Source organism: Methylobacterium sp. Leaf465 (genome assembly GCF_001424705.1).
GTDB lineage: Bacteria > Pseudomonadota > Alphaproteobacteria > Rhizobiales > Beijerinckiaceae > Methylobacterium.
This window is the reverse complement of sequence record NZ_LMRA01000001.1, coordinates 225180-337461: the sequence shown is the minus strand read 5'-3', so window position 1 is coordinate 337461 and position 112282 is coordinate 225180. Positions and strand designations below refer to the sequence as shown.

104 protein-coding genes and 1 tRNA gene (2 of these 105 only partly in view) are annotated in these 112282 nt (G+C 70.7%); 44 read left to right on the top strand and 61 right to left on the bottom strand.

Annotation, left to right across the window (positions count from 1 at the left end; translation table 11 throughout):
* On the top strand, window positions 1–1419 hold the 3' portion of the coding sequence (locus ASG51_RS01495; RefSeq protein WP_056378587.1) for an ABC transporter ATP-binding protein. It extends 372 nt beyond the left edge of the window; the window shows 1419 of its 1791 coding nt (coding positions 373–1791); the start codon falls outside the window, past its left edge; it ends in the stop codon at window positions 1417–1419.
* Window positions 1420–1432: 13 nt separating this feature from the next.
* Here the strand turns inward: ASG51_RS01495 and ASG51_RS01490 are convergent, their stop codons facing one another.
* The 9 genes from ASG51_RS01490 to ASG51_RS01450 all read right to left on the bottom strand — a co-directional run bounded on the left by ASG51_RS01490 (window position 1433) and on the right by ASG51_RS01450 (window position 9845).
* Complete coding sequence (locus ASG51_RS01490; protein ID WP_056378585.1) at window positions 1433–1888, bottom strand: type II toxin-antitoxin system RatA family toxin; 456 nt, start codon at window positions 1886–1888, stop codon at window positions 1433–1435.
* Between the two features lie 7 nt (window positions 1889–1895).
* Window positions 1896–2858 (bottom strand): lipoyl synthase, encoded by a 963-nt coding sequence (gene lipA / locus ASG51_RS01485; RefSeq protein WP_056378583.1) that lies wholly within the window; start codon window positions 2856–2858, stop codon window positions 1896–1898.
* A 130-nt stretch (window positions 2859–2988) separates the two neighbouring features.
* A complete protein-coding gene (locus tag ASG51_RS01480; RefSeq protein WP_244480036.1) occupies window positions 2989–3222 on the bottom strand; it encodes a GlsB/YeaQ/YmgE family stress response membrane protein in 234 nt (77 codons plus the stop codon).
* A 188-nt stretch (window positions 3223–3410) separates the two neighbouring features.
* Window positions 3411–4850: a dihydrolipoyl dehydrogenase gene (gene lpdA / locus ASG51_RS01475; protein WP_056378581.1), complete on the bottom strand. Its 1440-nt coding sequence runs from the start codon at window positions 4848–4850 to the stop codon at window positions 3411–3413.
* A gap of 86 nt (window positions 4851–4936) precedes the next feature.
* The gene (locus ASG51_RS01470) at window positions 4937–6367 is read right to left on the bottom strand and encodes a pyruvate dehydrogenase complex dihydrolipoamide acetyltransferase (RefSeq protein WP_056378579.1); all 1431 of its coding nucleotides are present in this window, start codon (window positions 6365–6367) and stop codon (window positions 4937–4939) included.
* A 46-nt stretch (window positions 6368–6413) separates the two neighbouring features.
* Window positions 6414–6695, bottom strand: coding sequence for a DUF5076 domain-containing protein (locus ASG51_RS01465; protein WP_056211469.1), 282 nt, complete (start codon window positions 6693–6695; stop codon window positions 6414–6416).
* Window positions 6696–6753: 58 nt separating this feature from the next.
* Entirely contained in the window at window positions 6754–8196 is a 1443-nt protein-coding gene (locus ASG51_RS01460) for a pyruvate dehydrogenase complex E1 component subunit beta (protein ID WP_056211467.1), read from the bottom strand.
* Between the two features lie 100 nt (window positions 8197–8296).
* Window positions 8297–9391, bottom strand: a complete 1095-nt coding sequence (pdhA, locus tag ASG51_RS01455) for a pyruvate dehydrogenase (acetyl-transferring) E1 component subunit alpha (protein ID WP_056211273.1) — start codon at window positions 9389–9391, stop codon at window positions 8297–8299.
* Between the two features lie 142 nt (window positions 9392–9533).
* Window positions 9534–9845 (bottom strand): septum formation initiator family protein, encoded by a 312-nt coding sequence (locus ASG51_RS01450; RefSeq protein ID WP_055953008.1) that lies wholly within the window; start codon window positions 9843–9845, stop codon window positions 9534–9536.
* 81 nt (window positions 9846–9926) lie between these two features.
* Here ASG51_RS01450 and ASG51_RS01445 point away from each other — a divergent pair, with 81 nt between their 5' ends.
* Both ASG51_RS01445 and mntR read left to right on the top strand, forming a co-directional pair.
* Window positions 9927–10814: a LysR substrate-binding domain-containing protein gene (locus ASG51_RS01445; RefSeq protein ID WP_200941312.1), complete on the top strand. Its 888-nt coding sequence runs from the start codon at window positions 9927–9929 to the stop codon at window positions 10812–10814.
* Window positions 10815–10920: 106 nt separating this feature from the next.
* Window positions 10921–11373 (top strand): manganese-binding transcriptional regulator MntR, encoded by a 453-nt coding sequence (gene mntR, locus ASG51_RS01440; protein WP_055953004.1) that lies wholly within the window; start codon window positions 10921–10923, stop codon window positions 11371–11373.
* A gap of 27 nt (window positions 11374–11400) precedes the next feature.
* On the opposite strand, the gene ASG51_RS01435 is transcribed toward mntR, so the two are convergent.
* Genes ASG51_RS01435 through ASG51_RS01425 form a run of 3 tightly spaced genes read right to left on the bottom strand, consistent with a single transcriptional unit; the run spans window position 11401 to window position 18115 of the window.
* Window positions 11401–12318 (bottom strand): transglutaminase family protein, encoded by a 918-nt coding sequence (locus ASG51_RS01435; RefSeq protein WP_056378577.1) that lies wholly within the window; start codon window positions 12316–12318, stop codon window positions 11401–11403.
* Window positions 12315–14834: a circularly permuted type 2 ATP-grasp protein gene (locus ASG51_RS01430; protein WP_056378575.1), complete on the bottom strand. Its 2520-nt coding sequence runs from the start codon at window positions 14832–14834 to the stop codon at window positions 12315–12317. Before ASG51_RS01430 ends, ASG51_RS01435 begins: the two co-directional genes overlap by 4 nt.
* Window positions 14831–18115, bottom strand: a complete 3285-nt coding sequence (locus ASG51_RS01425) for a transglutaminase family protein (RefSeq protein WP_056378573.1) — start codon at window positions 18113–18115, stop codon at window positions 14831–14833. The genes ASG51_RS01430 and ASG51_RS01425 overlap by 4 nt, the downstream gene beginning before the upstream one ends.
* A 407-nt stretch (window positions 18116–18522) precedes the next feature.
* Between ASG51_RS01425 and ASG51_RS01420 the strand changes: the two genes are divergently transcribed.
* Entirely contained in the window at window positions 18523–19671 is a 1149-nt protein-coding gene (locus ASG51_RS01420) for a putative zinc-binding peptidase (protein WP_056272530.1), read from the top strand.
* 31 nt (window positions 19672–19702) lie between these two features.
* Here the strand turns inward: ASG51_RS01420 and ASG51_RS01415 are convergent, their stop codons facing one another.
* The 5 genes from ASG51_RS01415 to ASG51_RS01400 all read right to left on the bottom strand — a co-directional run bounded on the left by ASG51_RS01415 (window position 19703) and on the right by ASG51_RS01400 (window position 22761).
* Entirely contained in the window at window positions 19703–20098 is a 396-nt protein-coding gene (locus ASG51_RS01415; protein ID WP_056211462.1) for an acyl-CoA thioesterase, read from the bottom strand.
* A gap of 79 nt (window positions 20099–20177) precedes the next feature.
* Window positions 20178–20306, bottom strand: a complete 129-nt coding sequence (locus ASG51_RS25300; RefSeq protein ID WP_277996189.1) for a hypothetical protein — start codon at window positions 20304–20306, stop codon at window positions 20178–20180.
* 189 nt (window positions 20307–20495) lie between these two features.
* The gene (locus tag ASG51_RS01410; protein WP_056211258.1) at window positions 20496–20792 is read right to left on the bottom strand and encodes a hypothetical protein; all 297 of its coding nucleotides are present in this window, start codon (window positions 20790–20792) and stop codon (window positions 20496–20498) included.
* 150 nt (window positions 20793–20942) lie between these two features.
* Entirely contained in the window at window positions 20943–21128 is a 186-nt protein-coding gene (locus ASG51_RS01405; RefSeq protein WP_056211256.1) for a DUF1508 domain-containing protein, read from the bottom strand.
* Window positions 21129–21273: 145 nt separating this feature from the next.
* A complete protein-coding gene (locus ASG51_RS01400) occupies window positions 21274–22761 on the bottom strand; it encodes a DEAD/DEAH box helicase (protein WP_056378570.1) in 1488 nt (495 codons plus the stop codon).
* Window positions 22762–23162: 401 nt separating this feature from the next.
* Between ASG51_RS01400 and ASG51_RS01395 the strand changes: the two genes are divergently transcribed.
* Together ASG51_RS01395 and ASG51_RS25295 are read left to right on the top strand one after the other, a co-directional pair.
* A complete protein-coding gene (locus ASG51_RS01395) occupies window positions 23163–24581 on the top strand; it encodes a polysaccharide biosynthesis C-terminal domain-containing protein (RefSeq protein ID WP_056378568.1) in 1419 nt (472 codons plus the stop codon).
* On the top strand, window positions 24578–25801 hold the full coding sequence (locus ASG51_RS25295) for a GNAT family N-acetyltransferase (protein ID WP_082513819.1): 1224 nt from the start codon (window positions 24578–24580) through the stop codon (window positions 25799–25801). Before ASG51_RS01395 ends, ASG51_RS25295 begins: the two co-directional genes overlap by 4 nt.
* Before the next feature lie 16 nt (window positions 25802–25817).
* Here ASG51_RS25295 and ASG51_RS01385 read toward each other — a convergent pair whose 3' ends face one another.
* From ASG51_RS01385 to ASG51_RS01365, 5 genes are all read right to left on the bottom strand, one after another.
* Window positions 25818–26591 (bottom strand): prephenate dehydrogenase, encoded by a 774-nt coding sequence (locus ASG51_RS01385; RefSeq protein WP_056378930.1) that lies wholly within the window; start codon window positions 26589–26591, stop codon window positions 25818–25820.
* Window positions 26592–26810: 219 nt separating this feature from the next.
* Window positions 26811–27200 (bottom strand): tautomerase family protein, encoded by a 390-nt coding sequence (locus ASG51_RS01380; protein ID WP_056378566.1) that lies wholly within the window; start codon window positions 27198–27200, stop codon window positions 26811–26813.
* A 39-nt stretch (window positions 27201–27239) separates the two neighbouring features.
* Window positions 27240–27593 carry a hypothetical protein gene (locus tag ASG51_RS01375; protein WP_056378564.1) on the bottom strand — a complete coding sequence of 118 codons (354 nt, stop codon included), beginning with the start codon at window positions 27591–27593 and terminating at the stop codon, window positions 27240–27242.
* A 15-nt stretch (window positions 27594–27608) separates the two neighbouring features.
* Window positions 27609–27896 (bottom strand): hypothetical protein, encoded by a 288-nt coding sequence (locus ASG51_RS01370; protein ID WP_056272545.1) that lies wholly within the window; start codon window positions 27894–27896, stop codon window positions 27609–27611.
* 103 nt (window positions 27897–27999) lie between these two features.
* Entirely contained in the window at window positions 28000–28281 is a 282-nt protein-coding gene (locus tag ASG51_RS01365) for a hypothetical protein (protein ID WP_056272550.1), read from the bottom strand.
* A 198-nt stretch (window positions 28282–28479) separates the two neighbouring features.
* Here ASG51_RS01365 and sseA point away from each other — a divergent pair, with 198 nt between their 5' ends.
* The 9 genes from sseA to ASG51_RS01320 all read left to right on the top strand — a co-directional run bounded on the left by sseA (window position 28480) and on the right by ASG51_RS01320 (window position 39711).
* Window positions 28480–29328, top strand: coding sequence for a 3-mercaptopyruvate sulfurtransferase (gene sseA / locus ASG51_RS01360; RefSeq protein WP_056378563.1), 849 nt, complete (start codon window positions 28480–28482; stop codon window positions 29326–29328).
* A gap of 9 nt (window positions 29329–29337) precedes the next feature.
* Window positions 29338–30192 (top strand): urease accessory protein UreD, encoded by an 855-nt coding sequence (locus tag ASG51_RS01355; protein ID WP_156389520.1) that lies wholly within the window; start codon window positions 29338–29340, stop codon window positions 30190–30192.
* 266 nt (window positions 30193–30458) lie between these two features.
* A complete protein-coding gene (gene atzF / locus ASG51_RS01350) occupies window positions 30459–32264 on the top strand; it encodes an allophanate hydrolase (protein WP_056378561.1) in 1806 nt (601 codons plus the stop codon).
* 95 nt (window positions 32265–32359) lie between these two features.
* On the top strand, window positions 32360–34585 hold the full coding sequence (locus tag ASG51_RS01345; RefSeq protein ID WP_056378559.1) for a glycosyltransferase family 2 protein: 2226 nt from the start codon (window positions 32360–32362) through the stop codon (window positions 34583–34585).
* Window positions 34586–34703: 118 nt separating this feature from the next.
* Window positions 34704–36008: an SLC13 family permease gene (locus tag ASG51_RS01340; protein WP_056378557.1), complete on the top strand. Its 1305-nt coding sequence runs from the start codon at window positions 34704–34706 to the stop codon at window positions 36006–36008.
* A gap of 165 nt (window positions 36009–36173) precedes the next feature.
* On the top strand, window positions 36174–36575 hold the full coding sequence (gene sdhC / locus ASG51_RS01335) for a succinate dehydrogenase, cytochrome b556 subunit (protein ID WP_056354075.1): 402 nt from the start codon (window positions 36174–36176) through the stop codon (window positions 36573–36575).
* Between the two features lie 12 nt (window positions 36576–36587).
* Window positions 36588–37001: a succinate dehydrogenase, hydrophobic membrane anchor protein gene (sdhD, locus tag ASG51_RS01330; RefSeq protein WP_056354072.1), complete on the top strand. Its 414-nt coding sequence runs from the start codon at window positions 36588–36590 to the stop codon at window positions 36999–37001.
* Between the two features lie 29 nt (window positions 37002–37030).
* A complete protein-coding gene (gene sdhA, locus ASG51_RS01325) occupies window positions 37031–38845 on the top strand; it encodes a succinate dehydrogenase flavoprotein subunit (RefSeq protein ID WP_056211230.1) in 1815 nt (604 codons plus the stop codon).
* Between the two features lie 62 nt (window positions 38846–38907).
* Window positions 38908–39711 (top strand): succinate dehydrogenase iron-sulfur subunit, encoded by an 804-nt coding sequence (locus ASG51_RS01320; protein WP_056211228.1) that lies wholly within the window; start codon window positions 38908–38910, stop codon window positions 39709–39711.
* Between the two features lie 222 nt (window positions 39712–39933).
* On the opposite strand, the gene ASG51_RS01315 is transcribed toward ASG51_RS01320, so the two are convergent.
* The 3 genes from ASG51_RS01315 to ASG51_RS01305 all read right to left on the bottom strand — a co-directional run bounded on the left by ASG51_RS01315 (window position 39934) and on the right by ASG51_RS01305 (window position 45185).
* Window positions 39934–43098 carry a multidrug efflux RND transporter permease subunit gene (locus ASG51_RS01315; RefSeq protein WP_056211226.1) on the bottom strand — a complete coding sequence of 1055 codons (3165 nt, stop codon included), beginning with the start codon at window positions 43096–43098 and terminating at the stop codon, window positions 39934–39936.
* Window positions 43099–43101: 3 nt separating this feature from the next.
* On the bottom strand, window positions 43102–44421 hold the full coding sequence (locus tag ASG51_RS01310) for an efflux RND transporter periplasmic adaptor subunit (protein WP_244472753.1): 1320 nt from the start codon (window positions 44419–44421) through the stop codon (window positions 43102–43104).
* Window positions 44422–44753: 332 nt separating this feature from the next.
* Window positions 44754–45185 carry a hypothetical protein gene (locus tag ASG51_RS01305; RefSeq protein WP_156389519.1) on the bottom strand — a complete coding sequence of 144 codons (432 nt, stop codon included), beginning with the start codon at window positions 45183–45185 and terminating at the stop codon, window positions 44754–44756.
* Window positions 45186–45433: 248 nt separating this feature from the next.
* Here ASG51_RS01305 and ASG51_RS01300 point away from each other — a divergent pair, with 248 nt between their 5' ends.
* Together ASG51_RS01300 and ASG51_RS01295 are read left to right on the top strand one after the other, a co-directional pair.
* Window positions 45434–46006, top strand: coding sequence for a L,D-transpeptidase (locus tag ASG51_RS01300; protein WP_056272567.1), 573 nt, complete (start codon window positions 45434–45436; stop codon window positions 46004–46006).
* A gap of 77 nt (window positions 46007–46083) precedes the next feature.
* Window positions 46084–46884 carry a TSUP family transporter gene (locus ASG51_RS01295; RefSeq protein ID WP_056378555.1) on the top strand — a complete coding sequence of 267 codons (801 nt, stop codon included), beginning with the start codon at window positions 46084–46086 and terminating at the stop codon, window positions 46882–46884.
* An 81-nt stretch (window positions 46885–46965) separates the two neighbouring features.
* Here ASG51_RS01295 and ASG51_RS01290 read toward each other — a convergent pair whose 3' ends face one another.
* The 4 genes from ASG51_RS01290 to ASG51_RS01275 all read right to left on the bottom strand — a co-directional run bounded on the left by ASG51_RS01290 (window position 46966) and on the right by ASG51_RS01275 (window position 51983).
* Window positions 46966–47178 (bottom strand): DUF4287 domain-containing protein, encoded by a 213-nt coding sequence (locus tag ASG51_RS01290; RefSeq protein WP_056378553.1) that lies wholly within the window; start codon window positions 47176–47178, stop codon window positions 46966–46968.
* Between the two features lie 181 nt (window positions 47179–47359).
* Window positions 47360–49432, bottom strand: coding sequence for a TonB-dependent receptor (locus ASG51_RS01285; RefSeq protein WP_244480035.1), 2073 nt, complete (start codon window positions 49430–49432; stop codon window positions 47360–47362).
* Between the two features lie 1108 nt (window positions 49433–50540).
* Complete coding sequence (locus ASG51_RS01280) at window positions 50541–51587, bottom strand: MaoC family dehydratase (protein ID WP_056272585.1); 1047 nt, start codon at window positions 51585–51587, stop codon at window positions 50541–50543.
* A gap of 93 nt (window positions 51588–51680) precedes the next feature.
* A complete protein-coding gene (locus ASG51_RS01275) occupies window positions 51681–51983 on the bottom strand; it encodes a YggT family protein (protein ID WP_056211211.1) in 303 nt (100 codons plus the stop codon).
* A 121-nt stretch (window positions 51984–52104) separates the two neighbouring features.
* On the opposite strand from ASG51_RS01275, the gene ASG51_RS01270 reads away from it, so the two are divergent.
* Window positions 52105–52180, top strand: a tRNA-Ala gene (locus tag ASG51_RS01270).
* A gap of 77 nt (window positions 52181–52257) precedes the next feature.
* Here the strand turns inward: ASG51_RS01270 and ASG51_RS01265 are convergent.
* Entirely contained in the window at window positions 52258–52611 is a 354-nt protein-coding gene (locus ASG51_RS01265; RefSeq protein WP_056378552.1) for a DUF3140 domain-containing protein, read from the bottom strand.
* A 392-nt stretch (window positions 52612–53003) separates the two neighbouring features.
* Window positions 53004–53417: a hypothetical protein gene (locus ASG51_RS01260; protein WP_056211207.1), complete on the bottom strand. Its 414-nt coding sequence runs from the start codon at window positions 53415–53417 to the stop codon at window positions 53004–53006.
* Between the two features lie 210 nt (window positions 53418–53627).
* Between ASG51_RS01260 and ASG51_RS01255 the strand changes: the two genes are divergently transcribed.
* Window positions 53628–54122 (top strand): HD domain-containing protein, encoded by a 495-nt coding sequence (locus tag ASG51_RS01255; RefSeq protein WP_056378550.1) that lies wholly within the window; start codon window positions 53628–53630, stop codon window positions 54120–54122.
* A 102-nt stretch (window positions 54123–54224) separates the two neighbouring features.
* On the opposite strand, the gene ASG51_RS01250 is transcribed toward ASG51_RS01255, so the two are convergent.
* The 4 genes from ASG51_RS01250 to ASG51_RS01240 form a co-directional block, all read right to left on the bottom strand.
* Window positions 54225–54512 carry a hypothetical protein gene (locus tag ASG51_RS01250; RefSeq protein ID WP_056354045.1) on the bottom strand — a complete coding sequence of 96 codons (288 nt, stop codon included), beginning with the start codon at window positions 54510–54512 and terminating at the stop codon, window positions 54225–54227.
* A 219-nt stretch (window positions 54513–54731) separates the two neighbouring features.
* Window positions 54732–54905 carry a hypothetical protein gene (locus ASG51_RS24545; protein ID WP_200927198.1) on the bottom strand — a complete coding sequence of 58 codons (174 nt, stop codon included), beginning with the start codon at window positions 54903–54905 and terminating at the stop codon, window positions 54732–54734.
* 145 nt (window positions 54906–55050) lie between these two features.
* A complete protein-coding gene (locus ASG51_RS01245) occupies window positions 55051–55710 on the bottom strand; it encodes a 3-oxoacid CoA-transferase subunit B (RefSeq protein WP_056211202.1) in 660 nt (219 codons plus the stop codon).
* Window positions 55711–55733: 23 nt separating this feature from the next.
* Complete coding sequence (locus ASG51_RS01240; RefSeq protein ID WP_056211200.1) at window positions 55734–56462, bottom strand: CoA transferase subunit A; 729 nt, start codon at window positions 56460–56462, stop codon at window positions 55734–55736.
* A gap of 369 nt (window positions 56463–56831) precedes the next feature.
* Here ASG51_RS01240 and ASG51_RS01235 point away from each other — a divergent pair, with 369 nt between their 5' ends.
* The gene (locus ASG51_RS01235; RefSeq protein WP_056378548.1) at window positions 56832–58697 is read left to right on the top strand and encodes an AsmA family protein; all 1866 of its coding nucleotides are present in this window, start codon (window positions 56832–56834) and stop codon (window positions 58695–58697) included.
* A 22-nt stretch (window positions 58698–58719) separates the two neighbouring features.
* On the opposite strand, the gene ASG51_RS01230 is transcribed toward ASG51_RS01235, so the two are convergent.
* Genes ASG51_RS01230 through ASG51_RS01215 form a run of 4 tightly spaced genes read right to left on the bottom strand, consistent with a single transcriptional unit; the run spans window position 58720 to window position 62171 of the window.
* Window positions 58720–59493 carry an ABC transporter permease subunit gene (locus ASG51_RS01230; RefSeq protein WP_056378546.1) on the bottom strand — a complete coding sequence of 258 codons (774 nt, stop codon included), beginning with the start codon at window positions 59491–59493 and terminating at the stop codon, window positions 58720–58722.
* A complete protein-coding gene (locus ASG51_RS01225) occupies window positions 59490–60377 on the bottom strand; it encodes an ABC transporter permease subunit (protein ID WP_056211188.1) in 888 nt (295 codons plus the stop codon). The genes ASG51_RS01230 and ASG51_RS01225 overlap by 4 nt, the downstream gene beginning before the upstream one ends.
* A gap of 2 nt (window positions 60378–60379) precedes the next feature.
* Window positions 60380–61462, bottom strand: coding sequence for an ABC transporter ATP-binding protein (locus ASG51_RS01220; protein ID WP_056378544.1), 1083 nt, complete (start codon window positions 61460–61462; stop codon window positions 60380–60382).
* Window positions 61463–61478: 16 nt separating this feature from the next.
* Window positions 61479–62171 (bottom strand): Crp/Fnr family transcriptional regulator, encoded by a 693-nt coding sequence (locus tag ASG51_RS01215; RefSeq protein WP_056180343.1) that lies wholly within the window; start codon window positions 62169–62171, stop codon window positions 61479–61481.
* 183 nt (window positions 62172–62354) lie between these two features.
* On the opposite strand from ASG51_RS01215, the gene ASG51_RS01210 reads away from it, so the two are divergent.
* The 6 genes from ASG51_RS01210 to ASG51_RS01185 all read left to right on the top strand — a co-directional run bounded on the left by ASG51_RS01210 (window position 62355) and on the right by ASG51_RS01185 (window position 69800).
* On the top strand, window positions 62355–64229 hold the full coding sequence (locus tag ASG51_RS01210; protein WP_056378542.1) for an ABC-F family ATP-binding cassette domain-containing protein: 1875 nt from the start codon (window positions 62355–62357) through the stop codon (window positions 64227–64229).
* 477 nt (window positions 64230–64706) lie between these two features.
* A complete protein-coding gene (locus ASG51_RS01205; RefSeq protein WP_056378539.1) occupies window positions 64707–65690 on the top strand; it encodes an alpha/beta fold hydrolase in 984 nt (327 codons plus the stop codon).
* 70 nt (window positions 65691–65760) lie between these two features.
* Window positions 65761–66195, top strand: a complete 435-nt coding sequence (locus tag ASG51_RS01200; protein WP_056378537.1) for a heme-binding protein — start codon at window positions 65761–65763, stop codon at window positions 66193–66195.
* A 4-nt stretch (window positions 66196–66199) separates the two neighbouring features.
* Complete coding sequence (locus tag ASG51_RS01195; RefSeq protein WP_056378535.1) at window positions 66200–67801, top strand: peptide ABC transporter substrate-binding protein; 1602 nt, start codon at window positions 66200–66202, stop codon at window positions 67799–67801.
* On the top strand, window positions 67798–68721 hold the full coding sequence (locus tag ASG51_RS01190) for an ABC transporter permease subunit (RefSeq protein WP_056378533.1): 924 nt from the start codon (window positions 67798–67800) through the stop codon (window positions 68719–68721). The genes ASG51_RS01195 and ASG51_RS01190 overlap by 4 nt, the downstream gene beginning before the upstream one ends.
* The gene (locus ASG51_RS01185; protein WP_056378531.1) at window positions 68718–69800 is read left to right on the top strand and encodes an ABC transporter permease; all 1083 of its coding nucleotides are present in this window, start codon (window positions 68718–68720) and stop codon (window positions 69798–69800) included. The genes ASG51_RS01190 and ASG51_RS01185 overlap by 4 nt, the downstream gene beginning before the upstream one ends.
* Here ASG51_RS01185 and ASG51_RS01180 read toward each other — a convergent pair.
* Window positions 69784–70032 carry a hypothetical protein gene (locus tag ASG51_RS01180; RefSeq protein WP_056211173.1) on the bottom strand — a complete coding sequence of 83 codons (249 nt, stop codon included), beginning with the start codon at window positions 70030–70032 and terminating at the stop codon, window positions 69784–69786. The two genes, ASG51_RS01185 and ASG51_RS01180, sit on opposite strands and share 17 nt — an antisense overlap.
* Window positions 70033–70163: 131 nt before the next feature.
* Here ASG51_RS01180 and ASG51_RS01175 point away from each other — a divergent pair, with 131 nt between their 5' ends.
* The gene (locus ASG51_RS01175; protein WP_056211171.1) at window positions 70164–71654 is read left to right on the top strand and encodes an MFS transporter; all 1491 of its coding nucleotides are present in this window, start codon (window positions 70164–70166) and stop codon (window positions 71652–71654) included.
* A 401-nt stretch (window positions 71655–72055) separates the two neighbouring features.
* Here the strand turns inward: ASG51_RS01175 and ASG51_RS01170 are convergent, their stop codons facing one another.
* Complete coding sequence (locus ASG51_RS01170; protein WP_056272625.1) at window positions 72056–72523, bottom strand: nucleoside deaminase; 468 nt, start codon at window positions 72521–72523, stop codon at window positions 72056–72058.
* Between the two features lie 387 nt (window positions 72524–72910).
* Between ASG51_RS01170 and ASG51_RS01165 the strand changes: the two genes are divergently transcribed.
* The 4 genes from ASG51_RS01165 to ASG51_RS01145 all read left to right on the top strand — a co-directional run bounded on the left by ASG51_RS01165 (window position 72911) and on the right by ASG51_RS01145 (window position 77948).
* The gene (locus ASG51_RS01165; protein WP_056211453.1) at window positions 72911–73114 is read left to right on the top strand and encodes a CsbD family protein; all 204 of its coding nucleotides are present in this window, start codon (window positions 72911–72913) and stop codon (window positions 73112–73114) included.
* Window positions 73115–74202: 1088 nt separating this feature from the next.
* Window positions 74203–76173 carry a pseudouridine synthase gene (locus ASG51_RS23050; RefSeq protein ID WP_156389543.1) on the top strand — a complete coding sequence of 657 codons (1971 nt, stop codon included), beginning with the start codon at window positions 74203–74205 and terminating at the stop codon, window positions 76171–76173.
* Window positions 76170–76727 (top strand): 16S rRNA (guanine(966)-N(2))-methyltransferase RsmD, encoded by a 558-nt coding sequence (rsmD, locus tag ASG51_RS01150; RefSeq protein WP_056378528.1) that lies wholly within the window; start codon window positions 76170–76172, stop codon window positions 76725–76727. Before ASG51_RS23050 ends, rsmD begins: the two co-directional genes overlap by 4 nt.
* A 90-nt stretch (window positions 76728–76817) precedes the next feature.
* A complete protein-coding gene (locus ASG51_RS01145; RefSeq protein WP_056378526.1) occupies window positions 76818–77948 on the top strand; it encodes a radical SAM protein in 1131 nt (376 codons plus the stop codon).
* 15 nt (window positions 77949–77963) lie between these two features.
* Here ASG51_RS01145 and ASG51_RS01140 read toward each other — a convergent pair whose 3' ends face one another.
* Complete coding sequence (locus tag ASG51_RS01140; protein ID WP_056272635.1) at window positions 77964–78359, bottom strand: helix-turn-helix domain-containing protein; 396 nt, start codon at window positions 78357–78359, stop codon at window positions 77964–77966.
* A 76-nt stretch (window positions 78360–78435) separates the two neighbouring features.
* Here ASG51_RS01140 and ASG51_RS01135 point away from each other — a divergent pair, with 76 nt between their 5' ends.
* On the top strand, window positions 78436–79047 hold the full coding sequence (locus tag ASG51_RS01135; RefSeq protein WP_056378524.1) for an NAD(P)H-dependent oxidoreductase: 612 nt from the start codon (window positions 78436–78438) through the stop codon (window positions 79045–79047).
* On the opposite strand, the gene mutL is transcribed toward ASG51_RS01135, so the two are convergent.
* Window positions 79044–80945, bottom strand: a complete 1902-nt coding sequence (gene mutL / locus ASG51_RS01130; RefSeq protein ID WP_056378924.1) for a DNA mismatch repair endonuclease MutL — start codon at window positions 80943–80945, stop codon at window positions 79044–79046. The genes ASG51_RS01135 and mutL overlap by 4 nt on opposite strands.
* A 161-nt stretch (window positions 80946–81106) precedes the next feature.
* On the opposite strand from mutL, the gene ASG51_RS01125 reads away from it, so the two are divergent.
* Window positions 81107–82195, top strand: coding sequence for a glycosyltransferase family 61 protein (locus ASG51_RS01125; RefSeq protein ID WP_056378523.1), 1089 nt, complete (start codon window positions 81107–81109; stop codon window positions 82193–82195).
* Window positions 82196–82199: 4 nt separating this feature from the next.
* Here the strand turns inward: ASG51_RS01125 and ASG51_RS01120 are convergent, their stop codons facing one another.
* A complete protein-coding gene (locus ASG51_RS01120; RefSeq protein ID WP_056353986.1) occupies window positions 82200–83228 on the bottom strand; it encodes a KpsF/GutQ family sugar-phosphate isomerase in 1029 nt (342 codons plus the stop codon).
* Between the two features lie 427 nt (window positions 83229–83655).
* Between ASG51_RS01120 and ASG51_RS01115 the strand changes: the two genes are divergently transcribed.
* Complete coding sequence (locus ASG51_RS01115) at window positions 83656–85218, top strand: outer membrane beta-barrel protein (RefSeq protein ID WP_244480034.1); 1563 nt, start codon at window positions 83656–83658, stop codon at window positions 85216–85218.
* Window positions 85219–85279: 61 nt separating this feature from the next.
* Here ASG51_RS01115 and ASG51_RS01110 read toward each other — a convergent pair whose 3' ends face one another.
* Complete coding sequence (locus ASG51_RS01110) at window positions 85280–85876, bottom strand: AprI/Inh family metalloprotease inhibitor (protein ID WP_056211151.1); 597 nt, start codon at window positions 85874–85876, stop codon at window positions 85280–85282.
* 569 nt (window positions 85877–86445) lie between these two features.
* On the opposite strand from ASG51_RS01110, the gene ASG51_RS01105 reads away from it, so the two are divergent.
* Both ASG51_RS01105 and ASG51_RS01100 read left to right on the top strand, forming a co-directional pair.
* Complete coding sequence (locus ASG51_RS01105) at window positions 86446–87429, top strand: DUF2778 domain-containing protein (RefSeq protein WP_056378920.1); 984 nt, start codon at window positions 86446–86448, stop codon at window positions 87427–87429.
* Between the two features lie 466 nt (window positions 87430–87895).
* Entirely contained in the window at window positions 87896–89497 is a 1602-nt protein-coding gene (locus ASG51_RS01100; RefSeq protein ID WP_056378521.1) for a multicopper oxidase family protein, read from the top strand.
* 62 nt (window positions 89498–89559) lie between these two features.
* Here the strand turns inward: ASG51_RS01100 and ASG51_RS01095 are convergent, their stop codons facing one another.
* The 4 genes from ASG51_RS01095 to ASG51_RS01080 form a co-directional block, all read right to left on the bottom strand.
* Window positions 89560–91554: a methyl-accepting chemotaxis protein gene (locus tag ASG51_RS01095; protein WP_082513816.1), complete on the bottom strand. Its 1995-nt coding sequence runs from the start codon at window positions 91552–91554 to the stop codon at window positions 89560–89562.
* A 155-nt stretch (window positions 91555–91709) separates the two neighbouring features.
* Complete coding sequence (locus ASG51_RS01090; protein ID WP_056378519.1) at window positions 91710–92954, bottom strand: cytochrome P450; 1245 nt, start codon at window positions 92952–92954, stop codon at window positions 91710–91712.
* On the bottom strand, window positions 92951–94258 hold the full coding sequence (locus ASG51_RS01085; RefSeq protein WP_056378517.1) for an FAD-dependent oxidoreductase: 1308 nt from the start codon (window positions 94256–94258) through the stop codon (window positions 92951–92953). Before ASG51_RS01085 ends, ASG51_RS01090 begins: the two co-directional genes overlap by 4 nt.
* Window positions 94255–94521 (bottom strand): ferredoxin, encoded by a 267-nt coding sequence (locus tag ASG51_RS01080; protein ID WP_056211143.1) that lies wholly within the window; start codon window positions 94519–94521, stop codon window positions 94255–94257. Before ASG51_RS01080 ends, ASG51_RS01085 begins: the two co-directional genes overlap by 4 nt.
* A 233-nt stretch (window positions 94522–94754) precedes the next feature.
* On the opposite strand from ASG51_RS01080, the gene ASG51_RS01075 reads away from it, so the two are divergent.
* Together ASG51_RS01075 and ASG51_RS01070 are read left to right on the top strand one after the other, a co-directional pair.
* Window positions 94755–96881 carry a TonB-dependent receptor gene (locus ASG51_RS01075; RefSeq protein ID WP_056272657.1) on the top strand — a complete coding sequence of 709 codons (2127 nt, stop codon included), beginning with the start codon at window positions 94755–94757 and terminating at the stop codon, window positions 96879–96881.
* A 115-nt stretch (window positions 96882–96996) separates the two neighbouring features.
* Window positions 96997–97254: a hypothetical protein gene (locus ASG51_RS01070; protein ID WP_056211140.1), complete on the top strand. Its 258-nt coding sequence runs from the start codon at window positions 96997–96999 to the stop codon at window positions 97252–97254.
* A 172-nt stretch (window positions 97255–97426) separates the two neighbouring features.
* Here the strand turns inward: ASG51_RS01070 and ASG51_RS01065 are convergent, their stop codons facing one another.
* Both ASG51_RS01065 and ASG51_RS01060 read right to left on the bottom strand, forming a co-directional pair.
* Window positions 97427–97801 (bottom strand): DUF6481 family protein, encoded by a 375-nt coding sequence (locus tag ASG51_RS01065; protein ID WP_056211138.1) that lies wholly within the window; start codon window positions 97799–97801, stop codon window positions 97427–97429.
* Between the two features lie 243 nt (window positions 97802–98044).
* Window positions 98045–98254, bottom strand: coding sequence for a cold-shock protein (locus ASG51_RS01060; RefSeq protein ID WP_055952791.1), 210 nt, complete (start codon window positions 98252–98254; stop codon window positions 98045–98047).
* A gap of 551 nt (window positions 98255–98805) precedes the next feature.
* On the opposite strand from ASG51_RS01060, the gene ASG51_RS01055 reads away from it, so the two are divergent.
* Together ASG51_RS01055 and ASG51_RS01050 are read left to right on the top strand one after the other, a co-directional pair.
* Window positions 98806–100782, top strand: coding sequence for an autotransporter assembly complex family protein (locus ASG51_RS01055; protein ID WP_056378515.1), 1977 nt, complete (start codon window positions 98806–98808; stop codon window positions 100780–100782).
* Complete coding sequence (locus tag ASG51_RS01050; RefSeq protein WP_056378513.1) at window positions 100782–105113, top strand: translocation/assembly module TamB domain-containing protein; 4332 nt, start codon at window positions 100782–100784, stop codon at window positions 105111–105113. Before ASG51_RS01055 ends, ASG51_RS01050 begins: the two co-directional genes overlap by 1 nt.
* Before the next feature lie 3 nt (window positions 105114–105116).
* Here the strand turns inward: ASG51_RS01050 and ASG51_RS01045 are convergent, their stop codons facing one another.
* Complete coding sequence (locus ASG51_RS01045) at window positions 105117–105305, bottom strand: hypothetical protein (protein ID WP_056378511.1); 189 nt, start codon at window positions 105303–105305, stop codon at window positions 105117–105119.
* 118 nt (window positions 105306–105423) lie between these two features.
* On the opposite strand from ASG51_RS01045, the gene ASG51_RS01040 reads away from it, so the two are divergent.
* The 4 genes from ASG51_RS01040 to ASG51_RS01025 all read left to right on the top strand — a co-directional run bounded on the left by ASG51_RS01040 (window position 105424) and on the right by ASG51_RS01025 (window position 107132).
* On the top strand, window positions 105424–105927 hold the full coding sequence (locus ASG51_RS01040; protein ID WP_244472748.1) for a peptide deformylase: 504 nt from the start codon (window positions 105424–105426) through the stop codon (window positions 105925–105927).
* Window positions 105928–106039: 112 nt separating this feature from the next.
* Window positions 106040–106504, top strand: a complete 465-nt coding sequence (locus ASG51_RS01035; protein WP_200941311.1) for a hypothetical protein — start codon at window positions 106040–106042, stop codon at window positions 106502–106504.
* The gene (locus tag ASG51_RS01030) at window positions 106501–106806 is read left to right on the top strand and encodes a hypothetical protein (protein ID WP_056378509.1); all 306 of its coding nucleotides are present in this window, start codon (window positions 106501–106503) and stop codon (window positions 106804–106806) included. Before ASG51_RS01035 ends, ASG51_RS01030 begins: the two co-directional genes overlap by 4 nt.
* A gap of 62 nt (window positions 106807–106868) precedes the next feature.
* Window positions 106869–107132, top strand: coding sequence for a hypothetical protein (locus ASG51_RS01025; RefSeq protein ID WP_244472747.1), 264 nt, complete (start codon window positions 106869–106871; stop codon window positions 107130–107132).
* A 111-nt stretch (window positions 107133–107243) separates the two neighbouring features.
* Here ASG51_RS01025 and ASG51_RS01020 read toward each other — a convergent pair whose 3' ends face one another.
* From ASG51_RS01020 to ASG51_RS00980, 9 genes are all read right to left on the bottom strand, one after another.
* Window positions 107244–107423: a hypothetical protein gene (locus ASG51_RS01020; protein WP_244472776.1), complete on the bottom strand. Its 180-nt coding sequence runs from the start codon at window positions 107421–107423 to the stop codon at window positions 107244–107246.
* A gap of 288 nt (window positions 107424–107711) precedes the next feature.
* A complete protein-coding gene (locus ASG51_RS01015; protein WP_056378507.1) occupies window positions 107712–108386 on the bottom strand; it encodes an HAD family hydrolase in 675 nt (224 codons plus the stop codon).
* Between the two features lie 108 nt (window positions 108387–108494).
* Window positions 108495–108782, bottom strand: coding sequence for a hypothetical protein (locus ASG51_RS01010; protein ID WP_056272673.1), 288 nt, complete (start codon window positions 108780–108782; stop codon window positions 108495–108497).
* A 207-nt stretch (window positions 108783–108989) separates the two neighbouring features.
* Complete coding sequence (locus ASG51_RS01005) at window positions 108990–109490, bottom strand: DUF2934 domain-containing protein (protein ID WP_056378505.1); 501 nt, start codon at window positions 109488–109490, stop codon at window positions 108990–108992.
* A gap of 94 nt (window positions 109491–109584) precedes the next feature.
* Window positions 109585–109845, bottom strand: coding sequence for a hypothetical protein (locus ASG51_RS01000; RefSeq protein ID WP_056211118.1), 261 nt, complete (start codon window positions 109843–109845; stop codon window positions 109585–109587).
* Window positions 109846–109944: 99 nt separating this feature from the next.
* Window positions 109945–110346 carry a hypothetical protein gene (locus ASG51_RS00995; RefSeq protein ID WP_056211116.1) on the bottom strand — a complete coding sequence of 134 codons (402 nt, stop codon included), beginning with the start codon at window positions 110344–110346 and terminating at the stop codon, window positions 109945–109947.
* Window positions 110343–110747, bottom strand: a complete 405-nt coding sequence (locus ASG51_RS00990; RefSeq protein ID WP_056272679.1) for a hypothetical protein — start codon at window positions 110745–110747, stop codon at window positions 110343–110345. The genes ASG51_RS00995 and ASG51_RS00990 overlap by 4 nt, the downstream gene beginning before the upstream one ends.
* A gap of 238 nt (window positions 110748–110985) precedes the next feature.
* Window positions 110986–111441, bottom strand: coding sequence for a hypothetical protein (locus tag ASG51_RS00985; RefSeq protein ID WP_056378503.1), 456 nt, complete (start codon window positions 111439–111441; stop codon window positions 110986–110988).
* Window positions 111442–111485: 44 nt separating this feature from the next.
* On the bottom strand, window positions 111486–112282 hold the 3' portion of the coding sequence (locus tag ASG51_RS00980) for a class I SAM-dependent RNA methyltransferase (protein ID WP_056378501.1). Its footprint extends 472 nt past the window's final position; 797 of the gene's 1269 nt are visible here — the last part of the coding sequence; its start codon lies off the right edge, out of view; the stop codon is at window positions 111486–111488.

Here is a 112282-nt window from a genome sequence, read left to right as displayed (position 1 = left end):
AGCTTCTCGGGCTCCACCGTGCGCAAGGTCTCGCGCGGGATGTGGGCCCTCGAAGGCCTGAACGACACGCTGCTGCTGGAACTGCTGCCGGCCTTCGTGGTGCTCGTCGGCACCATGTTGCTCCTCGGCTTGCAATGGCCCGTGATGGGGCTGGTGATCGGCCTCGGCTCGCTGATCTATCTCGGCATCGTCGTGGCCCTCGCCACGCGGGTCATCGCACCGGCGGCCCAGCTCTCCAACGTCTGGGATTCCCGGCTCGGCGGAGCCCTGAGCGACGCAGTCGGGGCCAATGCGGTGGTCAAGGCCTTCGGCGCCGAGGCGCGCGAGGATGCGCGCCTCGCGCGGCTCCTCGGCAAGTGGAACCGGCGCACGCACCGCACCTGGATGCGGATCACCTGGAGCATCACGGCGCAGTTCGCGCTGCTCCTCCTGCTGCGCACGGCGATCGTCGGCACGGCCCTGTGGCTGTGGTGGACGGGGGCGGCGACTCCCGGCGACGTGGCGTACGTGCTCACCACCTACTTCGTAGTGCATGGCTACCTGCGGGACATCGGCAGTCAGATCAACCGGGTGCAGCGGGGGGTGAACGAGATGGAGGAACTCGTGGCCCTCGAGGCCGAGCCCTACGGCGTCGCGGATCGGCCGGGCGCCACGGCGCTCGTCGCAAAGGGCGGCGACCTCCGGTTCGACCGCGTCACCTTCCACTATGCGGGGCACGCGACGCCGCTCTATCGCGACCTCTCGGTGCACATCCCCGCCGGGCAGCGGGTCGGGCTCGTCGGCCGCTCGGGCTCCGGCAAGACGACCTTCGTCAAGCTGGTGCAGCGCCTCTACGACGTCACGGGCGGCCGCGTCTGCATCGAGGGGCGGGACGTCGCCGGCGTGACGCAGGCGTCCCTGCGCGCCCACATCGCCATCGTGCCGCAGGAGCCCGTCCTGTTCCACCGGTCGCTGGCCGAGAACATCGCCTATGCCCGCCCCGGGGCCTCGGCGGACGAGATCGCGCGCGCGGCCCGCCTCGCCAATGCACACGACTTCATCGCCCGCCTGCCTCAGGGCTACGCCACCTTGGTGGGCGAACGCGGCGTCAAGCTCTCGGGCGGCGAGCGCCAGCGGGTGGCGCTGGCCCGCGCCTTCCTGGCCGACGCGCCGATCCTCATTCTCGACGAGGCCACCTCGAGCCTCGACTCGGAATCGGAGGCGCTGATCCAGGAGGCGATGGAGCGGCTGATGCGCGGGCGCACGGCCATCGTGATTGCGCACCGGCTCTCCACCGTGCGCGCGCTCGACCGGATCCTCGTCTTCGACGGCGGCCGCATCGTCGAGGACGGGACCCACGACGACCTGCGGGTTCGGCCGGGGGGACGCTACCGCGCCCTGTTCGAGCGCCAGGCCAGCGGCGGCGTGGTGGCGGCGTGAAGGGCGGCGCGGCTCAGGCCGCGCCGTAGACCCGGTTCGCCCGCGCCTCGAAGGCGTCTGTGAACTTGCGGAAGGCGCGATCGAACATCGTGCCCATGAGCATCCCGAGCGTCCGGCTCTTGAACTCGTAGGTGATGAAGAAGTCGATCGTGCACGCCCCGTCCACGGCTTCCTTGAAGGCCCAGCGGTTCTCGAGGTGGCGGAACGGGCCGTCGATGTACTCGGCGACGATGCGCAGGTTCTGGGGGTCGAGGGTGACGCGCGTGGTGAAGCGCTCGCGAATCGCCTTGTAGCCGACGCCCATCTCGGCCACGAGCACCTCCGTGCCGTCCGCCCCCGGCTGGCGCCGGAGCACACGCAGGGATTCGCAGAGGGGCAGGAAGTCCGGGTAGCGCTCCACGTCGGCCACGAGGTCGTACATCTGGCGCGGCGAGTGGCGCACCGTGCGGTTGATCCGGAATGAGGGCATCGAGACTCTAGGCGTTGGCGATGCGGGCGAGACGGGCCGCCTTCAGCTTTGCGAAATCCTCTCCGGCGTGATGGGAGGAGCGGGTCAGGGGCGTCGCCGAGACGAGGAGGAAGCCCTTGGTGTAAGCGGTGGTTTCCAGGCCCCTGAACTCGTCCGGGGGCACGAAGCGCACCACCTCGTGGTGCTTCTTGGTCGGCTGGAGGTACTGGCCGATGGTGAGGAAGTCGACATCCGCCGAGCGCAGGTCGTCCATGAGCTGAACCACCTCGTTCCGTTCCTCGCCGAGGCCGACCATGATGCCGGACTTGGTGAAGATGGTCGGGTCGAGTTCCTTCACGCGCTGGAGCAGGCGCACCGAGTGGAAGTAGCGCGCGCCGGGGCGGACCGTGAGGTAGTTACCCGGCACGGTCTCCATATTGTGGTTGAACACGTCGGGCCGGGCCGCGACCACGATCTCAAGGGCGCCGGCTTTGCGCAGGAAATCCGGGGTGAGCACCTCGATGGTTGTGGCGGGGCTGCGCGCGCGGATCGCCCGGATGGTGCGGGCGAAGTGCTCGGCGCCGCCATCGGCGAGATCGTCGCGATCCACCGAGGTGATCACCACGTGGTGCAGGCCGAGCTTGGCAACGGAATCCGCGACCTTGTCGGGTTCCCCCAAATCAAGGCCCTCCGGCAGGCCGGTGCGCACGTTGCAGAAGGCGCAGGCCCGCGTACAGGTGTCGCCCATGATCATGAAGGTGGCGTGCTTCTTCTCCCAGCACTCGCCGATGTTGGGGCAGCCGGCCTCCTCGCAGACCGTGACGAGGCCGTGCTCGTGGACGATCCTGCGCGTGTCCTCCCAGCCCTTGGAGCCGGGGGCCTTCACGCGAATCCAGTCGGGCTTGCGCTGGATCGGCTTATCGGGCCGGTGCGCCTTCTCGGGGTGGCGCGGACGCTGGTCGTTACGAAGGAGGTCGAGGACGACGGCCATGACAATCCGCGGGATTCGCCTGCGAGACGCCGGCGCGTGCCCAGGACTTAAGGCGTGACGCCCCCGACCGCAAACCCGTTGCGACGGGATGGCGCGACAGGGGGCGTCGTTCGTCAGCTCCGCCGCCGGCTCAACACCGGCGTCCGGCCACCGCCTGGTCGATCGTGGCCATGAGGATCGCGCCGACCGTCGCCGAGATCGGGTTGCGTGAAAATCCGAAGATCGGGATGGGCCGCTTGTGGGCGAGGCCGTTGCCGAGCCGGCCGCAGAGGATCCCCGTCACGATATTGACAAGGCGACCCATGTTCGCCGCGCTCAACCGCTCGGCGAGCCATGCCGCCAGCGCCCCGACGACGATCGCCATGAGCAAGGCGACGCCGGGCTGACCCAGGGCGCCGTAGACGTGTCCATCCAGCGCGGGCTCTCCTGTGCGCGGCACGCGATCGTTCCGGTCGGCGGGCGCTCGGGTGTCGCCTTGGCCGGCGGCTTGCGAGGCGGGCGTTCGGCGCGGCCTCGGAGGGGCGGCTGTGCCGCTTGGGTCGTAGCGCGGGATCAGGTGTGGATCACCTTCCCGTACGCATCCAGCACGCTCTCGTGCATCATCTCGCTGAGCGTCGGGTGCGGGAAGACCGTATGCATCAGGTCTTCCTCGGTGGTCTCCAGGTTCATGGCGACGACGTAGCCCTGGATCAGCTCGGTGACTTCGGCGCCGACCATGTGGGCGCCCAGCAACTGGCCGGTCTTGGCGTCGAAGATCGTCTTCACCAGGCCGTCCGGCTCGCCCAGCGCGATGGCCTTGCCGTTGCCCGCGAAAGGAAACCGGCCGACCTTCACGGCGAAGCCCTGCTCCTTGGCCTTGGCCTCGGTGAGGCCCACCGAGGCGATCTGCGGCTGGCAGTAGGTGCAGCCGGGGATCTTGGCCTTGTCCATGGCGTGGGTGTGCAGGCCCTTGATCGTCTCGACGCAGAGGACGCCCTCGTGCTCGGCCTTGTGGGCGAGCATCGGCGGCCCCGCGACGTCGCCGATGGCGTAGACGCCGGGCACATTGGTGCGCCCGAGGCCGTCGGTGACCACGATCCCGCGCTCGATGGTAACGCCGAGAGTCTCGAGGCCGATGCCCTCGATGTTGCCGACGACGCCCACCGCCGAGATCAGCTTCTCCGCCGTCAGGTGCTGGGACTTGCCGTCCCCCGTCTCGATCGTCGCCGTGACGGCGTCGGCGGATTTCTCCACCTTCGTCACCTTGGCGCCGGTGAGGATCTTGATGCCCTGCTTCTCGAAGCGCTTACGGGCGAGGCCCGCGATCTCGGCGTCCTCCACCGGCAGGATCTGCGGCAGCAGCTCGATCACCGTCACCTCGGCGCCCATGGTGCGGTAGAACGAGGCGAACTCGATGCCGATGGCGCCGGAGCCCATGACCAGCAGGCTCTTCGGCATCGTCTCTGGCACCATGGCCTCGTAGTAGGTCCAGATCTGCTTCTTGTCCGGCTCGATGCCCGGTATGGCGCGGGGCCGCGCTCCGGTGGCGACGATGATGTGCTTGGCCGAATAGGCGCCCGCCGCCAGAGCGCCCTTGGGGGCCGGGGCGCGGGTGGTCTCCTTGACGGTGACTTGGCCCGGCTGATTACCCTTGGCGGCCGCCGTGATGGTGGCCTCGCCCCAAATCACGTCAACCTTGTTCTTCTTCAGCAGCATGCCGACGCCGCCGTTCAGTCGGGTCGAGACCCCGCGCGAGCGCTTGACGATTGCCGCGGTGTCGAATCCGACCTTCTCGGCCGACAGGCCGTAATCGGAGGCGTGCTGCATGTAGTGGTAGATCTCGGCCGTGCGCAGCAGCGCCTTGGTGGGGATGCAGCCCCAGTTCAGGCAGATGCCGCCGAGATGCTCGCGGTCCACCACCGCCGTCTTGAACCCGAGCTGCGCCGCCCGAATCGCCGCCACGTAGCCGCCGGGGCCGGCGCCGATGATGAGGATGTCATAGGTGTCGGCCATTGGGCGCTCCTACGTCCTCCACGCACTGGGAGGGACCGGGGTGGGGGTGGTTCAGCCGTATTCGCCAGGCGGACGCTCCGTCCCGCCTAAACCAGCATCCCCATGGGGTTCTCGATCAGCGCCTTGAACGCCGAGATCAGTTCGGCGCCCAACGCTCCGTCGAGGACGCGGTGGTCGCAGGACAGGGTGGTGGTCATCACCTGGGCCACGGCCGGGGCGCCGTCGCGGACCACGATGCGCTTCTCGCCCGCACCCACCGCCAGGATCGAAGATTGCGGCGGGTTGATCACCGCCGTGAAGTGCTTGATGCCGAACATGCCGAGGTTGGACACGGACGTGACGCCACCCTGGTATTCCTCAGGCTTCAGCTTCTTGGCCCGCGCCCGGGCGGCGAAGTCCTTCATCTCGTTGGAGATGGTGGAGAGCGTTTTCTGGTCGGCCCGGCGGATTACCGGCGTGTACAGGCCGCCGTCGATGGCGACAGCCACGCCGACCTCGGCATTGTCGAAGCGCAGGATCCGGTCCTCGGCCCAGACGGCGTTGGCCGCCGGCACCCGCATCAGGGCGAGGCCCATCGCCTTGATGACGAAGTCGTTGACCGAGAGTTTGAACAGAGGCTTGCCGTCCTTGGTCTTGCCGGCGCTCGTGTTGAGCTGTTCGCGCAGGGCCATCAACGCATCGAGCTCGCAATCCACCGTCAGGTAGAAGTGAGGCGCCAACTGCATCGCCTCGGTGAGGCGTTTGGCGATGGTCTTGCGCATGCCGTCGAGGGGGACTTCCTCGTAAGTGCCCTTCGCGTAGAAGCCGCGTACCTGGTCCGCGGAGAGGCCGGCGGGGGGCGCCGCCTTGGCGGGGGGCGGTGCGGCCTGTGCGGACGCTGCCTGCGGGGTCTCGACGGGCTTCGGCGCGGCGGCGGGGGCCGCCTTGCCGGTTCCGGCCGCGAGCGCCGCGCGGACGTCGCGCTCGATCACCCGCCCGCGCGGGCCGGAGCCCGTCACCGCACCGAGATCGACCCCTTCCTGCTTGGCGATGCGGCGGGCCAGCGGCGATGCGAAGACGCGTCCGACCTCGTTCGACGGCGCGGCGCCGGGGCTCGCGCCCTCGCTCTTGCCACCCGTGGGCTTCGCGCCGTCCGGGGCCTCGTTCACCCGGGCGTAGGACATCGTTCCGCCGCCGGGCGTGGCGTTCTCGGCGGTCGCCTCCGCCTTGGAGGATTCGGCCTTCGGGGCTTCGGCGGCCCCGCCGCCGGGGGCCTGCACACTGGCCGGGTCCTCGCCGTCCGCCGCGATGATGGCGATCAGGTCGTTCACCGGCACGTCGGCCGTGCCCTCGGCCACCAGGATCTTGGCAAGCACGCCCTCGTCGATGGCCTCCACCTCCATGGTCGCCTTGTCGGTCTCGATCTCGGCGAGCACGTCGCCGGACTTCACCGCGTCCCCCTCCTTCTTCAGCCACTTGGCGAGGTTGCCCTTCTCCATCGTGGGCGACAGGGCGGGCATCAGGACGTTGATCGGCATGGGGGGAAATCCTGATCGTCAGCGGGCGATATCGGGGGAGCGGCGGTCAGTTCAGTATCGGCGCGTCGGGGTCGAGGCTCTCGGCTTCGAAGCCGGCGCGGATGCGCGCGAAGGCGTCATCCTCCGACATCTCGGTCTCCAGCGCGTAGACCCGCGCCGCCTGACGGGCGAGATCGGCGAGGAGGCGCCCCCAGGTGGCTGCGTCGTCAAAGGAGCGCCGCAGGGCGATGCTCACGGCCCCGTCGACGACGCTGGCGCGAAGGACCTCGACGCCACCGTTCTCGAGGGCATCCGGCGGGGCGGACAGTTCTTCGAATTTGTCGGTCATCATCTCGTCTCCGGTCTCTCCCCGGACGGGGAGAGTGGGAGGGGAACGCGCGCGGCCCTCAGCGGTAGCAGACCGCCTTTGCCGCCTCGATCACCTCGGCGACGTTGGGGAGCGCCAGCTTCTCGAGGTTGGCGGCGTAGGGCATCGGCACGTCCTTGCCGGTGACGCGCAGGACCGGGGCGTCGAGGTAGTCGAAGGCATCGACCATCAGGCGGGCCGAGATCTCGGCGCCGATGCCCGATTGCGGGAAGCCCTCCTCCACAGTGACGCAGCGGCCGGTCTTCTTCACCGATTCCACCACCGTGTCGGTGTCCATCGGGCGCAGGGTCCGCAGATCGATCACCTCCGCCTCGATACCCTCCTCGGCGAGGGCCTGCGCCGCCTTGAGGGCATAGGTCATGCCGATGGAGAACGACACGATGGTCACGTCGGTGCCGGGACGGTGAATCCGCGCCTTGCCGATCGGCAGCACGAAGTCGTCGAGCTTCGGCACCGGGAAGCTCTGGCCGTAGAGAATCTCGTTCTCGAGGAAGATGATCGGGTTGGGATCGCGGATGGCCGCCTTGAGCAGGCCCTTGGCGTCCGACGCGGTGTAGGGCGCAATGACCTTCAGGCCGGGCACGTTGGAGTACCAGGCCGAGTAGTCGTGGCTGTGCTGTGCGCCGACGCGGGCGGCCGCACCGTTGGGGCCGCGGAACACGATGGGACAGCCGAGCTGGCCGCCGGACATGTAGAGGGTCTTGGCCGCCGAGTTGATGATGTGGTCGATCGCCTGCATGGCGAAGTTGAAGGTCATGAACTCCACGATGGGACGCAGGCCCGTGAAGGCCGCGCCGACGCCGATGCCGGCGAAGCCGTGCTCGGTGATCGGGGTGTCGACGACGCGGCGGGCGCCGAACTCCTGCAGCAGCCCCTGCGTGATCTTGTAGGCACCCTGGTACTCGGCGACCTCCTCGCCCATCACGAAGACGGCGTCGTCCTTGCGCATCTCCTCGGCCATGGCGTCGCGCAGGGCCTCGCGGACGGTCGTCGAGACCATCTCGGTGCCCTCCGGAAACTCCTCCATGACCGGCGCCGGCGCCTTGTTGGTGATGGTGGCGGGGGCCGCCGGGGCCCTGGGCGCGTCGTCGCCGGTCTTGGCGCTCGGGGCCGGCTTCTCGGCTTGGCCCTCGGCCTGCATGTCGGGCGCCGGAGCGGGCTGCGCGGACGTCTCGGGTTTCGGGACACCGCCGCCAGCGGACGCTGCCGAAACGTCCTCGCCCTCGGCGGCGATGATCGCGATCGGCGTGTTGACCTTCACGCCCTCGGTGCCCTCCTCGACGAGGATCTTGGCGAGCACGCCCTCGTCGATGGCCTCGACCTCCATGGTCGCCTTGTCGGTCTCGATCTCGGCCAGCACGTCGCCGGATTTGACCGGGTCACCCGCCTTCTTCAGCCACTTCGAGAGCTTGCCCTCCTCCATGGTCGGGGAGAGGGCGGGCATCAGGATGTCGGTCGCCATGAAATACTCGTCGATCGAGGATGAGGCGGTCAGCCCTTCGGAGACGAGGGGTGCGGCCGCATGCGCGGGATGCCGCCCCGTCTCCGACACATGATGGGTCTCAGGCGCGGGCTTCCAGCAGGATGTCGGTCCACAGCTCGGACGGATCCGGCTCGGGATCGTGCGTGGCGAACTCGGCGGATTCGTTCACGGTCTCGCGCACCTTGGCGTCGGTGGCCTTCAGCTCGGCCTCGGGCACCCCGTGCATCTCGATCAGGCGCTTGCGCACCATTTCGATCGGGTCGTGCTCCTCGCGCATCTTCGAGACCTCGTCCTTGGTCCGGTACTTGGCCGGGTCGGACATCGAGTGGCCGCGATAGCGGTAGGTCTGCATCTCGAGGATGTAGGGACCCTCGCCCGAGCGGGCGTGCTGGATCGCCCGGGTCGCGGCCTCCCGCACGGTGCGCACGTCCATGCCGTCCACCTGCTCGCCGGGGATGCCGAAGGAAATGCCGCGCCGGGAGAAGTCGGTCTGGGCCGAGGCGCGGGCCACCGAAGTGCCCATGGCGTAGCGGTTGTTCTCGATCACGTAGACCACCGGCAGCTTCCAGAGCTGCGCCATGTTGAAGCTCTCGTAGACCTGGCCCTGGTTGGCCGCACCGTCACCCATGTAGGTCAGGCTGACGTTGCCGTTCTTCTTGTAGGCGTCGGCAAAGGCCAGCCCCGTCCCGAGCGAAACCTGGGCGCCGACGATGCCGTGGCCGCCGAAAAACTGCTTTTCGCGGGAGAACATGTGCATCGAGCCGCCCTTGCCGCGGCTGTAGCCGCCGCGCCGGCCGGTCAGCTCGGCCATGACGCCCTTCGGATCCATGCCGCAGGCGAGCATGTGGCCGTGGTCGCGGTACCCGGTGATGACCTGGTCGCCGTCGACCGAGGCCATCTGCATGCCGATGACCACCGCTTCCTGGCCGATGTAGAGGTGGCAGAAGCCGCCGATCAGGCCCATGCCGTAGAGCTGTCCGGCCTTCTCCTCGAAGCGCCGGATCAGCAGCATCTCGTGATAGGCGTGGAGATCTTCCTCGCGGGTGAACTGCGGCGCGTTCGGGGCCGGCGCGTGGGTTTCGGCCGCGCCCGTGGGCTTCGCCCCCCCGGATCGCTCAGCCCCCGCCCGGCTTGTGTCGGAGGCGGCTTGGCCTGCATCCTTCGCGGCATCCATCGGCAACTCCCCGGGACCATCTGTTCACCGGGGGTTCTAGGGCACGCCCGAAGTGAAAGCGAGGCCGCCCACCCGACAGAACGGGGAAGTTGTCAGTTGCGAAGCGCCTGCGCGGGCGACGGGTTTCGCCGTCCGGGGCCGATCAGGGATCGATGATGACCACGTCGTTGGCATGGACACGGCCGAGCATGACGCGGGCGCGCTCCTCCAAGAGGTCGCGATCGATCTGATCGCTGCGCAGCAGGGCCACCCGGTGCTCCCAGATCGCCCGGTCCGCCTTGGCGGCGTTGAGCTCTTGGTTCAGGGCGCGGGCCTGGACCTTGAGGGCGCGCTTGGCCTCGAGGCCGCGGTTGCCGCTTTCGGCCTGATGCACGAAGAAGCCCACGACGAGGCCCGACACGGCGTAGAGGCCGAGGGGCATCAGAACAGCACGGACGCGACGACGGACCACCATGCCGGCACGATGCACCCACAGGGTTAAGGAAGTGCTGACGGAACCGCGAAGGGTCGCCCTGCGCAGGGGGGCCCCGAGCCGATGATGCGCTTCGATCTGGTCGATCTCTCGCTGTTCCGGCACGTGGTGGAGGCGGGCTCGATCACCCACGGCGCGGCCCGGGCGAATCTCGCCCTCGCCGCCGCCTCGGTGCGCATCCGCGCCATGGAGGAGACCCTCGGGGCCGCGCTGCTGACGCGGGGGCGCCAGGGGGTGGTGCCGACGCCGGCGGGGCGGTCGCTCCTCGCCCATGCGCGCGGGCTCCTCGACGGGATCGACCGGATGCAGGAGGACCTGGCCGCCTTCTCGGGCGGCACGGTGGGGCAGATCCGCCTCGTCTCGAACACCAACGCCCTCACGGAATTCCTGCCCGAGGTCCTGAGCGCCTTCCTGGCCCGTCAGGCCGGTGTCAGCGTGGACATCGAGGAGCGGACCTCGGACGAGATCGTCGGGCTGGTGGCCGAGGGCTCGGCCGATCTCGGTATCGTCGCCGGCACCGTCGATACCGGCGCCCTGGAGACCTATCCGTTCCGACAGGACCGCTTCGTCATGGTGGCGGCCACCGGGCACCCCCTGGCGGCGCGCGCCTCGGTCGCCTTCGCGGAGGTGATTGAGCATCCCCTGGTCGGCCTCGACCGGACCAGCGCCCTCACCCGCTTCCTGGCCGACAAGGCCACGCGCACGGGCCGGCCTCCGATGCGCCTCCGGGTGCAGCTGCGCAGTTTCGACGCGATCTGCCGGCTCGTGGCCTGCGACGTCGGCCTCGGCATCGTCCCCGAAACCACTGCGGCCCGGGCCGCGCGCACCATGGCCCTCGCCATCGTGCCCCTGGAGGATGCCTGGGCCCTGCGCGATCTCACGATCTGCCTGCGCTCGCTGGACGATCTGCCCCGGTTCACGCGGGATTTTGTGGCTCACCTGCGCGGTTGAGGCGGCTTTCCGACCCCGGGGGCTCCCATCCGGGGCGCGGCTTCGGTACAAACCGGCTCGGGCTCCCGTTCGAGGGCGCCATTGTTCGGGGGAGTTCGCCGGCCACATGCAGGATTCGACGTCCTCCGCGCCCGACACCTCCCTGGTCGATCCCGACGTCCACGTGGAGAGCTTCCGGCAAGCCCGCGAGGCGCGCCGGCTGGAACTCGTCGAGGATTACGTCGAGCTCATCGCCGACCTGATCGGTGATGGCGGCGAGGCGCGGCAGGTGGATATCGCCGCGCGCCTCGGCGTGGCCCAGCCGACCGTCGCCAAGATGCTGAAGCGCCTCGCCGAGGACGGCCTCGTGCAGCAGCGCCCCTATCGGGGCGTCTTCCTCACGGAGGCCGGGCAGGCCCTGGCCGTGCAGAGCCGCGAGCGCCACCGCATCGTCGAGCAGTTCCTCTGCGCGCTCGGGGTCAGCCCCGAGATCGCCCGCCGCGACGCCGAGGGCATCGAGCATCACGTCAGCGCCGAGACCCTGGAAGCCTTCCGTCTGTTCACGGCCAGATCCGCCTAGGGTCCGTTCGGATCCCGGCGGGGCCGGTCAGGCCGGGGTGGCCTGGAGCGGAGCCGCATGCTCGGGCATCGGCTCACCGTCCGGTACCACGTCCACCTCGACCTTGAGCTTCTGCGGGCCCGAGGCGGAAACGATGCCGTCGATGGGGGACACGTCGGTGTAGTCGCGTCCACGGGCCACGACGATGTGATCGTCGCACATGCCGATGCCGTTGGTGGGGTCGAGGCCGATCCAGCCGTCCCCGCACCAGACCGAGACCCAGGCATGGCTCGCATCGGCGCCGCGCAGGCGCGGACGACCGGCGGGCGGGATCGTCCGGAGGTAGCCGCTGACATAGGCGGCCGGCAGGCCTAGGCCGCGCAGGGCCGCGATCATGATGTGGGTGAAGTCCTGGCAGACGCCGGCCCGGAGGGCGAAGGCCTCGGCGAGGGGCGTGTGCACGGTGGTGGCCTTCGCGTCGAAGGTGAAGTCCGCCCGAATCCGCTGCATCAGGTCGAAGGCGCCGCCATAGGCGCTCCGGCCCGGGGGAAAGCTCGCCCGGGCATAATCCGTCACCTCCGGCACCAGCGGCACGCGCAGGCTCGGGAATTGGAAGTGCACCGGCCGTTCCGGACCGAGGCCGCGCCCATTCACCGCCTCGTCGCGCACCTGCTCCCAAGAGCGGCCGGACTCCGCCGGCGGCGGCGGATCGCGCTCGACCCGAACCCGCGACAGGGCCTCCACCCGCAGTTCGGTGTGGGGCGTGTCGATCGTAACCGCGGTGGCATCGAGACCGAAATAGTCGCGCCGGACGATGCGGGTCCGCGGATCGGGCGTGATCGTGAGGCCGCTCTCCAGCACGCTTTGCCCTTCTCCGTCGCGCGGGCGCAGGCGCAGGGTGCAGCGGGCGAAGCGCACGGGGCGGGCGTACCGGTAGGTTGTGAGGTGGCGCAGCGTATAGATCACGCGAGCCCCACGAGCTTTTCCGGGCGCAGGGCATGCGGCCCGTTGGGGAAGTAGCGGGTGGCCACGGCGTCGGCGAGGCCCTCGACCTCGTTCTCCAGGCGCATCAGGGCGGCGCCGTCGAACTCCGCCGCCTCGCCGGTGGCGAACTCGGCCGAGAGCTTGGCGGCGATGCGCTGGTGCGGCTCGGGCAACCCGTCGGCCCGCAGAACCGGAAGCTGGCCGAGATGCCGGGTGATCGCCTCGAGCTGGAAGGCGACCGAGCGCGGATTGAACGGATCGAGGAGCACCATGTCGCGCACCGGATCGAGGGCTACCCCCTGCAGGTAGCGGGCACCGAACGAGACGTGCGAATCGCACAGGGACAGCATCACGCCGAGGTCCTCGGCGCTGGCGCCGTCGCCGGCGAAGCGGGTGGCGAAGCTCAGGGTGTTGATGGCGCGCTCGATCCGGCGGCCGAGATCGACGAAGTGCCAACCGGTGGTGCGGTTCATGTTCTCCTGGGCGAGACCCGACAGGGCCGCGATGTGGCTGAGGGCGCGTTCGGCGAGGCCCAGGAGCTGCGCTTCCGGCAACGCCTGCCCGGCCTCGATCTCCAGGACCTCCTTCAGGTCCGCCAGCGCCCGCCAGGCTTCGCCGGAGAGACGCTCGCGCAGGGTCGCGGCGTTGATCCGCGCGGACAGGCTGTGGCGCAGGGCGGAGCCGTGGGCGTCGTGGCCGCCGAGGGCCTGCTGGGCCAGGGCCGCGGTGGGCAGGTCGGGGGCCTCGATGGCCCCCCACTCGTCGAGGAGTGCACGAATGCGCAGCGCGGTGGGCGCCTTCGCGTCGCCCGCCATGTCGGCGATCACGGCGGAACCGACGCTGCCGAGATGCGCGAGGACGAGGCGGATCACCGCCTCGGCCCGCTCGACGTAGCGCCCGAACCAGAACAGGTTGTCGGCCGCCCGCGACGGCAGGTGCCCGGCGATCCGGCGCACCCGCGCCGGCCCGGTCTGAATCAGGGTGACCGGCTCCACGGGATCGCGCGACAGGATCCAGACATCGGCCGACTTGATGCCGGCGCGCATCTCAAGAGGCTCGACATCGGGCCGCTCCGAGATGCGGCAGAAGCCGCCCGGCATCACGCGCCAGCCCTCGGGCGTCGCCGCCGCGAAGACCCGCAGCACGAAGGGCCGCGGCACTAGGCGCGGGGAGCCGCCGCTCGGATCCCAGGCCGGCATGGTGGCGAGCGGCATCGTCTCCTGGGCGACGTAGTCGAAAGGCCGGTCGCGCAGGGCCGCGCGCAGGCGGTCGCGCTCGGCATCGAGGGCGTGCGGGGCCAGGATCGCGTCGCGGACGGCTCCCTTCGGAGGCGTCGCCACCGGACGCAGGCTCAAGCTGTCGAGCCGGTCGCGGATCTCGGCCAGCGCCCGCGGATCGCCGCACCACCAGGTCTTCGGCCCGGCGAGTGTCAGGTCCCGCCCGAGGAGATGCCGTGCGATGCCGGGCAGGTAGGCGGCGAGCGCACCGGATTCGAGGATGCCCGAACCCGGCATGTTGCCGACGACGAGGTTGCCGTTGCGCAGGGCTTCCACGATGCCCGGGACGCCGAGGCGCGAGGCCGGGTTGAGCTCCAGGGGGTCGAGGTAGTCGGAGTCGATGCGCCGCCAGAGCACGTCCGCCCGCTTCAGGCCGGAGACGGTGCGGATGTGCAGGGCTCCGTCCTGCATCACGAGGTCGTCGCCCTCCACCAGGAGCAGGCCGAGATAGCGGGCGAGCGCGGCCTGCTCGACATAGGTCGAGCTGAAAACCCCTGAGGTCAGGAGGCAGATGCGCGGGTCGCTGCGCTGCGCACCCACCGCGAGGCCATCGCGAAAGGCCTGGAAGAAGGCGGCCAGGCGCTCGACCTGCAGGTCGGCATGGAGGTCCGGGAAGGCGCGGGTGAGGACGAGCCGGTTCTCCAGGGCGTAGCCGGGCCCGGAGGGCGATTGCGTCCGGTCGGCGAGCACCCGCCAGCGCCCGTCGGGCCCGCGCGTCACGTCGGCGGCGTAGAGCTTGAGGAAGCGGCCGCCCGGCGGCGTGACGCCGACCAGGGGGCGCATGAATTCCGGGCTGCCCGCCACCACTGCGGCTGGCAGCAGGCCCTCGGCCACAAGGCGCTCCGGGCCGTAGAGGTCGGCGAGGATCGTCTCCATCAGCGCGGCGCGCTCGACGATGCTGGCGCTCAGCGTCTCCCAGTCCGCCTGTTCGAGGACGAGCGGCAGCGAGCCCAGCGGCCAGGCATGCTCGCGCTTGTCGCCGTAGATCCGATAGGAGATCCCGGTGTCGCGGATGCGCCGGACCGCCGAGATGAAGCGGGCGCCGATCTCGACCTCGTCCATGCCGCCGAGCTGGTCTAGGAATCTCGGCCAGGCCCCCTTGGGACGGCCCTCGTGATCCATCAGCTCGTCGGGGACGTCCCGATGCGGCCGGTATGCGGAGGTCCAGCGCGCGAGGCGCTCGGCCCGTCCCTGTATCTCCGCCGCGGCCGCTGCGCTCATGGGAGGGCGAAGCCCGGGGGTGCGGGGGTGCGCAGGTCGAGCGTCATCGGAAACTCGCGATTGGTCTCTTCGGGCGGCATCGCGATCTTGCCGGGGGTGTGGCCGTGGGCCTGGAAGCGCGCGAGGCGACGCCCCTCCGCCTCGTAGGTGTTCACCGGGAAGGTCTCGTAGTTGCGTCCGCCCGGATGGCTGACATGGTACCGGCAGCCGCCCAGCGACCGGCCGCTCCAGGCGTCGAGGATGTCGAGGGTGAGCGGCGAGTGCGCGGGAATCGTGGGGTGCATCGAGGAGGCGGGCTGCCACGCCTTGAAGCGCAGTCCGGCCACCGCCTCGCCGGCGGTCCCGGTGCCGGTCATCGGCAGGCGCCGGCCATTGCAGGCGATGACGTGCCGGCCGGGCACGTAGCCCTCGACCTTCACCTGCAGACGCTCCACCGACGAGTCCACGTAGCGCACGGTTCCCCCGATCGCGCCCTCCTCGCCCAGCACGTGCCAGGGTTCGAGGGCCTGGCGGAGCTCCAGCTTCACGCCGCCCTGCTCCACCGTTCCGAAGACCGGGAAGCGGAACTCGCGCTGCGCCACGAAGGCCGCCGGGTCGAAGTCGTAGCCGGCCGCCCGGAGGTCTTCCAGCACGCCGAGGAAATCGGCCCACAGGAAGTGGGGCAGCATGAAGCGATCGTGCAGGCCCGTGCCCCAGCGGACACAGCCGCCTTCCTGCGGCTCGCGCCAGAGCCAGGCGACGATCGCCCGCAGCAGGAGCTGCTGCGCCAGGCTCATGCGCGGGTCCGGCGGCATCTCGAACGAGCGGAATTCGAGGAGCCCGAGGCGCCCCGTGGGGCCGTCCGGCGAGTAGAGCTTGTCGATGCAGATCTCGGACCGGTGGGTGTTGCCGGTCACGTCCACGAGGATGTTGCGGAAGATGCGATCCACGAGCCAGCGCGGGATGTTGGGCTCGTCGGGCTTCGGCACCTGCGCCATGGCGATCTCGAGCTCGTAGAGCCCATCGTGGCGCGCCTCGTCCATGCGCGGCGCCTGGCTCGTCGGACCGATGTAGAGGCCCGAGAACAGGTAGGACATCGCCGGGTGGCGCTGCCAGTACAGCACCAGGCTCTTCAGGAGGTCGGGCCGGCGCAGGAACGGCGAGTCGTCCGGTGTCGCGCCGCCGAGCACCACGTGGTTTCCGCCGCCGGTGCCGGTGTGTCGGCCGTCGGTCATGAACTTCTGCGCGCCGAGGCGGATCTGCCGGGCATCCTCGTAGAGGTCGGTGGTGATCCGCACGGCGTCGCGCCAGGCCGCGGCGGGATGCACGTTGACCTCGATCACGCCGGGATCGGGCGTGACTTTGATGACGTTGAGGCGCGGGTCGAAGGGGGGCTCGTAGCCTTCGATGTGGAGCGGCTGCTTCAGCGCGGCGGCCGTCGCCTCAAGATGGCCCAGGAGCTCCAGGTACTCGTCGACCCGCTGCAGGGGCGGCATGAAGACGTGCAGGATGCCGTCGCGCGGCTCCACCGCGAAGGCGGTGCGGACCGCGACGCCGGTGACGCCGGAGCCGTTGACGGTCTCGGGGCCGGGATGGCCCTCGGGGAGCGGGGCGCGGGCTTCGAGCGTGTCCTGCGGCTGGTAATAGGGATAGTGCTCGGGCGGCACGAAGGGCAGCGAGGACAGGGGCAGGCGGTAGCCCACCGGCGAGTCGCCCGGCGTCAGGAAGGCGTGGCCCCGGCGAAAGTCCCACGGCTCCGAGATCCAGAGCCGGTCGGAATCGCTCGCCTTGCCGGTGGGCAGGCTCGCCAGCGGGAGGGCATAGCCCGCGGCCTCGCCGAGACCGCGCGCGAAGACCCGCGCCATGCGGGCATTGGTCTCCGGGTTCGGGTAGTGCGGCTCCGCCGTCGTGACGTTGGGGGGCAACTCGTCGCGCTTGTCGGACCAGTAGACCGGATCCTCGAAGGCCGGGAACACGTAGGCCCCGAGGCCGAGGCGCTTGGCGACTCCGTCGATCAGGGCCTTGGCCTTGTGGATGTCGGCGTCGCGGGGGCCGTCCTCGGGGGCGATCAGGCCGGCATCCTTCCAGACCGGCACACCGTCCCGGCGCCAGTACAGGGCGAAGGCCCAGCGCGGCAGGCTCTCGCCCGGATACCACTTGCCCTGGCCGTAATGCAGCATGCCGCCGGGGGCGAATCGATCGCGCAGGCGACGGATCAGCTTGTCAGCGAGGCCGCGCTTGGTCGGACCGACGGCGGCGGCGTTCCACTCGGGCGACTCGAAGTCGTCGATGGAGACGAAGGTCGGCTCCCCGCCCATGGTCAGGCGGACGTCCTGCTCGGCGAGGTCGGCGTCGATGCGGTCGCCGAGGGCGTCCATCGCGGCCCAGACCTCCTCGGAGAACGGCTTGGTGATGCGCGGCGCCTCGGCCACGCGGGTCACCGTCATCTCGAAGCCGAACTCGACGCCCGCCGGCTCGGCGAGGCCGGAGATCGGCGCCGCGGAGGCGTGGTGCGGGGTCGCCGCCAGCGGGATGTGGCCCTCGCCGCAGAGGAGGCCGGAGGTGGCGTCGAGCCCGATCCAGCCGGCGCCCGGCAGGTAGACCTCGGCCCAGGCGTGCAGATCGGTGAAGTCGGTGGTGGTGCCGGCCGGCCCGTCGACGGCGGTGGTGTCGGGGATGAGCTGGATCAGGTAGCCCGACACAAAGCGGGCCGCCATGCCGAGGCGGCGCAGGATCTGCACCATCAGCCAGGCCGAGTCGCGGCAGGAGCCGCTCTTCAGCGTCAGGGTCTCGGCGGCGGTCTGGACGCCGGGCTCCATGCGGACGCCATAGGTGATCTCCTGCGCCACCTGCGCGTTCAGGGCCACGAGGAACAGGACCGTGTTCTGCTCGGCCGGGAGGCGCTCCAGGAAGGCATCCACCTCCGGCGCCATGGCGTCGTCGAGGACGAGGTAGGGCTTCAGCTCGGCCGTGAGGTCGTCCGCGTAGGTGAAGCCGCAGGTCTGGGCATAGTCTTCTACGAAGAAGTCGAATGGGTTGATCACCGACATGTCGGCGGTGAGGTCGACCTCGATCTTCAGCTCGGTGGTCTTCTCCGGAAAGACCAGCCGGGCGAGCCAGTTGCCGTTCGGGTCCTGCTGCCAGTTGATGAAGTGGTTCTCCGGCAGAACCTTGAGCGAGTAGGCCGGAACGGCGGTCCGCGTATGCGGCGCCGGGCGCAGGCGGATCACCTGGGGGCCCAGCGTGATCGGCCGATCGTAGGTGTAGTGGGTGACGTGGTGCAGGGCGGCTTTGATCGACACGGGGGCTCCCGCTGTGACTGGACAGGGCGCCGGGCGGGCGGATCGGCACGCGCCGGCGGCGGAGGGACGGGGCACCACCCTGCGGTGCTCCGAAGAAAGCTTCACCAGAGACATACGCCAACGGAGACCCGCAAGCGATGCCCTTGCGCGCGGGGACCCGGAAGGCCGCCCGCACGACGACCGCCCCATCCTCGCGCCGGGGGATGGCCAGGACGGGTACGGCCCGTGACGGCCTGCAAGTTTCGTGCTCCCGGGGTTCGGCCATGCCGGCCGAGCCCCAGGGCCGGAACTTCGGTCCCCTCCCATGCTTTGCCACCGTATCGCGTGCGGATAGGCTAAGAGGGTTCCCTCGCGGGCGGCATGCGACGCTCCGCGGACAGACAGGAAAGGCGTCCCCCGACGGCTCCATGAAGATCTTCCAGTGCCAGGCTTGCCACCAGCCGATCAGCTTCGAGAGCACCCATTGCGAGAGCTGCGAGCGTCGGCTGGGCTATGTCTGCGACGTCCACGAGATGTCGGCGGTGGAGCCGGTGAACGGCCTCTGGCACGCCTACGCGAATCCGGGCCGCAAGTACCGGTTCTGCGCCAACGCGGATCACGACGCCTGCAACTGGCTGGTCCCGGACGATTCCCCCAACCGCTACTGCGTCACCTGCCGCCACAACCACGTGGTGCCCGATCTCTCCATCGCCTGGAACCTGACCCGCTGGCGCCAGATCGAGGCGGCCAAGCATCGGCTGTTCTATTCGCTGCTGCGCCTCGACCTGCCGCTGATGACCCGTGACGAGAACCCCGCCACGGGTCTCGCCTTCGATTTCCTGGTCGATCCGTCGGAAAGCTATCAGATCGGGCCACCCGTCCTCACCGGGCATCGCAGCGGTCTCATCACCCTCAACATCGCCGAGGCCGACGACGTCGAGCGCGAGCGGCGGCGGATGCTGTTCGGCGAGTATTACCGCACGCTGCTCGGGCATTTCCGCCACGAGATCGGACATTACTTCTGGAACGTGCTGGTGCGCTTCGACCAGAGCCTGTGGACCTTCCGGTCCCTGTTCGGGGACGAGCGGCTGAACTATTCCGGCGCCCTGCAGCGCCACTACGCCCACGGAGCACCGCCGGACTGGGAGGAGAGCTACGTCAGCGCTTACGCCACGGCGCATCCGTGGGAGGACTTTGCCGAGACCTGGGCTCAATACCTCCACATCGTCGACACGCTGGAGACCGCCAGCACCTTCGAGATGCATGTGCGTCCGCGCCTGCGCCACGGCTCGTCCGAGCCGGTGGTGATCGACTTCGACCCCTACCGGATGACGGATTTCAGCCGGATCGTGGAGGCGTGGCTGCCCCTCACCTACGCGGTGAATTCGCTCAGCCGCAGCATGGGCCAGCCGGCCCTGTTCCCGTTCAAGCTGACCCCGGCGGTGATCGCCAAGCTGTCCTTCGTGCACGAACGGATCGAATCGGTCCGCTGCATGGGCAGCTCCGATGCCGACGCGGATGTCCTCAAGGCGGTCATCACGGGCCTGCGCCAGAAGGTGGCGGCCCCCAACGCCTGAGTGCCCGGCCCCGATCGGACCCCCCGGGCGGTCAGGTCGGTTCGATGGCGCGCGGCCGGCCCTCGTCGTCGATGGCCACGAAGGTAAAGGTCGCCTCGGTGACCTGCTCCCGAAACTGGGTGCGGAAGCGCCGCGCCCAGGCCTCGACCTCGATCTTCATGGAACTGCGCCCCACCCGATCGATCCGGGTGTAGACGCAGAGGACGTCACCGACCCGCACGGGCCGGATGAACGTCATCGCATTCACCGCGACCGTGACCGCCCGTCCCTGCGAGCGCTCCACGGCGGCGATCCCGCCGGCCTGGTCCATCTGCGACATGACCCAGCCGCCGAAGATGTCGCCGTTGGCGTTCGTGTCGGCCGGCATCGCGATGGTGCGCACCGTCAGGTCCCCGCTGGGGCGCCGCGCCTCGTCCGTCTCCGTCATGATCCCGCTCACGTCTCACCCTCGACCGCCAGCAATGTAGGCCGATGCCGGGCCCTTTGCCGAGGCATCGCGACCGCCTTCAGGGCATCACGTCGGCATATTTCAGGGCACCCGCCAGGATGATCGCGAAGGCGGAGAGAACGAGTTCGAGAGGAACCGATTCCCAGAGTGCGCGCGCCTCGGCGCGGCGGGCCGCAAGGACGTTCATGGCGTAACCTCCGAAGCGAGCCGTTTCGATGACGGCCGTCTTCCAAGGCGGCAACTTATCGCATCCCGCCGGTGGGTCACAGCCATCGGCCTGAAGTTTACTGCTGAAAACGAGGACGGCCCGGCCCTCGTCGTAACGAAGGCCGGGCCGTCGAAGGCTTTGCGTCCGTGTCGGGACGCAGCCGGTTCCTTAGTAGTAGAAGCGGCGCGGGCCGTAGAAGCGACGCGGACCATAGAAACGACGCGGGCCGTAGAAGCGGCGCGGGCCGTAGTAGCGACGGCCGTAGAAGGGGCGCGGGCCGTAGAAGCGACGCGGGCCATAGAAGCGGCGGCGATAGCCGTAATACTGAACCGTCTGCACAGCGGCCGGCGCAGCCTCGCTCTGGAGGGCGAGGGCAGGACCGACGGGGGCGGCCGAAGCGCCCTGTGGCGCGGTGGCGGCGAAGCCTAGGGCCAGCAGCGCGGCCAGCACGAGTTTCCTCAGCACGTTCTCAACTCCCTGAATTCTGTCGAGTCTCGACACACCGGCATCCCTCGTCGCGAGGCCCGGATGCAGCAAACGCACGAGGTGCGAAAGCGTTTCCCACGGCTCGGCAAGCGTTGCCGTGATGGTCAACGAAGCCCTGCGTGCGGTTCGTCACGCGATCTTCAGGGTCATGTCCACCGTCGGCGCATCGGCACTGCCCTTCACGAGGCCGATACCGTGCTCGCAATCCTCACGACGCAGATAGGCCTCCGCCGAATCTGCGACGACGTTTCCGTTCTGCGACCGCAGGCGCCAGCGCCATCCGCCGGCGGAATCCCGGTAGAGTTCAAACCGCATCGCTCATGCCTCCGAAGACGCCGGGCTCGGTACCCGGCCTGTTTGATGTGGCCCCGCGAAACGGCATGGCAATGCCCGGGGCATCGGACGCGAAAACGCCGCCCCGGAAACCGGGACGGCGCTCGAATGCGTCGGATGTGACGGATCAGGAACGCGGGCCGCGATCCAGCCAGCCGATGGCGCGACCCTCGCCGCCGCCCTGCGGGCGCGGGGCCCGGGGGCGTTCGCCACGCGGCTCGGCGCGGGGCTCGCCCTGAGCAGCCGGCCGGCGATCGCCGCGGCCGTCCTGCGGACGGGCCCCACCGTCGGAACGGCTCGGGCGTCCGGAGCCACCGCGGTTCTCACCGCCGCGCCCCTCGAAGCCACGGCCCTGGCCGGGACGGCCGCCCGGGCGGCTGCTCGGGCGCTGGCCCTGGCGCTGGCCGGGACGCTGGCCGTTCGGCGCCGGACGGCGCTCCTCGGCCTGGGCGTTGTCCGCCGCCTCCTGGCGAGACGGCGGGGTGAAGCCCTCGGGGAAGGCGCCGACGGGGATCTTCTGGCGCGTGGTGCGCTCGATGTCCCGCAGGTAGGCCTTCTCCTCGTCGTTGCAGAACGAGATCGCGAGCCCGTTCGCCCCGGCGCGCGCGGTGCGGCCGATGCGGTGGACGTAGCTCTCCGGCACGTTCGGGAGGTCGTAGTTGATGACGTGGCTCACCGCCTCGACGTCGATGCCGCGGGCGGCGATGTCGGTGGCGACGAGCACCCGGCAGGAACCGTCCTTGAAGGCGGCCAGCGCCCGCTCGCGCTGCGGCTGCGACTTGTTGCCGTGAATCGCCGAGGCGTTGATCCCGACCTTCTCCAGGCCGCGGACGACGCGGTCGGCGCCGTGCTTGGTCCGGGTGAAGACGAGGACGCGCTCGATCACCGGATCGCGCAGGATGTGGTTCAGCAGGGCCTGCTTCGCCCCGGTATGGGCGAAGATGACCTCCTGGGTGACGCGCTCGGCGGTGGTGGCGACCGGAGTCACCGCCACCTGGACCGGATCGCGCAGGTACTGGTCGGCGAGGCTGGCGATGTTCTTCGGCATGGTCGCCGAGAAGAAGAGGCTCTGGCGCTCCTTCGGCAGCATCTTCACGATGCGCTTGAGGGCGTGGATGAAGCCGAGGTCCAGCATCTGGTCGGCCTCGTCGAGGACGAGGATCTCGACGGCCTCGAGGGTCAGCGAGCGACGCTCGATGAGGTCCATCAGGCGACCGGGGGTCGCGACCAGGATGTCGACGCCGTTGGCCAGCGCCTTCTCCTGACGGGAGATGGTGACGCCGCCGAACACCACGGTGTTGGTGAACGAGAGGTATTTTCCGTAATCGGAGAAGTTCTCCGCGATCTGGTTGGCGAGCTCGCGGGTGGGCGAGAGCACCAGCACGCGGCAGCCGCGACGGATCGCCTTGCGCGGGGTCTCGGCGAGGCGGTGCAGGATCGGCAGCGCGAAGGCCGCCGTCTTGCCGGTGCCCGTCTGGGCGATGCCGCAGAGGTCGCGGCCCTGCATGGCGGGGGCGATGGCCTGGGCCTGGATCGGAGTCGGGCTCTTGTAGCCGGCCTCTTCCAGGGCGCGCAGCACGGGCTGGGCGAGGCCGAAATCGGTGAATTGGGTCAAGGAGTCACTTTCAGGCAGCGGGACCGTGCCGGACGCCCTCGTGCCGAGGGAAATCGTCGAAAAAGGTGGTCGGTCCGTTGAGCTGGAGCCGCCCGCGTGCCGGGGCAGTCCGGGTGCATGCACGTTGAAGAGAGGGGCTCAGGTCGCGCGGGGCCCGCAGAAGCGATCCGGCAATCCGTCACGCAGCCCTCTCAAGCGGAACCATGACGGCCGCTGACGCTGCACTTGCGATATGATCCTTCGCGGGTGCGAAGTCAATGGCCACGTTGACGACGACACAGGCCGTTCGCGTCCATCGCCAACGTCGAGGGCGAATGGCGGACGAACGGATTGACGCGGCGGCTACACTGGCGTGTTACCTCGTTCCACCAGCCGGACCGCCCGGCACTTCACGGGGTCGGATGATCGCGCGCCACACCCTCACCTATGTCGGCTCGCGGGGTGTCGCCGCAGCCCTGAACATGGGCGCCCTCGCGGTATTCACCCGGCTCGCGCCCACGGACGTGTTCGGACTCTACCTGCTCATCCTGTCCTGGGCGCTGGTGCTGTACAGCGCCACCTGCCAGTGGCCGAAATTCTCGTTCTTCGCCCTCTACGCCGAGGAGCGTGCGATCTTGCAGGTCGGCACCGTAGTCCGACTCCTCGGCGCGATGGCGGCGCTCGCCGCCCTGATCGCGGCGTGCGCCGCCGGGCTCGGACTGCTCGAGCCGCACGCCGCGCTCGCGATCTTCGCCGCCGTTTTCGGAATGATGGCCTTCGAGGGCGCCGCCGAGATCGCGCGGACGCGGCTGCAGGTCGGCGCGGTCGCCGTGTCTGTGGTGCTGCGCGCCGTGCTGGTCCTGGCCCTCGGCAGCAGCGCCCTCCTCCTCGGTGGTGGCGCGATCCCGCTGCTGCTGGCCACCGCCGGCGCCAACATGGTCGCGGCCCTGCCCACGCTCTATGTCATCCGCGGCCTGCTGCGGGGCGGCGGGAGCTGGGCGGAGGCGCGGCGCCTCCTCGCCTATGGCTGGCCCCTGGTGCTCTCGTTCGGGGCCGCCGCCCTGGCGCAGACTGCCGACCGCCTCGTGATCGGGGCCAGCATCGGCGTCTCGGAGCTCGGGGCCTACGGCGCCTTCGCCGACTTCCTGCGCCAGAGCTTCGTCGTCTTCGGCGACAGCGTGGCCCTCGCGCTGATCTCGATCGCCAAGCGAGATGCCCGCGACGGCGGCATCGCCGCGGCCGGTCCGGTGCTGGAGGATGCCATCCGCCTCCTCACCCTGATCGCCGCCTTCGGCGCGGTGTTCTTCCTGGCCTTCGACGGCCTCCTCGTCACCCTCCTGCTCGGCCCCGATTACCGCGAGACCGCCCTGCGGGTGGCGCCCCTCCTGGTGGCGGCCAGCATCCTGCAGATGTTCCGGTCGTATTATTTCGGGCAGGTCATCTACTTCACCCAGAAGAGCCAGCTCGATGCGGTCGCATCGCTGACGCTGCTCGTGGCGATCGGTGGCCTTTCGGCCCTGCTCATCCCGCGCTACGGCGTCGAGGGGGCGGCCATCGCCATGGCGACGGGGCAGGCCCTGGCTTGTCTCGTCTTCATCCTCGGCTCCCGTGAGCGCTTCCGCATGCCGGTGCCCCTGCGCGACCTCGCGGCGATCTGCGGCCTGGCCCTGGCCTGCGCCGCGGCGATTGCCGGGCTCGGCCGCCTCCCCCTGGATCCGGGCCTCGCCCTCGGCCTGCGCCTCGCCTGCCTCGCCGCCGTCTCGGCCGGGACCGCGTGGGCGTTCAACATCCTGGGCGTCGCCGACCTCGCGGCGCGCCGCTTCGGTCGCGCCGCTTCATGAGCCGCTCCGCCCAGCGCCAGGTCGCGACCCCCGACGGCCTCGTGGTCGCCCTGCGCCCCCTGGCGGCCGGCGCGCCCTGGATCGCGGCCTGGCACGACCTCGGCCGCCGGCCACTCGTCGACAACCTGTTCTACGATCCCGACTACGCCCTGCCCGCCGCCGGCGCCTTCGGCAGCGGGGTTCAGGTCGCCCTGGTCGGCGACCGCGCCCCGGAGGAGCCCGGCCTGCGGCTCGTCGCGGTCTGGCCCCTGCGGGTGAAACGCTGGCGCTGGGGGCTGCCGCTGCTCCTCGCGATGGGCTGGATGCATGATTTCGGCATCTTCGGCGCCCCGCTCCTCGACGGCGCCGACGCGGGTCGAGCCCTCGACGGACTGCTCTTCGGCCTGCGCAGCCTCATCGGCCCGCGCCTGATGCTGACCCATGTCCCGACCTCCGGCCCTTTCGCGGACCTGCTCTCGGACCGGCTCGGGCGCAACCGCCTTCGCCACGCCCGCTTCTGGGCGCACGAGCGCGCCTTCCTCGACCTGACCGGCCGGGACGCCGGGGCGCGCGCCGCCTATCTCGGGCACCTCTCGTCCCGCAAGCAGCGCAAGCTGCGCCAGGCCTGGGACCGCCTGAACGCGGACGGCCCGGTGGCGTTCGAGACGATCCGCGATCCGGCCGCGCTGTCGGCGGCCATCGACGACTACATCGCCCTGGAAGGCGCCGGCTGGAAGGGCGCGCGCGGCACCGCCATCGCGGGCGACGCGGTCCAGACCCGGATGATGCGTGCCTTCGTTGCCCGCCTCGGCGCCCGCGGGGCGGTCCGGATCGACCGCCTGCGCCGGGACGGCCGCACCCTGGCCGCCGTGGTCAGCTTCACGACGCGCGGCCGGCTCTGGAGCCTGAAGATCTCCTACGATCCCGCCGTCGCCCGGCACTCGCCCGGTGCCCTGGCCTTCCACCGCCTAACCCAGGCCATCCTGGCCGATTCGAAGCTGAGCACGGCGGATTCCTGCGCCCCGCCGGACTATCCCCTCCCCGAGACCTTCTGGAGCGAGCGGCTGGCCCTCGCCCACATCCTGGTCGAGGCACCGGGCGGCGACCGGTTGTTTCCCCTCGCCGTCCGCCTAGAGGGCTGGCGGGCCGGGGCCAATCTCCGCCTGAAGGCCTGGCGCGACCGCCTGCGGGACCGCCTCTCCAGCACTGCCGCGGCCCGGGGCCCCGATCCCGAGGCCTGAAGGTGCTCCACCTGCCTCAGGCCGCCCGGATCGCCGGCTCCGGCGCGTCCGACAGGTCGTGGGCGAGCCGGGCCGCCTCGGCGACGAAGCTCCGGCGGACCGCGCCGGCATAGGGGTTGGCCCGCTCGATGGCGTCGAAGACCTCCGGCGCATCGTGGCGCACCATCGCCACCGCCTGCATCAGGAGGTCGAAGCTCCGGGTGGTCATGCGGGTCGGCAGCGGCTCCATCCGCACCATCACCTTCGCGATGAGGTGGGTCAGGCCCTGGACGACCGCCGCGTCCCGGTCATGCGCCTCCGGCGTCGTCAGGATGACGTCGAGGCCGAGATGCCGGCGCAGGAAGGCGGCGACCTGCCGGGTTTGACCGCCCCGCACCTCGCAGAGCGCAATCTTCAGGCCCCGGAGGCCGTCGCGGGCGCTCTGCGGCCCGAACAGCGGATGGGTGGCGACGATGGCGACGTGCCCCGGCAGTCCGTCCCGCATCGCCGTCGCGGCCACGGCCTTCACCGAACCGACATCGAGGACGAGGGCGCCCGGGCGGAGATGCGGACCGATCGCGGCCACGATGCCGGGGATCGCCGGAACCGGAGCCGCCAGGATCACCACCGGGCAATCCGCTGCAACGCGCAGGGCGCCTGGGGACACATCGGACCCCGGCTCGGCCGGCATCGCCGGGTCGTAGGCGTGAATGACGAAGAACGGTGCAAGGTGGCGCGCCACGAGGCGGCCGAAGGCACCGAAGCCGATCAGGCCGAGGCGGGGACGGGGATTCTCGGGAGAATGGGACAGCACGGACGTGACCTCGGTGGAAGCCGGGTCGTCGACGTGTGGTCCTGGATGGAGATCAACCGCCGACGACTCAGCGGTTGAGACATGACGAGCCCCGCGCCGCTAAGGGTGCGGCGCCGGATACGCGAGGGGGCGAAGGACGGTCGTCATCGTGGCGCCTGTCTAAGGGCGCGCCGGGTGTCGCGTCAATGCCGCCGCTGCCTCCCTGCGGGTGGGCCTTCAGGCCGACGCGTACTGCATCTCGCCGTTGCCGAAGGACCAGTTCTCCTTCGCCACCTCGACGAAATTGATGAAGACGTCCGTGCGGCGGATCCCGGTCCGCGCGGCGATACCGTCGGCGATCTGCCGGCACAGGGCGCGCTTGACCGCGACGGAGCGCCCGGCATTCCAGGTGATCTGGATGATGACGAGATCGTCCGTGCAGGTCACGCCGAGATAGCCGGCCTCGGGCGCCACGATCTCCCCGGCCCCGTGGCGGGTGACGATCTGGAACTTGTCGTTCTCGGGCACGCTCGCCACCGGACGCAGGGCGGCATAGACCACGTCGCCGACGGTCCGGGCACGATCCGGCGGTGCCGTGCGATTCAGGTCGATGCGGATGAGGGGCATGGCGGTCTCCCGGCGGCCCCGCGCCTCATGAACGTGGTCTCACCAGCCGAAGCGGGCGATCTCGCCGAGGCGCGCCTGCACGGCGGCCTCGTCGCGCCCGAGGGCGGCGGCGCGCTGGGACAAGGTGTAACACGTCCCGCAGAAGCCGACCTGCATCAGCGGAATGCCGTCCGCCCGCGCCCGCGACACCGATCCGATCAGGCAGGCGATGACGGAGTGGCCCGCCGGGAGGCCGAGACAATCGGCCCGCGGGCTGCCGAAGAGTGGCCGGTTCGGCCAGGCGAGCGACACGCTCGTCCCGCCGCGCCGGTCGGGGGCCGGGGGCACCGTGTAGCTGCGCACGAAGAGGGCCGCGAACAGCAGGACGAGGCCAGGCAGGATGAGGGCGCGCATGGCGGGACCGCTCCGTCAGGCCGGTTCGTCGAACCGGCTCCAGCGGAACACCTCCGTGCCGGCGCCGTCGATGACCCGCACGGCTTCGGCGGGCGCGCCGCTGCGCTGGGGCGCCCGGGCCCGGGCGAACAGGGTCAGGGCCCGCTCCTTGGCGGCCTCGACCGTGTAGGTGCGCACGGAAATGCGCTGGCTCACGGGATCATCGCCGCGCGCGCCGGCCTCGTCCTCCGCGGCGAGGACTTCGATGTGGTAGGTCTCGCGCGGGTTCACGGCGGCTCCATCACGCTGGCACGGCCCGACCATCCATAACCGCAGCGGCCGTGCCTTGGCACCATGGCCGGGCCGGCTGCGACGAAAAAGGCCCGGCCTCGCGGCCCGGCCCTCGGTCCGGATGGTGGCGGAGGCCTCAGCGGGACGCGGGCCCGGAGGGCGGGGTGCTCGGCGCTGCAGTGCCCGGCGTGACGGCACGCCCGGCGCTCGGCAGCGGGGCGGCGCTCGGGTTGCGCACGGCGCCGGCGCCCGGTGCCGTCCCGGTGGTCGCGGGGGCATTGGAGGTGCCGCCGCCCATGCCGGTTCCGGAACCGTTGATCGCGTTCTGGCCGGCGCCGGTCACCGAGGATTGCGCCTGTGCGGCGCCCGCGAGGGCGAGGCCGAGGGCGGCGGCGAGGAGGAAGGTCGGCGTGCGCATGGCGGCTGTTTTCCGGGAGATGAGGAATTGATCTGGAGCGTCTCGCCGGTTCAACGCGGGGCGGCAACCACGGGTTCAGATCGCAAAGCGGCCGGTGACGGGTGCAACTGCCGGCCGGATGTGGTTTGGTGTCCACTCCCGACAACCCTCCTGGCGAGTCCGGCCGGACGCGTTCCGGCCCACAGAGCAGAGAACACCATGCCGACGACGCCCTTCGTCACGGCCGACTGGCTCCACGCCCGTCTCGGCGCGCCCGACATCGTGATCCTCGACGGGTCCTGGTACCTCCCGGCCCAGGGGCGCGATGCCCGGGCCGAGTATCTCGCCGGTCACATCCCCGGCGCGATCCGCTTCGACATCGACACCATGAGCGACGAGACCTCGCCGCTGCCCCACATGCTGCCGCGCCCGGAGGTCTTCGCCTCCCGCATGCGGGCGCTGGGCGTAGGCGACGGCGCCCACATCGTCGTCTATGACGGGATGGGCCTGTTCTCGGCGCCGCGGGTGCGCTGGATGCTGAAGGCCTACGGGGTCCGCGACGTGGAGATCCTGGAGGGCGGCCTTCCGGCCTGGGTGGCGGCGGGCTACCCCCTCGAGGACGGCGAGGGCCGGCCGCGCGCCCGGCGCCACTTCACCGCCCGCCTCGACCACGGCGCCGTGGCGGATGCCTCGGACATTGCCCGGGCCCTCGAATCGGGCAGCGCCCAGCTGGTCGACGCCCGCTCGGGCGCGCGCTTCCGCGGCGAGGAGGCGGAACCCCGCCCCGGCGTCCGCCCCGGCCACATGCCGGGCGCCCGCAACGTCCACTATGCCGCACTCCAGAGCGAAGGTCGGCTGAAGGAGGAGGCAGCCCTGCGCGCGGTCTTCGCCGAGAACGGCGTCGATGTCGGCAAGCCCGTGATCACCACCTGCGGGTCGGGCGTCACCGCCGCCATCGTCGGGCTGGCGCTGGAGACCCTGGGCCGGCCGCCCCGCGCCCTCTACGACGGCTCCTGGTCGGAATGGGGCTCGGATCCCAAGCGTCCGGTCGCCACCGGCCCGGCCTGACCCGCCGCCTTGCTGAACCCCGACCCTCCGGCGGTTCGCGGCGCCGCGCCGGAGCGCCAGCGCTCGCAGGGCCGCATCCACCTGCGCGTGGCCTGCGCGGACGGGCACGACACCCGCATCCTCGACATCGGCGAGGGCGGACCCTTGCGCCTGCGTCTGCCGCGCCGGCCGAAGGGCCCGTGCGAGGCGGTGCTCCTCAACACCGCCGGCGGCATCGCCTGCGGCGACACGTTTCGCGTCACCGCCGATGTCGGTGCGGGGGGCGACCTGACCCTGACCACCACGGCGGCCGAGAAGGTCTACCGTTCGGACGGGCCGATGAGCCGGATCGCCACCGTGGTGACGGTGGGAGCCGGAGGGCGCCTCGCGCATCTGCCGCAGGAAACGATCCTGTTCGACCAAGCCGCCCTGGCGCGGCGCTTCGAGGCGGATCTGGCGCCGGGCGCCCACCTCCTCGCCTTCGAGGCCATCACCTTCGGGCGGACCGCCCGCGACGAGCCGATGACGCGGGGCCACCTCTCCGACACCTGGCGCATCCGCCGCGACGGACGCCTCGTCTACGCCGACACCCTCCGCCTCGACGGCGCCCTCTCGGACCAGCTCGCCCGAACGGCGATCGGCAACGGCGCCCGGGCGATGGCGACGCTCCTCGACGTCTCGCCCGTGGCGGAGGGCCGGCTGGACGAGACCCGCGCCCTGCTCGACGCGACCGGCGTGGACGGCGTCGCCGCGGCGGCCAGCGCCTGGAACGGACACCTCGTCGTCCGCCTTCTCGGCCGCGATCCGGACGCCCTGCGGGCCGTGGCCCAGCGCCTCCTCACCGCCTATCGGGGACGGCCCCTCCCCCGCGTCTGGCAGAGCTGAGCATTCGGATGGGCCGACCGCCATCTCGGCAGGCCGGTGCGCGCGTGCGGGCACCGGCGCTGGTTGCCGTCCCGAAAATCCGGTCGACGAGGCGGGCCCGGTCGGCACGAAGGATGCAGTGTCCGCGAAGAGGCCGGGCAATGTCCGTGGGCATCGGGGCGCTGCGGCGGCGGACCCCGTGCCGGAGAATCCAGGCCGGCCCGACCCGGCGCGGCGGCGGCCTTGTCGCGGTGATCTTGTCGCGGTGACCCAGGAGACCTGAATCCATGCTGCCCACGATCCTGGACATTGCGAGCCTGCGCGCGGCCTTCGCCTCCGGCAGCCTCGACCCCGTCGGCCTCGCCGAGACCGTCGCCGAGCGGATGGCGGCCTCGCCCGACCCGGCCATCTTCATCACCCCGGTGCCGCGCGCCGACCTCGTCGCGGCGGCCCGCGCCCTGATGCAGGCGCACCCGGAGCCGAATTCCCTGCCGCTCTGGGGCCTGCCCTTCGCCGTCAAGGACAACATCGACGTGGCGGGCCTGCCCACCACTGCCGCCTGCCCGGCCTTCGCCACCACGCCCGAGCGCGATGCCGCGGTCGTGGCGCGGTTGAAGGCCGCCGGCGCCCTGGTAACGGGCAAGACCAACCTCGACCAGTTCGCCACCGGCCTCAACGGCACCCGCTCGCCCTACGGTGCCCCGCGCAGCGTGTTCAACGCCGACTTCGTTTCCGGCGGATCGAGTTCCGGTTCGGCCGTGGCCGTGGCGGCCGGGCTCGCCTGCTTCAGTCTCGGCACCGACACCGCCGGCTCCGGCCGCGTGCCGGCGGCCTTCAACAACCTCGTCGGCATCAAGCCGACGCCGGGGGCGCTGAGCACCACCGGCCTCGTTCCGGCCTGCCGCAGCCTCGACTGCATCACGGTGTTCGCGAGCACCGTCGGGGACGGCCTCGCCGTGCGCCGGATCGCCGAGGGGTTCGACCCGGCCGACCCGTATTCGCGCCCGGTGGTCCCGCATCCCCTCCCGACGACGGGCCTGCGCTTTGGCGTGCTCGCCCCGGCCGAGCGCGAGTTCTACGGCGATGCCGAGACGGCGGCCCTCTACGACGACGCCATCGCCCGGCTGGAGCGCCTCGGTGCCGTCGCCGTGCCGTTCGACTACGCGCCGTTCCGGGAGATCGCCGCCCTCCTGTATGACGGCCCCTGGGTCGCCGAGCGGCTGGCGGCGGTCGAAGCCTTCCATGCCGACCATGCCGCCGCGATGGATCCGAGCGTGCGCGCCATCCTCGACTCGGCCCGCACCTACAGCGCCGTCGACGCCTTCCGGGGTCGGTACGCCTTCGAGGCCCTGAAGCGCCGGACCGATGCGATCCTCGCCGGGCTCGACGTGCTGTTGCTGCCGACTGCGCCGACGATCTACACGGTGGCCGAGATGGCGGCCGAGCCCATCGTCCGGAACAGCCATCTCGGCCGCTACACCAATTTCGCCAACCTGCTTGGGATGGCCGCCATCGCGGTGCCGGCCGGGTTCCGCCGGGACGGCCTGCCGGCGGGCGTGACGCTGGTGGGCCCCGGCTTCAGCGACGAGGCCCTGGCGCCCTGGGCCGATGCCCTGCATCGCGACCTCGCCGGCGGCATGGGCGTCGAGCGTGCCCGCTCCCTCCCCGAAGAAGGCCGCGTTTCTGCCTCGCCCTCCGGGCAGATCCCCCTGGTCGTGGTCGGTGCGCACCTCACAGGGCTCGCCCTCAATCACCAGCTCCAGGACCTCGGAGCGACGTTCCTGCGCGCGACCCGGACGGCGCCCGACTACCGCCTCTATGCCCTGCCCGGCACGGTACCGCCGAAACCCGGCCTCGTGCGCGCGCCCGGCTTCGCGGGCCCCGGGCTCGAGGTCGAGGTCTGGGCGCTCGACCCGGCTGCCTTCGGGCGTTTCGCCGCCGCGATTCCCGCGCCCCTCGGCCTCGGCAAGATCGCTCTGGCCGATGGCGAACCCGTATCGGGCTTCCTCTGCGAAGCCCACGCCGTCGCGGAGGCGTCGGAGATCACCCGGCACGGGGGGTGGCGTGCCTATCTCGCCGCCGGGCGCCGCTGAGGCGAGGTCCGGGGCTGCCCTTGCGAGGGCCGGCGGGCTTGCCCTAAACCCCCGGGCACGGCAGGCCCTGCGCCCGCCTCGAAGAGGATCCGGGTTTGCCGCGCACCCTACGCTGTCGCCTCGACGCCGTCAGCCAGATCGAGGCGGAGGGGACGCCCGACACGTGGCGCGCGACTGGGTCGGACCCGCATTTCCGCCTCTGGCCGCCGGAGGGACGCCGGCGCCATCGCGGCGGTTGGGTCCGCTTGCGCGCCGACCTCACCGCCCTCGACCGCACGAAGCTCGTCCCGATCCTCTACGTCGATGACGGCCAGGGGTTTCGCGAGACCCTGACCATTCCGCTGGAGGCCGATGCGACCGGCATCGACAACCTCGTGCACCTGCCGCGCCGGGTCCGGGGCCTGCGCCTCGATCCGATGAGCGGCGCCGGACGCTTTCGCCTGGGCCACGTCTCCCTGACACATCTCGGCCCCCTCGGCGCGACCGCGGAGACCGCCCGCCGCCGCGTGCAGGCGCTGCCCGAGGCAGAGCGCGCGCCGGCCCGCCTCCTCGCCCGCCTCCGCGACGCCTGGCGCGCGAAGGGCGCCGCGGAACTCTGGCGCGACTTCCGGGCGAGCGCCCGGCCCCGCCCGGTGCCGGCCTCCTACACGGCCTGGATCGACACGGTGGAGACGCCAAGCCGCCTCAGCGTGGCGGCGATGCGGGCCGAGATCGAGGGCTTCCGCTCTCGCCCCCGTATCTCCATCGTCATGCCGGTCTACAACACTCCCCGGCGCTGGCTGGAAGCCGCCATCGCCTCGGTGCAGGCCCAGGCCTATCCGGACTGGGAACTCTGCCTCTGCGATGACAACTCGCCCGACCCGCAGATCTGGCCGCTGCTCCAGGCCTTCGCGGCCGCCGACCCGCGCATCAAGCTCCATCGCCGCACCACGAACGGGCGCATCTCGGCCGCTTCGAACGACGCCATGGCCCTGGCGACCGGCACCTACCTGACCCTGATGGACCACGACGACGCGATTCCCGACAACGCGCTCTACGAGTTCGTCCGTATCCTGAACGCCGACGCGAGCGTCGACTTCATCTACTCGGACGAGGACAAGATCTCGATCGACGGGGTCCGCTACGAGCCGTTCTTCAAGCCGGACTGGTCGCCCGAAGCCCTCGAAGCCTGCATGTATACGGCGCACCTGGCGCTCTACCGGATGGACATCGTCCGCCAAATCGGTGGCTTTCGCGACGAATGCAACGGGGCGCAGGATTACGACTTCGCCCTGCGTTACACCGAGCATGTCCGCAACGTCGTCCACGTGCCGAAGGTGCTCTACCATTGGCGCGCGATCCCGGGCTCCACCGCCCAGACCATGGACAACAAGGACTACGTCATCGCCGCGGCGATCCGTGGCCTGGAGGACCGGGCCCGGCGCACCGGCGAACTCGACTTCGCCCGCTCGAGCGCGTTCAAGGGCTGTTTCGAGATGCGCCGCAAGCTGACCGAGCGCCCTTCGGTCTCCATCGTGATCCCCACGGCCGGGCGCGACAGCACCGTCGGCGGCTGCACGGTGGATCTCCTCGCCGCCTGTCTCGACAGCGTCGCCGCGACCAGCACCTATCCCGACATCGAGTTCGTGGTGGTGGACAACGGGGACCTGCGATCCGGCACGGAGGCGGCCCTCGCCCGCCACGGCGCCCGGCGCGTGACCTGGTCGGAGCCGGTCTTCAACGTGGCGGCCAAGATGAACCTCGGCGCCGCGGCGGCGAGCGGCGACATCCTGGTCTTCCTCAACGACGACATCGCGGTCATCACGCCCGACTGGATCGAGGCGATGCTGGCGCAGTTGCAGATCCCCGGCGTCGGCGCCGTCGGCCCCAAGCTCCTGTTCGAGACCGGCGAGATCCAGCATGTCGGCGTCTCGATCGTCGACGCCACCCCCGATCATGTCCGGCGCGGCTATCCCGGCGACGATCCCGGGCACTTCTTCTCCACCGTCGGCAGCCGGAACTACCTTGCGGTCACCGGCGCCTGCGTGATGGTGCGGCGCGCGGACTTCGAGGCCATCGGCGGCTTCGATGCGGGCTTCGCCGTGAATTACAACGACGTCGACCTGTGCCTGCGCCTGCGCGAGCGCGGGCTGCGCAGCGTCTACTGCGCCCAGGCCAGCCTCTATCACTATGAGAGCCGCAATCGCGCCCGCACCGTCGACCCGGCCGAGCACCAGCGGTTTCGCGATCGCTGGGCGGCGAAGCTCCCCCGCGATCCCTATTACGGCGAGTGGTTCGAGGCCCTGCCCCCGACCTTCGAGCTCGACCCGGCCCGCTTCTGAGCCTTCGCGGGCGGCGAAGGCTGGATCGGAAAACTCCGAATTGCGAACGGCTCCAAGGTAGGATCATCGTCCCGCCGGAAGAGACGGATCGGACTCGGGCATGCCGGCAGGGGCGTTCATGGGCGGGGAGGCGACGGTCGCGGTGACCGCGCTCCTGCTCGTGCTCTGCATGGGCCTCTGGGCCAGCGGCCTCATCGCGGAGATCGTCACGGCGATGCTGTTCTTCGCCGGGGCGATGCTGTTCCACCTCGCGCCCCCCGCGACGGTGTTCTCGGGCTTCGCCTCCTCGGCGTTCTGGCTCGTCCTGAGCGGCATGGTGGTCGGGCTCGCCATGACGCGCTCCGGCCTCGGCGACCGCTTGGCGCGAAGCCTGTCGGGGCATCTCTCCGCCTCCTACCCGGCCTTCGTCGCCGGGATCGTCGCCCTGTCCTTCGCCGTCGCCTTCGTGATGCCGTCCAATCTCGGGCGGATCGCCCTGCTGGTCCCGGTGGTGCTCGCGCTCTGCGACGCCTTCGGGCTCGCGAACGGGCGCCCGGGCCGGCACGGCGCGGTCCTGGCGGTGGGACTCGCCACACCGCTCCTCTCCGCCGCGATCCTGCCCGCCAACGTCCCGAACCTCGTCATGGCCGGCACCGCGGAGACGCAGTACGGCCTCCACATCGCCTACCTGCCCTACCTGCTGCTGCACGCGCCGGTCCTGGCCCTCGCGAAGGGCGTCCTGCTCGTCCTGGCGATCCTCTGGCTGTTTCCGGACCGGCTCGACCACGGCGAGAACGGGGCCGCCCTGGTCAAGGAACCCCTGCGCCCGGAGGCGCGGCGCCTCGCCGTGATCCTGGCCGCCACCCTCGCCTTCTGGGTCACGGACAGCCTGCACCACATCGCCCCCGCCTGGGTGGGCCTCGTCGCCGCGATCCTCTGCCTGATGCCCCGCATCGGCGTCCTGCCCGCCGAGGCCTTCGGCGCCGTGAACCTGCGGACCTGCTTCTACGTGGCCGCCCTCCTGGGTCTCGTGGCCACCGTGAACGAGACCGGCCTCGGCGCTCGCCTGGGCCATGCCCTGCTCCACGTCGCGCCCCTGACGCCCGACGCTCCGGGCTACAATTTCGGGATTCTGACAGGGCTCGCGGCGATCCTGACCCTCGCGGTCACCGCGAACGGCGCCCCGGCACTCTACACGGCGCTCGCGGGCGAGATGGCCCGGGTCAGCGGTCTCGACCTCATGGCCGTGGTGATGATCCAGGTGGTTGGCTACTCGACCCTGTTCCTGCCTTACCAGGCGCCGCCGATCGTCCTCGCGGTCGATCTCGGCAAGGTGCCGCTGCGGGCAGCGACCAAGCTGACCCTGGCAACGGGGCTCGCGTCGCTCGTCGTCGTCGCACCCCTGGATTATCTGTGGTGGCGCATGCTCGGATGGCTGCCATGACGCGGCGCGAGGCGAATGACGATTTGGCGCCCGTGTCGCATGTGCGTTGCGGCAAGCCGGGGTTGCGCATTGGCGCCTGCCCGCTAGCACTTTAGAGACGATCCAAATTTTTCTTGGCGCACCTTCAAATCGGGGTGCGCCGCCCAGTCGAGGACCTTCCGCACGATGGCTCCCACCGTCCGTCCCACGGTCGCCCAGCCGCTCTCACCCCACCTCCAGATCTACCGCTGGACCTGGACCATGGCGATGTCGGTATTCCACCGCGTCACCGGCACCGCGCTCTACGGCGGCTCGGCCCTGGTGGCGATCTGGCTGGTGGCCCTCGCCGCGGGTCCGGGCGCCTACGGCACCGTGTCGTGGTTCTTCGGCTCCATCGTCGGGCGCTTGGTGCTGTTCGTCTACACGTGGATCCTGATGCACCACATGTTGGGCGGCCTGCGCCACTTCATCTGGGATCTCGGCTACGGCTTCGACCGCGCCCAGCGCATGGGCCTCGCCCGCGCCACCCTGATCGGCTCCGTCATCCTGACCGTCCTGATCTGGGCGCTCGCCCTGACCCTGCGCTGAGGAGGCCGATCGATGGTCGACAATCGCCAGAACACCCACGTCACCATGCGTACGCCCCGCGCCCGGGTGAAGGGCCTCGGGGCTTCGGGCCATGGCGCAGGCCATTTCTGGATCCAGCGCCTGACCGCCGCCGCCAACGCGCCGCTCATGCTGGCTTTCGTGGTGGTCGTCGCCCTGATGGCGAACCGGCCCTACCCGGAGGCCGTCGCCCTGATGTCGCACCCGGTGGTGGCGCTCATCCTGATCCTCGCCGTGATCTCGGTCACGGCCCATATGAGGATCGGAATGCAAGTCATCATCGAAGACTACGTGCACGACAAGACACTCAAGCTCTTGAGCCTGCTCGCCAATAACTTCTACGCGGTCGTCGTCGCCGTCGCCTGCCTGTACGCGATCCTGCGCGTCAGCCTCGGCAAGCTCGTCTGACCCGCATCCCGAACCCGAAGGATCAGCCCATGGCCACCAACGGAACCAACGGCACCCCCGCCTACACGATCAACGACCACACCTTCGACGTGGTGGTGGTGGGTGCGGGCGGCGCGGGCCTGCGCGCCACCGTGGGCTGCTCCCAGGCCGGCCTGCGCACCGCCTGCATCTCCAAGGTGTTCCCGACCCGGTCCCACACCGTGGCGGCGCAGGGCGGCATCTCGGCCTCCCTCGGCAACATGGGCCCGGACGACTGGCGCTGGCACATGTACGACACCGTGAAGGGGTCGGACTGGCTCGGCGACCAGGACGCGATCGAGTACCTCGTGCGCAACGCGCCCGCCGCCGTCTACGAACTCGAGCACTGGGGCGTGCCCTTCTCCCGCACCGAAGAGGGCAAGATCTACCAGCGCCCCTTCGGCGGCATGACCACTGATTACGGCAAGGGCACCGCCCAGCGCACCTGCGCGGCGGCCGACCGCACCGGCCACGCCATGCTGCACACCCTCTACGGGCAGGCGGTGAAGAACCACACCAACTTCTTCATCGAGTACTTCGCCCTCGACCTCATCATGGACGAGGAGGGCCGCTGCCTCGGCGTCATCGCGATCGACCAGGCGTCGGGCGAGATCCACCGCTTCCGCGCCCAGCAGACCATCCTGGCCACCGGCGGCTACGGCCGCTCGTACTTCTCGGCCACTTCGGCCCATACCTGCACCGGCGACGGCAACGCCATGGTGCTGCGCGCCGGCCTGCCCCTGCAGGACATGGAATTCGTGCAGTTCCACCCCACCGGCATCTACGGCGCCGGCTGCCTCATCACCGAGGGCGCGCGCGGCGAGGGCGGCTACCTGACCAACTCCGAGGGCGAGCGCTTCATGGAGCGCTACGCTCCGAGCGCCAAGGACCTCGCCTCGCGCGACGTAGTCTCCCGCTCCATGACCATGGAGATCCGAGCCGGTCGCGGCGTTGGCAAGTCCAACGACCACATCTACCTGCACCTCGACCACCTGGACCCGGCCATCCTGCACCAGCGCCTTCCCGGTATCTCGGAATCGGCCAAGATCTTCGCGGGCGTCGACGTCACCAAGGAGCCGATCCCGGTACTGCCGACCGTGCACTACAACATGGGCGGCATCCCGACGAACTATCACGGCGAGGTGCTGACCCTGCGCAACGGCAACCCCGACACGGTGGTGCCGGGCCTGATGGCACTGGGCGAGGCGGCCTGCGTCTCGGTTCACGGGGCCAACCGCCTCGGCTCGAACTCGCTGATCGACCTTGTGGTGTTCGGCCGGGCCGCCGGTCTGCGCTGCGCCGAGATCGTCGAGCCGGGCGCCCGCCAGATGGACCTGCCGAAGGACTCCGCCGACAAGGCGCTCGCCCGCCTCGACCGCTTCCGCTACGCCAGCGGCGGCACCCCGACGGCGCAGCTGCGCGCCGAGATGCAGAAGACCATGCAGAACAACTGCGCGGTGTTCCGCACCGGCGAGGTGCTGGAGGAGGGCAAGACCCTCATCCACAAGGTCGCCGCCGGTATTCCCGACATCCACGTCAACGACCGCTCGCTGATCTGGAACACCGATCTCCTCGAGACCCTCGAGTTCGACAACTTGATCGGCCAGGCCGTCGTCACCATGGAATCGGCGGCCAACCGCAAGGAGAGCCGCGGCGCCCATGCCCGCGAGGACTTCCCGGACCGCGACGACAAGGAGTGGATGAAGCACACCCTCGCCTGGATGGACGACTCGTCCAAGCAGGTCAGCATCGATTACCGTCCGGTCCACACCTACACGATGTCGAACGAGATCCAGTACATCGAGCCGAAAGCGCGGGTGTATTGAGGACACGACTCCCGTCGTTCCCTGGACTGGTTCTCACGAGACGGATTTAGGCACGCCACACCATGGCTCAGTTTAATCTTCCCAAAAACTCTCAGATTACCGAGGGCAAGACCTGGCCTCGGCCCGCCGGCGCCAACAACCTGCAGGAATTCCGGATCTACCGCTGGAATCCCGACGACGGGAAGAACCCGCGCGTCGACGTCTACCAGGTCGATCGCGACGATTGCGGCCCGATGGTCCTCGACGCCCTCCTGTGGATCAAGAGCAAGGTCGACTCCACCCTGGTGTTCCGCCGCTCCTGCCGCGAGGGCATCTGTGGCTCCTGTGCCATGAACATCGAGGGCCAGAACGCGCTGGCCTGCACCATGGGCATCGACGAGTGCCAGGAGCACGCCAAGGGCAAGAAGACCGGCGCGGTGCGGATCTATCCGCTGCCGCACATGCCGGTGCTGAAGGACCTCGTCCCCGACCTGACGAACTTCTTCGCCCAGCATGCGTCCATCGAGCCCTGGCTCCAGACCGAGACGCCCGCGCCCGAGGGCGAGTGGAAGCAGACGCCGGAGGACCGGGCCCAGCTCGACGGACTCTACGAATGCATCCTCTGCGCCTGCTGCACCACCTCGTGCCCGAGCTACTGGTGGAACGGCGACCGCTTCCTCGGCCCGGCGGCCCTGCTCCAGGCCTATCGCTGGCTGATCGACAGCCGCGACGAGAACACCGGCGAGCGCCTCGATGCGCTGCACGATCCCTTCCGGCTGTATCGCTGCCACACGATCATGAACTGCGCCAACACCTGCCCGAAGAGCCTGAACCCGGCCAAGGCCATCGCCGAGATCAAGAAGATGATGATCGCCCGCGAGGTCTGATACGGGCTCCGCTCGATCAAAGCGGAGCGTAATTCAGGCAAGCCGGCGCGTCGTCTGGGCGAAGCCCAGATCCGCCATCCCGAAGGGATCAGCCGGATCTGGTCTGAGGCTCGGCCCCCGTCGCGACCGGACATTGGAAGAAAAGGGGCGCGCGGTCGATCGGACCGCGCGCCCCTTTCTCATGTGCGGAGCTCCCCGGTGGGTGAGCTCCGCCGCGCCGGACTACTCGGCCGGGGCGTGATGGGGCCCATGCACCGTGGCCGGCTCCGCCTTGGGTTGGATGCCCTCGGTAGCGTCCTTGCGGCGGAAGATCCGCATCACCACCACGAAGAACACCGGCACGAACAGCACCGCCAGGATGGTGGCCGAGATCATGCCGCCGAGCACGCCGGTGCCGATCGCCTGCTGGCTCTTCGAGGCGGCGCCGGAGGCGATCGCCAGGGGCACCACGCCGAAGATGAAGGCCAGCGAGGTCATCACGATCGGTCGGAAGCGGAGCGTCGCCGCCTCGATGGTCGCGTCCACCAGGGAGGTTCCCGGCTTCCAGAGGTCCTTGGCAAATTCCACGATCAGGATCGCGTTCTTGGCCGAGAGACCGATGATCGTGATGATCCCGATCTTGAAGTAGACGTCGTTCGGCAGCCCGCGCAGGTACACCGCCGCCACGGAGCCGATGACGCCGAGCGGGATGACCAGCAGCACGGAGAACGGGATCGACCAGCTCTCGTAGAGGGCGGCCAGGCATAGGAACACGATCAGGATCGAGAGGCCGAGCAGCAGCGAGGCCTGTGAGCCCGCCTGCTTCTCCTGCAGCGACTGGCCGGTCCAGGCGTAGCCGAAGCCCTTCGGCAACTGCTCCATCAGCCGCTCCATTTCATTCAGCGCGTCGCCCGAGGTGTAGCCCGGGGCCGGCTCGCCGGTGATGCGCACCGACTGGTAGCCGTTGAAGCCGATGATCTGGGCCGGGCCGACGCCCCATTTCAGGTCGGCGAAGGACGACATCGGCACCATGGTCCCGGAGGCGTTCTTCACCCCGTAGTTCAGGATGTCGGCCGCCTTCAGGCGTTGTGCGTCCTCGGCCTGAACGATGACGCGCTGCATTTTGCCCCGGTTCGGAAAGTCATTGGTGTAGACCGAGCCGAGATTGACCTGGATGGTGTTGTTGATCTCTTCGAAGTTGACTCCGAGGGCGGCCGCCTTCTCGCGGTCGATGACGAGTTCCGCCTGGGGCGCCGGGGGCAGGCCCTCGACATAGACCTTTTGAAGGACGGGGCTCTTGCGGGCGAGCGACAGCAACTGCTCCTGGGCCGCCATCAGGGCCGAGTAGCCCTTCTGCGCGCGATCCTGGAGGCGGAAGCTGAAGCCCGAGGCGTTGCCGAGATTGTCTATCGGCGGCGGCTCGAGGGCCTGGATCACCGCGTCCTTGTACGATGCCAAAGCCTTGTTGGTGCCCTCGATCAGCTTGGCCGCCGAGTTGTCGGCATCGCGCTCACCCCAGGGCTTCAGGGTCACGAAGGCTTGCGAGGTGACCTGTCCCTGGCCGGAGAATGAGAAGCCGTTGACGACGGTCACGGTGGCGACGCCGGGCTGCGCGAGGAGGTGTTCCTCGACCTTCTTCACCGCCGCTTCGGTGCGGTTGAAGGAGGAGCCGGGCGGGGTCTGGATGTCGACGGTGAAGAAGCCCTGATCCTCCACCGGCAGGAAGCCCTCCGGCAGGCGGAGGAAGGCGTAGCCGAGGCCGATGACCAGGGCGAGATAGACCAGCATGACCCGGCCGGAGCGCTTGATCAGCCCGGCGACGCCGCGGCCGTAGCGGGCGGTCTCGCGATCCACCACCCGGTTGAACCAGCCGAAGACGCCGCCCTTCGAATGGCCGTGGCCCTTCTCGATGGGCTTGAGCAGGGTCGCGCACAGGGCCGGGGTCAGCGACAGGGCCAGCAGCGCCGAGAACGCGATCGAGGTCACCATGGCGATGGAGAACTGGCGGTAAATGATGCCGACCGAGCCGGGGAAGAACGCCATCGGGATGAACACCGCGATCAGCACCAGCGTGATCCCGATGATGGCGCCGGTGATCTGGCTCATCGCCTTGCGGGTGGCCTCCTTCGGAGAGAGGCCTTCCTCGTTCATGATGCGCTCGACGTTCTCGACCACCACGATGGCGTCATCGACGAGGATGCCGATGGCGAGCACCATACCGAACATGGTGAGCACGTTCACCGAGAAGCCTGCGAGCAGCATCACCGTGCAGGTGCCCATCAGGGCGATCGGGACCACGATGGTGGGGATGAGCGTGTAGCGGATGTTCTGGAGGAAGACGAACATCACGATGAACACCAGCACCACCGCCTCGACGAGGGTGTGCAGCACCTTCTCGATGGAAGCCTCGACGGCCGGGGTGATGTCGTAGGGGATGTCCCACTTCACGTTCGACGGGAAGAACTGCGACAGCTCCTCCATTTTGGCGCGGATGGCCGAGGCGGTCTGGAGCGCGTTGCCGTCGGGGGCCAGGGTGACGGAGATGCCGGCGGCCTCGCCGCCGTCGAGGCGGGTCGTGAATTTGTAGTCCTCGCCACCGAGCTCGATCCGGGCGACGTCGCGCAAGCGTACGTTGGAGCCGTCGGAATTGGCGCGCAGCACGATGGCGCCGAACTCCTCCGGCGCGGTCATCTGGCCCTTCACGATGATGGGGAAGTTGACCGGGTTGTTCTGCGGGCTCGGCATGGCGCCGACGGCGCCGGAGGCGATCTGGACGTTCTGGTTCGAGATCGCCTTCGACACGTCCGAGGCGTTAAGCGAGAGACCGCGCAACTTGTCGGAATCGATCCAGATGCGCAGGCTTCGCTCGGTGGAGTACAGCGTCGCGCGCCCGACGCCGGGGATGCGGCGGATCTCATTGATGACGTTGCGGATGAGGAAGTCGCCGAGCGCGATCTCGTCCATCGACTTGTCGGGCGAGACCAGGGTGATGATCTGCAGTGTCGCGGCGGAGGCCTCCTCCACCAAGGTGCCCTGCTGGCGCACTTCGGCGGGCAGCCGGGCCTCGACGCGCTTGAGGCGGTTCTGCACCTCGACGCCCGCGAGGCTCGAATCGGTGCCAGGCTGGAACTGGGCCGTGATCTCGACGACGCCGAAGGCGTCGCTGGCCGATTCGAAGCTCAGGATGTTGGCGGCCCCGTTCAGTTCATCCTCGATGAGCCGCGTGGTGCCCGTGTAGAGGTTCTCCACCGAGGCGCCCGGATAGGCGGTCGAGAGCGCGATGGAGGGGGGCGCGATCACGGGATACTGCGCCACCGGCAATTGCGGGATCGTGAGCAGGCCGCCCAGGATGATGAAGAGGGCGACGACCCAGGCGAAGACCGGTCGGTCGATGAAGAAGCGAGCCATGGTTCAGCGCACCTGCGACACGGGCTTGGGTGAGGCAGAACTCGGTGAATCGGAATTGGGCGACGCCGAGGTCGATGACGCAGGCTTGGGCGTGCCGGGCGCCTCGGCGGCCTCGCGCTCCGGTACCTCCGTATCACGGGGCTTCGGCTCGGCGTCGGCGGTGGCGATCTTCAGCTCGACGGTCTTCACCTGCTGGCCGACGGTGATCTTCTGCACGCCTTCGACGACCACCCGGTCGCCGGCCTTCAGGCCGGAGCGGATGACCCACTGGTTGTCGACCACCGGGCCGACTTCCACGGGCTGAAGCATGACTTTGCTGTCGTCGCGCACCACCCAGACCTCGGCTTTGCCGTCGTTGGTCCGCTGGATCGCCTGCTGCGGCACCGCGAGCGCATCGGTGTCGATGCCCTGCTTGATGCGGGCGCGCACGTACATCCCCGGGAAGAGCTCGTCATGCGGGTTCGGGAACAGCACGCGCAGGGTGACCTGCCCGGTGCTCGGGTCCGCCGTGACGTCGGAGAACAGCAGCTTGCCGGCCGAGCCGTAGAGCGTCCCGTCATCCATGATGATGTGAACGTTGGCCGTGTCGGCCGAGAGGCGCGAGAGCTCGCCGCTGGCGAGATCGCGGCGCAGCTTGTTCAGCTCGCCCACCGACTGGGTGATGTCGACGTAGATCGGGTCGAGCTGCTGGATGGTGGCGAGGTTGGCGGTGCCGCCCTGCTCCACCAGCGTGCCCTCGGTGAGGAGCGCGCGGCCGATGCGGCCGGAGATGGGCGCGCGGACGTCGGTCCAGTTGAGATTGAGCTTGGCCCGGTCGCGGGCCGCCTTGGCGCCGGCAACCTCGGCCTCGGCCTGCTTCAGGGCGGCGTAGGCGCTGTCGTACTGGGCCTGGCTCGCCGTCTGGCGCGAGAGCAGCTGCTCCAGGCGGTCGGCCTGCTGGCTCGCGAGGACCTGCGCCGCCTCGGTGCGGGCGAGGGCGGCCTCGGCGCTCTGCAGTTCGACCGCGAAGGGGGCCGGGTCGATCTTATAGAGGAGGTCGCCCTCCTTCACGAGGCTGCCCTGCTCGAACGTGCGCTTCACGACGAGGCCGGACACCCGCGAGCGGACCTCGGCGATGCGCAGGGGCGCCACGCGGCCGGGGAGATCCCGAACGTACGGAATCGGCTGCTCGCGGACGGTCACGATGTTGACCTCGGGGATCGGGCCCGGAACCGGCGCCGCGGCCTGCTGCTTCTGATTGCAGGCAGAGAGAGCGACCAGGACGACGCCCGCGGCGAGCGCGGTCGGCCGGGCCCCGAACAGGCGGTGATTGAAAGACGTCACGATCGCGTCGCTCCTGCGAGATTCTGGCGGATGGCCCGCGTGGCGCAGGCCGGCATCGCCGCATTCAGGGTCCAGGGCCCCGTCGCCGCGAGCGGTCCGGGCCATGGCAAGCGCTGGGCCATATGGCATGGCCGGGCGCGGTGGGGGCGGTGACAGGGGCCGAGGCATCGCCCGCGCCGCGGCGGCGCGGGTCGCATCGCTTAGACCCGGCCCGAATCGTCCGGTGACGATCCCGGAGATGGCCCACAATCTGGGCGTTCCGACGACACGGGTTGTATTCAACGCGAAAAAGTGACGTCGAATTCCGTGAGCGCCGGACGACTCCGGACCGTTCAGGCCGGGAGGGCGAGCCTGGGGGGGCGCTCGAGGGGAGCGACCGCGCGCGTCGCAAGGACCCGTAGGCTGCGCGGCATCGCGAGGCGATCCACCCTGTGCTTCGTCACGCGCGGGATCCGCAGGGTTGCGACGCTGCCGAAGCTGTCGTCGAGGTCGGCCATCGCAGCCGAGACGCGCAGGATCGTGTCCCGGTTCTCGGGCAGCGAGGCCTGAGACATCACAGTCTGGCGGGCGAAGCCGTGCGGTACGTCCCCCGCCATCCGCATCAGAGGCAGGACGGCGCAGACGAGGAGCAGGAGCGCGAGGAGACCGGACGCAAACACGCCGACGGCGCGCACGACCGGGCGCGCCGCCGAGGGCGAAGCCGGTTCATGCACGTGCGAAGCCGCTTCGGCGGCGCGTGCGATCTGGACAGTGTTGGGTCTCACCGCACCGAGTCTGGGGATAAGCGGGCTTGGCCGCAAGTTCCTGCGGCATCGTGTCTGGGGGCCTGATGGCCCTCCGAGGGATCCCGAGTCGGGGCGTTGCCGGGATCACACAGGGGCACCGCGTTCGATCGCGGTGCGGTTGACCCCCCTTCCCCATCGCGCCAAGGCTCTCGCCCCCGACCACAAGCCTCCGGGAAAGCCGGGTCCTCGCGCCCGCCCTTTGCCGGTCCTCGGCTGGAGGAGAGACCATGCAGACGCGCCGCGTTTTCGCCGCATCCGCCCTCACGGCGGCCCTAACCGTATCGACCGGACCGGCCTTCGCCGGAAACCCGTTCGACAGCGGGCCGATCGCCGACTTCATGAACATCTTCAAGGAGCAGGCGATTCCGCGCGAGACCGTCGCCTGGAAGGGCGCCGAGAAGCCCGGCACCATCGTGGTCTCGACCAGCCAGCGGCGGCTCTACTACGTGCTCGGCGGCGGCCAGGCCGTGCGCTACGGCGTCGGCGTCGGCCGCCAGGGCTTCTCGTGGTCCGGCGAGAAGCACGTGACCATGAAGAAGGAGTGGCCGGATTGGCGCCCGCCGTCGCAGATGCTGGCGCGCCGCCCCGACCTGCCGCGCTTCATGGCCGGCGGCCAGGACAATCCGCTCGGCGCCCGGGCGCTCTACCTCGGCTCCTCGCTCTACCGCATCCACGGCTCGAACGAGCCCGAGACCATGGGCGCCGCCGTCTCCTCGGGCTGCATCCGCATGACCAACAAGGACGTGGTCGATCTCTACGATCGCGCCAAGGTCGGCACCAAGGTCGTCGTCCGCAACTAAGGCGTGCGTCCGGCGCTTCCCCTCGATCGCCATCCCGCCTCCAGTCGGCCCTCACTGGACCATGACATGAGGACGGGATGATCTTCGGGGTGGATATCGGCCTGATCGCGGGTCTGTTCGCGGTCGCGGTGGCGGCCGGCTGCGTCGACGCGATCGCCGGCGGCGGGGGTCTCCTGACCCTGCCGGCCCTGCTGCTCTCCGGCCTCGATCCCGTCTCGGCGATCGCTACGAACAAGCTCCAGGGCAGTGCCGGCGCGGTCTCCTCGACCCTCGCCTTCGCGCGCCGCCGCCTGATCCACTGGCCCGACGCCTGGAAGATCGCGGTGAGCGCCGGCTGCGCCTCGGTGGCGGGCGCGCTCTGCGTCAGCCTGCTGCCGCGCGCGGTGCTGGATGCCGCCGTGCCGATTCTCCTCGTGGCCATCGCGATCTACTTCGCGACCGCCAAGCGCATGAGCAACGAAGACGCCACCGCGCGGATCACCCCGAACTGGTTCGCCCTGACCTGGGCCCCGGCGGTCGGCTTCTACGACGGAGTGTTCGGCCCCGGCGCCGGCGCCTTCTACATGATCGGCTTCGTGACCCTGCTGGGATTGGGCGTGGTGAAGGGCACCGCCCACACCAAGCTCGCCAACGCCGCGAGCAACCTCGGCAGCCTCGCGCTCTTCGCGCTCGGCGGCCACGTGGTCTGGACGATCGGCCTGATGATGGCGGTGGGCGCCTTTCTCGGTGCGCAGATCGGCTCGCGCCTGGCGATCCGCATGGGCGCCCGGCTGATCCGCCCGCTCCTCGTCACCATCGCCTGCCTGATGGCCCTGCGCCTCCTCTCCGACCCGGGCAACCCGCTGCGCCGGGCGGTGGCCGGATGGTTCGGGGGATGACGGCCACCGCAGGGCGTCTGCGCCACTGAGAGGGCCGCGCGGTCTCCGCCGCCGTCGGCGCGCGGTGTCAGCGGGAGCGCGTCACGATTTCTGCGCTGCCAGGACGTGCGACACGATCGCGTTGGCGTGTCCATGCCCCATCCCGTGCTCGGCCTTCAGCATCGCCACGAGGTCCATGTGCTTGGCCGGAAGTCTCTCCCGGACGAGTTGCTGCCACGCCGCGATCGGGCGGCCGTACCGCTTCTCGATCGACGGGAAATACGACGCCGGTCCCTTGGTCGGTTCAGCCGGCATGGCAAAGCTTCCTCCGAAGGTGTCGTCGGCCCGATGTTTGCCGACGGGAGGCGCGGCCCGCAAGACCTCCGCGCCGGAGCCCGGTCGGAGCGCCAAGGTGCGATGAGCGTCCCCGCGCTTTTCCCGTCGCGGCCCCGAGGGATCGCGTCCGGTCGGAGCCGCTCCAGGCCGTTCGGTCCCGTCAGAACGTATAGGAGGCGGACACGACGAAGGTCCGGGGCGAGGCGACCGTCACGAAGGTGCCCGTCGTCAGCCAGTACCGGTTGTCCGCCACGTTCTCGACGTTGAAGCGGAAGACGAACGGCCTGTCGTCGAGGATCTTCGCGTAGCGGAAGCCAAGGTCGAACCGCGTCCAGTCCGGGAAGCGGACGGTGTTGGCGCCGGTGAGAAAGGAGCCGGAGGTGTAGAGGACCCGGCCGTTCAGGGCGAGGCCCGGGACCCAGGGGGTATCCCATTCGAGGCCGGCGGAGACGGTCAGGTCCGGGACGCCCGCGGCGTCGTTCCCGCGCTGGAGCGGGTCGATCGGCTTGGTCAGTTCGGGACGCAGGAAGGTCGCGCTCGCGAATCCGCGCAGGGTCGGTGCGAGCGCCCCGAAGGCCGACAGCTCCAGACCCTGGTTGCGCTGCTCGCCGTTATACGCCAGGGCGTTGGTCGCCGTCTGGACCTGGTCCGGCCGGCTGATCTGGAACAGGGCCGCCGTCGTCGTGAGGATGCCCCAGTCGACCTTGATGCCGACTTCCTGCTGATCCGATTTGTAGGGACTCAGGATCGCGCCCGCGTTGCTGTAGCCGGGTCCCACGATGGTGCCGGCCGTCAGGCCTTCGGCATAGTTCGCGTACAGGGAGACGTTCTTCCAGGGCTTGAACACGATGCCGGCGAGCGGCGACGTGGCGTCCGCGTCGTATTCGCTGGTCCGCGCCTGGGTGACGGTGTCGTAGCTCTTCTGGTTCACCATCTGATAGCGGACGCCGGCGGTCAGCAGGACGGTGTCGTCGAAGGCCGACATCGTGTCTGCGATGGCGACGCTCGTCAGGGTGGTCCCGGCATAGCGCTGCGGGGCGATCCGCTCGCCGGTCACGACTGGCAGCGGCGCCGGCCGATAGATGTTGGACGGGACCGACTCGTCGGCCGAGTTCGCCACGTAGGCGTAGCCGTCCTCCCGCGTGAACCCGGTATAGACGAGGTTCACCGAGTGATTGATGAACCCGGTGTCGAAGCGGGCCTTCAGACCGGCATTGCCGCTGACGGTGCTGCTGTAGGAATCGTAGAAGGCGTTCACGAGCCGGAAGTTGCCGAGAACGTCGGCACCGCTCGGGAAGCCGAACACCCGGTAATCCGGGAAGGTCTGCCGATTGGACCCCGCGCGATATCCGATCCCGCCATAGGCCGTCAGCCAGTCGGTCAGATCGTATTCCAGGAAGGAGGCGACCGTGTTGTCCCGCTGCTGGAGTTGCGTCCCCGGGAACCAGTTGCTGCGCCCGCTGGGCGGGCGCGGGATGAAGGCGATATCCGATTGCAGGCCGATCTGCGGCCGGAAATTCTTGGTGTCGTCGTTCTGGGAGATCACGTCGAGCGCCCAGCGCAGGCGCTCACCCTGATAGTCGAGGGACAGGGCCCCGAGTCCCGTCCGCAGCTTTCCGTCCCGGATCGTCGCCTCGCCGTCCCGGGCCAGGCCGTTGAAGCGGACGCCCCATTCCTTGTTCTCGCCGCCGCGGGTGCTGGCATCGACATGAACACCGAAATTGCCGGGGCTGATGTATTGCGGCGTCACCTGGACGAAGGGCACATCGAGGGCGCGTTTCGTAACGATGTTGATGCTGCCGCCGACGCTGCCGCCCGGCGGAATGCCGTACATGAACGCGCCGGGTCCCTTCAGAAGCTCGATGCGCTCGATGTACTGCGCCGCCACGCGATTGGACGAGACCAGGCCGTAGAGGCCGTTCAACCCGACATCCTGCGCCTGAACCTCGAAGCCGCGGATCTGGAAGGTGTCGCTGAAGCCGTTGCTGGCCGTCGTCAGGCGGACCGAAGCGTCGTTGACGAGGGTATCGGCCGCGGTGCGCGCCTGCTGGTCCTGGATGACCTGCTGCGTGAAGTTGACGGTGCTGAACGGCGTGTTCAGGGCGTCCCGCGTTCCGAGCACACCGAGGGATCCGCCCCGCGCGAACTGGCCCCCGGCATAGGGCGGCGGCAGATCCTTCAGGAGCCCGACGCCCTGGCCGCCGCGCCCCGTCCCCCCGGAAGGCCCCGCCACCGAAAGCTCGTCGAGCCGCACGGATTCTTGCGCTTTGGCGCTCGACGTCAGACCTGCCGAGCTGAAAACCAGCGCAGTCGTGCTGATCAAAGCATACGTCGAGGTTGCTGACAGCGCTGAGGTGATCTTGCGCACCCGTAAATCCTTGTGCTGGCGCCCACGCCGCGTATCGAACTCTTGAGGATTACCTTAGAGTGATCCTAAATTGCTCATCGATACGTCGACATGTCTGGCGGTTATTCGATCACGCGCTGGTGATCAAGCGTCGGCAGAAAATGGTTCGGGGCCCGTGCCTTTGCGGCAACAATTCCTAATTGTTCTAATGCGGAAGTGCCAGAAATCGGGGGTGCGGAGGGGGCTTCGCTCCGGCCCCGATTGGTCGCTACGCGAATTTTTTGGGCGATGATCCGGCGCATGTGTCCAGAAAAGCAGGTCGACCCAGGTGTCCTAATGATCTGCTTTGAAGACTTCCTGCGAGAGGCCGGCAGACTGTATTCGACGACGATGGGAAATGGAGCCGCAGTCCTGCGCACGAGATGCGTCGACTTTCACGCAGACAAGGCGACGTTTCGGACGGGGGCGACTGTGTCGGCGGCGGCCTGAGCGACGCGATCCGAGCGCATATCGCGGAGCCGTCCCGCACCGGAAACGCCGGGGGCGCCCGCGACGACGAGATCCGTCGCGGCATCGCCGATGGCATCGCGCAGTGCGCGCGGCGCCTGGATCCGAAGCCGGGGGGGAGCGGGGGCACGACCAGGCGACGGGTACCGTTTGAGCGTCCGCGGCGGAGCAGGCCAAAGCCGAGAATCGTGTCGTCGCTGCCCGGGCCGTGGACGCCGAGGCCCGGTCCTTCGCGGACGGAGCGTTCGGCGGGGTGGTCCCGACCCTCGGCGGGATGGTCGCGAGCCGTCCCGCGACCGCCGCCGCGGGTCTGCCGGCGAGCAGGGCGCTGAGTCGCCGGGGAGCGGTTCGCCGGCGGCGACGGCCCGACCTGGCCGGGGACTGCGTCGCCTTCCACGTCCGGTTCGCGACCCCGCACGGCATCCGCCGCTCGTCGCCACCGGACCAGCCCGCCCGGCCCGTCATGCGCCGGGCCGGGACCGGGGGGTCAGCGCGGCATGAACGCCCAGTAGTCGAGGTCGAGGATCACCGACGGGTCGTAGGCGTCGCCGACCTTGTCGGGGTGGTTGCCGCAGGGCTGGTTCTTGGTGGCCACCGTGCGCAGGCGCAGCGCCCCGATATCGGTGCGGCCGGGGAGCTCGGCGGTCTCCAGCACCTCGCTCCAGGCATAGACCGTGTCGCCGGCGAAGAGCGGGGCGACGTGGCGGCCGGCATTGATGCCCGCCAGCGCGAAGGCGTTGCCGAGGCCGTTGAAGCTCAGGGCCCGGGCCAGCGAGATCACGACGCCGCCGTAGATCAGCCGGCGGCCGAAGCGGGTGTCCTTGGCGGCGTAGCCGTCGAAATGCACCTTGGCGGTGTTCTGGTAGAGGCGGGTGGCGATCTGATGCTCGGCCTCCTCGACGGTCATGCCGTCGACATGGTCGATCTTCTCGCCGACGACGTAGTCGCCGAATCGGTGGGGCGAGCCTGAGAGCGCGCAATCATAGGCGGCCGGGTTCAAGGGCGGCAGGGCCCCGGCGAGGTCGGCCGGGTCCACCACCTTGGCGAAGGTCGGCACGTGCTCCTGCGCGATCTTGGCCTCGGGGTCGCGTTTCTTCACCAGCACCCAGCGGCAGTAGCTCAGCACGGTCTCGCCGTTGGCGTCCGAGCCGGTGGAGCGCACGTAGACGACGCCGGTCTGGCGGTTCGAGCTCTCCTTCAGGCCGATGACCTCGGAGACCGTCGAGAGGGTCTCGCCCGGATAGACCGGCCGGCGGAAGCCGCCCTCGGCGTAGCCGAGATTGGCCAGCGCGTTGAGGGAGATGTCCGGCACGGTCTTGCCGAAGACCACGTGGAAGGTGAGGAGGTCGTCGAGGGGGCTCTGCGGATAGCCGATGGCGCGCGCGAAGGCGTCCGAGGACTGCACGGCGAAGCGCGGGCCGTAGAGCGACGTGTAGAGCGCGACGTCGCCGAGGGTGACCGTGCGAGGCGTGGCGTGACGGAGGGTTTCCCCGAGGCGGTAATCCTCGAAGAATCGGCCGGGATTGGTCTTCATGACGGTCTCGTCCCCAGGGCGACGCGATGGCGCGTCTGTTTTTTGATGTCGGGCGGGCCGTCGTTGCGCCCCGCCCCTCGAAAGCCCGACCGGTCAGCGGATGTAGACGGAGGTCTGCGTCGGCACGAATTCGTGCAGCAGGCGGCTGGCGAACAGCAGCAGCAGCACCAGCACGATCGGCGAAAGATCGACGCCGCCGAGGTTGGGCAGGATGTTTCGGATCGGGCGCAGCACCGGCTCGGTGAGGCGGTAGAGCACCTCGCCGATCTGCGACACGATCGGGTTGCGGACATTCACCACATTGAACGCCACGAGCCAGCTCAGGACGGCGCTGGCGATGAGGACGTAGATGTAGAGCTGCACGACGGTGTCGAAGAGCCAGATGAAGGCGTTCATGCGCGGAAACGATGTCCTCGTGGCCCGCGCCCGCGGGACGCATCACGCCCACGCAAAGCTGCAGGATTTCGGGAATTGACAGGTCGGCGTGAGCGAGCCTAAAAGGCCGCCACCCCGGAACGGGGCTGTAGCTCAGATGGGAGAGCGCCGCAATCGCACTGCGGAGGTCAGCGGTTCGATCCCGCTCAGCTCCACCAGGTTTCCCCAACGCGGGACGGCCGGTGGTTTTCCAACCCGCGATCCGACCTGATCCGAAGCCCGCTCCGGGCCGGACTCAGTCGTCCTTCAGCGGATCGTGTCCCCAATTCATCAGCGACAGGCGCCAGGGGGACTCCTTCACCTTGTCGGCCTCCTTCGGGCCGCCCTGCTTGAGGTGACGGTGCACGTAGCCGACGACCTTGGCCATGTGCGCGTAGTCGTCGTCGGTGAGGTCGGTCTTCTTGGTGCGCAGAAGCTCGACGATGCGCCGCCCCTCGCGGTGGCCGGTGGCTTCGCCGCCATCCTTCTTCTGGCCGACCGATTGGCTCTCGTCGGTCTCCAGGAACGCGTCGAGCTTGGCCGCCGTCATGTTCACGGCCTCGTGGAACGCCTTGTAGGTCTCGGCGTGGTCGTCACCCTTGTCTGCCATGCGGTTCTCTCCCGAAACGATCGGGCGGAAAACCGGGGTGAAACCCGCGCGGTTCCGACCCCGCGACGGCGCGTCCGCTCAGGCGATCAGTTGGGCCGCGCCTACGCGATCAAGCCGGCCGTGCCTATGCGATCAACCGGGCCGCGGCTACGCGATCAACCAAGCCACACCCATCACGCCGGCCAGGAATATCCCGTAGGTCACCAGGACGGCGACGATCTCACGGTGCTGGATGACGATGTTTTCTGAGGCGGACAGCATGGCGGTATGGCCGGGAGTGAAACGAGACCCTTCATCTCACGCCCGGCCTGAGAATTCGATGATCAGAACCACGGCGCCGACGAGGAAATTGCCGATGTCTCCCGGCGGCCACAGAGGCGTGCGCGGCCTCCTCAGGCCGGACGGTCGGCCGGCTGGTCGAACAGGAAGTCGTCGACGGCCGGGATGGTGACCGCGAGGCCGGCACCCGCGCCGTAGCTCGCCTTCGAGAGGCGCCACGGCGACTCGGTCCGGGCGCGGATGGCCTCGGACGGGCGCAGGCGCCGGGGCGTGCCGTCGGCCCCGATCTCCTCGATCAGCACGAAGCCGTAGACCTGGAGCCGCGCCGCGATCAGCTTGGTCTCGCGGTCGCCCGCCGCCACGGACAGGCTGCCCGTGGCATAAACCGAATCCATCAGGGCACGCTGCTCGCTGCGCCGGGCCGCGAGGCCGCCGCGGGGCGCCGACGGGGCTGCCGCCGACGGCTGGGGGCGGAGGGCGCGTCGGAAGGGGACCACATTGTCCATCGTCGCCGGAACGCTGCCCATACGCCACTGTCCTCACGCTGCACTCGAAGGGCCGGGCGAACGCCCCGGCACATCCCCTGATTTCGACGGTTCCGCTTAATGGGCCGCTAACGTTACCGGTCGGCGACGTCCCGTTTCCGGGCCGAACCACCGATGCACGGCCGCGCTTGTGGATCGCTCGGCGGAATGGTCTACCGGGCCGGCAGGTCCGGCCGGAGAGGAGCGCGCGGCATGGCATCCATCTTCGAGGCCCACAGCTTCGCGATGATCGCGCATGCGGGGCAAATCGATAAAGGCGGGCAACCCTACATTCGCCACCTGGAGCGGGTCGCCAATGCGGCGGTCGGCCGGGCGGGGCACGCGAAATCGGTGGACCGCCTCGCCATCGAGCCGATGGAGGTGATGCAGGCCGCGATCCTCCACGACGTCCTCGAGGACACCCCGACCACCCCGATCGCCCTGCGGGCCGAAGGCTTTTCCGACGCTGTCATCGCTATGGTGGTGATGCTGACGAAGTCCGCCGAGCCGGTGCCGTACGACGCACGCATCTCCGCCCTGATCGCCAGTGGCCATCTCGGGGGGCTGCTGATCAAGATGTCCGACACGGAGGACAATCTCAGCCCCGACCGGACGCTGGCGAACGGCGAAGCCCGGCATGCGCGCTACGCGGAGGCGTTCGGCCGCCTGAAGGCCGCCGCCGCCGCGCTCGGCTACACGGGTTCGTAGTCGGGCTCGCAAAAAGCCCCGCAGTGGGGCTGCGGGGCTCGGAACGCACTCAGGCCCTTCGACGGACCCCGATGGGGCCTGCTCACGGGCTTACTTGCGGGCTTACTTGCCGCTGGGGGCCGCGCCGCTGCCGGTCTCGCCGTTGCCGCCGGTGCTGCCGCCGGGCGCGCCGACGGTCGCGGTGCTGGGCCCGCCGGAGGTGCCAGCCGGGGCCATGGTCGAACCCGTGGTGGCGGGGGCGCCCATCCGCTCCATCGACTTCTCGCTGTTGCTCTTCACGCTGCCCGGATTGTTCATGTTGCCCTCGGTACCCGTCGCGGTCTGCGCGAAGGCGGTCCCCGTCAGGGCCAGGGCGATCGAGCCGGCAAAGGCAAGGGTCTTGATAGACATGCTGCGGTATCTCCCAGTTTTCGTTAGCTGATCGACCAACGCAGGCCCGCAATCAATTGTTCAAATTCTTTATCCAGGCTTGGCCCGCCCGGCACCGATCCCGTGGTCCGGTGTGGCGCGAACGATTCCGATCGTCGTGCCCGGTCGCGGGCACATTCGGCGGTGACCCACTCGACCCCGGCGAAGCGGGAGCCGGCGGCGCCGGCTCCCGCGCGGTCCTCAGGTGTCACTCTCGGCCCGGTCGGTGTTCTGCTCGGCCTCGTCGTAGGTGTAGCCCTCGAGCCAGTCGGCGCTGTTCTGCGAGCCGGCCGGATAGGGATTGACGGAGTCCGGCTGGCCAGCCTGCTTGGCCGCCCTGCCCTCGTCCATCACCGTCTTGGATACCACTGCCATGTCGTGCGCTCCCGTTTGGACCTGTGCCTTACGGTAGGGCGCCGCCGGCGCGCGGGGACCCTCGGGCCCGCAAAAACCCGCCGCGGCCGGCGCCGGGCGGGTTTCCGTCGCCCGGGCGGAGCGGCTCCGCCCGGGACCACGCCGCTCAGGCGAGCTTGGTGGTGAAGCGGGCCGTGGTCTTGGCGCGGACCTCGTCCTCGGTGACGCCGTCGGCGAGTTCGACCAGCGTCATGCCCCCGTCGCCCTTCTTGTCGATGGCGAAGACGCCGAGGTCGGTAATGACCATGTCGACCACGTGGGTGCCGGTGAGCGGCAGGTCGCAGGCGTCCAGCAGCTTGGGGCTCTCCGAGCCGTCCTTGCCCTTGGCGGTGTGCTCCATCACCACAACCACCTTCTTGACGCCGGCCACGAGGTCCATGGCGCCGCCCATGCCCTTCACCATCTTGCCCGGGATCATCCAGTTGGCGAGGTCGCCGTTCTCGGCCACCTGCATCGCGCCGAGGATCGACAGGTTGATGTGGCCGCCCCGGATCATCCCGAAGGATTCGGCCGAGGAGAAGTAGCTGGTGGTGGGCAGCGCGGTGATCGTCTGCTTGCCGGCATTGATCAGGTCGGCATCCTCCTCGCCCTCGTAGGGGAAGGGGCCCATGCCGAGCATGCCGTTCTCGGATTGCAGCTGCACCGACATCCCGTCCGGGATGTAGTTCGACACGAGGGTTGGGATGCCGATGCCGAGGTTCACGTAGTAGCCGTCCTGCAGCTCTCGTGCGGCGCGCTCGGCCATCTGTTCGCGGGTCCAGGCCATGATCGTGGTCTCCTTGTCGGCTCTCAGACGGCGGCGGGCGGCACGGCGGGCTCGCCGCGCTTGCGGGTGGTGCGCTGCTCGATGCGCTTCTCGCGCTCCGGCACGTGGACGAGGCGCTTCACGAAGATGCCGGGGGTGATGATGGTGTCGGGATCGATCTCGCCGGGCTGCACCAGATGCTCCACCTGGGCCACGGTGATCGTGGCGGCGGTGGCCATCATCGGATTGAAGTTCCGCGCCGTCTTCCGGTAGATCAGGTTGCCCTCGGTGTCGCCCTTCCAGGCGTGGACGATGGCGAGGTCCGCGAACAGGCCGCGCTCCATCACGTAGTCCTCGCCGTCGAATTCGCGCACGTCCTTGCCCTCGGCGATCAGGGTGCCGACGCCGGTCTTGGTATAGAAGGCCGGGATACCGGCGCCGCCGGCGCGGATGCGCTCGGCCAGCGTGCCCTGGGGGTTGAACTCGATGGCGAGCTCGCCGCCGAGGTACTGGCGGGCGAATTCCTTGTTCTCGCCCACATAGGACGAGATCATCTTGGCGACCTGGCGGGTTTCCAGGAGCTTGCCGAGGCCGACGCCGTCGATGCCGGCATTGTTGGAGACCACGGTCAGGTTCTTCACCCCGGACGCGCGGATCGCATCGATCAGGGCGTCGGGAATCCCGCAGAGGCCGAAGCCGCCGCACATGATCATCATGCCGTCCTTCAGCACGCCGGCCAGCGCCGCCGTGGCGTCGGGATAAACCTTCTTCATGGATGCCCTCCTGTGTGGTTCTGTTCTTCGTCGGCGCGACCGTCACGCGAAAGCGGCGTCCTGCCAACCCCTTGTCGCGGTGCGGCCGTTACATTTTGCACTGCGCGGCACCGCTCGGATCGGGTCTGAGCGCGGGTCCGACCGGACGGCGTGGCCCGGGGGCGCTCGGGCCGGCGGGACCGTTCCGGCGCGCTGCGTGGTGGATGGCACCGGGGCGTCGCCCCCGCCCGGGGAGACAAGCCGGGCGCCGAGGCCTATCAGGAGAGGGTCGCCGGGTCTTCCGCGCGTCGCGGCTGCCGGGGCCGGACACGCCCATCCCCTCGTCGATCACGCGGTCCGCCGCGCGTCCCACACACCGGATGGAGGGGAATGCCCCTGCGCCGCCTCCTGTCCCTGATGTGCCTCGCGGCGTTCGTCGTCGCCCTCTCGGCCGCCTGCCTGCCCTGGTCGGTCGCGACGCCGCGCCTGCGGGCCTTCGTGGCACGGGACTTCGCGCGGGTCTACGGGCTCGCCATGACCGCGCGGGGGCCGACCGAGGTCACCCTGCTGCCGCTGCCGCGCCTGGGGTTTCGCGATGTCCGCCTGGCCGCGGGCGGCGTCGACGGTCCCGTCCTGGCGGAGGGCGGCGCCCTCTCCCTCCAGCTGAGCCTGCTGGCCCTGTTGACGGGGCGCCTCGAGGTGAACACCCTGGGGCTCGACGGCGCGACGGTCTACCTGCCCTCGGGGCCGGACGACGCCCGCTGGGCCGAGCCCGTTCGGCTTCTCGGCGCGCGCCTCGCGGTGGACGGCGCCGCGCATCCGCGCCGCATCAGCCTGTCGCGTGCCGTCGCCAAGGGCCTCGATCCCCGGGACGGCTCTCCCCAGACCGCCCGCGACCTCGACCTGACCCTGTCCTGGCCGCTCTGGAGCGCCCAGGCCGAGATCTTCGGCAGCTTCCAGTGGAGCGCCATGCCGACGCGGTTCTCCGTCTCGGGCCTGCGGGTGATCGACCTCCTCGACGGCGGCGCCACCCCCTACGCCCTCACGGCGAGCTGGGCCGCCGGGACCCTCACGGCCGAGGGCAGCGGCGTCGTCCGGGCCGAGGGCCTGACACTCACCGGGCTCGGCCAGTTCGAGACGCGGTCCCTGCCGGAGACCCTCGCCTGGGCCGGTGGCGACGTCGCCCTCTCGCCGTTCGTCAGGGCGTTCGGGATGACCGGCAATTTCGAGATGACGGGGCGTCAGCTCCTGCTGCCCAACGTCCGGGTCTCCTTCGGCGACAATCGCCTGGAGGGGGCCGGTGCCGTCTCCTTCGAACGGGGCCGTCCAGCCGTGCAGGCGACCCTGGCGGCCGAGACGCTGAACCTGGCCCCCCTGCTGGCGGATCTGCTGAGAGCCGTCGGCGCCACCGCCGGCGCCCCCGACTGGCGCCTGCGCGCCCTCGCCCTCGCGCCCTATACCGGCGGCGACCTCGACCTGCGAATCTCGGCGGGCGCGGCCCGGTTCGGTCCGATCCTCGCCGAGGACCTGGCCGCCAGCGTCCTGGTCCGGGACGGGAATATCGAGGCGTCCCTGAGCCGCGCCGCCCTGGGGGGCGGAACCCTCAAGGGCCGCCTCGCCCTCGCCACCTCGCCCGAGGACGCGGCCGTGACCGACGCCAAGGTGCAGGGTGCCTTCGACCGGCTCGACCTGGCGGTCGTCCCCGGCGCGCTGCGCCCGGAGAACTGGATCCTCGGCACGGCGCAGGGCCAGTTCCAGGCCGAGGGCTCGGGGGCCGACCTGCACGCGCTCCTGCAGCATCTCGACGGTCATGCCGCCCTCTCGGTCGACGCCGGCACCCTGATCGGGCTCGACCTGAACGAGGCGGCCCAGCGCAACCGGATGCCGGCCCGGCGCGTCGGCCGCACGGCGTTCGAGCGTGCGACCTTGAGCCTGCGCTTCCGCGACGGAATCGGCGAGATCACCGAGGGCACGATGGAGGCCAACGTCATGGCCGCCTCCCTGCGCGGCACCGTCTCGCTGCCGGACCGGCGCTGCGACACCCTCGCGGAGATCTCCGCACGGGGGACGGCGTCGGAGAAGCGGCCGCCGATGCGCGTCCAGATCGCGGGTCCCTTCGGCAACCTCGACGTGCGCAGCCTCGCCCAGGACGCCACGCCGGACCTGCGCGGCGGCGCGGTGGCGCCGTCAAAGTCCCTGCGGATGCCGGCCGTCGGGCTGGCCCTCCCGGCGGGCGCCCGCGCCTACGCCCCGTAGCGGAAGCCCGGCCCTCGGCGTTTCAGGCTACACCCTTGCGCCCGGTCAGCCACGAGGCGGTGAGCACGAGGGCGGTGACGGTGCCGACGAGAAGCGTCGAGGCCGCGTTGATCTCCGGGTTCACCCCGAGCCGGACCTGGCTGTAGAGCCGCATCGGCAGGGTCGTCGCCCCCGGCCCCGAGACGAAGCTCGCGATGACGAGGTCGTCGAGGGACAGGGTGAAGGCGAGGAGGAAGCCCGCCGCCAACGAGGGCGCGATCAGCGGCAGGGTGACGGTGGCGAAGACCCGGCCCGGCGCCGCGCCGAGATCGGCCGCCGCCTCCTCCAGCGCGCCGTCGAGACCGCGCAGGCGCGCCCCGACGATCACCGCCACGAAGCCGAGGCCGAGGGTCGCGTGCGCGACGACCAGGGTGAGGAGGCCGCGATCGAGGCCGAGGCCGACGAAGAGCAGCAGCAGCGACAGCCCGGTGATCACCTCGGGCATGACCAGCGGCGCGTAGATCAGCCCGGTGAAGACCCGCCGGCCGGCGAAGCGCCCGCCCCGGTCGAGGGCCAGGGCCGCCAGGGTCCCGAACACCGTGGCGAGGGCGGCCGAGGCCAGCGCCACCGCGAGGGAGACGCCGGCCGCCGCGCGCAAGGGGGCGTCGGCGGCGAGCACGCCGTACCAACGGGTCGAGAACCCGCCCCAGACCGTGACCAGGGCCGAGGCGTTGAACGAGTAGACCACCAGGATCAGGATCGGCGCGTAGAGGAAGCCGAGCCCGAACGTGAGGGCGATGCGGTCGAGGGCCCTCACCGGCCGGCCTCCCGCGCGGTCGCCCCGTCCTCGCGGAACAGGATCAGCGGGCCGACCACCAGGACGAGGACCAGGATCGCCACCGCGGAGGCGAGCGGCCAGTCGCGGTTGGAGAAGAACTCGCTCCACAGCACCCGCCCGAGCATCAGGGTGTCCGAGCCGCCGAGCAGGTCCGGGATGATGAACTCGCCCACCATCGGCACGAAGCAGAGCAGCGCCCCGGCCACCAGCCCGGGGCGGGCCAGCGGCAGGGTCACGGTCCAGAACACCCGCGCGGGCCCGGCGCCGAGATCGGCCGCGGCCTCGGCCAGGCGTGGGTCGCGCTTGGCCAGCACGGCGTAGAGCGGCAGCACCATGAAGGGCAGGTAGGCGTAGGTGAGCCCGATCAGCACCGCCCCTTGGGTGTTCAGGATCTCCAGGGGCTGCGCGATCAGCCCGAGCCGCATCAGGCCGGCGTTGAGCAGCCCCTCGGGCTTCAAGATCGCGATCCAGGCATAGATGCGGATGAGGAAGCTCGTCCAGAACGGCACGATGAGGAGCGCCACGAGGAGCGGCTGACGGCGCTCCGGGGCGCGGGCCATGGCGTGGGCGATCGGGGTGCCGATCAGGGCGAGAATCGCGGTGGCGACGGCCGCGAGCGTCACGGAGGACAGGGCGGCGTCGCGGTAGAGGGCGTCGCCCGCCAGCGTTTCGAAGTTGGCGAAGTCGAGGGCCTCGAGGAAGCTGCCCCAACCCTCGAACCCCGCGCTCCAGTCGAGCACCGGCAGGTAGGGCGGCTGCGCGGTGGCCGGCGTCGAGAGGCTGATCTTCAGGGTCAGGATCACCGGCAGCAGCACGAAGGCGGCGAGCCACAGGGCGGGCAGGACCGGGAGCCAGCGCTTCATGCTCACCCCGCCGCCGGCATCAGCCAGGCCCGCTCGGGCGGATAGGACAGGTGGACGGTCTCTCCCACGCCGGGCGCGTCGGCGCCCGTGGGCGCGCTCACCCGCCAGAGCGATCCGTCGGCCATGCGGACCCGGAGCCGGATGCGGTCGCCGAGATAGGTCGTCTCGACCACCTGCCCGGGCAGGGCCCGTCCGTCCCCGGACGGGGTGCGGGCCAGCGCGATCCGTTCGGGCCGCAGGGCGATGACGCCTTCCCCGTCGGCTGCGCCGCGGGCGCGCATTGGCCCGAGCGCGGTGTCGAGGGTGGACAGGCCGCCGGGGTCGCGATCCGGCACCCGGCCCGGGATCAGGTTCACGTCGCCCAGGAGCCCGGCGACGAAGCGGTTGGCCGGGCGCTCGTACAGGCTCGCCCCGTCGCCGATCTGCGCGAGGCGGCCGCCTTCCATCACGCCGATGCGGTCGGCCAGCGCCAGGGCCTCGCCGGGATCGTGGGTGACCACGAGGAAGCTCGTGCCGAGGCGCCGCTGCAGGGCGCGCAGCTCCCCTTGCGTCTCCTCCCGCAGGGCGCGGTCGAGGGCGCCCAGCGGCTCGTCGAGGAGCAGCACCTTCGGCGCGCGCGCCAGGGCGCGGGCCAGCGCCACCCGTTGCCGCTGCCCGCCGGACAGGGTGTCGGGCCTGCGCGGGCCGAACCCGTCGAGACGCACGAGGCGCAGGAGCTCGTCCACCCGCGCCTGACGCGCCGCGCGCGCGAGGCCGGTGAGGCCGTAGGCGATGTTGGCGGCCACGCTCATGTGCGGGAACAGGGCGTAGGACTGAAACATCATGTTGACCGGCCGGCGATGCGGCGGGTCGGCCGTGATGTCGGTGTCCCCGAGGCGGATCGTGCCCGAGGTCGGGGTCTCGAAGCCGGCGATGAGGCGCAAAAGCGTGCTCTTGCCGCAACCGGAGGGACCGAGCAGGCAGACGAACTCGCCGGGCTGCAGGGTGAGGTCGAGGTCGGCCACCGCCGCGTGCGCGCCGAAGCGCTTGCCGAGGCCGGCACAGGTCAGCAGGCCGGCGGGACCGGGCGCGCGCGTCGACGCCATCGCGGGTGCCGGACCCTCAGCCGTCCTCGCGCAGCGCTTCGGCGACGCGGGCCTCCAGGAGGTCGGGCCGGCGGATCACCAGGGCGCCGCGCGTCCGGTCGATCAGGCCGTCGGCCGCCATCACGGTGAATTCCCGCGTCACCTGCTCGCGGCGGCAGCCGATGCGGGCGGCGAGCACATGGTGGTAGGGCGGCGGCGTGACCACCCGCTCGCCGTCGCCGCCGGCGCGGGGCACCGACAGGCGCAGCAGCTCGGCATAGAGCCGGTGGCGCAGGTCGAGGAGCGCGTGCTCCATCAGGCGGGTGTTCAGCTCACGCACGCGCTTGGCCAACAGGCGGAACAGCCGGTCGGCGATCGCCTCGGAGGCGAAGATGATCTGCCGGAACACGGGGGCGGGCACCACGCAGACCTCGCCGCGGGTCAGGGCCGTGACGTTGGCCGAGCGGCCGATGCCGTCCAGCGCGGCCAGCTCGCCGAAGAAGGCGCCGCCGCGCATCTCGCCGAGAATCACTTCCTTGCCCGATTGCGAGCGGTTGAGGATGCGCACTTCGCCGGAGGCCAGGAAATAGACGTCGGTGGAGACGTCGTCGTAATCGACCAGAACCTCGTTCTCGTCGAAGCGGCGCCAGTGGCAGCGCGTCTCGTAGACGGACAGCTCGATTCCCGGCTCCTTGAAGAACGGGATGGTCGTCAGCCGTCCTGTGGTCACGCGTCCTGCCCCCTCGATGATCGAACCTGATCGATACGCCGTGCAATTCCTGGGTCAAGCTGTCCCGTACTGCTCGCCTGCCGATAGGCGTGGATGCGAGGTCCGCGCCAACCGCACAGGCCGGTGCGGGGCGCGCGGCCCCGGCCGCTTGCCAGTGAGGCCCCGACCCCGCAAAAGCGCGCCATGCTCCGCGTCAACGACCTCACCTACCGCATCGGCGAGCGCCTGATCCTCGACGGCGCCACCTTCGTCATCCCGGATCGCGCCCGTGTCGGCCTCGTCGGGCGCAACGGCGCCGGCAAGACCACCCTGTTCAAGGCGATCCTCGGCGAGCTGCCCACCGAGGGCGGCACGGTGTCGATGCCCAAGGGCATGCGCATCGGCGCGGTGGCCCAGGAGGCGCCCGCCGGCCCCGAGACCCTGCACGCCGTGGTGCTGGCCGCCGACACGGAGCGCGCCCGCCTGATGGCGGAGGCCGAGCACGCCGACGGCCTGCGCCGCGCCGAGATCGAGACCCGGCTGGTGGACATCGAGGCGCATTCGGCGCCCGCCCGCGCGGCGGCCATCCTGCACGGCCTCGGCTTCGACGCGGAGGCGCAAGGCCGGCCCTGCTCGGACTTCTCCGGCGGCTGGCGCATGCGCGTGGCGCTCGCCGCGGTGCTGTTCTCCGAGCCCGACCTGCTGCTCCTCGACGAGCCGACCAACTATCTCGACATCGAGGGCACGATCTGGCTCTACGACTACCTGGAGCGCTATCCCCGCACGGCCGTCATCATCAGCCACGACCGCGACCTCCTCGACGAGTGCGTGGACCATATCCTGCACCTCGACCGGGGCAAGCTCAGCATCTACCGGGGCGGTTACACGAGCTTCGCCCGGCAGGTCGCCGAGAAGCGCGTGCTCCAGGCCAAGGCGAAGCAGAAGCAGGACGCGGAGCGGGCCCATCTCCAGAGCTTCGTGGACCGCTTCAAGGCCAAGGCCACCAAGGCGCGCCAGGCCCAGTCCCGGGTCAAGCGCCTCGCCAAGATGGAGATCATCGCCTCGGTGATCGAGGACGACGTGCCGGCCTTCCGCCTGCCGAGCCCGGAGCGCCCGCTCTCCCCGCCCATCGTCGCCATGGAGCGGGTGCAGGCCGGCTACCCGGACCGGATCGTGCTCACGGGCCTGAACTTGAGCCTCGCACCCGACGACCGGGTGGCGCTGCTCGGCGCCAACGGCAACGGCAAGTCGACCTTCTGCAAGCTCATCGGCGGGCGCCTGCCTCCCTTGAGCGGCGACTTGCGCCGCTCCTCCAAGATGGAGGTGGCCTATTTCGCCCAGCACCAGCTCGACGAACTGCGCCCGGCCGAGAGCGCCTACGCCCATGTCCGCGACCTGATGCCGGACGTGCCCGAATCGAAGGCCCGCGCGGCGGCGGCCCGCCTGGGCTTCTCGGGCACCAAGTCGGAGACGCCGGTCTCCCAGCTCTCCGGCGGCGAGAAGGCGCGCCTGCTCATGGGGCTCGCGGCCTTCCGCGGCCCGCACCTCCTGATCCTCGACGAGCCGACCAACCACCTCGACATCGAGAGCCGCCAGGCCCTGGTGGAGGCGATCAACGACTACGAGGGCGCCGTCATCCTGGTGAGCCACGACCGCTTCCTGGTGGAGGCCTGCGCCGACCGGCTCTGGCTCGTCTCGAACGGCAGCGTGAAGGCCTTCGACGGCGACATGGACGATTACCGCCGCTACGTCCTCGCCGGGCCGGAGCGCGAGGCCGAGAAGGGCGCGGCGGACTCCACCGGCGGCGCCAAGGCGGTGGAACGGCGCTCCAATGCCGACCGCCGCGTCGCTCTCGCACCCCTGCGCAAGAAGCTCGAGGGCGTCGAGGCGCGCATGAAGAAGCTCACCGACGCCATGGCCAAGATCGACGCGGCCCTCGCCGACGGCACCGCCTTCCAGGCCAACCCGGCCAAGGCCGGCGAACTCGCCAAGATGCGCGCCGACGCCGCCGCCGCCCTGGAGACGGCCGAGGAGGAGTGGCTGGAACTCAGCGGCGAGATCGAGGGCGCGACGGCCTGAGCGGGTCGAGACGCTCCCCGCGGTGCTGCGATACTCCAGGAGAGGACCCCGTGTTCGAAATCAGCCCGCAGCACCCCGTCATCCCGGGGCCGCGCAGCGGAGCCCGGGATCCAGACACGCAGGTCGTGTAAGACTTCACGCTGTCGGCGGTTCTGGATTCCGGGCTCGCCTGCGGCGCCCCGGAATGACGGTGCGGTCGCGGCTGCCTTTCCGGTGATGGGGGTTACGCACGCATCCTCCCTCGACCGGCGGCGGCTGGCGAAGCCACCCCCACGCCTAATCTCTCCCCACAAGGGGGAGAGGGACGCGCCCTGTCCTGGGTCGTCGTTTGCTGAAGAGGCACGACGCACCCCTCCTCCCCCCAAGGCGAGCGAGACGCGCCCTGATCGTGAAAGGACCAGCACCGACCGCAAGGCCGCTCGGAAACATCCAAACCGCCGGGGCGTTTCCGACGGCGCAACCCGAGGGACCCCGACGATGCCTGATGCCCCCCGCCGCCGGCTCGGGCCCTTGCTGGCGCTGCTTCCTTTCGGTGCCGCCGGGGCCTGGATCGCCTATAGCCGCCTCGGCATCGACCATCGTCGCCGGATGCCGCCCGCCCTCCCCGCCCGGCAAGAATGCCTGGGCAGCGATGCGGGCGGGCTGTCGTTCTACGCCGATGGGCCGGCCGAGGGCGTGCCGCTCCTGCTGATCCATTCCGTGAACGCGGCGGCCAACGCCTACGAGGTCCGGCCGCTCTATCGCCATTACGCGAGGACGCGCCCGGTCTACGCCCTCGACCTGCCGGGCTTCGGCTTCTCCGAGCGCAGCGACCGGATCTACACGCCGGAACTCATGACGGACGCGATCCACGCCATGGTGGCCGAGATCCGCCACCGGCACGGGGGCGCCGCCATCGACGCGATGGCGCTTTCCCTCTCGGCCGAGTTCCTGGCCCGGGCGGCCCTGGCGCGCCCCGACGATTACCGCAGCCTGGGGCTGATCAGCCCGACCGGTTTCGACAAGCGCTACGAGCGCCGCAATCCGTCCGGCAGCGACACGGCCCGGGCGGTGGCGGCCTATCCGCTCTGGGGCCAGGCGCTGTTCGACCTCCTCGTCAGCCGCCCGAGCATGCGGTTCTTTCTCGAGAAGACCTGGGGCTCGCGCAGCATCGACGAGGGCCTGCTCGAATACGATCAGGTCTCGGCCCACCAGCCCGGCGCCGAATTCGCGCCCTTCTCGTTCCTGGCCGGGCACCTCTTCGCCACCGAGACGGGCCGGATCTATCCCCGCCTCGAGGGGCCGGTCTGGATGGTGCACGGCACCCGCGGCGATTTCGTCGACTACCGATACGCCGACCGCTTCCGCGGCGATCCGAACTGGACCCTCGACGTGCTGGAGACGGGCGCTTTCCCGCATTTCGAGCGCCTGGGCGCGGTCACCGCCCGCTACGACGCCTTCTTGGCGCGCCACGCGCGTTGAGCCCCTGGTCGGTCGCGCCGCGCCGGGTTAGTCGAGGAGCACGCCCGCTCGATAAAAATCCGGAGCCCCGATGTCCGACCTCACCCTCGCCGCCGCGCAGACCATCGTCGCCATCGCCCTGGAGACGGCTCGCGCCCACGCGCTGAAGCCCCTGGCCGTGGTGGTCTACGACGCGCGGGGCGCCCTCAAGGCCATGGGCGCCGAGGACGGGACCTCCCTGCGCCGGGCCGAGGTGGCCATGGGCAAGGCCAATGGCTGCCTCGCCCTCGGCCTCGGCGGTCGCGCGATCCACAAGCGTGCCGAGGAACAGGCCTACTTCGTCGCCGCAATCAGCCACCTCGTCGGCCCCGCCGCCCTGGTGCCGGTGCCGGGCGGAGTGCTCATCCGTCGGGGCGAGGCCGTGATCGGCGCGGTCGGCATCTCGGGCGACACCTCGGACAACGACGAGCTCTGCGCCGTGGCCGGCATCGAGGCGGCGGGGCTCACCGCGCAGACCGGCGCCTGAGGCGATGCGGCGCCCGCATCGGCGGCACTGGCTCGTCGGCGGCGCGGCGCTCCTGGCCGCCGGGGGCCTCGGCCGGGCCGTGGCCGCGCCGGCGAACCTCTACCGGCGCGGCAACGATGCGGACCCCGAGACCCTGGACCCGCATAAATCCTCGACGGTGGCCGAGGCGCATATCCTGCGCGACCTCTACGAGGGCCTGCTCACCTACGACAATTATGGCGCGATCATTCCGGGGGCGGCCACCGCCTGGACCGTGTCCGAGGATCGCCTGACCTACGACTTCACCCTGCGCGCCGACGGGCGCTGGTCGAACGGCGACCCGGTCTTAGCCGGGGACTTCGTCTTCGCCCTCCGGCGCATCCTCGCCCCCGCCACGGCGGCGAAATACGCCGAGATCCTGTTCCCCCTGAAGAACGCCCGGGCGGTGAACCAGGGCGGACTGCCCCCCGAGGCCCTCGGGGTCGTCGCCCCGGACGAGCGGCGCCTGGTGCTGACCCTGGAGCAGCCGACGCCGTACCTGCTCGAACTCCTGACGCACCAGACCTCGCTGCCCGTGCATCCGCCCTCCCTGGCCCGCCACGGCGATGCTTTCGCCCGGGCCGGCAACAGCGTGACCAATGGCCCCTACCGCCTGAGGGAGATGGTGCCGAACGACCGCATCACCCTGGAGCGCAACCCGCATTTTCATGCGGCGGCCACGGTCGCGATCCCGCAGGTGGCCTTCCTGCCGACGCCGGACCTGTCCAGCGCGGTCCGGCGCTACGCGGCCGGCGAGATCGATTCGCTGGCCGACCTGCCCGGCGACCAGATCGCTTCGCTCAAGGCGCGCTTCGGCTCCGAAGTGGTGCTCGGCCCCTCACTCGGCCTCTATGCGCTCGCGGTGAACACCCGCAAGGCGCCCTTCGACGACGTCCGGGTCCGGCGCGCCCTCTCCCTCGTCATCGACCGCGAGTTCCTGGCGAGCCAGCTCTGGGGCGGGACCATGGACCCGGCCTATTCCCTCTGCCCGCCCGGCCTCGACCATTATCGCAGGCCGCCCGAGACCGAAGGCCGCGAGGCCCTGCCGATCGATCGCGAGGACGAGGCCCGGGCGCTGCTGGCGGCCGCCGGCTTCGGCGAAGGCCGGCCCCTGCGGCTCGAGTATCGCTTCAACACCAGCGACAACAACCGCAACACGGCGCTCGCCATCGCCGACATGTGGCGCGGCATCGGGATCGAGACCCGCTTCGTCTACACCGACGCCAAGACCCACTTCGCCTACCTGCGCGACGGCGGCGCCTTCGACGTGGCGCGCATGTCCTGGATCGCGGACTATTCCGATCCGCAGAACTTCCTGTTCCTGCTGGAGACGGGCAATGACGGCCTCAACCCGGGCCGCTACAGCAACCCGGCCTACGACGCCCTGATGCGGCGGGCGGCGGCCGAGCGCGACATCACCCGACGGGCCGACCTCCTCTCCGCGGCCGAAACGATCGTGGTCACCGAGCTGCCCTGGATCCCGGTGATGCACACCCGCTCGAAGGCCCTGATCGCCCCGCGCCTCGCCGGCTATCACCCGAACCTGCGCAACGCCGCGCCGACCCGGTTCCTGAGGCTGACGGTGTGATCGGCTTCGTCCTGCGCCGCCTCCTCCAGGCGATCCCGACCCTGTTCGCCGTGGTCACCGCGAGCTTCTTCCTGATCCGCCTCGCCCCGGGCGGGCCCTTCGACCTGGAGCGGCCCCTGCCCCCGGCCGCCATGGCCAACCTCGCCCGGGTCTACGGCCTCGACCAGCCGCTGATCGCCCAGTACGGGCGCTACCTCGGCGCCCTGCTCACCGGTGATTTTGGGCCCTCCTTCTCGTTTCGCGACCTCACCGTCGGCGACCTGTTCGCCCGCGGCCTGCCGGTCTCGATGACGCTGGGCGCCCTCGCCCTGGCGCTCGCCCTGGTGCTCGGCATCGGCCTCGGCGCGCTGGCGGCCTTCCGCCGGGGCAGCGCCGCCGACCGCCTCGTCGGCCTCACCGCCGGCCTGACGCTCGCGGTGCCGACCTTCGTGGTGGCGCCCCTGCTGCAGATCGTGTTCGGCCTGACCTTGCGCTGGCTGCCGGTGGGCAGCTGGGAGAACGGCGCGCCGGCCAACCTCGTGCTCCCGGTGGTCACCCTGGCCCTGCCCCAGGTCGGGGCGCTCGCCCGCCTCACCCGCGCCGCCCTGGCGGAGGTGCTGGCCGCGCAGCCGGTCCGGACCCAGCGCGCCATGGGCCTGCCGCCGCACCGCATCGCCCGCCACGCCCTGCGCGGGGCCCTGCTGCCGGTGGTGGCGATCCTCGGGCCGACGGCGGCCTCGCTGCTCACCGGCTCGGTGGTGGTCGAGACCATTTTCGGCCTGCCCGGCATCGGCCGCTACTTCGTCGACGGGGCGCTCAACCGCGACTACACCCTGGTGATGGGCACCGCCGTGCTGGTGGCCGTCTTCGTCATCGCCCTCAACCTCGTGGCCGACCTCCTCTCCGGCCTTCTCGACCCGCGCCTGCGGGCGGCCCGGTGAGGCGCGTCCTCGGGCGCCTCGCCCGCAACGGGAATGCCCTGGCGGCCCTCGCCGTCCTGGGGCTGGTCGCCCTCGCCTGCCTCGCCGGTCCCCCGCTCACCGGCCACGATCCGGGCCGGATCTATCCCGACCTCGTGCGCACCGCGCCCTCGCTCCGGGCCCATCCGCGCCCCGAGGCCATCGCGCCGGCGGTGGAGCGCCTCGCCTTCCGCATGCGGGTGACGGCCGCGGACATCCGGGTCGCGGACGGGCGCCTGCGCGTCACCCTGTCGGCGCCGAACCCGATCAACGCGCGGGTGCTGAGCTACCTGCCCCGCTCGGACCTCTTCGGCCCCGCCACCATCCTGTCGCGGGAAGCCGAGGGGCGCCGCCTCGTGGTCGAGGCGCCGGTGCGGCGGCTCTTTTTTCCCCTCGGCACCGACGTGCTCGGGCGCGACCTCCTTACGCGCAGCCTCGTCGCCGGCCGGATCTCGCTCCTCATCGGCCTCGTCGCCACCGGCGTCGCGCTCCTCATCGGCGTCACCTACGGGGCGGTGGCGGGCTATGCCGGCGGCCGGGTCGACGCGGTGATGATGCGCGGCGTCGACGTGCTCTACGCCCTGCCCTTCGTGTTCTTCGTCATCCTGCTGCTGGTGTTCTTCCGGGCCGGGCTCGGGCTGATCCTCGTCGCCATCGGCGCGGTGGAATGGCTCGACATGGCCCGGATCACCCGGGCGCAGACCCTGTCGCTGCGCCACCGCGACTTCGTGCGCGCCGCCGAGGCGCTCGGCCTCTCCGCGGTCGCGATCCTGCGCCGGCACATCGTCCCCAACACCCTCGGGCCCGTCACCGTGGCGGCGACCCTGCTGGTCCCCAAGGTGATCCTGCTGGAAAGCTTCCTCTCCTTCCTCGGGCTCGGCGTGCAGGAACCGTCCACGAGCTGGGGCGCCCTGATCGCCGAGGGCGCACGGGCCATCGAATCCGCCCCCTGGATGCTCGCCGCCCCGGCCGGGTTCCTCGTCGCCACCCTGGTGGCACTGAACGTGCTGGGCGACGGCCTCGCCGAGGCCCTCGACCCGCGTCTCAGCGCGGATTGGTGAGTCCGGGATAAACCACCCGGACCACGCGCCGCTCTTCCGGGATCTCCGAGACCGGCCGGCCCTTGGCGTCCCGCGCAGGGCCCGCCTCCGCCGGCACGACGTCGCTCGGCCGCAGTCGCCACGGATCGAGGGGCCGCGCCGCCGCGCCGCGTCCCGCTTCGGATGCGGCGGCGGGCGGGACCCCGAGGGCGGTGAGGGCGAGAAGCAGGGCGGAAGACACGCGGGCAGGCATCGGCAGGGCGTCCGGGAGAGCCTGCCGAGTTCAGCGGAGATGACTTAACCTTTGCGTGAAGCTTGGCGGAACCGCCGGGCACCGCGCCGGATTGCCAACAACTGTCGTACTGCACGGTTAACGAGGATTCGATGGCAACCAAGGCCGTGGCGGACCGGGGCAGCGCGAGCGCGGGGACGACGCCGGAGCGGGTCCCGATGGGAACCGTGATCGACACCGACATCTCCGCCCGGCTCGACCGCCTGCCCTGGGGGCGCTTCCACGTCCTCGTCATCGTGGCGCTGGGCATCACCTGGGTGCTCGACGGCCTCGAAGTCACCCTCGCGGGCTCCCTCGTGGGCGCGCTGCGAGCCGAGCCCATGAGCTTCACCGAGTTCGACATCGGCCTCGCGGCGAGTTCCTACCTCGTCGGCGCCGTTACGGGCGCGCTGGGCTTCGGCTGGCTGACCGACCGCATCGGCCGCAAGAAGCTCTTCTTCATCACCCTGGCGCTCTACCTCGCCGCCACCGCCGCCACGGGCCTGTCCTGGAATATATACAGCTTCTGCCTGTTCCGCTTCCTCACGGGCGCCGGCATCGGTGGCGAATACACGGCCATCAACTCGACGATCCAGGAACTCGTGCCGGCTCGCGTGCGCGGCTGGACCGACCTCGTCATCAACGGCTCGTTCTGGATCGGCGCGGCGATGGGCTCGTTCCTCTCCATCGTGGTGCTGCGCCCGGGCATGATCGACCCGGCCTGGGGCTGGCGCATCGCCTTCTTCGTCGGCGGCGGCATCGGCCTCGTCATCCTCCTCCTGCGCACCTGGATTCCCGAGAGCCCGCGCTGGCTCGCCACCCACGGCTACGTCGCCGAGGCCGACCGCGTGGTCACCGCCATCGAGAAGCGCTTCACCGACGAGGGCCACACCCTGCCGCCGATCGACGAGGGCAAGCGCATGAAGCTCAGGACCCGCAGCCACACCCCCCTCAAGGAGGTGTTCGGCACCATGCTGGTCGGTCACCGCCGGCAGACGTTCGTCGGCCTCGCCCTGATGGTGGCGCAGGCCTTCTTCTACAACGCCCTGTTCTTCACCTACGCCCTGGTGCTGCAGCGGTTCTACAACGTGCCGGGCGACCATGTCGGTTGGTACCTGCTGCCGTTCGCCCTGGGCTCCTTCCTGGGTCCCGTGCTCCTCGGGCGCCTGTTCGACACCATCGGCCGCCGTCCCATGATCGCCTTCACCTACGGCATCTCGGCGGTCCTGCTGGCGATCACCGGCTACCTGTTCAAGATCGACGTGTTCGGCCCGGTGGGCCAGACGGCGGCCTGGATGGTGGTGTTCTTCTTCGCCTCCGCCGCCGCCAGCGCGGCTTACCTCACCGTCGCGGAGACCTTCCCCCTGGAGATCCGGGCCCTGGCCATCGCGGTGTTCTACGCGCTGGGCACCGGCATCGGCGGCGTCTCCGGGCCGCTCCTGTTCGGCGCCCTGGTGGAGACCGGCTCGCGGGACTACGTGCTGGTCGGCTACCTCATCGGCGCGACCCTGATGGCCGTGGCGGCGGTCGTGGGCGGTCTCTTCGGCACGGCGGCCGAGGGGAAATCCCTGGAAGACGTCTCGAAACCTTTGGCGGCCGCCTGATCTTCGGCGATCGCGCCCCGGCAAGGCTCGAAACCACCGGGATTGATCCGTGTCGGTCCGGCACCGACCGGGTCACGCCCATCTCGGGAAGGACCTCATGCGGATCGTCCCCACCGCCCTTTCCCTGGTCCTCGCCGGCGGCTCCCTGGCGTTGGCGCCGAGCAATGCCCGCGCCGAGATCGAGCCCCCCGGCCGCCGCGCCTGACGATTCCGGGCGTCGTCGGCGAAGGGATCGTCTGGCCCGGCGGCATCGATAATGGGGACCCGGGTTCGATCGGCACCGTCGCCCCCGGAGCCACTGGGGCCTCCAAGTGCCTCGAACGCGTCCGGCGCGTCCGGTAACGCCGCGTAGACCCAGACGCCGATCGCCAGCACCGGCGGCGGGGGCGGCAGCTGAACTCTCAGGGCAGGCGGCGTTCGGCGAAGAAATCCCGCAGCAACCCGGCGGCCTCGGCTTCCCGGAAGCCGCCATAGACCTCCGGACTGTGATGGCAGGTCGGCTGGTTAAAGAAGCGCGGCCCGTTCTCCACGGCACCGCCCTTCGGGTCCGCGGCCGAGAAGTACAGCCGTCGGATCCGCGCGAAGGCGATCGCGGCCGCACACATCGCGCAGGGCTCCAGGGTGACGTAGAGGTCGCATCCGCTCAGGCGTTCGTCGTCGAGGGCCTGGCAGGCGGCCCGGATCGCCAGAATCTCCGCATGGGCGGTCGGATCGCGCAGGGCCCGCGGGCGATTGTGCGCCACGGCGAGGACCACCCCATCCCGCACCACCGCCGCACCCACCGGAACCTCCCCCTCCGCCGCCGCCCGACGTGCCGCCGCGAAGGCGTGGCTGAGGGGGTCGGTGGCGGACGGATCGGTCTCGGGCATGACGGAGTCCTGCGGATCGGCGCCCGATCCCTGGCGCCCGATCCTTGGCGACCGCGACGCTGCTTCGCAATGGGCTGCACCCGAGGAACCCTCGGCACCGTCGGCACGAAAGCCCTGCGACCCCCGGCTGGCGGTTCAGCGACGGCAGGTCGGGCCCGACGGCGGCTTCGTCACCGCCATGGGACATCGCCGCCGTCTTCGCACGCGGATTGTTCGAGCGCGGCGCGCCGATGGAGCCCCCGCACCGAGCAGAAGCCGAAGCCGTTCGTGGAATGGCTTCACGAGGATGTTAAAACCCGGAACATCGCTCGGGCGTGGCCGTTGGGATGGGTAATGCGGCACGGCCGAGACGACGCCGACCGCCAACCCGAAGACGAGGAGCGCACGATGAGCAGCACCACCGACAAGATCAAGGGTCTCGCTAACGAGGCTGTCGGCAACGTCAAGCAGGGCATCGGCAACGTGACCGATAACGACAAGCTGAAGGCCGAGGGCAAGGCCCAGGAGCTGAAGGGCGAGACCCAGAAGACGGTCGGCGATGCCAAGGACGGCGTCAAGAACGCCGCCGACGCGGTCAAGAGCAAGCTCTAAGTCTTTCGACCCCGGATCTCGCATCCGGCGACGATGATCTCGGAAAGGCGGCGCGAGCCGCCTTTTCGCATGTTTGGGGACTGCATCCACCGAACCCGCGGCCCTTGCGCGCGGGATCACTCGCAACAACGCGCCCGCTCTGTTATGGGGCAGGCATGACCGACAAGACTGACGATACGATGGGCAAGTCTGAGGACGTGCCTGCCAAGACCTCCCGTTCGAAGCCCAAGGCTTCGGCAAACCCGTCGAGCAAGACCGTGGCGGTGTCCACCCAGACCGCGCCAGCGAAGGCCCGCGCGTCCGCGCCCGCCGCAGGGGCGGCCGAGGGGGCGGCGAGCCCGCCCGCCAAGGCGGCCAAGGCCGCGAAGGCCAAGCCTGAGACGGCGGACGCCGCCAAGACGGGTGCGGGCAAGGCCGGCGCTGGCAAGACGGTGACCGCGACGGCTTCGGACACCCCGGCGTCCGGTGCGACGCCTTCGAAAGCGAAGTCCGCGAAGCCGTCCGCGTCCGAGGACACGCTCGCGGCGGGGACCGTGACGTCCAAGGCCCCGAAGGCGGCCTCCGCCAAGCCGAAGGCTGAGACGGGCAAGCCTGCGACGGCCGATGCCGCGTCGGCCAAGGCTGCGGCGGGCGCCGAACCCGTCGACACGGCGAAGCCGAAAGCCGCGAAAGCCAAGCCGGCCAAGGCCGAGGCGTCCCAGGACGTCTCGAAGGAGGCCTCCACCGTAGCGCCCGAGGCCGCGAGCGCAGCGGCGGAGCCGTCCGCGGCCAAGCCCGGGACGGCCAAGCCCACAACGGCCAAGCCCACGACGGCGAAGCCCTCCAAGGCCAAGGCACCCGAAGCCGCGCCGAGCGAGGCTGTCGCCGCCGAGCCTCCCGCGCCCGCGGCGGACGCGTCCGTCGCCAGGCCGGCGGTCGAGGCTGCGCCCAAGCGCGCCAAGGCGACGCCGGCCGAGGCGGCGGCGCCGCAGGCCGCCGCCACGACCTCTTCCGAGTCGAAGGCCCCGGCCGGGTCCTGGGCTCCGGCGACCGATGCCGGCATTCCCGGCCCTTCGGCCGAGGAGAAGCCGAAGGTCCGGCACGCCGCCATGCCCCGCGGCGGCGACGCGCCCCTGCGCCGCAGGACCGCCATGGCAACGACCGCCGTGGCGAAGGCCGCCCAGCCGGGGACCGCGGCCGCCGCGTCCGGCGGTCCCGCCCGCGACGAGGGCACGCCCGAGGGCGACCGCATCGCCAAGGCCATCGCCCGCGCGGGCATCGCCTCGCGCCGGGATGCCGAGGCGATGATCGAGCAGGGCCGGGTCACCCTCAACGGGCGGGTCCTGACCTCGCCGGCGATGAACGTGACCCCCGATGACCGGATTACCGTCGACGGCGAGCCGCTGCCGGCCCGCGAGCGCACGCGCCTGTGGATCTACCACAAGCCCCGCGGCCTCGTGACCACGGCGCGCGACCCGGAAGGCCGCCAGACCGTCTTCGACAACCTGCCCGAGGACCTGCCCCGCGTCGTCGCCATCGGCCGCCTCGACATCAACACCGAGGGGCTGCTGCTCCTCACCAACGATGGCGGCCTCGCCAAGGTCGTGGCCCATCCGGATACCGGCTGGCTGCGCCGCTACCGCGTGCGCGCCCATGGCGACACCACCCAGGCCGAGCTCGACAAGCTGCGCCGGGGCGTGACCATCGACGGCATGGATTACGGTCCGGTGGAGGCGACCCTCGACCGGGCGTCCGGCGACAACCTCTGGATCACCCTCGGCCTGCGCGAGGGCAAGAACCGCGAGGTCAAGCGCATCCTCGAGCATCTCGGGCTCGCGGTGAACCGGCTGATCCGCCTCTCGTTCGGGCCGTTCCAGCTCGGCGACCTCGAAGCGGGCCTGGCGGAGGAGATCCGCACCAAGGTGCTGAAGGAACAGCTCGGTCCGGCCCTCTCGGAACAGGCCGGCGTCGATTTCGAGAGCCCGGTGCGCGAGCCGATCGCGCCCTTCGGCTCGCCGAAGCAGCAGGCCAAGCAGCCCGCCCGCAGCGCCTCGGCCGCCCAGCGCCGCGACACCCGGGGCACCGACGACGAGGGGCCGCGCGGCGGCGGCCGCCCGATGGCGCCGGCCAAGCCCGCCCGCGTGCCTACTGGCGGCAACAGCGCCGGTCCGCGCCGCTCCGTCTGGCGCGCCGAGGACGAGGCCAAAACTGAGGATGGGACCCGGCGGGTCAAGATCCCGCGCCGGGGAGCCGACCCGAAGGTCGAGCGCGAGACGGCCGCCGCCCGGGGACGCGAGCGCGTCGGCGCCATCAGCACCGGCGAGCGCCGTGTCCTCGTGGAGCGCCTGAAGTCGAGCCCGCAGGAACCGGCCGCCGAGCCGCATCGCCGCGACAGCGCCGTGCGCCGTCGCGGGGACGAGGCCGCCCCCCGCGAGGGCCGCTTCCCCCGCGCCGAGGCCCAGGGCCGTCCGTTCCGGCAGGCCGACGACCGTGCCTCGGAGTCTCGCCCCGCCGGTGACCGGCCCGCTCGCGGCTTCGGCAGCGAAGGCCGGCCGCCGCGCCGGGACGACGACCGTCCGCGCGGGAACTTCCGCTCGCAGGACGGTGCCGAGCGCCGTGGTCCCCCGCGCGGGAGCGAGGACCGCCCCCGCGGCCCCTTCCGCGGCAACGCGAATCGCGCCGAGGGCGGCGACGACCGTGGCGCCCGTCCGGCCTCCCGCGGCGCGCCGGCCCGGGACGACCGCCGCGACGGCTTCCGGGGCGACAAGCCCAGCGGCTTCCGTGGCAACGACCGCCCCGGCGGCGACCGTGGCGGCTTCAAGGGCACCCGCCCGGACGGCGAGCGCGGTGGCTACAAGGGCACTCGCCCGGACGGCGACCGTGGCAGCTTCAAGGGCACCCGCCCGGACGGCGAGCGCAGCGGCTTCAAGGGGGCCGGCAAGCCCGGCGGCGGTTTCAAGGCCGGTGGCAAACCCGGCGGTTTCAGCAAGCCCGGTGGCAAGCCGGGCGGTTTCAGCCGCGGCGGCTCCGGTGGGGGCAAGCCCGGCGGCGCCCGTCCGCCCCGCGGTGGCAGCCGGTGAGGATCGTCGGCGGCGATCACCGCGGTCGCCGCCTCGCCACGCCGAAGACCGACGCGATCCGGCCGACCTCGGACCGCCTGCGCGAGGCGCTCTTCAACGTCCTCGCGCACGCCTATGACGACGCCGTCGCCGGGGCCCGGGTCCTCGACCTGTTCGCCGGCACCGGGGCGCTGAGCTTCGAAGCCCTGTCGCGCGGTGCGGCCTACGCCCTCCTGGTCGACGAGGGCGCCGAGGCCCGCGCCCTGATTCGGGAGAACATCGAATCCTTCGGCGCCGAAGGGGCGACCCGCCTGTTCCGGCGCGACGCCACCCGACTCGGCCCGGCCGGTACCAGCGGTACCTTCTCCCTCGTGTTCTGCGACCCGCCCTACCACCGCGACCTCGCTCCGGCCGCCCTGGCCAGCGCGGCCACCGGCGGCTGGCTCGCTCCCGGCGCCCTCGCGGTCGTCGAGGAATCCGCGAGTGTCCACGTCGCCCTGCCGCCCGGATTCACCGAGCTGGAGCGCCGGGTCTACGGCGACACCGCCCTCGCCTACGTGCGCTACGCCGCCTGACGCGCGACCTCGACGCGACCTGCGTGGTATACCGGCGCGACCGACGCGCGCGCGGCGGACCCCCGCGGCACCCGGGCGCGTTCCTCCGGTATGGTCCTCGCCGAACCCCGAACCGACGCCGCCGAGATCGATCCGGTCGCGTCCGAGCCCGCCTCCGACCCGCGCCCGTCCCGCCTCTGGCGACCGCGCCGCGTCCTCGTCACCCCGGCCGCCCTGGAGCACGCGCACGGCCGCGCGATGGTGGCCCGCGCCGAGGCCCTCGGGTTACCGGTCGAGCGCTTGGCCGCCAACCGTCTGACGGGCTTACGAAATTCGGACCCACGGATCGCGTATCGCGAGGCGAAGGCGACCCTCGCCATCGTCGTCGCCCCACCGACCAAGCTGAAACTCCAGCCAATTCCCCCGAGCGCCGACTGGCGCTTCGACCTCGCCGAGGGCTGCCCGGCCCATTGCCAGTACTGCTATCTGGCGGGCTCTCTCTCGGGCCCCCCGGTGACGCGGGCCTACGCGAACCTCGACGCGATCCTCGACAACCTGCCGGCCTATCTCGGCCAGGGCGCCATCACCTCGACCCAGGCCAACCGCGCCCAGGAAGGCACCACCTTCGAGGCCTCGTGCTACACCGATCCCCTCGGCATCGAACATCTCACCGGCTCGCTCTCGGCCGCCATCACCCGCTTCGGCGCCTGGGACGCACCGGTCCAACTTCGCTTCACCACCAAGTTCGCGGCCGTGCAGCCCTTGCTCGGCCTTGCCCACAACCGGCGTACCCGCATCCGGTTCTCCGTGAATGCGCGCTCGGCCGCTCGCTACGAGGGGGGAACGGCGAGTTTGGATGCGCGCCTGGCGGCCCTCCGGGAGGTCGCGGAGGTTGGCTATCCGGTCGGCCTCACCATCGCGCCGATCCTGCCGGTCCCGAACTGGCGGGACGCCTATGCCGGCTTGATACGGGATGTCGCCGCGGCGCTGTCGGGCGTGAAGGGCATCGATCTCACCGTTGAACTCATCACCCATCGCTTCACGCCCGGTTCGAAGAGCGTTCTGCAAAGGTGGTATCCCGGTTCGGATCTCCCGATGACGGAGACGGAACGAAGTCGCAAGCTGACGAAATTCGGATCGGTCAAGTACGTCTTTCCGCGAGATCTGATGCAGTCCATGCGTTCTTGGCTGACGGGAGAGATCCAGCGCACCTTGCCGGCTCGTATCCTTTACTGGACGTGAGATAATATCCTGCCTTCAATTCGGTCGGCCTTCATCGAAGCGACTGCGCGCCTCCTGGATCGCCGGAAGATTCGAGAATGCCCAGGCCCCCAGGGCCTGAACGGGGACCTGCAGCGATCGCCCGAGATCCGTAAGTTCATACTCCACCCGCGGCGGAATAGTGGGATACACGGTCCGTGAGACCAAGCCGTCGCGCTCGAGGCCCCGGAGGGTGAAGGTCAGCATCCGCTGCGAGACGCCCCCGACCAGGCGCTTCAGTTCGTTGAAGCGCCGCGGCCCATCCGTCAGCATCATCACCACGAGGATCGACCACTTGTCGCCGATCCGCGACAGGACTGTGCCGACGACCCGGCAATCGCCCAGGGTGTGCTGTGCGGTCGTCGCGGTTCCCTCGTTGTGCCCCAGTTCCACGAATGTGCCTCCTTGCGCGGGAGCGCATCTGGTTCTCTATACCGCCTCGGTACACTTCTGATACCGGGGATCGAAGATGAAACTCCTGCACGTCGACGGAAGCATTCTGGGGGATCATTCGGTTAGCCGTGCGGTTTCGGCTGCGATCGTCACGCATCTGACGGCGGGGACACCGGGCCTCGACGTCACCTACCGCGATCTCGCCGCGACGCCGATTCCGCACCTCTCGGGTGCCTACCTGGCAGGCCACCAGCCGAACGCGACGAACACCCCTGATATCCAGCACGACGTCGAGCTCGGCCGTTCCGTGCTTGCCGAATTCCTCGCCGCCGACATCGTGGTGATTGGCGCGCCTCTGTACAACTTCACGATCTCGTCGCAGCTGAAGGCCTGGATCGATCGTATCCTCGTGGCGGGCCAGACCTTCAAGTACACCGAGAGCGGCGCCGTCGGCCTCGTTCCGCAGAAGCGGGTCATCGTGGCCGTTGCTCGGGGCGGTCTTTACGGAGCGGGAACACCGAACGCGGCGGCGGAGCATGCCGAGACCTACCTGCGCGTGGTTCTGGGTTTCATCGGCATCACGAACCCGGAGATCATCGTCGCCGAGGGCATCGCACTCGGTCCGGACGCCCGCCAGAAGGCCCTCGACGGTGCTCTGAAGGCCGCCTCCGACCTGCCGGCGGCCTAGCGCCGTCCGAAGAGCCGCTCGATGTCGTGGAGCTTCAGCTCCACGAAGGTCGGGCGGCCATGGTTGCAGGTGCCGGCGAGCGGCGTCGCTTCCATCTCGCGCAGGAGCGCGTTCATTTCCTCTGGGTGCAGGCGCCGGCCCGCTCGGATCGAGCCGTGGCAACTCATCCGCGACAGGATCGCGTCCAGGCGCCGGCCGAGGGGGCCTGCACCCGCATCGGTGCCATCAGGGCTTTCGTCTTCGAGACCACTCTGGCTGAGCGCATCGAGGATATCGGTGACGAGGGTCCGGATCGAGGCGCCGGCAAGAGCGGCCGGTACCTCCCGCACGAGGACGGCGCCCGAGCCGAACGGCTCGAGCGTCAGGCCCAGGCGGTCGAGATCGGGGGCCGCGGCGACGAGGCGCTCCGCCTCGCCGGGAGCCATCTCCACCACGTCGGGAATCAGCAGACCCTGACGGGCGATGCCGCCCCGTGCGCGTTCGCGTTTCAGCCGTTCGTATACCAGACGCTCGTGAGCGGCATGCTGATCGACGAGGACGAGACCATCGGCCGTCTGGGCGACGATGTAGGTCTCGTGCAACTGAGCCCGCGCCGCTCCAAGGGGGTGCACCTGTTCGTCCGCTGGCTCCACCCCTGGGCGCAGATCCGCCGCCGGGGGGGCGAAATCATGCGCGAAGCGGGCCTGGGGCGCCTCGGCCAATCCGGCGAGCACCGGCGAGCGCGGAACCGCCTGGCGGTAGGGATAGGGCGCAGCAATGGACGGCACCGAGCCCGGTCGGTTCAGTGAGGGGATCGGATAGGTACTGATGCCCGAATGAACGGCGAGACCGGTCGGCCGCAAGGCGTCCAACGTGCGGGCAGCGCCCGTGGTGGAGCCGCGCAGGCCGGCTTGACGGAGGGTCTCGTGGATCGCACTGACGATCAGGCTCCGGACCAGGCCGGGATCGCGAAAGCGGACTTCGGTTTTGGCCGGGTGCACGTTCACGTCCACCAGCGACGGATCGCACAGGATCGCCAGAGCCAGGACCGGGTGGCGGTCGGAACTCATGGTATCGGCATAAGCGCCCCGCACGGCGCCGAGCAGTAGGCGGTCACGGACCGGCCGGCCATTGACGGTGAAGTGGATCTGGCTGGCAGCGCCCCGATGGAAGCTCGGCAGGCCGATATGACCCGCAAGCGCGAAGCCCTCGCGGGCCATGTCGAGGGCTAGCGAGTTCGATCCGAAATCGGTGCCGAAGATCCCAGTCAGGCGCCGGAGGGTTGCGGAAGAACCCGTTTCTGTCTCGGCCGGGAAAATGAGCGGCGTCCCACTTTCCGATCGCAGGACAAGTCGGATTTCGGGCTGCGCCACCGCGAGCCGGCGCAGGATGTCGCCGATCGCCGCCGTTTCGGCCCGGTCGGACTTCAGGAATTTCAGTCGCGCAGGTGTGGCCGCGAACAGATCGGACACCTCAATGCGTGTGCCGCGCGCGCTCGGTGCCGGGCGGACTTCGCCCTTGATGCCCGCATCGACCGTAAGGGTGACACCCGTTTCGGCCTTGGCCGTGCGACTAGTAAGAGTCAGGCGCGCGACCGCGCCGATGGAGGGTAGGGCCTCGCCACGAAAACCCAGCGTTTCGATGCGGGTAAGGTCTCCCCCTGGAAGCTTCGAGGTGGCGTGTCGCTCTACGGCGAGCGCAAGATCATCTGCATCCATGCCCGCGCCGTCATCGACCACGCGGATCAAGTGTCGGCCGCCTCCTTCGATCGTGACCTCGATACTGCGTGCGCCAGCATCGATCGCGTTCTCGACGAGTTCCTTGACCGCTGAGGCAGGCCGCTCAACGACCTCGCCCGCAGCGATACGGTCGACGAGGATCGGATCGAGGCGACGGACGGGGCGAGGTGGCGTGGACATGCGGAGGAAACTATAGGTGCCCTCGGACACAGCCGAAAGGCCATGATGGAAACGTTGGTTCGTGCCACACCCGCTGCCGATTCGACGCACGCTCACGAGGGTGACGACAAGATCGACGGTATGAAGATCTTACGGTTCTCTTTCGAGGGGCTTGTCCGCGCGTGAAGGCCAAGCTGCAGCGCTGCCGCACCGTATGGGGACGGACCGAACAGCGCGATACACTTCCGGGACTGCGTGCGGTGACCAACGCCGTGTATCAGCCGGCGACCCCGGACGGGAGTTGGGCGCTGTGCGATGCTGATGGCACCATCATCGAATTTGGCGCCAATCCCATGCTGACGGACGTCGTGGACGAGGCGGACGATCGCCCGACTCTCTTCATCGGTCCGCTGATCACCCATTACGGCCATTTCCTCCTCGGCACCTTCGCGCGCCTCTGGCCACTCCTCACCTGGAGGGGACCGAAGCCGCGCCTCCTCTGCTACGCTGAAGGACCTCTGGATGCGCTGCACGCGAAATGGGCGACGCTACCGTTTCTCGCCGACATTCTCGCCCGCTTCGATCTGACCATTGCAGACCTCGTGACCTTCCAGAACGTGACGCGGATCCCGAATCTGCTGGTTCCGGAGCCGAGCGTGAAGGAGCAGGACTTCACCCATGCGATCTACGGCACGCTCACGCACTATACCGGCGAGGCGTTCTACGACCCAGTCGCTGTCGATCGGGAAACGCGGCCGGTCTACCTGTCGAAAGCAAGATTGGCATCGGGGATCTCGCGCCTGCGCAACGAGGATGTGCTGTGCGAGCGTCTGGCGCGGCAGGGGGTGGACATCGTTTTCCCGGAGACCCTGCGGTTTCCTGAGTTGGTTCGTCTGCTTTCGGAGCGGAAAATGGTTCTTGGAACGGCAGGCTCGGCGTTTCACACGGCCGTCTTCGCGGCGCCGAACCGCCGGATCCTCGCGTTGAACTGGACGCCTCCGGTCCACGCCAACTATCCCCTGCTTGATGCGCTCAATGGCACGCAGGCGCGGTACTACTTCGTTCCGGGGAGCATGATCGAAGAGGAGCCCGGCTTCCATTTCGGGTGGTCGATCCCGGACCCACAAGCGGTCGCGGCCGAGATGCTGGAGCGCGCGCATGCCTTCGACAGCCTCGAGGCCCGCGATGCCGCCGAGGACGCGGCGCGATGGCGATCCAAGTGGATCCCGGGCTGGAAACCGGTCCAGCGCTGGCTCGAGCGCCGCCTCTGAAGGCTCAGGCGACGCCTGAGCGGAGCAGATCGTGGTAGTGCACGAGCCCGACCGGGCGGTCGTCCTCGACGACGATCAGCGCCGTGATCTTCATCGATTCCTGGATTTCCAGGGCCTTCGCGAGCAACGTTTCGGGGGCGACCGTCCGTGGCTTGCCGCTCATCAGCGCCTCCACCGCGAGGCTATCGAGATCCGTGCGGAAGACGTTGCGGCGTAGATCGCCGTCCGTGAGGATACCCGCGAGGCGTCCATCGGCGTCCACCACGACCACCGAGCCGAACCCCTTCGCATCGATCTCGGCGATGGCCGCGCGCATCGGGGTCCCGCATGGGACCACCGGCAACTGAGATCCGGTATGCATCACCTCGCGAACCTGACGCAGCGAGGCCCCGAGGCGACCGCCCGGGTGATAGATGCTGAATTCCCGCGCGGAGAAGCCGCGTGCTTCGAGGAGCGCAATGGAGAGCGCATCGCCGAGGGCGAGCTGCATCGCCGTGGACGTCGTCGGGGCCAAGCCATTCGGACAGGCCTCGCGCGCCTTCGGGAGGGTCAGGCAGATGTCGGCTTCGCGGCCCAGGGTCGATGAACTGTTGGATGTGATGGCGATCAGGCCGACGCGGTAGCGACGGGCATAACCGATGATGTCGGCCAGCTCCGTCGTCTCGCCCGACCAGGATAGCGCCACCACGACGTCTTCGGGCTGGATCATGCCCAGATCGCCATGGCTGGCCTCGGCGGGGTGAACGTACAGGGCGGGCGTCCCGGTCGAGGCCAGCGTCGCAGCGATCTTGCGACCGATATGGCCCGATTTGCCCATACCCGTGAGGATGGCGCGTCCCTTGGCGCGGGCGATGCGCGACACCGCATCGGTGAACGCCGCGCCGAGCCCATTGCCGATGGACTCCATCAAGCAGGCGAGCCCGTCGCGTTCGGTCTCGATCGTCCGCAGGGCGGAGGCGACCGCCGGCGAGAGCGTCGAATCCGCGGGGATCGAGGCGGGGCGCAAGGCCTGGGCGCTGTCTGCTGGAGCCATACTGGCCCGTATCCTTCTCGTAAGATCGCGTGCGCGTGCGGCGCCACGGTCGTCCGCCTATGGACAGCGATTGTGGTCGGATGGCGACCCCTTGGCCTTGCCCGATGTGTCCCGCTCCGCGTTGACGCCCCATTAACCGTGCCGGTTGTAGGCCTGTTAACCATGAGGTCGGGGCGTCTTCCCTTGAAAGACGGTCTGGCGTCGTCCGTCTCGCGCATCCGCAGGCGGTCCAGGTCTCGAAGCGCCGTCTTCGGCGTCAAGGTCAGCGGAAAGACGTCGATCCGTGACATGCGCAGGGCCGATCGCAGGATGGCAGAGCCAAGGTCTTCGTGGCTTTGCCCTGATCGCTGCCCTCACGCTTCCGTCCCTTGCCCGGGCTCAGGCGCTTCCCTCCGGTGCGCCCGATAGTACCGTCGGAGCGCCGGCCGTGGGCGACGTCCTGCCGCTGGGCGCGGGCCTGCGGGGCAGTGCCGTCTCGGGCAGCGGGGTTCTGAACAGCAACGGCTCTGCGACCGGCGGAGAGACGTCAGGCAGCGGAGGACTGGCCACCCGTGCGCTGGCCGGAAGCCGATCCGGCAGCGCCCTCGCCTCCGGCGGGACGAATGGGCCCAACAATCGCGGACTGACGAATCTCCTGCGGCTCAGGGCGATCCCGCCGCGCCGCTTCGGGAGCGCGACGGTCCGGCCGGTCCGATCGATCACGCAAGTGCCGCCTTACGATCTGCGTCTCACGCCGGTGGTGCGCAATGCCGTGAGCGGCGTTCCGTTGCCGACGGTGCTGCCGCTCGCTGGTGTCCAGACGCCGGGATTCTTTCTCTCGACGGCCCTTCGGCGGCCGATCACCATCGACGAGGCCTACGCGCCGCTCGGGATCAAGGTCGGCACCTTCACGATCCTGCCTGCGATCCAGCAGAGCATCGGCTATGACACCAACCCCGACCAGATCACGAATCGGCTGGCCAAGCCGTCGCTGGCGCTGCGGACCGATGGCGAATTGAGCTTCCGGAGCGACTGGTCATCGAGCGAGCTCACCGGCGACCTGCGGGGGGGCTACGTCGATTATCCGGACAATCAGGGAGCCAGCCGGCCGAACGGAGCCGGCGTGACGCGGCTGCGGATCGACGCGAACCGCGACACGCGGATCGAGGTCGAAGGCCGATTTCTCCTGGAAACACAACGCACTGGCACGCCGGACCTGGCGGCCGCGACGGCGACCCGGCCGCTGATCGCGAGCTATGGCACGACGGTCGGCGTCTCCGAGCGCTTCAACCGGGTCCAGGTTTCGCTGCGGGGGTTGCTCGACCGCTCGGAGTTCGAGGATGCGCAGCTCTCGGATGGCACCATCCTGCGCCAGAGCGATCGCAACCTGAACCAGTATGGCCTGCAACTCCGGGCCGGATACGAGATCTCGCCCGTCATCACGCCCTTCGTCGATGTCCTGGCCGACACGCGCGTCTACGATCTACGCGTCGACTCCTCGGGAATACGGCGCGATTCCGATGGCATCACGCTCTCGGGCGGCGCGTCCTTTGCCCTGACCCGCTTCGTCACCGGGGAAATCTCGGCGGGACTTCAGCACCGCAGCTATGTCGACCCGGCCCTGCGCGATCTGACGGCGCCCGTCATCACCGCGGCGCTGATCTGGAGCGCGAGTCCGCTCACCACGGTCCGCCTGAATGGAGCGACGGGCATCGTCGAGACGTCGGTGCCCGGTTCGAGCGGTGTCCTGACACAAACCGCGACGCTGGAAGTCCAGCACGATCTCCTGCGCAATCTCTCGCTGACCGGCGGCATCAGCTACCTGTCGAACGACTATGACCGGGTGAACATCACCGAGCGCGGATTCTCGGCGACGGCGCGGATCGACTATCGCTTCAACCGCTGGCTGGCGATGCGCGGGAGCTACATCTACCAGCGCCTCGACAGCACCTCGTCCGGTTCAAGCTTCCACGCGAACACGTTCCTGCTCGGCCTGCGCGTCAATCCGTGACGCGCAGACCCGCTTTTTCGTCGCGGTATACCAAGAGGGTCGTGTCGAGGTCGCGCGGGTTTCAGCGCACCATCGCCAGCGACGCGCCGGATTTCGACAGCGCGCCGTCGAGGGCCCCGCCACCCTGACGCAGCCGGGCCGCGACGGTGCCGCCGGGCTGGTAGAGGTAGACCTCGCCGTCGCGGTAATCCCAGGCGGTGACCTTGGAGAGGTCCTTGTTCGGGCAGCCGGAGGCGCTGGCCTTGTAGAGGTCCAGGGCCGGAGCGCTCGACAGGGAGACCTTGCAGCTCGCGCCGGTGGCGTCCTTGGCATTCCAGGTGCCGACGACGGACGAGCGGCCGCCCGCCACGACCGGCGGCGGAGCCGGGGCGACGGGGGGCGCCTCCGGGGCGATCACCGGGGTCGAGGGGGCGACGGCCACGGTGGCGCCCACCGGGGGCGGCAGGTCCGCCGGGGCGGCGGTGGCGCCCGGCGGCGGGGCCAGCGGCTCCGAGGTGACCGGGCCGGACGGCATGGCGGGGACGACCGGCTCCAGGGCCGCCTGGGGGCCGGGGGCGATCCGGCCGCGCGTGGGACCCTCGAGGCGCTGGGAGGCACAGGCGCCGAGGCTGGCGGCGAGCGCGAGGACGGCGGCTGTCGACAGGAGCGAACGCGGCATCGATGTCATGTTCCGAGCAGGTGCGGGTGGGGAGCCCGGGGGCTCCTCGTTTCGGCCTGCGTCACCGGCAATTGCGCTGGCGGCAAGGCGCCGGGCGCGGGCGGTAAGGGATTTGCCGGGACCGCTCGATCTTTCGCGGCGGGTGTGGCGTTCGTGCCTCAGGGGATGGGGCCGACCCCCGGCTCCGTCGCGCCGGCCTGCCGCGCGGGCATCCGCCGGCGTTCCGCCAGGACGAGGTGCCGAGCGGGATCCGACCCCGGCGCGAGGATCGACGCATCGCGCTCGGTATCGCATTCCGGACGAAAGTGTGGTGACACAGGATCGGCAGTCTTGCGCCGGAGGTTCGGCAGATTCCGCGAATAAAGGCGCGCCGGATGCAAGCATGTGTCCAGTTTCGGCACAATCCCGCCTCAGAAACGCCGAGTCGACCGGGTCGGATAGCCCCGTGACGGACGGCGCAAGTCGCGCGCCCGTCATCCGCGCCCCCTGGGGCCGGACCGAAGGCCCGGCACGCGCGCCGGCCCATGCAGGAGATGGAGCCGACCATGGCGGAAGCTGCCGAGCGTTCCATGTCGACCCGACCCGGTCGCGCCGCCCGAGGCCTGGGCCTCGCGGCCCTCCTCCTCGGCGGCGGTATCGCGGGTTTCGTCGCCTGGTCCCGTCCGCCGGCCGCGATCCCGACCCTCGCCGCCGTCACGCCGGTGGACCCGCCGGCAGCGGCCCCGGTCGGTGCCGACAGGTCTGCCGACTCCGCCGCCGCGACGTCCGCCGACCCGGCGCCCGAAGTCCCGGCGCCCGTGGCACCCGAAGTCCCGGCGCCCGCGAGCGTCGCCGAAGCCACGACAGCAACCCCCGAGGCCGCGCCCGAGACCGCGCCCACGGCTATGGCGGAGCCGGCCACGGCCCAGCCGCCCCTCGTGGCGCGGTGGGTGCCGCTGCCGGTGCCGCGACCCCCGGAATTTCGCGCCGGGCGCCTCTCCGCACGGTCGACCCGCGCGGCGCCCGCCCGGACCGCCAGCGCGGCGCCGCCCCCGGAGGACACCCGCTCCTTCATCGAGAAGCTCTTCGGCGTCGAGAGTTCCGAGCCGCCGCGGCTCGCCTACGCGGCCCTGGAGACCAAACCCGTCGACGACGTCTTCCGGCGCGCCCTCAGCGCCGTGCCGACCAGCCCGACCGGCGGCGTCGCGGTCTACGATATTCGCGCCAAGGTCGTGACCCTCCCGAACGGAGAGAAGCTCGAGGCGCATTCGGGGCTGGGCGAGAGCATGGACAATCCCGGCCACACGCATGTGCGGATGAGGGGGCCGACCCCCCTCGGCACCTACGACATCCGCGAGCGCGAGCAGCCGTTCCACGGCGTCCGCGCCCTGCGTCTCACCCCCGTCGGAGGCCCCGAGGCCATCCACGGCCGGGTCGGCCTCCTCGCCCACACCTACATGCTGGGTGCGAGCGGCGCTTCGAACGGCTGCGTCTCGTTCCGCGACTACGACAAGTTCCTGCAGGCGTACCTGCGCGGCGAGGTCCAGCGCCTCGTCGTGGTCGCGGGCGGCTAGGGGCCTCACGGCCACTCGTCACGGGGCCGCGGTCCGGGATCGCGTCGGGCGCATCGGCGCCGTCGAGATCCCTTCGCGGAGGCCGTGCGTCGCGGTCCCGGCTGAGACCGCGTGGAAAGATCTGTCCCAGGACTCATCCGCATTCGGCGCGTTTCGCGTGCTGTTCGCGTGTCTTCGCGCGTCGGCAGGCGCGCCCGCCCCCGATGGGGTCCAGGGTCTCGTCGGTGTTCGGGATCGGTACGACACGCCGACGACGCTCGGCGGGACGTCTGCGCGTCGCCGCGGCGTCTTGGTTGGGAAGGAGCGTCGCCGTGCGCGCAACGACACCATGACGAAGACTTGTGCAATACTGTCGCTTCAATACTGTAAAATATACAACAAATGCTGCTTTCGGGATGGTGTTGGCCGATGAATTCCTGATAAGGCGATTGATGGATTGGTCGAATGAACCGGTGAGAGGCTGAGGATGCGGCGGCGTACATTCGTGGCGGGTCTCGCCGGGTTCATCGGGTCCCGGCCCGCGTCGGCGCAGATGCGGCACGACATGGGCACGATGGCGGGCCAGGGTGCACTTGCCGCCCCGACGCCGGCGGCGCCCGTCCTGCCCCAGGGGCAACCGCTGCGCGACCTGCCGCGCCTGCCGAACCAGTCCACCGTTCCCGGCCGCTTCAGCGCGACGATCACGGCCGGCCCGGGCGTCGTGCGCTACGCGGAGGGTCTCGAGACGCCGGTGCTGCTCTACAACGGCGTCCAGCCCGTGATCGAGGCGACGGAGGGCGACCGGATCGCGATCCGGTTCCGGAACGGCGTTCCGGGACAGCCCTCCACGATTCACTGGCACGGGATGCCGGTCCCGTCCGATCAGGACGGCAACCCGATGAACCCGGTCGCGCCGGGGGACGAGCGCGTCTACGCCTTCGATCTCCCCGAGGGCAGCGCAGCGACTTACTGGTTTCACCCGCACCCGCACGGCTTCACCGCCGAGCAGGTCTATCGCGGTCTGGCGGGCCTGTTCCTCGTCAAGCCGAAGGTCGATCCCATTCCGGCCGCCTACGGCGACACCGTCCTGATGCTCACTGATCTGCGGATCGCCGCCGATGGAACGATGCCCCGGAGCACCATGGCCGACGCCATGAACGGCCGCGTCGGCGACCATGTGCTGGTCAATGGGCAGAAGAACCCGGTCCTGTCCGTAGCGCCGGGGGAGAAGCGCCGCATCCGCCTCGTCAACGCGACGAATGCCCGGTTCCTGCGCCTCGGTTTCGAGGGCGCGCGCATGCTCCTCGTCGGCACCGATGGCGGCTTGGTGGAGACGCCGGTTCCGGTCGACGCCGTGCTGATCACGCCGGGCGAGCGCGTGGAACTCATCGTCACCTTCGACCGGCCCGGGGAGGCCCGGCTGACGACGCGCCCCTATGCGCGGGGCTGGATGGGGCCGGGTGAGCCGAAGGAGGCCGGCCTCGTCCTGCTGACGGCCCGGGTGTCGGGCCAGCCGGCCGCCGCCTCCCCGCCCCTGCCGCCGGTCTTGAACCGGATCGCACCGCTCGGCGAGCCGGTCGTCTCCCGGCGCTTCGTCTTCACGGAAGCCATGACGCAGGGCGGCGGCCGGGATGGCTCGAAGGGCATGGCGGGTATGGGAGGCATGGCGGGCATGGGAGGCATGGCGGGTATGGACCGGGGCGCGACGGCGCCGCCCGGACCCGCATCGGCCGCGCCGTCCGGCGGCATGGCGATGCGATTCCTGATCAACGGCCGGAGATTCGACCTGGGCCGCATCGACGAGGTCTCGAAGGTCGGCCAGGTCGAATCCTGGAGCATCGTCAACGAGTCGGACATGGACCATCCGTTCCACGTCCACGGGACCCAGTTCCAGATCGTGGACATCGCGAAGGGCGGCGCGGTCCGGACGCCGGAATTCCGGTCCTGGAAGGACACCGTCAACGTGGCGGCCGGCGAGACGGTCCGCATCCGCCTGCGCCAGGACATGGCGGGGCCGCGCATGTACCACTGCCACATCCTCGAACACGAGGATCTCGGCATGATGGGAACGCTCGACGTCCGGGCCTGAGCCGGGCCGGATGCCGGCGCGGCTGCGGGACGGACCGTCGCGCAGCCGGCGCCGGGCCGAGGTCAGGCGGCCCGGATGGCGTCGAGGAAGGTCTCGACCTCGCGCTGGACGGCCACGGCCTGGGTCGAGAGTTCCCCGGCCGCCATCATCACCTGCTGGGCGGCGCTGCCGGTCTCGCCGGCCGAGGCCAGCACCCGGGCCACGTTCGCCGAGACGTCCTCCGTCCCGTGGGCGGCCTCGATGGCGTTGCGCGAGATTTCTCCGGTTGCCGCCGTCTGCTCGATCACGGTCGCGGCGATCGTTTCCGTGATGCTGTTGACCGACCCGATGGTCTGGCCGATCTGGCGGATCGCGGTGACGGCCTGGGCGGTGGCCTGCTGGATCGCCGCGATGTGTCCGCCGATCTCGTTCGTGGCGCGCGCCGTCTGGCCGGCCAGTTCCTTGACCTCCGTGGCGACGACGGCGAAGCCGCGTCCGGCCTCGCCGGCCCGCGCCGCCTCGATGGTGGCGTTCAGGGCCAGCAGGTTGGTCTGGCCCGCGATGCTGGAGATCATCGTCACGGCTTCGCCGATCTGCTCGGCGGCGGCCGACAGGCTGGCCATGGCCACGTCGGTCGCCTGGGCCTCCCGCGTCGCCGCGGCCGCGACCGTGTTCGACTGCTTCACCTGACGCTCGATCTCGCGCAGGGAGGCCACCATCTCCTCCGCCGCCGAGGCGACCGTCTGCACGTTCGCGGAGGTCTGCTCGGCGGCCGCACTGGAGGCCTGGGCCTGATGACTCGTCGCGTCGGCCACGCCCGTCATGGAGCGGGCGGTGGCGTCGAGTTCGGTGGAGGCCGCGGTGACGACCCCCACGGCGGCGCCGATCGTCCGTTCGAACCCCTTGACCAGCTCGTCGACGCGGTCGGCGCGGCGCTGACGGGCGGAGCGCTCCGAGACCTGCTGGGCCTCGAGTTCGATGCGGGCGATGGCGTTCCGGCGGAAGACGTCGACGGCCTTGGCCATCGCGCCCATCTCGTCCGTGGCGTCCTGCGACGGCACGACGACCGCCGTTTCCCCGGCGGCCAGGCGGGTCATGGCCTCGGTCATCCCGGCGATCGGGCGGATCAGGCTGCGGGCGATCAGGACGGCCATGCCGCCGCCCAGGATCAGCGCCAGGGCGATCAGGCCCTGCTGCAGGCGCTCGCCGAAGGCGACGGTCGCCTCGGTGGTCGCGGCGACGGCCTTCATCCGCCCCTCGGTGACGGCGCGGGATTGGACCCCGGCGGCCGTGATGGCGGCGACCTTCGTCTTGATGCCGTCGAAATCGCGGCGGCTGTCCTCCATGGCCTTGGCGGCCTCCTGGAAGGCGCCGATATAGCTGGCGAACGCAGCCTCGCCGCGGGTGATCGCCGCGGCGGACGCCGGGTCGGGATCGAGGGCCCGAAGCGCCTTGCCGGCGGCCACGGCCGTCTGGGCGTAGTCCGCGAAGATCGTCGGACCCTTGGGGTCCAGGGTCGTCAGGAAACGCCAGGCGGACATCCGCGTCAGCAGGACCGCGCTGTCGTAGGTCTGGGCCTGGATGAGGTGCGCCACGCTGCCGTTGGCCCGGATCTCCTGGAGGATGGCCTGGTTCAGGCGGGTCAGGCCGTTGCCCTCGTCGAACAGGCGGGTGCGAGCCTCGGCCAGGGCGGCGCCGCTGGCTCCCAGGCGGACGACGTCCTGCTCCAGGTCCCGGCCTCCGTCGGGCAATTGGGCGTAGACCTTCCGACGCTCGTCCGAGGCCGTGTTCCGCGTCACCCGGTCGCCGATCTCGACGATGCTCCGGCGGGTCTGATCGAGGTCGACCAGGGTCTCCGGCTTGGCCGTGGCGCTGTATGCGAAGGATTGGGCGATGAGCCGGTCGGTCAGGCCCGTGATCGTGTAGATGTCGCGGGTGTTCGTCTCGATCCGGTTGCGGTTCTCGTACTGGCCGGACAGTTCGGCGAACTGGTAATGCGATGCGATGCCCAGGCCGGCGATGAGGAGCATCAGCGTGCCGAAGCCGGCATACAGGCGGGTCCGAATACCGAACTTCATTGCAGTGTCTCGCTGAGTAGGATTACGTCGCGAGACCTTTAATAGGCTAGATCCAACAATATTCCGTTAAAAGAGCAGTATAGAAGTCCGTCTGAGCAAGGCGCATTGCTTGCAGGGTCCACCTAACCTTCGGGATGGTCCCGCGCGGCCGGACCCTACGGAGCGATGCCGTCGATGGCGAGGCGCAGGTGCTTCGGGCCGCGCAGGGCCGAGCCCGGCCGGTAGGGCGGGGGGTCGACGGTCAGGCGCGGGTTCTTCAGGCGGCGGGCGAGGGCCACCAGGGCGGCCTCGACCTCGAAGCGGGCGAGCGGCGCGCCGACGCAGTAGTGCAGGCTGCCCCCGAAGCCGAGATGGCGGTTGTCGGCCCGGTCGGGATCGAAGCGGTCGGGCTCGGCATAGACCTCGGGGTCCCGGTTGCCGGAGGCGAGCAGCAAGACGAGGGGGGCCCCCTCCGGGATGGTGACGCCGTTCTGCGTGATCGGGCACAGGGTCTTGCGGGTGCGGAACTGGACCGGGGGCTCGTAGCGCAGCAGCTCCTCCACGACGCGGGGGGCGCGGGACGGGTCCTCGCGCAGGCGCCGCAGCTCCTCCGGGTGGCGGAGCAGGGTCAGCATGCCGTTGGTGATGAGGTTCACCGTGGTCTCGTGGCCGGCCACCAGCATCAGGATCGCGGTGGCGATGAGGTCGAAGTCGCTCATGCGCCCGTGGCCGTCGACGGGCGCGGTGGCCAGGCCCGACAGCATGTCGTCCTGCGGATCCTTGCGCTTCTGCGCGATCAGGCCCTGCATGTATTCGGAGATGGCATCGAAGGTGCGGCTGTTCTCGGCGCGCAGGTCGTCGTCCTGCAGGGTGTCGGGTTCGAGGGCGGTGGCGAGCTGCGTCGCCCAGCCGTGGAACTGCGCCTCGTCCGCCGGCGGGATGCCCAGGAGTTCGCAGATCACCGTCACGGGGAGCGGATAGGCGAGGTCGTCGACGATATCGATGGCCGTCGCGTCCCCGAGCCTGTCGAGGATCTCGTCCACGAGGACGTGGGAGCGCGCCCGCAGGGCCTGGACCCGCTCCGGCGTGAACTGCTGCATCACGGCGGCGCGCAGGGCGTCGTGGTCCGGCGGATCGCGGAAGATGAAGGGCCGGTGGGTGTCGGTGATGTGGTCGCGCACCGGCTTCACCAGCCAGTCCTTGAGCGGGTTGCCGGTCTTGGGCCGGTCGGCCGGCGGCAGGGTCTCGGAGCTCACCCGCGGGTCGTGCAGCAGGCTCGCGATCGCCGCGTGGGAGGCGGCCACGTAGGTGCCGTCCGCCTGGCGCGAGACCGGGCATTCCCGCAGGCGGGCGAAGAGCGGGTACGGGTCCGGCCGGGCGGCCTCGTCCTTGATCTGCGCGAACAGGGTGTGGTCGCTCATGCCGCGTCCTTCTCGGAAGATGTGGGCTCGGCGGGTTCGGGGAAGGCCGGCGGCAGCACCGCGAACGGGCCGGCATCGACGCCGCCGGTCTCGGGCGGGAACGGCGCCCCCGCGGCGATGTGCTCGGCATAGGTCGGGAGCCAGCGGGCGCAGTCGAAGGCCACGGCGGCGATGCAGCGGCCCTCCCGGCCGTAGACCGCCACGAACCGGCCCTCCTTCAGGCTGCCCCGGGCCACGACGAAGCCGTCGGCGCCCGTGGTCAGGCCCACCGACTTGAGGGTGATTCCGCCCTGGCTCGACCAGAAGGCGGGCACCTCGGCGTAAGGCTCCGGCGCGAGGCCGGCCAGGAGCCGGCCGGCATGCCGGCCCTGCGCGACGGCGTGGCCCCAGTGCTCCAGGGCGATGCGGTGGCCCGGATAGAGCGGATGGGGAAACCGCGCAACGTCGCCGGCCGCCGCGATCCGGGTATCGGGCCGTTCGGATTCGTCGAGGACGTAACCCTGCGCGTCGCAGTCGATCCCGCCGTCGTCGCAGGCGAGGCCCGAGCCTTCGAGCCAGCCCGTGTTGCGCACGGCACCGAGGGCCACCACCACCACGTCGGCCGGGAGAACCGTGCCGTCGGCGAGGCGGACCCGCGCCACGCGGCCGGCGCCGTCATCCTCCAGGGCCGCCACCTTGACGTTGCTGCGGATGGTGGTGCCGAGGCTGGCATGCAGGGCCTCCACCACGGAGCCGAGATGCTGCCCGAGCACCTTGGCGAGGAGGGTCGGGCCGGTCTCCACCAGGGTGACGGTCAGACCGAGGGCCCGGCACGAGGCCGCCACCTCGCAGCCGATGAAGCCGCCGCCGATGATGACCACGTGGGCCGGGCCGGCGGCGAGGTCGCGCCGCAGGGCCTCGGCCTCGTCGCGGCCCCGCAGGGTATGCACGCCCGCGAGCCCTGCTTCCGCGGCGTTCGGCCAGCCGCGCGCGGAGGCCCCGGTGGCGATGAGCAGCCGGTCGTAGGGCACCACCTCGCCGCTCGCCAGCGTCACGGTCCGCCGGGTGCGGTCGAGGCCGGTTGCCGGATCACCGAAGCGCCAGTCGGCCTCGAGCGCCACGAGGTTCGGCAGCGTCGTGGCGTCGGCCGCGACCTCCCCGGTGAGCACCGCCTTCGAGAGCGGCGGCCGGTCGTAGGGGCGGTGCGGCTCGGCCCCGATGATGGTCAGGGGGCCGCAGAAGCCCGCCTGCCGCAGGCTCTCGGCGCCGCGCAGGCCGGCCAGGGAGGCCCCGACCACCACGATCCGCGTCTCGGCGTCGCTCATCGCGGGTCGGCCCCGGCATCCTCGACGCGGATGGCCTGCACCGGACAGGCGATCCGGGCGCGCTCGATGTCGTCGCGGGCGGCGGCCGAGGGGGCCGGGTCGTAGTGGAGGGCCTCGCGGCCCTTCAGGACGAAGTGGTGGGGGGCCGCGTAGCAGCACTGGGCGTAGGCCTGGCAGAGGTTCAGGTCGACGGTGACCCGCAGGCCCCCGGCGGCCCGGCGCCCGTCGGCGCTCGGCCGGTCGTGGTGGTTCAAGTCGGACATGCTGGCGCAATCTACCCGACCCGCTCACGGTTCCGCGACGCACCACGTGCCACGGGGACGCGGCCCGGCGCGCGAACGGACGCCGCCCCGGGACCGGCCGCCGGTGATGCGCCCCGGCCACAGGGGAGCGGGAAGAGGGTCCGCGCCCCGACAGGCACTTGTCATACAATAACATCCCCATCATGAAACATTATAACGTTGAGTGATGGGGTGAGCGGGTGCGTCGATCGCGGATGGTGTGGGCCGGCGCGGCCCTGGCGGGGGCCGGCCTCGGGGCGAATGCCGGCGCGGCGCAGCAGGCCCAGGCGACCCTGGACGAACTCAGCGTCACCTCGCCGAGCCCGATCCAGCCCGTCCGCGGGGCGGGCGGCGCCGCGGGCGACGCCGGCGCGTCGTTCCCGGTGGGCGTGCTCCCGGTGGTGACCAGCACCTACTCGCCCGTCACCGTGGTGACGCAGCAGCAGATCGCCCGCGAGCAGCCGCGCACCCTCGGGGACGCCCTGTTCGACCGCCCCGGCATCTCCTCCTCGACCTACGCGCCCGGCGCCGCCAGCCGGCCCATCATCCGTGGCCTCGACAACGCCCGGGTGCGCATCCAGGAAAACGGCGTCATCAACAACGGCGTGTCGGACCTCGGCGAGGACCACACCGTTCCGGTGAACCCTCTCGTCAGCGACCGGATCGAAGTGATCCGCGGACCGGCGACCCTCCGCTACGGCTCCGGGGCGATCGGCGGCGTCGTCTCGGCCGAGAACAACCGGGTCCCGACCTTCATCCCGGCGAACGGGGTGTCCGGTCAGGTCACGACCGGATTCTCCAGCGTTGACAACGGGCGGCTCGGCGCCGCGACGGTGGATGCCGGCAAGGACGGCATTGCGGTCCATGCCGACGGCTTCCGCAGCGCCACGGACAGCTACGCCATTCCGGGCGGGATCCAGCGCAATTCGGCCACCGAATCCCAGGGCGGCTCCGTCGGCATCTCGGCCATCGGCGACCGCGGCTTCGTGGGCATCTCCTTCAGCCACTACGACGCGCTCTACCAGATCCCCGGCGGGGAGGCGGCCGAGAGCCGGACCCGCCTCGACCCGCGCCAGGATCGAGTCGTCGCCCGGGGCGAGTACCGCCCGCTGGACGGCCCCCTGGAGGTGATCCGGTTCTGGGCCGGCGGCTCGGTCTACCGGCACGACGAGCGCGGCATCGGCGAGACCGGGATCGACGGCATCCAGGCCACCTTCAAGAGCCGGGAGGCCGAGGGGCGCATCGAGGCCCAGCACGTGCCGGTCTTCACCGCCCTGGGGACGCTGACGGGCGCCCTCGGCGTGCAGAGCGGACGCAGGGTGCTCAACACGCAGGGGGAGAGCTTCCTGCCGCCGACGGAGTCGCGCTCGAACGCGGTCTACCTCTTCGAGCAGCTCGACGTGGGCCACGGCCTGCGCTTCCAGGCGGCCGGGCGCATCGAGGGCACGCGCTCGGCGAGCACGGCGGTGCAGTTCCCGAGCGACTACCTGCCGGTCGAGGGGCAGGATCCCCTGGCGTTCGGCCTCAAGCGACGCTTCGCGCCCAAGAGCGCCAGCTTCGGCGCCCTCCAGGACCTGCCCTACGGCTTCGTGGCCAGCGTGAACGGCTCCTACGTGGAGCGGGCGCCCACGGCCTACGAGCTGTTCTCGCAGGGACCGCACGACGCGACCGAGACCTTCGAGATCGGCGATCCCCGCCTGAAGCTCGAGCGTGCCCGCACGGTGGAGATGAGTCTCCGCCGGGCGCAGGGGCCGCTGCGCCTCGACGCGACGGGCTACTACACCCGCTACACCGGCTTCATCTACAAGCGCGACACGGGCAACCGCTGCGGCGACGACTTCGCCTCCTGCGGCAGCGGGGACGAACTTCGGCAGATCGTCTACGCACAGCAGAACGCCACCTTCTACGGTGCGGAGATCGCCGCGCAGCTCGACCTGATCCCGGTGGGCAACGGCTGGGCCGGCCTCGAGGCGCAGTACGACTTCGTCCGGGCGCAGTTCGACGACGGCTCCTACGTGCCACGCATTCCACCCCATCGCCTGGGCGGCGGCGTGTTCCTGGCGACCGAGGGCTGGTTCGCCCGGGTGAACCTGCTGCACGCCTTCGACCACGTGGAGATCGCGCCGTTCGAGACGGTCACGCCCGGCTGGAACGACCTGCGCGCCGAGGTGAGCTACACCAAGGCCGTCGATCCGGCGCTCTACGGCGCGAGCGAAGTCACCCTCGGGCTGCAGGGGCGCAACCTCCTCGACGACGACATCCGCAACTCGGCCTCGTTCAAGAAGGACGAGATCCTGCTGCCGGGCCGCAACGTCCGCCTCTTCCTGACGGCACGCTTCTGAGCCGCGGCGCTTCCGCGTCTCGCCGTGACAATAAAAGCCGACGCGGGGGCCCAACCGTGCTACACGGAGCCAACCCCGCACGACCCCGTGCCCTGGGCAACCCCATGAGGCCCAAGTGGCAAATGCGTTCAAGAGCGGTGCGTCGCAGTCGCGATCGACCAATGATTTCAACGAGCGCGCGAAGCTCCTGTCCGAGCGCCTGGGCGCGATCGAGAAGCCGGTCCAGATGAAGCGCGGGAACGCGCCGCGCCGCACCTTCAAGGCAGGCCCGCGTCCCGAAGAGGAGACGGCGGAGCCGGCCGAGGCCCAGACCGAGGGCCAGGAGACCGCCGAGGGCGAGGACGCCGAGTCCGAGACGCGCTCCGAGAGCTGAGGACGAACGCGGTTCGCCCGATCGTCCAACACGAAAAGGGCCGACGCGCCGCGTCGGCCCTTTTCGCTGTCTGGTTCGCGTCCGTCCCGTTCCGGGCGCCGCCGAAGAGGTGCGCTCAGGAGTGGTTCGGCGGCGCGCTCATACGCCTTGACCCTTCGCCGCGGGCCTTAGGTCAGCGGCGGGCCTTGGCCTTGCGCGCCGCGTAGCGGGCATCGCGGGCCGCCTTCTTGGCGACGAGCTCGGCGGCCTTCGCCTCGGCGGCGGCCAGAGCCTCGGCTTCTTCGCGGGCGATCTGCGCGGCGAGTTCCGCTTCCTCGCGGGCCCGCTTGGCTTCCGCCGCGGCCTTCTCGGCGGCGATCCGGGCCGCCTCGCGCTCGCGGGCGCGCTCTTCGCGGGCGCGGGCGACCTCGGCGCGGGCCTGCGCCTTGGCGATCATCTCCGGATCATCGGCCGGAGGACGGGCCTTGAATTTTTCCAGCAGCATCTGCTTGGCGCTGACGGAGTTCTTACGGCGATCGTCGAAGTTCCTGTAGTCGAAGGCGCCCATCTGACCTTTCTCATGTGGTGTGTCGCCCGCATCCGGCGTGGAGCACGCGCGGTATGGGGCCGTGGAAAAACTGGGGTATACGCTGATCTTGCACCGCAACAGCCCCATGCCCGACCGCCTGCCGGGAATCAACAGAAGCCGCTCATCGAAAAGCGGCTTCTGACAGGTTGTTGAAACGATGCCGCAGCATTCGAGCCGGTCTCGGGCCGCCCGCATCGGGCGACCCGGACCGACCGGCGGCGATCAGGCCGCCTGGAGGTTGCCGGCCGACTGCTTGCCGGTGCGGCGGTCGTTCTCGATCTCGTAGGAGACCTTCTGACCCTCGATCAGGTTGCGCATGCCGGCGCGCTCCACGGCGGAGATGTGAACGAACACGTCCTTGCCGCCGTCATCCGGCTGGATAAAGCCGTAACCCTTGGTCTCATTGAACCATTTCACGGTGCCCGTGCTCATGGTGCTGTTCTCCTGAAGCGTTGTCTTGCCTGCCATCGGCTGCCCGGTGCCCGCGTCGCAATCGCGCGGGCACCCGAGGCGCAGGGTCGTCGGATGGGATGTGCGATCGCAGCGGCACCCGCGTGCAGGACTGGCGAGCAGTCCTGGGAAAAGGGCGGGTGAGCTACCCGGAATGAGCCGGCCATGGAGCGATGGGGACAAAAGTAGGAAGCCTGCGACGCAGGGACAAGGCGCCAGCCAAAGCCGGGTTCCCTGGCCGATGGCGGAAAGCCGAGGCGGAGCCGGGCCTGCGGCGAACCGCGCAACCACCCCCGCGGCTGGGGGTAGAGCGGTGCACCGCGGTTGCTGCACCGCCGCCGGACCGGTAGGCTGGCGGTCAACATATGTGGGTCCGAAGGGCCCTGGGACAGGGCCGGGATGCGGGACCGGCAGCGGGGCCGCGGCCCGGAAGGGGATGGGATGGCGAGGCCTGCGACGCAGCGACGAAAGCCGGGAGCGCAGGCGCACCGGGCTCGCCGGAACGGCCATTCGTGACGCGGATTCGGGGGCGGATGCGTCGCGCGTCGGTCTGGAGGCTCGCCTGCTTCGCCTGGCCGCTCGTCCTCGGTTCGGCCGGGGCCGGGCTCGCCGTGGGGCCGGCCCGGGCTTTCGACCTGTTCGGACTGTTCGGCTCCGAGGAGGAACCGCCGGTTCCGAGCGCGGGCGCCCTGCCCTACACGGTGAAGATCTCGGGCATCGATGACGACGACGTCCTGCGCGCGCTGCAGGACACCTCGACGCTCTATCGCCTGCGCCAGGAGGCGCCGCCGGACGGCGAGGGCCTGGTGCGCCGGGCGGAGGCCGACCAGCGCCGCCTCGCCGACGTGCTCTCGGGCTACGGCTACTACCAGGGCACCGTCGCGATCCGCGTCGACGGCGTCGCGCTGGCCGGCGAGTCCACCGTGGTGGCGGCCGCCCGCGCGGCCGAAGCGTCGCGCTCCCGCGCCCTCGTGCCGGTCAAGGTCGTGGTCGATTCCGGTCCCCTCTACACCCTGCGGTCGATCCGGGCCCGCGACCCCCGGGGCAACCCGTTTCCCGAGGAGGTCCTGCCGGAGCGCTTCACCCGCGTCGGGGACGACGTGCCGGCCCGCTCGGCCACCGTGCTGGCCCGCGAGGCCAAGATCGTCGATCGCTTCCGGGCCCTGGGCCATCCCTTCGCCAAGGCGGTCGCCCGCGACCCCGTGGTGGACGACGCCGCCCACGTCATGGACGTGACCTACACCGTCGATCCCGGGCCGATCGCCGGCCTCGGCGAGGTCGCGGTGCGCGGCACGCAGGACATCGACCCGGCGGTGGTGCGCTCGTTCATCTACGCCGAGCCGGGCGATCCCTACTCGCCCAAGGCCGTGTCGGACATCCGACGCTCGGTCGCCAAGGTCGAGGGGTTGGGCTCGATCCGGGTGCGCGAGGGCGAGACCCTCGATCCGTCCGGCAACCTGCCGATCTTCGTTGACGTCACCGAGCGCGAGAAGAACCTGATCGGCGTCGCGGCCCGCTACTCCACCGTCGACGGTCCCGGCATCCGGGCCTACTACGCCAACCGCAACCTGTTCGGCGGCGGCGAGACCTTCCGGGTCGATGCCGACATCTACTATCTCGGCAACGACCTCTACGCCAAGCAACGCAAGGCCGCCGGCATCGACTCGAACGGCCTCGGCGGGCGGCTCTCGGCCACCTTCGTCAAGCCGGGTCTCTGGGGCACCCGGAACGACTTCATCGCCAACGTCTTCGTGGGCCGCGAGGCGCAGCAATCCTACGTCAGCGACGCGGCGGGCGGCACCGTCGCCCTGCGCCACCGCTTCTCCGACACCTTCTTCGCCCAGGTCGGCCTCGACGGACAGGCCGGGCGCTCGCAGGACGCCCTCGGCAAGGTCGATTACCGCCTCGTCGGCGTGCCGCTCTCCGTGAGCTACGATTCCACCGACAACCTGCTGGATCCGACCGAGGGCGTGCGCCTCACCGCCTCGGCGACGCCCTATGCGGGCTTCCTCGGCTCCGATCCGTCGATCTTCGTCGCCAAGGCGCAGGGCTCGACCTACTACGCCTTCGACGACGAGGGCCGCTACATCCTGGCCGGCCGCATCGGCTTCGGCTCGATCTCGGGGGCGAACCTCGAGGACATCCCGGCCAACATCCGGTTCTTCGCCGGCGGCGGCGGTTCCGTGCGCGGCTTCCCCTACCGGACGCTCGGCCCGCGCGGACCCTTCAACCTGCCCATCGGCGGACGCAGCCTGCTCGAGGCCTCGGTGGAGGCGCGCATCAAGGTGACCGACACCATCGGCGTCGTGCCCTTCATCGACGCGGGTACCGCCTTCGCCGGCAGCCTGCCGGATTTCGACGAGCGCATCCGCTACGCGGTCGGCCTCGGCCTGCGCTACTACACCGGCATCGGCCCGATCCGGGTCGACCTCGCCTTCCCGATGGACCGCATCAAGGGCAACCACGAGCGCCCGGTGGCCCTGTACATCAGCCTGGGGCAGTCCTTCTGATGGGATTCTGGAAGCGTCCGCGCGCGCAGGTCGCCGCCGCCACCCTGTGCCTCTCCGTCTTCGCTGCGACGCCGGCCACCCTGACCTACGCCGACGAGGGCGAGAAGACCGTGCTCGGCGGCCTCCTCTCGAAGGCCCTGTCGACGCCGGGCTCGCGGGTCGCCATCGGGGCCGTGGACGGCGCCCTCTCGTCGGACGCCACCATCCGCGACGTGGCGATCAGCGACGCCAACGGCGTCTGGCTGAAGCTCGACCGGGCGCGCCTGGTCTGGCGCCGCCTCGCCCTGCTCTCCGGCCGCCTGGAGGTGGACAGCCTGGAGGTCGGGCGCCTCGAAGTGCTGCGCCGCCCCCTCCCCGCCCCGGTCTCGGCGACGCCGGAGCCCGACGGATCGCTGCTGCCCGACCTGCCGGTGAAGGTCGAGGTGAAGACCTTCAAGCTCGCCGAACTCGTTCTCGGCGAGGCCCTCGCCGGGCAGCCGGCCCGCCTGACGGCCGAGGGCCGGGCCAAGCTCGGCGCGCCGGCCGAGGGCCTCGACCTCGATGTGGCGGTGCGCCGCCTCGACGCCGAGGGGCGCTTCGGCGCCCGCCTGCTCTTCGTACCGAAGGGCGAGACCCTGGAGCTCAAGACCACCCTGGTGGAGCCCACCGGCGGGCTTCTCTCCAAGGCCGCCAACCTCCCCGGCGCACCCCCGATCAACCTCGACCTCGACGGGCGCGGCACGCTCGACGCCTGGAACGCCCGCCTCGACTTCGATGCCGGGCCGGACCTCGGGGCCCGCGGCACCGCCCGCATCTCCCGCATCGGGGCCGAGCGCCGGCTCGCCCTCGACCTCGCCTCGCGGATCGAGGGCCTGCTGCCCGGCCCGGCGGCGGCGATCTTCTCGGGCACGACCAAGCTCGACGGCGGCCTGCGCTTTTCCGACAGCGGGGCCTTCGGCATCGACCGGCTGGAGCTGACCTCGCGCACGGCCCGGCTCGAGGCCCAGGGTACCCTCACCGCCGACCGGATCGCCGACTTCCTCGTCTCCGCCCGCGCCGTGCCCACCGAGGGCGGCGTCACCAAGGCGGCGGATGCCGAACTCGACACCCTGGTCTTCGATGGCAGCGTGAAGGGGCCGATCGCGCGGCCCGTCGTCAATGGCACGCTGAAGGCCGCGGGCCTGCGCGCCGGCGGCTCGGTACTGGAGCGGGTCGACGCCACCCTGTCCATGGCGCCGGCCGGCGCCGATCCCGCCGCCGCCCGCTTCGTGCTAGCCGCCGACGCCAAGGTGGACGGCCTGCGCCTCGCCGATCCGGCCCTGCGCCGGGCCATCGGATCGCGGGCCGGGCTGAGCTTCCGGGGCACGCTGCAGCCCGACGGCATCGTCGACGTCGCCGAATTCAAGCTCGACGGCCCGACGGCCCGGGCCGCCTATGTGGGCCGGATCGGGCAGAACACCCTCGCGGGCACGCTCGATGCGGCGCTGTCCGACCTCGCGGCCTTCTCGGAGGTGGCCGGGCGGCCGCTCGCCGGCACCCTGACGGCGCGGGCGGCGCTGAGCGGCGACCCGGCCCGCAAGGCGGTGAACGCCGATCTGGACCTGCGCACCTCGGGCCTGGTCCTGTCCCTGCCGGCCCTCGACCGGACCCTCGGCCCGTCGCCGCGCTTCAGCGGCCGCCTGTCGCAGGTCTATGACGGCTACGCCTTCGAGAACGCCCGCCTCGAGGGCGCCGAGATCGTCGGGCGCCTGGAGGGCCGCGCCACCGCGCGCCTCGCCGACGCCAAGCTGCTGGTCGACCTGAAGGACCTGTCGACCCTCGACCCGAAGCTGTCCGGCCGCGCGCTCCTCGACGGGCGCCTCACCGGCACCCTGGAGAAGCCCGATCTCACCGCCACGCTCACCGCCGACGACGCCCGCGCCCTCGGTCGCCCCTTGCGCGACCTCCGGGTCGAGACGGCGCTGACGGACGTCACCGGCGCCCTCGACGGCACCCTGCGCCTGTCCGGCGCGGTGGGCGGAAAGGCCCTGCGCGGGGACGCCCACGTGGCCCGGCCCGCCCCCGACGCCTGGGTCCTCGACCGCCTCGCCTTCGGCCTCGGCTCGGTCACCCTCGACGGGCACGCCGCCCTCGACGCCCGCACCTTCCTCACCGAGGGGGCGCTGGCCCTCAAGGCCGGGAATCTAGACGACCTCGCGCCCCTCGCGCTGACACCGATGGCGGGCAACGTCGAGGCCGCCGTCACCCTGTCCCGCGCGGGCGGGCGCCAGGACGCCGGCATCCGGGCGAACGGGGCGTCCCTGCGCTTCGGCGAATTCGCCCTGTCGCGCCTCGACGCCGACCTCACCGGGCGGGACCTGCTCGGCCGGCCCATCGTCGACGGGCGGGTGAACGCCGACCGCCTCCTCGCCTCCGGGCAGAGCCTCGACACCGTGCGCCTCGTCGCCGTGGGCTCGCCGAGCGCCAGCGACATCACCCTGACGGCCAAGGCCCGGGGTTTCGACCTCGACGGCGCCGCCCGTCTCGTGCCGGGCGAGCGCACCCGCATCGACCTGTCGCGCTTCTCCGCCGCGCGGGGTGGGGACCGCTTCGCCCTGGCCGGCCCCGCGAGCGTGACCCTCGACGGAGGCTCGGCCGTGATCGACAACCTCGTGGTGTCCGCCGGTAGCGGCCGCCTCAGCCTGTCGGGCCGGGTCGGCGAGGCCCTCGACCTCAAGCTCGGCATCCGCAGCCTGCCCCTCGCCCTGGCGCGGATCGCCGCGCCCAACCTCGCCCTCTCCGGAACCCTCGACGGCGAGGCGGACCTGCGCGGCTCCGCCAACCGGCCCGAGGGCCGCTACGCCCTGACGGTCGCCCGCCTCATTACGCCCGAGACCCGCAAGGCCGGCCTGCCGCCCATCGACGCCCGGGCGAGCGGCACGGTGAGCGACGGACGCGCCGGGATCGACGGACGGGTCTCCGCCGGGCGCGGCGCCGAGCTGACGGTGACCGGCTCCCTGCCGGTGGCCCCCGGCGAGGCGCTGGCGGTGAAGCTGCGCGGCACCCTCGACGCGGCGCTCGCCAACAGCCTCCTCAGCGTCGGCGGCCAGCGCGTCGCCGGGCGCATCGCCCTCGACGCCGGTGTGACCGGCACCCTCGCGGCCCCCCGCGCCGAGGGCAGCGCCACCCTGACGGGCGGTTCCTTCACCGATCCGCTCCAGGGCATTCGCCTGACCAACATCGAGGGACGGGTCACCGGCCGGGGCGACACCCTGGTGGTGGAGCGCCTGACCGCGCTGACCCGCAACGGCGGAAGCCTGCGCGGCGACGGCCGGGTGGCGCTCGATCCCGCCGCCGGCTTCCCGGGCTCGCTTCGGGTCTCGGCCGAGCGGGCGGAGCTCGTCTCTAGCCCGCTGATGACGGCCGTGGCGAGCCTCAACCTTGCGCTCACGGGGCCACTGGCCCGAACCCCGAAGGTGGCGGGCCGGATCGACCTCGTCTCCGTCGACGTCTCGGTGCCGGACCGCCTGCCCGCCACGGTGCAGCCCCTGCCCGAGATCCGTCGCGTGAACACGCCCCCGGAGGTGCGCGCCCGCCTCGCCGCCCGGGCCGATCGCCGCGCCAAGGTCGCGGCCCTGGGCAAGCGGGGCAAGGTCGCCCCGCCCTTCGACGCCACCCTCGACGTCGCCGTGAACGCCCCCAACCGCATCTTCGTGCGCGGCCGCGGCATCGATGCCGAATTGGGCGGCGCCCTCCGGATCACCGGCTCCTCGCGAGATCCCGTCGCCACCGGCGATTTCGAGATGCGGCGCGGCCGCCTCAGCGTGGTCGGCCAGCGCCTCGACTTCACCCGCGGGCGCCTGACCTTCGGCGGCGAGATCGCCACGCCGGATCTCGACTTCGTCGCCGAGACCAAGGCCGCCGAGGTCACGGCGCGGATCGCCGTGACGGGTCCGGCCAACCAGCCGAGCTTCCTCCTCACCTCGGACCCGAGCCTGCCGCAGGACGAGGTGCTCTCGCGCCTGCTGTTCAAGAAGGCCTCGGGGGGCCTGTCGCCGTTCCAGGCCCTGCAGCTCGCGCAGGCCGTGGCCCAGTTCTCCGGCGGGGCCGGCGGCGTCGACGTCTTCGAGCAGGCCCGCAAGGGCCTCGGGCTCGACAGCCTCGACGTCTCCACCGGCGCCAGCGGCGGACCGGCGCTGGGCGCCTCGCGCTATCTCAGCGACCGCCTCAGCGTCGGCGTGAAGGCGGGCGCCAAGCCCGCCGACACGGCGGCGACGGTGGATTACGACGTGACCCGGCGCATCAAGATCCAGGGCGAGGCCGGCAGCGACGGCCGCACCGCGGTGGGCGTCGGGGCCGAGTGGGAATACTGACGCTCAGCGCGTCAGCCAGAGGGACTGGCCGATGCCGCTGAGCGGTTCGTGGAAATGCGTGACCAGGACGATCGCCCAGAGCAGGCCGAGGATCGTGGTGAGGGCGACGAGGATGACCTCGCCGGACTCGCGCAGCCTCAGGAATCGGTGGGCCCCCTTGGGCGATGGGGTCTCGGTGCGTTGCCGTGCCATTCCGTCTCCGGGTCGAGCTTGTCATCCATCGAACGCCGCAAGCCGCGGGCCAGGAACCCGCGTCCGGGTCGCCCTCGCGCAACCGTGACGTCCCCCATCCCACTCCGGAATGACCCTCGTGTCCGCCTCCTCCCTGCTCATCTATCCCGATCCCCGCCTCAGGCTCGTGGCGGCTTCGGTCGCCCGGTTCGATGACGCTCTGCACGAATCCGCCCGTGACCTCGAGGCGGTGATGCTGGCGGTCTCCGCCCTCGGGCTCACCCTGCCGCATATCGGGCAGGGCCAGCGCCTGGTGCTGCTGCGGATGGAGCCCGGCGAGCCGGTGACCGCCTACGTGAACCCGGAGATCGTCTGGGCCTCCCCCGAGCGCGGACCGCAGCAGGAGGGCAGCGTCTCGATGCCGGGGGTGATGGACGTGGTCGACCGGGCCGTGCGGATCCGGGTTCGCTACCGCGACCTCGAGGGCGCCGAGCACGAAGAGGACGCCGAGGGATTCCGGGCGGCCTGCCTCCAGCACGAGATCGACCAGCTCGACGGGATCTTCTGGATCGAGCGCCTCTCCCGCCTGCGCCGGGACCGGGCGATCAGGCGCTTCGCCAAGCTGCGCCGGTCAGGCCCCTGAAAGCGCGGCCGCCGTGCGTCGGAATGGCCGCGAGCGCGTTATGGCTTGGCGGCCCGCCCTCCTCCCGAGAGGCCGGCCGCCGATCACGTTCGTTTCTGCCGAGAATTTCCCGATGCGTTCGATCCGACCTCTCCTGCTCGCCCTGGCGGTCGCCGGCACGGCGCAGGCGACCATCCGGGAGGCCCCGGCTGCGCCGGCCCCCGCACCGGTACCGGCGATCGGATGCGCGTCCCTGGCGAACCTGCGGCTGCTCCTGCGCGAGAGCAGGGACGTGGTGGCCACCGCCGTCGCGCGCCTCACCGACGACAAGGCCGACCACCTCGGCTGCCAGGTCGTTGCGCGCGATGCGGTGGCGGGCATCGCCGAGCACCTGACCCTGAACGGCAGCGCCTACGATTGCCTGACCCTGCGCACCACGAGCGTCTGCCATTGGGTCGTCGCCGGCACGGTCAAGCCCACCGAGGCCGTGGCGAAGCCTCGCGCGGGCGAGAAATCCAAGGCGGCCGACAAGACGTCCGACAAGGCCACCGACAGGACGTCCGACAAACCCGCCGCACCGGAGAAGAGCCGCCGATGACCCGACCTTTGCGCGTCCTCCCCCTGGCCCTCCTCCTCGGCCTCGCCGCCGGCACCGCCGCCCGCGCCCAGCCGGTCGAACCCACCGACGTCATCGCCTGCAAGACCCTGGTCGGGTTGCGGGTCCTGATGGCCAGCGGCGACCGGGCTGCCGCGGAGGCGGTCCTGCCGCAGCATCCGGATTGCCGACGGATCGCGCGTGCGCGCATCGGCGCCGCGGAGCACCGCGCCATGGTCGGCGGGGCCCCGTTCGAGTGCCTTACCGTGGCGAACGAGGCCGATTGCGCCTGGGTGATGCCCTGACGGGCACGCCGAAACGACGTCACCACCACGACAGCAGGGGGAACAGGATGCAGACAACAGGGATGTGGCGTGGGCCGGCGCTCGCATTGACGCTCTCGGCCATCGCCTCGGTGGCCATGGCTCACGCGGCTTCGGCGCAGGGGGAATCCACGCCGATCCAGAGTCCGCAGGACGCGGCCTGCCGCACGGAGGCCCGCGACCGGGTGTTCTCGACGCCCGACCCGAAGGGGCTCGGCCTCTACGCGATCGGCCGTCAGCTCTACTTCGCCTGCATGAAGCGCGCCCAGCCGGGGCCTCGCCGCCGGGAGCGGGCGCGCGCCTCGTAGGATCCGGCGGGTTCATCCTGAACCTCGCGGACTCCCGATTCCGGTCAGGTCGTTCGTCTCTTCGGGATCACCGGTTTCCGCTGATCCCCGACAAACGCGAAGGCGGTGCGATCAGACGCTGAGGGGCGCGCCGATCCGGGCCCGGAGGACGTGCCGAAGGTTCTCGTTGTCGTTGGTGTCCGCGTCGAGGGCGGCCATCAGGCGAAGCAGCCGGCTGATCGGCGTGGTGCGGTCCTCGACCGCCGCGTCGATGAGGGCCCGAAGGGGAACAGGCTCGCTGGCCGGGTGCATTTTCAGGTTCGTCTGGGCCGGCTGGGGCATGGTCCGCGGATCCGTGGCGTGATCAGGCGCGATCACGGGCGGCTCGCTACGCCATCGAAGGACCCGGCGCCAGGGTTTTTTGCCATCTATCCATAGCCGGCACGCAATCCTGCCCTGCGCCACGGAACAAAGCGGGATTACGCGGGAAATGTGTGGATCGGTGCAGTTCCCACGCGCCGCGTGGCCGATTTGCCACCGGGCCCGTCCGAATCGACAGGCCCGGACCGAAACCGCTGCGTCGGGACTCCGGTCGCCGGATCACCGAGCCAGCGGCGAGGCGGCGTAGCCGTCGAGAAGGTCCTGCGGATCCTTGTAGAGGGCGATGCAGCCGGACGCGCTCAGGTCGGCTTCCGGAAAACCGCCGCAGAGAACTCCGATGGTCGGAAGGCCGGCCTTCCCCGCCGCCTCGGCGTCGTAGGGCGTGTCGCCGATCACCACGGCCTGCGCCGCCGTGATCGGGGCAAGCTTTGTCAGGGCGGCCTCGAAGATGTCGGGGAAGGGCTTCGAGCGTTCGACGTCGTCGGAACTGACCACCACGTCGGTGAGGTCCTCGACCCCCATCAAAGTCTGGTAGTGCTCCACCTCCTTCGCCTTGCCGGAGGAGGCCAGGGCGAGGGTCAGGTCCTGGGCCTTCAGGTGCTCGAACAGGGCGCGGACGCCGGGGAAGGGCTTCACCTTCGAGAGATAGTCGCGCTTGAACAGGTCGGAGCGGTAGGCCTCGATCGTCTTGCCCTCGCGCTCCACCCGCTCCCCGTCGAGGAAGACCGGCAGCAACTGGTCGCCGCCCTTGCCGATCTGGCTGCGGACCTGGTCGTGGCTGACGGTGACGCCGAAATGCGCGAAGGCGTCCACCCAGGCCTGGGCATGGAGGTCGACGCTGTCGAGCAGGGTTCCGTCGATATCGAAGATTACCGCCCGTACGGTCTTGGTCATCGCGTCATCCCGAACCGGTTGCACGCCGGCGGACAGGCCGGGGCTCCCTGGGCGAACGGATGGCTCTCCCGGCCGTTCCGCCGGGATGGCGGGATTCGTTCGGCGGGCTCAGCGGGGAAAGATGTGCAGGCCGTCGTCGGGCAGGAGGTTGCGGGCTGGACCGCCGGTCTGCTGGCCGCGGCCCTGCTGGTAATAGGGCAGCTCCGGACGGCGATCGTTGTCGCCGCCGGAATCATACTCGTAGGGCTTGCTCCAGGGCGCCCGTCCGCCGACGCCGCCGGTGGTGTCGACGTCGAGGAGCGCGGGGCCGCCGCGCAGGCCGCCGGGTCCCGCCAGGGCGGCGAGCGGCAGGCCGGCCACCCCGAGGGCCAGAAGGGTCGCGATCGTCGTCTTCATGGAAGCCTCGCCTGGGAAGGCGCACGGCCCTCAGGGCCGCGGCCACGTCTCTGGATCTGGCGTGACAACGGTCAAGGTTTTCCTTCGTTCCGGCGTCCCTCGCGTGGAGGCTGCCTCCGCGGCCAGCGAAAAGCCCGCCCCACCGGTCCGGTGAAGCGGGCTCTGATTCGTCCGGGGGCGGGGCCGGAAGGCTCCGGCCCGCGCGTCTCAGTGAACGGTGGCGACGCTCTCGACCACGCGGCCGCGGGCGGGAGCCCGGGGCGTCTTGGTCACCGCAGCCTTGGCCACGGCAGCCTTGGCCACGGTGGCCTTCTCGGCGGCGGGCGTCTTGGCAGCGGCGGTCTTGGCAGCGGCGGTCTTGGCAGCGACAGTCTTGGCAGTGGCCGTCTTGGCAGCGGGCGCCTTCGCGGCCACCGGCTTGGTGGCCTTCGTGTCGGCGGCGGCCTTCGCCTTCGTCTCGACCTTGGCGCCGGCGCTGCGGCTGCGGCTCGGCTTGGCCTTGAGAGTCTCGGCGAGGACGGCGGCCGGGCTGGCCGAGAGGGTGACGTCCGCGGTGGCGGCCTGGATCACCTCGATGCCCATCCGCGACGGGGTCAGGAGCTCGATCTCGGCGCGCAGCCAGTGCGCCTCCGCCTGGCCGAACACGCGGCCCTCGTCTTCCCAGATGTAATAGGCGCGTTCGCGCACCTGCTGCTCGAAGGGGTTCATGCTGTCTCCTCGTCCGATCGGTTCCGACGTCCCGGGCGAGGATGAAACCGGATGGTTAAGCGGGCGTTAACCGCCCCGGCATGGCGGCGGGTGCTCAGCCCTGGGACAGGCGTCGGGCGTTGGCGCGGACCTTCCGCCGGTAGCCGGCCACGACCCCGGCGGTGGAGCCGCCGGTGGCGATCAGCAGGGCGGCCTCCTGGGCGGCCATGATCTTCTCGGTGACCATGTGCTGGGCCTCGGCCTGGGCCGCGGCACCGCCCGTCGCCAGCTTGGCGAGGCGCAGGGCGATGACCTGCTGCGATTCCATCGCGAGCAGGGTCGCGTCCATGCCGAGCTTCCACCACGAACCGAACATCAGCATCCACTCTCAAGATAGGTCGCGCCGAGCCGGCTTGGCGGCTCGGCCTTACCGATAGGGTCCCGCGCCCGGTATCCGGGCTGGGGACCCGTTCGCTCAGTCGAACAGGCGGTTCTTCGCGCCGGAGCCGCCGAGGCTGATCTTCTTCGTGCCCGATCCGCCGAGGCTGATCTTCTTCGGCGGGGCGGCGGCCGGGCTCGGCGTCGCCGGGCGCGCCGGCTTCAGGCGGGACTGGCCGTAGACCACCGAACCGATCTCGTCCGCGACGCGCACGAGATCCTCGCGCTCGCAGGCCCGCGCGACCCGCAGGCCGAGCTGGTGCATGTGGCTCTTGCCGTAGAGGTAGACGGCGAGGCGCGCGCGCGTCGTCGTGGACATCGCCTCCAGGATCTCCGGCAGGTCCTCCTCGTCCGCCCGGTAGACCTGGCCGAGGAGTTCGAGGGAGACCGGGCAATCCGGATCGGGAACGGCGCCGCTGGTCGGGTGAGCCTGCGTCATGGGGCATCTGCCTGTGCGAGGGGCGGAGGGAGAACGGCCGGCGAATCGGCCGCGAGGGGCGTGAGGCCGCCCGCATCGGCGCGGGCGGGCGGTGCGGCGACCGGCACCGAGGAGGGCGGCACGGCCGCGAGGCAGCCGGTGCAGACCGAGGCGATGGCGATGCGGGACCGGGCTTCGGCCCGCTGCCAGACCGCCTCGCTGCGGGCCCGCGCCGCCTGGGCCGCGGCGTCGTCGAAGGCGCCGGACCCACCGGAGCCGACGCTCGCCTCGCCGCCGGGGCGGATGCGGATGAACAGCGGTTCCTCAGCGAGGGCCGGGCCGCCCGTCAGGACCCCGATAGCAGGCGCGAGGGCGGTCAGGCTACCCGCGATCGCCAGGGCTGCGGAACGGGAACGGGGCATCGGCTCCTCGGTGCGATTCGACGGCGTGGGGATCGGCCATGCCGGCCGCCATCGTTCGGCTGAACAGGGTTAACGATGTCTGAAGCGAACCGGATGCCGCAGCGGCAGCGCGTCCGCTCGACCCACGGCGCCCGGGCGGCCTAACAGGACGCCATGGAACCGAACGTCTACCTCCTGCTAGCCGCAGCCCTCCTGTATTCCGGCTACATGGTCCTCGCCATGAGGTCCTGAACGAGGCTCAGCGGCGCTCGTCGCGCTCGATCACCGCGCAGGCGGTGACGGGCGCTTCGCGCGATCCGGAGAGGGAGCAGGTCACGAGGACCTTCCCGGCATCGACGTTGCTGTGCCGCGTCGTGGCGGCGGCGGTGCGGGCCGTCCGGGCCGCCTGCGCCAAGTCCTCGGACGCGAGGCCCGTGACGGCGTGGCCCGCCCGTCCGAACAGATCGAAGTAGCCAGCGGGGAGTGGCGTGCCCCGGAACTGGACGCCGGTGGCCGAGAGCTCGCCGCAGGCCAGCGTCATCCCGATCCCGTCGGGGGCGCTGAATTCCGCGAAGTCCGCCGTCCGCTTGACCAGGGTGGCCTGGGTCTCGGCCACCACCCGGTCGATGAGGTCTCCGCAGGGATCCGCCGCGGCGGGTCCGGCGAGGGCGAGGAGGCCGAGGGTCGCGGCCAGGGTGGGACGAATCACGCGCATGCCCTTCTACCTAAGAGCGGCCCGGCGGTTGTCGAGCGCTGCGGCTACAGGCGCTTGCGGGGTGGCGGCGGGCGGCGGAACACCCCGACCATTTCCAGATGGCCCGAATAGGCGAACTGGTCGACCGGAATCACCCGCTCCAGGGTGTAGCCGCCCGACACCAGGGTCGCGGCATCCCGCGCGAAGGTGCCGGCGTCGCAGGCGACCCCGATCACCAGCGGCACCTTCGATTCAGCGATCCGGGCCGCCTGCGCGCCCGCGCCCGCCCGGGGCGGATCGAACACCACGGCATCGTAGGCGTCGAGTTCGAGGGCCAGCAGCGGCCGGCGGAACAGGTCGCGGCGCTCGGTGGTGACCCGGCGCAGGCCCGGCACCGCGCGCACGGCCCGGTCGAGGCTGTCCAGGGCCGCCGCCTCGCCCTCGACGGCATGGACGTCCCGGCTGCGCGCCATGGCGAGGCTGAACGGTCCGCTGCCGGAGAAGAGGTCGACGACCCGCTTCGTCTTCTTGTCGAGGGCCGCCACCACGGCCTCGGTCAGCACCCGCTCGCCCTCCTCCGTGGCCTGGAGGAAACCGCCGGCCGGCGGCACCAGCCGCAGGCCCGCGCTGGTGACCGCCGGAGCCCGGCGCTCCACCAGCACCTCTCCGTGCAGCGAGAGGCGCGCGAGGTCGAGGTCTCCGGCGAGGCGCACCAGCGCCGCGCGAACTCCCTCGGCGGCGGGTCCGTGCCCGCGGATGTCGACGTCGAGGCCGGCCTCGGTGGCGCTGACGGCGACGTCGAGGGGCTTGCGGCCGTGCCCGAGCGGCGCGCTCAGGGCCGTCGCCACCTGGGGCGCCCGGT

Bases quoted from the DNA above. Each gene is read 5' to 3' on its own strand.
- ASG51_RS01490 (WP_056378585.1), bottom strand. From the start codon at position 1,888: ATGCCCTCATTCCGGATCAACCGCACGGTGCGCCACTCGCCGCGCCAG.
- lipA (WP_056378583.1), bottom strand. From the start codon at position 2,858: ATGGCCGTCGTCCTCGACCTCCTTCGTAACGACCAGCGTCCGCGCCAC.
- ASG51_RS01480 (WP_244480036.1), bottom strand. From the start codon at position 3,222: ATGGCGATCGTCGTCGGGGCGCTGGCGGCATGGCTCGCCGAGCGGTTG.
- lpdA (WP_056378581.1), bottom strand. From the start codon at position 4,850: ATGGCCGACACCTATGACATCCTCATCATCGGCGCCGGCCCCGGCGGC.
- ASG51_RS01470 (WP_056378579.1), bottom strand. From the start codon at position 6,367: ATGCCGATCAACGTCCTGATGCCCGCCCTGTCGCCCACGATGGAGAAG.
- ASG51_RS01465 (WP_056211469.1), bottom strand. From the start codon at position 6,695: ATGACCGACAAATTCGAAGAACTGTCCGCCCCGCCGGATGCCCTCGAG.
- ASG51_RS01460 (WP_056211467.1), bottom strand. From the start codon at position 8,196: ATGGCGACCGACATCCTGATGCCCGCCCTCTCCCCGACCATGGAGGAG.
- pdhA (WP_056211273.1), bottom strand. From the start codon at position 9,391: ATGGATGCCGCGAAGGATGCAGGCCAAGCCGCCTCCGACACAAGCCGG.
- ASG51_RS01450 (WP_055953008.1), bottom strand. From the start codon at position 9,845: ATGGTGGTCCGTCGTCGCGTCCGTGCTGTTCTGATGCCCCTCGGCCTC.
- ASG51_RS01445 (WP_200941312.1), top strand. From the start codon at position 9,927: ATGATGCGCTTCGATCTGGTCGATCTCTCGCTGTTCCGGCACGTGGTG.
- mntR (WP_055953004.1), top strand. From the start codon at position 10,921: ATGCAGGATTCGACGTCCTCCGCGCCCGACACCTCCCTGGTCGATCCC.
- ASG51_RS01430 (WP_056378575.1), bottom strand. From the start codon at position 14,834: ATGAGCGCAGCGGCCGCGGCGGAGATACAGGGACGGGCCGAGCGCCTC.
- ASG51_RS01420 (WP_056272530.1), top strand. From the start codon at position 18,523: ATGAAGATCTTCCAGTGCCAGGCTTGCCACCAGCCGATCAGCTTCGAG.
- ASG51_RS01415 (WP_056211462.1), bottom strand. From the start codon at position 20,098: ATGACGGAGACGGACGAGGCGCGGCGCCCCAGCGGGGACCTGACGGTG.
- ASG51_RS25300 (WP_277996189.1), bottom strand. From the start codon at position 20,306: ATGAACGTCCTTGCGGCCCGCCGCGCCGAGGCGCGCGCACTCTGGGAA.
- ASG51_RS01405 (WP_056211256.1), bottom strand. From the start codon at position 21,128: ATGCGGTTTGAACTCTACCGGGATTCCGCCGGCGGATGGCGCTGGCGC.
- ASG51_RS01395 (WP_056378568.1), top strand. From the start codon at position 23,163: ATGATCGCGCGCCACACCCTCACCTATGTCGGCTCGCGGGGTGTCGCC.
- ASG51_RS25295 (WP_082513819.1), top strand. From the start codon at position 24,578: ATGAGCCGCTCCGCCCAGCGCCAGGTCGCGACCCCCGACGGCCTCGTG.
- ASG51_RS01380 (WP_056378566.1), bottom strand. From the start codon at position 27,200: ATGCCCCTCATCCGCATCGACCTGAATCGCACGGCACCGCCGGATCGT.
- ASG51_RS01375 (WP_056378564.1), bottom strand. From the start codon at position 27,593: ATGCGCGCCCTCATCCTGCCTGGCCTCGTCCTGCTGTTCGCGGCCCTC.
- ASG51_RS01370 (WP_056272545.1), bottom strand. From the start codon at position 27,896: ATGGTCGGGCCGTGCCAGCGTGATGGAGCCGCCGTGAACCCGCGCGAG.
- ASG51_RS01365 (WP_056272550.1), bottom strand. From the start codon at position 28,281: ATGCGCACGCCGACCTTCCTCCTCGCCGCCGCCCTCGGCCTCGCCCTC.
- sseA (WP_056378563.1), top strand. From the start codon at position 28,480: ATGCCGACGACGCCCTTCGTCACGGCCGACTGGCTCCACGCCCGTCTC.
- atzF (WP_056378561.1), top strand. From the start codon at position 30,459: ATGCTGCCCACGATCCTGGACATTGCGAGCCTGCGCGCGGCCTTCGCC.
- ASG51_RS01340 (WP_056378557.1), top strand. From the start codon at position 34,704: ATGGGCGGGGAGGCGACGGTCGCGGTGACCGCGCTCCTGCTCGTGCTC.
- sdhC (WP_056354075.1), top strand. From the start codon at position 36,174: ATGGCTCCCACCGTCCGTCCCACGGTCGCCCAGCCGCTCTCACCCCAC.
- sdhD (WP_056354072.1), top strand. From the start codon at position 36,588: ATGGTCGACAATCGCCAGAACACCCACGTCACCATGCGTACGCCCCGC.
- sdhA (WP_056211230.1), top strand. From the start codon at position 37,031: ATGGCCACCAACGGAACCAACGGCACCCCCGCCTACACGATCAACGAC.
- ASG51_RS01320 (WP_056211228.1), top strand. From the start codon at position 38,908: ATGGCTCAGTTTAATCTTCCCAAAAACTCTCAGATTACCGAGGGCAAG.
- ASG51_RS01315 (WP_056211226.1), bottom strand. From the start codon at position 43,098: ATGGCTCGCTTCTTCATCGACCGACCGGTCTTCGCCTGGGTCGTCGCC.
- ASG51_RS01300 (WP_056272567.1), top strand. From the start codon at position 45,434: ATGCAGACGCGCCGCGTTTTCGCCGCATCCGCCCTCACGGCGGCCCTA.
- ASG51_RS01295 (WP_056378555.1), top strand. From the start codon at position 46,084: ATGATCTTCGGGGTGGATATCGGCCTGATCGCGGGTCTGTTCGCGGTC.
- ASG51_RS01290 (WP_056378553.1), bottom strand. From the start codon at position 47,178: ATGCCGGCTGAACCGACCAAGGGACCGGCGTCGTATTTCCCGTCGATC.
- ASG51_RS01280 (WP_056272585.1), bottom strand. From the start codon at position 51,587: ATGAAGACCAATCCCGGCCGATTCTTCGAGGATTACCGCCTCGGGGAA.
- ASG51_RS01275 (WP_056211211.1), bottom strand. From the start codon at position 51,983: ATGAACGCCTTCATCTGGCTCTTCGACACCGTCGTGCAGCTCTACATC.
- ASG51_RS01265 (WP_056378552.1), bottom strand. From the start codon at position 52,611: ATGGCAGACAAGGGTGACGACCACGCCGAGACCTACAAGGCGTTCCAC.
- ASG51_RS01260 (WP_056211207.1), bottom strand. From the start codon at position 53,417: ATGGGCAGCGTTCCGGCGACGATGGACAATGTGGTCCCCTTCCGACGC.
- ASG51_RS01255 (WP_056378550.1), top strand. From the start codon at position 53,628: ATGGCATCCATCTTCGAGGCCCACAGCTTCGCGATGATCGCGCATGCG.
- ASG51_RS01250 (WP_056354045.1), bottom strand. From the start codon at position 54,512: ATGTCTATCAAGACCCTTGCCTTTGCCGGCTCGATCGCCCTGGCCCTG.
- ASG51_RS24545 (WP_200927198.1), bottom strand. From the start codon at position 54,905: ATGGCAGTGGTATCCAAGACGGTGATGGACGAGGGCAGGGCGGCCAAG.
- ASG51_RS01245 (WP_056211202.1), bottom strand. From the start codon at position 55,710: ATGGCCTGGACCCGCGAACAGATGGCCGAGCGCGCCGCACGAGAGCTG.
- ASG51_RS01240 (WP_056211200.1), bottom strand. From the start codon at position 56,462: ATGAAGAAGGTTTATCCCGACGCCACGGCGGCGCTGGCCGGCGTGCTG.
- ASG51_RS01235 (WP_056378548.1), top strand. From the start codon at position 56,832: ATGCCCCTGCGCCGCCTCCTGTCCCTGATGTGCCTCGCGGCGTTCGTC.
- ASG51_RS01225 (WP_056211188.1), bottom strand. From the start codon at position 60,377: ATGAAGCGCTGGCTCCCGGTCCTGCCCGCCCTGTGGCTCGCCGCCTTC.
- ASG51_RS01220 (WP_056378544.1), bottom strand. From the start codon at position 61,462: ATGGCGTCGACGCGCGCGCCCGGTCCCGCCGGCCTGCTGACCTGTGCC.
- ASG51_RS01210 (WP_056378542.1), top strand. From the start codon at position 62,355: ATGCTCCGCGTCAACGACCTCACCTACCGCATCGGCGAGCGCCTGATC.
- ASG51_RS01205 (WP_056378539.1), top strand. From the start codon at position 64,707: ATGCCTGATGCCCCCCGCCGCCGGCTCGGGCCCTTGCTGGCGCTGCTT.
- ASG51_RS01200 (WP_056378537.1), top strand. From the start codon at position 65,761: ATGTCCGACCTCACCCTCGCCGCCGCGCAGACCATCGTCGCCATCGCC.
- ASG51_RS01195 (WP_056378535.1), top strand. From the start codon at position 66,200: ATGCGGCGCCCGCATCGGCGGCACTGGCTCGTCGGCGGCGCGGCGCTC.
- ASG51_RS01180 (WP_056211173.1), bottom strand. From the start codon at position 70,032: ATGCCTGCCCGCGTGTCTTCCGCCCTGCTTCTCGCCCTCACCGCCCTC.
- ASG51_RS01175 (WP_056211171.1), top strand. From the start codon at position 70,164: ATGGCAACCAAGGCCGTGGCGGACCGGGGCAGCGCGAGCGCGGGGACG.
- ASG51_RS01170 (WP_056272625.1), bottom strand. From the start codon at position 72,523: ATGCCCGAGACCGATCCGTCCGCCACCGACCCCCTCAGCCACGCCTTC.
- ASG51_RS01165 (WP_056211453.1), top strand. From the start codon at position 72,911: ATGAGCAGCACCACCGACAAGATCAAGGGTCTCGCTAACGAGGCTGTC.
- ASG51_RS23050 (WP_156389543.1), top strand. From the start codon at position 74,203: ATGCCCCGCGGCGGCGACGCGCCCCTGCGCCGCAGGACCGCCATGGCA.
- ASG51_RS01145 (WP_056378526.1), top strand. From the start codon at position 76,818: ATGGTCCTCGCCGAACCCCGAACCGACGCCGCCGAGATCGATCCGGTC.
- ASG51_RS01135 (WP_056378524.1), top strand. From the start codon at position 78,436: ATGAAACTCCTGCACGTCGACGGAAGCATTCTGGGGGATCATTCGGTT.
- mutL (WP_056378924.1), bottom strand. From the start codon at position 80,945: ATGTCCACGCCACCTCGCCCCGTCCGTCGCCTCGATCCGATCCTCGTC.
- ASG51_RS01120 (WP_056353986.1), bottom strand. From the start codon at position 83,228: ATGGCTCCAGCAGACAGCGCCCAGGCCTTGCGCCCCGCCTCGATCCCC.
- ASG51_RS01110 (WP_056211151.1), bottom strand. From the start codon at position 85,876: ATGCCGCGTTCGCTCCTGTCGACAGCCGCCGTCCTCGCGCTCGCCGCC.
- ASG51_RS01105 (WP_056378920.1), top strand. From the start codon at position 86,446: ATGTCGACCCGACCCGGTCGCGCCGCCCGAGGCCTGGGCCTCGCGGCC.
- ASG51_RS01100 (WP_056378521.1), top strand. From the start codon at position 87,896: ATGCGGCGGCGTACATTCGTGGCGGGTCTCGCCGGGTTCATCGGGTCC.
- ASG51_RS01095 (WP_082513816.1), bottom strand. From the start codon at position 91,554: ATGAAGTTCGGTATTCGGACCCGCCTGTATGCCGGCTTCGGCACGCTG.
- ASG51_RS01090 (WP_056378519.1), bottom strand. From the start codon at position 92,954: ATGAGCGACCACACCCTGTTCGCGCAGATCAAGGACGAGGCCGCCCGG.
- ASG51_RS01085 (WP_056378517.1), bottom strand. From the start codon at position 94,258: ATGAGCGACGCCGAGACGCGGATCGTGGTGGTCGGGGCCTCCCTGGCC.
- ASG51_RS01080 (WP_056211143.1), bottom strand. From the start codon at position 94,521: ATGTCCGACTTGAACCACCACGACCGGCCGAGCGCCGACGGGCGCCGG.
- ASG51_RS01075 (WP_056272657.1), top strand. From the start codon at position 94,755: ATGGTGTGGGCCGGCGCGGCCCTGGCGGGGGCCGGCCTCGGGGCGAAT.
- ASG51_RS01065 (WP_056211138.1), bottom strand. From the start codon at position 97,801: ATGGGCGCCTTCGACTACAGGAACTTCGACGATCGCCGTAAGAACTCC.
- ASG51_RS01060 (WP_055952791.1), bottom strand. From the start codon at position 98,254: ATGAGCACGGGCACCGTGAAATGGTTCAATGAGACCAAGGGTTACGGC.
- ASG51_RS01055 (WP_056378515.1), top strand. From the start codon at position 98,806: ATGCGTCGCGCGTCGGTCTGGAGGCTCGCCTGCTTCGCCTGGCCGCTC.
- ASG51_RS01050 (WP_056378513.1), top strand. From the start codon at position 100,782: ATGGGATTCTGGAAGCGTCCGCGCGCGCAGGTCGCCGCCGCCACCCTG.
- ASG51_RS01045 (WP_056378511.1), bottom strand. From the start codon at position 105,305: ATGGCACGGCAACGCACCGAGACCCCATCGCCCAAGGGGGCCCACCGA.
- ASG51_RS01035 (WP_200941311.1), top strand. From the start codon at position 106,040: ATGCGTTCGATCCGACCTCTCCTGCTCGCCCTGGCGGTCGCCGGCACG.
- ASG51_RS01030 (WP_056378509.1), top strand. From the start codon at position 106,501: ATGACCCGACCTTTGCGCGTCCTCCCCCTGGCCCTCCTCCTCGGCCTC.
- ASG51_RS01025 (WP_244472747.1), top strand. From the start codon at position 106,869: ATGTGGCGTGGGCCGGCGCTCGCATTGACGCTCTCGGCCATCGCCTCG.
- ASG51_RS01020 (WP_244472776.1), bottom strand. From the start codon at position 107,423: ATGCACCCGGCCAGCGAGCCTGTTCCCCTTCGGGCCCTCATCGACGCG.
- ASG51_RS01015 (WP_056378507.1), bottom strand. From the start codon at position 108,386: ATGACCAAGACCGTACGGGCGGTAATCTTCGATATCGACGGAACCCTG.
- ASG51_RS01010 (WP_056272673.1), bottom strand. From the start codon at position 108,782: ATGAAGACGACGATCGCGACCCTTCTGGCCCTCGGGGTGGCCGGCCTG.
- ASG51_RS01005 (WP_056378505.1), bottom strand. From the start codon at position 109,490: ATGAACCCCTTCGAGCAGCAGGTGCGCGAACGCGCCTATTACATCTGG.
- ASG51_RS01000 (WP_056211118.1), bottom strand. From the start codon at position 109,845: ATGTTCGGTTCGTGGTGGAAGCTCGGCATGGACGCGACCCTGCTCGCG.
- ASG51_RS00995 (WP_056211116.1), bottom strand. From the start codon at position 110,346: ATGACGCAGGCTCACCCGACCAGCGGCGCCGTTCCCGATCCGGATTGC.
- ASG51_RS00990 (WP_056272679.1), bottom strand. From the start codon at position 110,747: ATGCCCCGTTCCCGTTCCGCAGCCCTGGCGATCGCGGGTAGCCTGACC.
- ASG51_RS00985 (WP_056378503.1), bottom strand. From the start codon at position 111,441: ATGCGCGTGATTCGTCCCACCCTGGCCGCGACCCTCGGCCTCCTCGCC.